This is a genomic window from Streptomyces sp. NPDC048565 (genome assembly GCF_040650935.1).
In the GTDB taxonomy this organism is placed as follows: Bacteria; Actinomycetota; Actinomycetes; order Streptomycetales; family Streptomycetaceae; genus Streptomyces.
Genome location: NZ_JBEZIH010000034.1, coordinates 1 through 82488 on the forward strand (window position 1 = coordinate 1; position 82488 = coordinate 82488).

The window sequence follows — 82488 nt, forward strand, 5'->3', positions numbered from 1 at the left end:
ATCCCACTCCGCATTCGTCAGATCCCCACGACCCATGAAGCCAGCCTGACCCCAACACCCCACCCACGTCAGGAGATCCGAGAAACAGTGCCTAGACGGCGTTGCGCTCTGCTGGAGGACGGCGGCGCAGCGCCGGCGTCTGGATCGCCGGGGGACGGTAACCGACGTCCGTGACGCCGATGTCGGCACCGGGTGGTGCGATCGTGTCGATTGCGTCGAGGATGTCGTCGCTCAGGGAGTGCTCCGCGCCGGCGAGGAGGTCTTCGAGCTGATCCATGGTGCGCGGTCCGATGATCGCGGAGGTGACACCGGGGTGTGCGAGCACGAAGGCGAGAGCCATGTGGGTGAGTGACATTCCCGCGTCCTCGGCCACGGTGAGCAGTTCTTCGACGGCGGCGTACTTGTCCTGGTCCGTCATGTGGCGTGGCCCCCACATTTTGCGTCCGGGCGAGATGGTGGTCTGCCGGCCGCCGCTGTACTTCCCGGTGAGCAGTCCCCACGCCAGCGGGCTCCAAGTCAGCACGCCCATGCCGTACTTCTCGCAGACGGGCAGGATCTCGCGCTCGATCCCCCGCGCGAGGATCGAGTACGAGGGCTGCTCGGTGTGCAGGCGTGCCAGCCCTCGGCGTTGTGAGACCCAGTGTGCTTCGGTGAGGTCGGAGGCCAGGAAGCTGGACGATCCGATCGCTCGTACCTTGCCGCTGGTGATGAGATCGGTGAGCGCGCTGAGGGTTTCCTCGATGTCGGTGTCCGGATCGAAGTGGTGGATCTGGTAGAGGTCGATGTGGTCGACGCCCAGCCGGCGCAGTGAGCCCTCGACGGCGGTGGTGATCCATCGGCGGGATGCGCCGCGGTGGTTCGGGCCGTCGCTCATCGGGCCGCTGAACTTCGTGGAGAGGACGACCTCGTCGCGGCGACCGGCAAGCGCGGCGCCGACTATCTTCTCGGTCTCGCCGGCACCGCCGTAGACGTCGGCTGTGTCGAGGAAGTTGATGCCGCTGTCGAGCGCCCGGTGGATGATGCGTCGGCAGTCGTCGGGATCCGGGTTTCCCGCCGGTCCGAACATCATGGTGCCAAGGCAGTAGGGGCTTACCTGAATGCCGGTGCGGCCCAGGGTTCGCATTTTCATTGAAGATTCCTTCCAGGTGGCAGGACCGTGGTTCTCAGGGGTGGGTTACGCGCATGGCCGGGGAGCGGTAGCCGGTCGGACTGCGGACTCCTGCGAGCCAGGTGGTGAGACGAGCGGCTTGGGCGTCCAGCGAGGTGCGCTCCTCGCCGGACACCGGCTCGAGCAGGCGCACCCGCACGGTCGCGTCGGCATCCTGGATCCAGCAGCCCACGATCCGTCCGTTGACCCAGGCGGTCGTACCGGCGTTGCCGCGGGTGTCGAAGAGGGCTTCGTGGTGTGAACCGAGGTAGAAGCCGCGGTGCTTCCAGCCCATGACGGTGGGGTCCAGGGGTGGCAGAAGCGCGGTCCACGGTCCTGCGTCGGGCACGCTGTCGAGGTCGTCGGGCAGCAGCCACCCGGGGGCGGGGCCATCGAGGGACACTTCGGCAGCCCCGAGCTCGGCGAGGGCGGCGCGGACCGTTTTCCTGGTGGCACCGAGCCACCACACGATGTCCTCCTCGGTTCCGGGGCCGAAGGCGTAGAGCCAGCGCCGGACGATTTCGCGGTATCCGTCAGCAGCCTGTACGGCCGTAATGGAGCCGCCGAGCCAGCGGGAGGGCAGGGTCCACAGGGGCCGCGCCGTCGGGAACCGTCCCGTGCAGGGACCGCGCACGATGGAGCCCTGCGCCCCGAGAAGAGTGAGGACCTGGGGCGCAGACCACTGTTCGCCGCTCGTGCCGGGAACGACGGTGTCGATGTGCGCAACAGCCTTGCGCAGCTGCGCCGCGGACAGTGCTGAAGGACTTTGCGTGAGCGCTGCTTCGACCTCCTCGCGCGCCCGCTCGAGCCAGGCCGCACCGTCGGCGGCGACGCCGGCGCGTATGAGGTCCCGGATCATCCGGGTGCGTTCGGTGGCGGCTACGCGTGCGGCGGCACTGGACATGACGGCGGGAAGCAGGTCGCGGGGGAAGGTGAAGAGGGTGCGGCGCATCGCGAGCTGCTTGACGAGGGTCCGGTCCTCGTACAGTGCCCGGTCGATGCAGGCGGGTGTGGTGTTCCTGGTCCGTGCCCACACCGCGAGGTGTACCGAGGGGGCGTCGGTGGCATGCAGGGCGACCACCGCGCGGGCGGCGTCTTCGGGCCGCCGTACCCAGGACGCAGGGGCGAGTGCATGCCGGATCGCCAGACGCGCGCGTCGCTCACTGTCGGGAACGTGACGCATGGTCTCTCCTCCGGTGCGGCTGCGGATGCTTCTCGGCGCGGCGGCGCGCACACGCGGGCGCCATCTGGCCGGACTGGATGTGGGAGGCCGCCGTGGCGCGGGTGCGAGAAGGCGCCACGGCGGCGGGGTGACTGCTCCGTGGGGCAGTCACACGGGCCTATGCCGCGTGTGCGGAGGCGACGTCCAGGATCCAGGTGACCCCGAATCGGTCGGTGAGCATGCCGAAGCCCGCGCTCCACGCCGAGGCGGCCAGTGGCTCGACGATCGTCGAGCCGACGGACAGCTTCTCCCAGTACGCCTCGACCTCCGGGAGGCTTTCCCCGCGCACCGAGACGAAGAACGGCTGCGTGGTGATCGTGGTGCCGTTCTCCCGGCGGGTCGAGCCCGTGGCCTCGACCGGGCCTTCGGTCTGACCGGGAATGTCATAGGCCATGACGCGGAACCCCTCGGCGGTCTGGACCTGGCCGAAGACCACCCCGGCGGCGCCCGGAAGCTCCTTCGGCATGCCGAAGTCGCCGTACGTGGTGATGGTGACCTCCCCGCCGAAAACGCTCCGGTAGAACTCCAGGGCCGCGCGGGCCTGGCCGCGGAAGTTGAGGTGGGGGGTTGTCGTGATACTCACAGCTACTCCTCGTACATCCAGTAACCGGCTTGTCCGGCACCACTGACTTTTGCAGCCGTGTAGGACAGTTTTTGTCCCAGACTCGAATTACTCTCGAAGACATGGCGACGACTACTTCCCGGCTGCTCAACCTGCTGTCGCTGCTGCAGACCAGGCGCGACTGGCCGGGCACCGTTCTGGCCGAACGGCTGGACATCAGCCACCGCACGGTGCGACGGGACATCGACCGGCTGCGGGAGATGGGTTACCGCATCCAGACGACCATGGGGCCCGACGGCGGTTACCGGCTCGACGCCGGCACGGAACTGCCGCCTCTGGTGTTCGACGACGAGCAGGTGATCGCGCTGACCGTGGCCCTGCAAGCTGCCACCATGACCGGAGCGGGTATTGAGGAAGCAGCCCTGCGGGCACTGACCACCGTCCGCCAGGTCCTGCCCGCGCGGCTGCGGCATCAGGTCGCCCAGCTCGCATTCGAGGCCGTCCCCCGCCCCGGCGACGGGCCGGCCACCTCTCTCTCCCCCCGGCTGCTCCTCACCCTCTCCAGTGCCGTCCGCGCCTGCCAAGTGCTCCGTTTCGACTACGCCTCCCACCGGCCCGCCGTCCAGGAACCCGGGCCGACGCGCCGGGTCGAGCCTCACCACCTTGTGACGTCCCACGGCCGCTGGTACCTGGTGGCATGGGACCTCGACCATGACGACTGGCGCATCTTCCGCGCCGACCGCATATCCCCACGTACCCCGGCCGGACCTCGCTTCGTTCCCCGGGGCATCCCCGGCGGCAGCGCCCGGGACTTCGTCTCCGCGCGCTTCAAGGGATCCGGGCAGGCCAATGCCTGGCCGTGCGTGGGCACCGTTGTCCTGCAGCAGCCCGCCGCCACCGTTCTCCCGTTCGCCGACGACGGCACCGTGGAGGATCTCGGCCCTCACCAGTGTCGCTACACCGCGGGATCATGGTCCTGGATCGCTCTGGCCGCCTCCCTCAACCGCTTCGACACCGCCATCACGGTCATCGACCCACCGCAACTCACCGAGGCATTCGCCCGGCTCGCGGCCCGCAACACAGCGACGGCGACCGGCCAGTTGTAACGAGCACGACAGAAGCCGTGCGGGGCCAGCCAAACAGTGTGGTGAGCGGAAGGTAACCGGCAACAATCACCTGGCGGCCGGCAGGGCCCTCATGGAACAGCCCGCAAGAAGCCTCCGAACCTGGCTCTGTCGGGGATCCTGGGGTTTTCGGTGGGGCGGCGTGATCAGTGTGCCCTGCCTGGCAGCCGACCCCACCCGGACAAGGTGCGGGCCTTCATGGGGTGCCCGCTGAGGCTTATCCGGGGCCTTCGAAGAGTCCTAGAACGGTGACCTCGTCGAAGCGGCGTGCCGTCAGGTTCTGCCGTGTGATCGTCCAGTAGACATCACCGCCGATGTACGGGGCGCCGTACCACTGGGTGAGAAGGGCCCAGTCCTCGGGCCGGGGCGTTTCCCCGGGGTTGGCCGGCTTGCCCAGCGGCTTTCCTGCCGTTCGTGCCGCCAGCCACGCGGATGCCGTGAGGAGATCGGTCTCGCCGTAGGCGTCGGTGGGGAATCCGTCGATCTGCAGGCGCGGGCCGCTGTGCGGCGGGTGGTCTTCGTTCCGCACCTGTGCCCAGGCGTTGCGCAGTTCGTTGGCGTGGGGGTACTCGGCCGGATCGAGGAGTGATTCGTTGTCCGGCAGGGAGACGTCATGATGCAGCCGTAGCTCCACCCCCTCCTGAGGATCCCTGTCCAGATGGGCCCAGGCGTCCTGCGGGTGGTAGCCGTGGTCCAAGGAGCGTTCCGCCACGGCCGTGCCGGCAGGGACGTACACCGCTTCGCCGCCGGCCTCCAGGCCGTCGTCATAGGAGCGGGCGAACAGGTGAAGCAGGCCGTCCGGCGGCAGTGGCAGATTCGTCGCGTCCTCGGGCAGTGCCGCGAGGTCCAGGGATGCGATGAGGTGCGTGCGCTGTGGGAGATCGAGGAAACCGGCGGGGAGCAGTGGAGCTCCGCCGAAGCGCCCGACGACCGGCCCGTCCGCGTGGGGCGTCAGGGTCGCGCACGGGCGTGCGGTGGCCAACCACTTTTCCACCTCGGCGGGCGGGACTCCGCGTGCGAGTGCCGTCTCTCGAACTCGGTTCAGTTTGTGGGGTATTCCGGGTTTCATGCGAGGAACTCTACGGTCGTGGGGCTGGCGGATGACGCTGGAAGGCGGCTTGCTGGTGTGCGGCGTGCTGGCCGGCCTGGGGTGTTGCGGGTTTGTTGAGAGGTCGGGTGAACGGGGACCGCAGGCTCCTCCCCTGGCCGGGAGAGAGCAATTCGGAGAACGGGTCGTCGGGCCTTGACCCAGAATCGGTCCAGCATCTTTATGAACCGGGCCGGGTGCTGCACCAAGACTGTCGGGGGTCGAGGGCCCGGGCTACCTCCCGGCGGGTCCGCATGGGTATCTCCGGTGGGGACGCCTCGGCCCACAGCGCGTCCTGGAGCTGATTACGCGTCGCAGCGCCCACGTCCTGTGTCTGCAGGAAGCGGTCGGCTAACTGGAGAAGATCACTGTCCGGCACCTGGGCGAAACTGCGCTCGACCCGCTCGCGCTTTGACCCCTCATCGATCGGCGGCATGCTGAGAACAGCGAAGGTCTCGGTCAGCGTCTTGTGTGTGTTCCGGTCGCCGAGCGAGGCAGTGATGCCACCCAGCATCCGGCGAAGTGCCGCTCGCTCCCCGTCCTTACTCATTCGCCGATGATCGCAGGCCGTGGGCCATCCGTCATTGGTCCGACGAGCGCACCAACTACGTCAACTGCTCGTTCTGATCTCCGCGCCGGTGATGGGTAGTGATGTGCTCGGCTGCCGGGTGCCGGTTGAGACGGCAGGCGATCACCAGCAAGGGAGCTGGCGGGGATAGTAGCGAGCGCGATGATCTTCGCCCGCATGAGAACTTGGAAGATCCTCCGTGACTGCCACCTCGAATGCGACGCCGTTCGCCCCAACCATGGCATCACGCACCTGCACGATCTCTCAAGTACTACCGCTGCCTGGAGGTTTCTTCTTGCCCTGCACGGCACCGGCTGGTCCGCGGGCCCGAATCAACGCGCTGGCGGGTAGACCCGGAACTTCCAGGGCCATCGGCGCCGCGTGGGTTGCGGCGCCAAGGCGCCCTCCCGCGGAGGTGGGGCGATCTCGACGTACAACGGGGTCGCCACAATCAGTCGGTGCTGCCCGTCCACCGCTTCGAAATTGCATAGGACTCGGGCGTGGCCGTGCACGTGAACAGGTCCTTGTCGCCAGGAGACCATCATGTCGTGGGCCACTCTGGCCGCGTACTCCTGCACCCCTTGCGGAGTGCGCGCAAGGGATTCAGGAAGAGCTGTCTCACCACGTTCCTCCAAGGCGACCAACTCGGCAGCCATGTCGTGTAGCCAGTCCGACCCGGATCCCATCCGAGTCCGGGGTTGGTCTTCTTCCCCGATGACGTGCTGCGCGGACCCGCAGAGCAGCACCTCGACGCCGGAGCACTCGGATTCTCCTGTGAACTGGGGGCACAGCATGGGGTTCTCGTGCGACGTGAAGGTGTACACCCCTTTGTCGTGCAGGCCCCAGTCCCGGACACGGGGTCCTCGGTGAAACGGGCCCGAGAACGCCATCCACTCATACGCTCCGACGGAACGACACGAGGCCGGAACCGCCGTGTGCGCCGTGCATGTCTTCTCGAGATGCGCGATTGCCGTTTCCAGATCCGGGCCCTCGGACTCACCGGCACCGGCCGAGCCGGACTCGCCGACCGCAACGCGGCCCCCAACACCGAACGCCGTCGTCTCAACCTCGAAAGGGCGGCCCCCGAGGACGCTCTTTGGAGCGCCGTGGAAATGCCGGAGTTTCGGCTGTGAAAAATAGAGCAGGTCCCGCATTCGACCCCCGCAACTCGACCGATCAGCAACATCACGAGCATACTGATCGATTCGGAATGAGGTGCATGGTCGCCTCCAGCAGAGGGGCGTCCCGCACAGCATGGCGACGACCGCCCTGCTGCCCGGTCAGCCTGGACCTTCGGCGCCGCGGAACTCGTCTGATCCCGGCATGGCACGTGGGATCCGGCACCCACGTCTGGAAGTTCGAGGAGGACCTGAAGACCGGCCGGATGGCCGAGGAGGAGTGCTTCTTCGCGGAGGGGTGCGTGGCCCGTTCCCACGGGCACCGCATGACGATGGGTACCGCCTCGACCATGGCCTGCATGGCCGAGGCGCTCCCTGATGCGCAACCTCGCTCAGCGCGGTGTGCTGTGAGATGACAGGACTCGTACGGCCACCACTGAGTCGGGACGGGACACCTGACCTGGGGGGGCGGCTCGCGGAGTACTGGCCCGCGCCCCCGGAGTGCCGGGCTCGGACCATCACATGTCCGGCTCCGCGGTCCCGTGTGCGCAGCGCCGCCGCTGCCGCGACGCGCGCTGCGCCCCTCCGGTTCATGTCTGATCAACCGGCTCCTGCTCAACCGTGGCGTGCAGGCGTCGTGTGTGATCCACAGGGCGCTCGGCTCCGGTCAACGTGACCCTGGCCGTCAGACGCGGATCCACGCTGGAGGCGGCCAACCTCACTTCCAGCTCGCCCGGCTCGACGACGCGCCGGTTGTCGCGTCCGGTGAAGGAGGCGACGTCGGCCGGGACCGTGACGCGGAGGCGCCGTGCCTCGCCCCGCTTCAGCTCGACCCGGGCATAGCCGACGAGGCGCTGCACCGGCTGGACGACGGAGGCGACCGGGTCGTGCAGATAGACCTGGACGATCTCGGTTCCGGACCGGCCGCCTGTGTTGCGGACAGTGAAGGCGAGGGTGAACTCGCCGTCCGTCGGGGCCTCCTCGACGTCCACGGTCAGGTCCGTCCAGTCGAACCGCGTATAGGACAGACCGTGACCGAAGGCGAACGCGGGGGTCGGGTCAGTGGCGGACACCTCGCTGGCGTGAGCGAGCCGCGCCCCGAGGTAGGTGGCCGGCTGGGAGCCCGGCACGCGCGGCACGCTGACCGGAAGACGTCCGGAGGGATTCGTACGGCCGCTGAGCACCCCGGCAATCGCGTGCGTGCCCTCCTCCCCCGGGAAGAAGGACTGCACGATCGCGGCGGACTCCTCCACGGCGCGGCCGAGGGCGTACGGCCGCCCCGCGAGCAGCACGGTGATCAGGGGTGTCTCCAGGCCGAGCAGGGTGTCGAGCAGTTGCTGCTGCGCGCCGGGCAGCATCAGCGTCTCGATGTCGCATCCCTCGCCGCTGGTGCCCCGCCCGAAGAGCCCGGCCCGGTCGCCGAGCACCACCAGGGCGATGTCGGCCTCGCGTGCCACCCGTGCGGCCTCGCGGATGCCGGAGAGGTCTCCGTCGTCGATTCCGGTGCCGCGGGCGACCGTGATCTCGGCGTCGGGGAACTCGCCGGCGAGAGTGTCGCGCAGCGTGGGCAGTTCGATGCCCGGTGGAGTCCCGGGGTGGCGGACGCCGATGTGCTGGGGGAAGGAGTAGCACCCCAGTACGGCGACGGGCTCGTCGGCGTTGGGACCGAGCAGGGCGATACGGCGGGGCCTTCCGAGCGGCAGGGTGCCGTCGTTGCTCAGCAGCACCACCGCCTTCTCGGCGACCGTGCGGGCCAGCGCGCGGTTCTCCGGACCGTCCAGGTCGATCCTTCCGCGCACGGCGGCGGGATCGTTCAGATCTGCCCCGTGGAGTGCGGCCGGCAGCGGGTTCCAGTCCGGGTCGAGCAGACCGAGTTCCGCCTTCTGGGTGAGTGTCCGGCGCAGGGCGCGATCGACCAGCGCTTCCCGGATGCGGCCGTCCGCGACGGCCTCGGTCAAGGGCGCGCCGTAGGTCTTGACATTGGGTAGTTCGACGTCGATGCCCGCACGCAGCGCCGTGCCTGCTGCGTCTGCCCAGTCGGTTGCGATGCCGTGCAGTGTCTTCAGGAATGCGATGGCGAAGTAGTCGGCGACGACGGTGCCGTCGAAGCCCCATGTGTCGCGCAGCAGCCCGGTGAGCAGATTCTCGTCGGCCGCGGAGGGCATGCCGTCCGTGTCGGTGTAGGCGTTCATCACCGACCGGGCCCGGCCTTCACGGACAGCCATCTCGAAGGGAGGCAGCAGAACGTCGGCGCGCTCACGCGGGCCCATGGAGGCGGGAGCGAGGTTACGACCGGCACGGGAGGCCGAGTAACCGACGAAGTGCTTGAGGGTGGCGACGATCCCGGCCGACTCCAGGCCCTGCACATAGGCCGTCCCGATGGTGCCGACGAGGTACGGGTCTTCGCCGATGGTCTCCTCGACCCGGCCCCAGCGGGCGTCGCGCACGACATCCAGGACGGGCGCGAGTCCCTGGTGGACGCCGACGGAACGCATGTCGCGGCCGATGGCGGCGGCCATGCGCCGCACCGTATCGGGATCGAAGGTGGCGCCCCAGGAAAGCGGAACGGGGTAGGCGGTCGCCCCCCAGGCGGCGAAACCGGCCAGACACTCGTCATGCGCGAGAGCTGGTATGCCGAACCGGTTCGTGGCAGCGATACGGATCTGTGTGCGAGCCAGGGAGAGCGCGCCCGTCGCGGGGTCGACCGGGACCGTGCCGAACGGACGGGTCAGCTGCCCCAGTCCGGAGGGCAGGAGTGCGTCCAGGTCGACGGCCTCCTCCATGTCGTGCTGGTGTGGGGCCACTTCACCGCCCTGATCGGAGGCGCCCACCCACACTCCGTACAGTTGGGCGCTCTTCTCCTCGACGCTCATCGCGTCGATCAGGGCGTCGACTCTCGCGGCGACCGAAAGGCTGAGGTCGTTCCAGAGAAAGACTTCGGGAATGTTCTCTACAGGCACGTCGGCCTTCCTTCCGTGGCGTCGGTCAACGGCTGAATCCGGCGGTCAGACCGCTCAGCAGCTGGCGGCGGCCGAACGCGTACAGGACCAGGAGGGGCACCGTGGTGAGGACGACGGCGGCGAGGACCGCGGGGACGTTGACGCCGTACTGGCCCTGGAAGGTCCACAGTGCGAGCGGCAGCGTCCGGCGGTCGGGGCTCTGGGTGAGGATCAGGGGCAGCAGGAATCCGTTCCAGATGGTCAGCGCGTTGAAGATGGTCACGGTGAGGATGGCCGGCCGGGTGAGCGGTGCCGCCAGCCGCCACAGCGTCGTCCATTCGGTGGCGCCGTCGACCCGCATCGAGTCGAACAGCTCCTTGGGCACGTCGCGGACGAAGTTGGCGAGCACCAGCACGGACAGCGGGATGGCGAAGGCGATCGACGGAAGGATCAGTGCGAGCAGGCTGTCGTAGAGATGCAGCTTGATGATGATCAGGTAGACCGGGATCACCGTCGCCTGCAGCGGGATGGCCAGGCCCATGAGGAACAGTCCGTTGATCGCGCGAAGGCCCCGTATGCGCCAGCCGCGGACGATCGCGTAGGCGGCCATGAAGGAGAACACCACCGCCGGCACCACGGCGCCGGCGGTGACGACGAGGCTGTTCACGAAGTAGCGGAGGAAGTCGGACTCGATGACCAGCCGGTAGTTCTCCAGCGTCGGGTCGGCCGACGGCACCAGGGGGTTGCTCGCGTAGTAGCGGCTCTGGGCCTTGAGACTGGTGATGAGGGTCCAGTACAGGGGTACGGCGACGATGACGAGCCAGATCCATCCGGCCAGGCCGCCGGCCCAGTTGCGCCGGCGGGGCAGGTGCCGCCGTGTGCGGTGGGCGGTCTTCCGCAGGTGTCGTGGCTCGGTCGGCGTGGTGGTCACGTCAGGCCCCCTCGAGTTGGCTCGCGCCGGCGTCCCGGCCGCCGAGTCGGCGCAGCAGCAGGGCGAGGGCCAGACCCACCAGGACGAGGATGACCGCGATGGCGCTGGCCGGTCCCATCAGGCTGGCCTGGAATCCCCGCTTGTACATGTCCAGTGCCAGGACCCGGGTGGCGTCGCCGGGGCCGCCCTCGGTCAGGACGTAGATGAGGTCGAAGAAGGTCAGTGACCCGACCACCATCAGCGTGGACGAGGTGATGACGGTGTATTTCAGCTGGGGCAGGGTGATGCTGAAGAACTGCCGGATCCGCCCGGCTCCGTCCAGCTGTGCCGCCTCGTAGAGAGACTTCGGTATCTGCTGGACACCACCCTGGTAGATCAGGGAGTGGAACGGGATGAACTGCCAGGAGACGACGAAGATGACGACCCCGAACGCGAGCCCGGGCCGCCCCAGCCAGTCCTGGCTGAGCAGCGGGATCTTCAGCCCGGAGCCGAGCCCGAAGTTGGGGTCCAGCAGGGCCTTGTACGCGATCGCTATCGCCGCCGAGCTGAGCATCAGCGGGATGAAGTAGACCACGCCCAGCACCGCGCGGTAGCGCTGTCGGCCTGCCATGAACGTACCGAGCAGCACGCTCAGTGGTGTTTGCACGGCCCAGGACACCGCCATCACCAGGAACGTCACCCACAGGGCGTGCGGCAACCCGGGGTCGGTGAGCACCGCACGCCAACTGGTCAGCCCGGAGGGGTGGATGGCGCCGATCCCGTCCCATGTGGTGAAGCTCAGTACGAAGACACCGACGAGCGGGATCACGGCGAAGGCGACGAAGACCACCAGCGCCGGCGCCGCCAGCCAGGGCAGGATGCCGCGCGGCTCGCGACGCGGAGGATGGCTGGTGAGAGAGGTCATTTGGCGGTGACCGCGTCGAGGTTGGTGGCGAACTGCTTGGGTGAGATGCTCAGTTGGAACAACTTGGCGATGTTGTCCAGCAGGGTCTCGGCGGCCGCAGGGCTGAGCGCCTGGTCCCAGGACTGGCCGAAGACCTTGGCCTTGCTGGCGACGTCATAGGTGAACTGAAGGAAGTCGGCGTTCTTGGATGCCGCCAGCAGCTTCTCCGTGCCGAGCCGGATCGGGACCGACCCGTTGTCGATCCACTTCTTCGACTCCTCGTCCTGGAGGACGCCCGTGGCGAAGAAGTCCTTGGCGATCTTCTTCTCCTCGGCGCCGGCCTTCGACGAGATGGAAAGGTACTGGGCCGGGTTGCCGACGGTGTTGCCCGGATCACCCTTGCCGCCGTTCACGGGCGGGAAGTTCATGTAGCCCAGGGAGCCGCTGGAGACGAAGTCCCCGCCGTCGGCCTGCTGGATGCCGTACGACCAGGCGCCGTGCAGCATCATCGCGGCCTTGCCGCGGTACAGCAGCGCCTGGTCGGCGTTGGAGTCCGCGGTGATCGAGGAGAAGCCCTTGACGAACCCGTCGGCTTCGACCAGCTCCTGCACCTGCGTCAGCGCGGTGATGGCGTCCGGGTTGGACCAGGCCTTCTTCTCGCCTTCCGTGATGGCCTGGAACACCTCGGGACCGCCGATGCGGTCGAACAGGAACTCCAGCCACATCATGTTCGTCCACCGGGACTGGCCACCGAGCGAGAACGGCGCTATGCCCTTCGCGTTGAACCTGGGCACCAGCGCCATGACGTCGTCCCAGGACTGAGGTGGCTTCACACCGACCTGCTCGAAGACCTTCTTGTTGTAGTAGAGGATGATCGGCTGAACGACCTCGCACGGCATCGCGTAGATCTTGCCGTCGACGGTCGCCGCGCCGAACGAGGACGGGAACAGTCCCTTCTTGACCTCGGAGTGTTCGCCGAACCACGAGGTGAGGTCCTCGACCTGGCCGGCCTCCACGTAGGTGCGCAGCGTCCCGCCGCCCCAGCCCCAGATGATCGTGGGTGCCTGCCCCGCGCCGATGGCCGTCTTGATCTTCGTCTTGTACGCGTCGTTCTGGAAGGTGGTGTCCTTGATCTGCCCCTTGGGGTGAGCCTTGTTGAACGCGTCCACAGCGCCGGCTCTGACGCCTTCCTGCGGCTGGCCGTTCAGGTACCAGTACGTGGCCCCGCCGCTCTTGCCGGGGCCGGATGAGCCACCACAGCCCGCCAGCGCCGCGGAGACCGGCACGCCGGCGGCCAAGCCGAGGAGGGTACGTCGGGAGAGCGCCATGTCTTTTCTCCGCACTCGAGAGCCACCGGCTTCTCGTGAGTAGGGGTGAAAGGTTTTCGAAATGGGCCTTCGTCGAGCTCTGTTCGTGCAAATTAGGTTTCGCGCTGATGTCCTGTCAAGACTCGTGCAGACGTACTGTCCGACCGCTTGATCGCCACGAGAGACCGACGGATGATGCTGTGTGGCGACCCTTGACGGGGATCGAAACGTTTTCGAAATAGAGAGATCGGAGGTGAGGGGCGATGCGGCAGCGCGGGGGCTCTGCGCCGGGACCCCGTGGCGATGGCCGGACGAGCCAGGGCCGGGGAGCCCGGCGGCACCTCCCGAAGCGAGCACGGGGCCGGATTGCCGTACGGTTGACCGGTTCCACCCGTGTTGCCGGCCCGGCCGGCGGCCCACCGGAGCGGTGGACGTACAGCTGAGAGGAACCGATGCGACCGAACACCAGGCGCACCACTTTGGCGGACATCGCCCGAGCGGCTGGGGTTTCCGTCGCGACCGTGTCCAAAGTGGTCAACGGTCGCGGTGACGTGGCGCCGCATACCCGCACCCGGGTGCAGGAACTGCTGCATCAGCACGAGTACCTCGCGCCCGTGTTCCGCCACACCGAGGCGATCGAGAACCCGACCATCGAGGTGCAGTTCCAGGGCAGTCTCAAGTCGTACGTGGCCGAGACCCTGGAGGGCATCATCGACTCCGCCGCCGAGTCGGGCGCCTCCGTCGTGATCAGCAAGGCGTCCAGCGCCCCCCACTGGACCCGGGACCTGGTCTCGTCCGGGCGCCGCGCCGTCATCGCCGTCACCAGCGTGTACACCACGGCGCGCCTGAACGAACTGGCCCGGTCCGGGCTTCCGCTGGTCGTGCTGGACCCGCTGCACCTGCCGGACAGCCGGGTCAACAGCGTCGGGGCGACCAATTTCGCCGGCGGCCTGGCCGCGACACGGCACCTGCTCTCCCTGGGCCACCGCCGTGTCGCCTACCTCGGCGGACCGGCCATGGCCGTGTGCAACCAGGCACGGATGCACGGCTACCGCGCCGCCATGGAGGCGGAGGGGGCGCAGGTGCCCGACACCTATGTCAGCCCCGGAGAGTTCACGTACGAGACCGGGCTGCTCGGCGCCACGACGCTCCTGGGCCTGCGGGAGCCACCGACAGCGATCTTCGCGGGCAACGACGAGATCGCCCTCGGTGCCATCGAGGCCGCCCGCGCCCGAGGTCTGCGCGTCCCCGAAGACCTGAGCGTGGTCGGCTTCGACGACACGAGCCTCGCCCAGATGGCCTCGCCGCCACTGACCACCGTGCGCCAGCCGCTACGGGAGATGGGCGGCGCGGCTCTGCGTACCGCCCTCCGACTGGCGAACGGCGAGAAGGTCGGATCCCACCACATCGAGCTCGCCACCGAACTCGTGGTACGCGCCTCGACGGCGCCGCCCGGCGGGGGGACTTCGGTACCTGGGTAGTCGAGGGGAGCACGGGCTCGGCCTTCCGCCGAGCCCGCCACGCCGGCCCCGGCCTGGGGCCGGACTCGTGTCGCGTCATCAGCGCTGCAACGTCAGCAGACCCGGACGGTAGGGCAGAAGGCCGTAGTCGCCGCCGGAGTCGGGGCTGCGTCCCTGGTAGAGCAACTGCAGATTGCAGGGATCGACGGTCATGGTCTGGTCGGGGCTGGTGCGGATCAGTTCGCCATGGCTGATGTCATTGGTCCAGGACGCGCCGCTGTTGGCCTTGCCGGCGAAGGGATTGCTCTCGGTCGCGGCTTGTGGTGTCCACGCGCCGTCCGGACTGGTGGCCGTGAACGAGCGGAAGTAGCGGCCCTGTGAGCCGATCGCCTCGACGATCATGAGGTAGCGGTTCTGGCCCTGCAGCTTGTAGACCTGCGGGGCTTCGAACAGGTTGTTCGTCGTATCGCTCATGATCACCGTCGAGGTCGCACCGAAGCTGCCCGGGAAGTTACCGATCGGCATACTGGCCCGGTAGATCTTGCCGTTGTCACCGGCGAAGAACAGGTACATGTTCGTCCCGTCCCCGATGAGCGCCTGGTCGATGGGTCCTGTTCCGGAGTCGGCGATACTGCCGGAGAAGAGCGTCTGCGGGGCTGACCACCCATTCGGATCGGTGGGGTCGCTCGACGTCCGGTAGGAGAAGCTGGCTCCGCCCCACTGGTAGGCGAGCACCCAGATGTCCTTCGGCGCGAAGTGGAAGAGCGTGGGAGCGACCGTGGCGGTCGACATCGCGTTCTGGCCGGCCGAAGCCATCTGCGACCAGTCGGAGAACAGGCTGAAGTTCATGGAACCCCAGCTCGTCCCGGTGTCGTGCGTCGTGGCGTAGACAAGTTGCCTGCCGTCATACGGGACGACGGTGAAGTCCTTGAGCGAGGCCCACCCTGCCTTCGGCTGCGCCAGTGCGCCCGTCGACGACCAGCGGTATGCCGACGGCAGATCGCACGGGCCGGAGCTGTCGCTTCCGACCTGGACGAGCCGCCACTGCTGGTTGGTGCCGCCCCAGTCGTCGTACTGGACGGTGTTCGCGTTGTCGGCGGTGGAGGCGCCTTGTACCTCAAGGGCCTTGCCGCTGTGGCGCGAGATGAACCTGACGTAGCCGTCCGAGCTGTCCGTCAGCCGCCACTGCTGGTTCGTGGCGTTCAGGTCGGTCCACTGGACGATCGAGCCGCCGTTCGCGGTCGACCAGTTGTGGACGTCCAGCACCTTGCCCGAGTGGCGGGACCTGAGGCGGTAGTAGCCGCCTCCGCTGTCGACGAACTGCCACTGCTGCTGGGCCTGGTCGTTCCTGGTCCACTGGGTGATGCGGGCGCCGTCTTCGGTCGCCATGTTGTAGACGTCCAGGGCCTTGCCGCTGTTGCGATTGACCAGCACGTACGAGGCGTCGGGGTCCACGGTCGCCGCCTCGGCGGGCTGGGCGCCGAGGAAGGTGGCCACGAGTAACAAGGGTGCGAGTACGGCGAGCAGGCGTCTTGACCGGGCCGGGGATAAGTGGCGGTACCACATGAGCCGCGCCTCCTGGGGGGGTGGGTTGAGTTGACCCTGACGAGCAGCGGAGCAGACATGCCATGGAATGGGGACGATGCCGAAAGTTTCGAGAATCGCCGCAAGCTTGGAGCCACAAGCTAAGGATGCAGGGTTCTCCGGTCAAGGCTTGTCGCCGATCTGACCACAAACGGCGCCTCCCCTTTGAGCCTGACGAGCCATCGCGCCGACCGGATCTCCCCTGAGAGTGCGGATACATCTCACCAGCCCAGGGCGTACACACGACAGGGAAAGCCCGAGCGGACAGCGTCCACACCCGCACCCCGACCCCGCCCCGCGACGCCACCGACGGCGGCTTTGGGACCGCACCCCCACTCGCCGGTCGGCAGAAAGTTTCGGACTGTCAATCGAAACCACTTCTGCAGGGAGTATTGACGACCCGTCATCGCTACCTCAATCATCCCTGTCTGAGGCGCTGACCGTGGTCCGAGATACCGAACAACGTCGGCCTCAGCAATCTGTGCTGCTGCACGGCAGATCCGCGCATCGCTCCAGTTCTTCCGCGATTTCCACCTTGGAGGCACAGTCATGGGCTCATATGCCCTTTTCAGACCCGTTATCGGCCGGAGGATCCGCGGCCTGCTGCCGGCGCTGGCCGTCGGCGTCCTCGGCGTCGTCGCCACACTGGTTCCGCCGCCGGCACACGCCGCCGAAGGCACCCTTGGCGCCGCGGCGGCGCAGAGCGGCCGCTACTTCGGCACCGCCATCGCCTCGGGCAAGCTGGGTGACTCGGCGTACACGTCGATCGCGAGCCGTGAGTTCAACATGGTGACGGCCGAGAACGAGATGAAGATCGACGCCACCGAACCACAGCGGGGGCAGTTCAACTTCAGTTCCGCCGACCGTGTCTACAACTGGGCGGTGCAGAACGGCAAGGAGGTGCGTGGCCATACCCTGGCCTGGCACTCCCAGCAGCCCGGCTGGATGCAGAGCCTGGGCGGTAGCGATCTGCGCCAGGCGATGGTCGGCCACATCAACGGCGTGATGGCCCACTACAAGGGCAAGATCGTCCAGTGGGACGTCGTGAACGAGGCCTTCGCCGACGGAAGTTCGGGAGCCCGACGCGACTCCAACCTGCAGCGCAGCGGTAACGACTGGATCGAGCTCGCCTTCCGCACCGCGCGCGCCGCCGACCCGTCCGCCAAGCTCTGCTACAACGACTACAACGTGGAGGACTGGACCTGGGCCAAGACCCAGGCCATGTACTCCATGGTCCGGGACTTCAAGCAGCGCGGCGTGCCGATCGACTGCGTCGGCTTCCAGTCGCACTTCAACAGCGGCAGCCCCTACAACAGCAACTTCCGCACCACGCTGCAGAACTTCGCCGCCCTGGGCGTCGACGTGGCGGTCACCGAGCTGGACATCCAGGGCGCCTCGCCCACGACCTACGCCAACGTGACCAACGACTGCCTGGCCGTCGAGCGCTGCCTCGGCATCACCGTCTGGGGTGTGCGCGACAGCGACTCCTGGCGATCGCAGGACACGCCGCTGCTGTTCAACAACGACGGCAGCAAGAAGGCCGCCTACTCGGCCGTCCTCGACGCACTCAACGGTGGCGACACCACTGAGCCCCCGACGGGGTCCGGGCAGATCAAGGGCGTCGGTTCGAACCGTTGCCTGGGCGTGCCCGACGGCGGCACCAACGACGGCACCCAGGTCCAGCTGTGGGACTGCGGCAGCAGTGCCAACCAGCAGTGGGCGGCCGGCGACTCGGGCGAGCTCCGGGTCTACGGCGACAAGTGCCTGGACGCCGCCGGCACGAGCAACGGCAGCAAGGTCCAGATCTACAGCTGCTGGGGCGCAGACAACCAGAAGTGGCGCGTCAACTCCGACGGATCCATCGTCGGCGTCCAGTCCGGCCTCTGCCTCGACGCCGTCGGGGCCGGCACCGCCAACGGCACCCAGATCCAGCTCTACTCCTGCTCGAACGGGAGCAACCAGCGCTGGACCCTCACCTGACGGGCGCCGCCGCACAGGGAAGGCCGAACCGATGACGGCCTGAGGTGCGGCTTCTCCCGTCCCTCAGGAAGACACCGTTACCGGTCCCCGGGCCGCCGCCGTGGTGGCGGCCCGGGGACCGGCAGCGTGCAGGACCGACCCGGGCCACGCCCCGAACCCCTGCGGCTGCCGTGTTCGGCGGTTGGGGCATGGCCGGAGGCGCCGTGGCCGGGCGGCTGCTGGCGTCGGCCCTCACGGGCGAGGAAACCCGAGTGGGCGGGGCCGCACGACCCGCGTCGTCTGTGGAGCACCCTCCGGGAGGGCTCGGCTCTGCTGAAGCAGCAGGCGGAGGTCGCCCGGCACTTCGTCGGTGACCGCAGGTCGAGGGGCCCGCCCGCTCAGTCGGCGCCGACGTCGTGCACAGACACGCGAATCGTGCCGAGGGTGCTGTCAGCGGCATCGGGGATGAGCATCCCCCCGTCGGCACCGGTGCACAGGTAGTTCACCGCGGCCTGGTCGAGCACCTCGCCGGGAAGGGCCGCGGGGATCCCTGGAGGGTAGGGCGTGAGCATCTCGGCACAGACACGGCCGACCGCCTGGCCTGCGGGAACCTGCTCGACATCGCCGAAGAAGGCGTCGCGCGGAAGCGTCGCCTGCCGCAGACGGAGGTCGCCGGGGTCCGGGATGCGGATGTCCGGGGCCGGTGGCAGCTCGTCGGCGCGGGCCACGAGGTCACGCAGGCCGTCGAGGAGGCGCGCCGTGGTCGCGTCGTCGTCGGCGTGGGTGAGCTGGGCGTTGATTCGCCGGTGGTCGGAGGTGTGCAGGTTGATGCGATGATTTCGGCGCAGCCAGTCGGCGGCGTCGTAACCGCTGAACTTGACTCCACTCAGATCGATGAAGACCTGGAGGGGGTCCAGATCGAAGGCGCGCCCGGGCGCGCAGAAGTCGTCGCGGTCGTTGACGTGCAGGCCATCGATGGCCTCGATGGATTCGCGCACACGGCGGGCCCTGGAGAGCGCGTCGTCCAGGAGCTCGCGGCCGTGCTCGACCATCTGGCGACGCCAGCCGTCGAGGGCGGCGTAGATGAGGACCGAGGGGCTGGTGGTGTCCAGGAGGTCGGCGCGGGAGGCGAGGGTCGAGGCGGCGACCAGGTCGCCACGCAGGTGGAAGACCGACCCTTGTTCGAGCCCGGAGCCCATTTTGTGGACCGACGTGACGCACACGTCCGCGCCGGCGTCCATGGCCCAGGTGGGCAGCTCGGGGTGGAAGGGCAGGTGCGCGCCCCACGCTTCGTCCACGATCAGCGGTACTCCGTGCTCGTGGCACAGCGTCGCGATGGCTCCGATGTCGGCGCAGGTTCCGTACGGGGTGGGACTGGTGACCAGCGCCCCCCGCGCATCCGGGTGCTGCTCGAACGCCGCCCGGAAGGCCTCGGGGGCCGGCGGGTGGGCAAGGTGAAGATCGGGGTCCCACTGGGGATCGACCCACACCGGGCGGATACCGGCAAGGATCAAGCCGGAGATGACCGATTTGTGCGCGTCGCGTCCGACCAGAAGCTTTTCGTGCGGTCCGGCGACGGACAGCATGGCGGCCTTCACCGACAGCGAGCTGCCGCAGGTGGAGAAGAACGTGTGCTCCGCACCGACGGCGTCGGCCATGAGGTCTTCCGCCCGCTCCAGGACCTTCTTCGACTGTGTCCGGTCGTCCAGGCCGGACACCGCGAGCATGTCCGCACCGAAGAGAGCGTCTCCCAGCACAGCCCTTACTCTCGGGTCGGCTCCCCGGCCCTGCTTGTGACCGGGCGGGGTGAACGGCAGTTGCTCCTGTGCCTGGTACGCCTTCAGGGCGTCGAGAACGGGAGCTTTCGAGTGGTCCATGGTGTGCGGCTTCCCGGTGCAGGAGGGCGAAAACGATACGGGCGCAGGCCCAGGGAGACGGCGCCGGGAGCCCCGGTCGGGGGCGGCGGGAGCGTCCGTCTCGTGACGCTCCCGCCGCCCCTGCCGGCGAGCTGGGACAGCGCGGATCGTGACTGGCGTCCCTGTCAGAGAGCGGGTGTGAAACGGTCCCAGGCCCGGTGCCCCCGCAGGAGACCGGCCACGGCCTCCAGGACCGCGGGTGCGGCTTCACCGGACACCACGCCCGCCGAGTTCGCGGGCAGACCGGCTGATTCCAGAGCGTTGGCACCTGCGCCCCAGGCTCCGATGGCCTTGCCATGGCGGAACGCCTCGGTGATCATCAGCAGGAGCCGGGGGTCCACGCCGGTGGCCACGGCAGCGCTGTCATCGGCCTTGGCGTCGCGGGCCCCGTAGGCGTCCGCCGCCGGGGCCGGTGCTCCGGCCAGCAGAATGGCGTCGAACTCGACGGACCGGGCGGTGGTGAGGGTGCGCTGCACGGTGACCGGATCGTCGCCCGGGCCGAGCGTGCCTCCCGCCGGTGCGATGACCAGCGGAACCATGCCGGCGTCGAGGACCGTACGCCGCACTTCGCGCACGCCGTCCAGGTCGTCCGCGCCGTCGGTGACGATGCCGATGATCCGGCCGTCGACGGGCCATTCCTGGCCGAGCTGGGACAGTGCGGGGCTCGGTGCGACCGGCGCCTGCGGGATACTCGCTTCCGGTGCCGGAAGGCCCAGACCGGCAGCGACCTGCGTACAGAGATCCGCGTCGATGTTCGCGAGCACCCGCAGCGCCCGTTCCTTGACGGCCTGCTCCCAGCACTTTCCGAGTTCGAAGGTGTAAGCGGCGACGATGTGTTCCCGCTCGGTGGGGGTCATGCTGAGCCAGAACAGCCGGGCCTGGCTGAAGTGGTCGTCGAAGGAGGCTGCCGCGTCACGCACCTTGCGGGCCGCCGGTACCTCGGCGGGAACTTCGATGTAGGCCCCGGTGTCCGCGCCTGCGAGGAACGGGCAGCCTCCGTCGAGGGAGTTGGGCCGGTACGGTGCCACACCCCGGTGCACCGCGGTCTGGTGCATGCCGTCCCGCAGTGTGTCGTTGACGGGTGCGTGCGTGCGGTTGATCGGCAGCTGCCCGAAGTTGGGCCCTCCGAGCCGGCTGATCTGGGTGTCGAGGTAGGAGAAGAGACGCCCCTGCAACAGCGGGTCGTCGGTGACGTCGATGCCGGGCACCAGGTGGCCGACGTGGAAGGCGACCTGTTCGGTCTCTGCGAAGAAGTTCGACGGATTGGCGTTGAGGGTCATCAGGCCGATCGGACGGACCGGAGCCAGCTCCTCGGGCACGATCTTCGTCGGGTCCAGCAGGTCGATGCCCTCGAACATCTGGTCCTCGGTGTCCGGGAAGGTCTGCACTCCCAGCTCCCACTGGGGAAAGGCACCGGCCTCGATCGCGTCCGCGAGGTCGCGTCGGTGGAAGTCCGGGTCCATACCGGCGGTGATCTGTGCTTCCTCCCACACCTGCGAGTGCACGCCCAGCTTCGGCTTCCAGTGGAACTTCACCAGCGTGGTGGAGCCTTCGGCGTTGACCAGCCGGAAGGTGTGGATGCCGAAGCCCTCCATCATCCGGTACGAACGCGGGATGCCGCGGTCCGACATGTTCCACAGCGTGTGGTGGGTCGCCTCCGTGTGGAGGGTGACGAAGTCCCAGAACGTGTCGTGGGCGCTCTGCGCCTGCGGGATCTCGCGGTCCGGGTGCGGCTTGCCGGCGTGGATCACGTCCGGGAACTTGATCGCGTCCTGGATGAAGAAGACCGGGATGTTGTTGCCTACCAGGTCGAAGACGCCCTCGTCGGTGTAGAACTTCGTCGCGAAGCCCCGGGTGTCGCGCACGGTGTCCGCCGATCCGCGCGAGCCCAGGACGGTGGAGAAGCGTACGAACACCGGCGTCTCGACACCCTCGGCAAGGAAGGCCGCCTTGCTGATCCCCACCGCGGCACCGTACGCACGGAATACGCCGTGCGCGGCGGCGCCGCGGGCGTGTACGACTCGCTCGGGAATGCGCTCGTGATCGAAGTGAGTGATCTTCTCGCGCAGATGGTGGTCCTGAAGCAGCACAGGACCACGAGGGCCGGCCTTCAGGGAGTGGTCGGTGTCGTACAGGCGCGCACCCTGGGCTGTTGTGAGGTAGGCACCATCCTGGGCGACCTGGCTCTGCGGGACTGCGGTGTCCTGCCCGGTGGGGCTGTAGGTGTCCGGTCCCCGCTGGTCGTGCGTGGGCGGGAGCGGTTCACGCGCTTCGGTCGGCTCCTCGACGGACGCGGCTTCCGGGCTGGGGGCGCCCGGAATCTCGTTCGCCGGGCGCGCTGCCTCCCGAACCTTCTCCACGACCTTGTCAGCGGCAGCCGATACGGGATTCTTCTTCTCGCTCACTGGGGTCCGATCCGTTGACGGGCAGTGCCACCAGGCGCAGAGCGATCAGCACTCGGAAGGCAGATATCGACTGGCCACGGGTACCCCCCGCCGCGGCGGCCGACACATGTACTGCGCCATCCGGAGGCTCGGTGCCGCACTGCCGGTCGGCAACATGCACGCCGTCGTCGCGGTGGGACCATGGCCTCATGGGGAAAGCTCTCTCATCCTGATTGACATGATCAACACCTACGAGCACCACATCCGCCATCTCCGGGTCGCCGTCCCCGAGGACGCCGTTGCTCACATTCACAGCGACCTCGCCGACGCCGCCCTGCTCATGATGGAGCGCAACATGCAAGCCACCATCACCACGGCCGAGACGGTCGAGCTCTAGCCGTCGGCAGGCCTGGACCGACCGGCGAATGGAGGGCGGCGCAGCGCCGCACGTGCGGCGTTGGCGCCGGGAGCTCCGTGCACGCCGCCGCCCGGGTGGGCCGAGGCCGAGGCGAGGTACAGGCCCTTCACGGGTGTTCGGGGCCGGCCGGTGCCGGCCGTCGGGCGGAACACCAGCTGCTGGTGCGCCGCTGCGGTCCCACCGTTGATCGCGCCGCCGTGCAGGTTGGCGTTCATGGACTCGAGCGTGGTCGGCGCGAGAAGACGCCGTGACGTGATGCGGGAGCGGAACCCGGGTGCCCAGCGTTCGACCTCGTTCTCCATACGGTCGGCCATGGCTTCCTGCTCGCGCCGGTCCCATCGCCCCGTCAGGCCGTCCTCACCCGCGTCTCCCTTGATCCGGTGCGGCACATGGGTGTACGCCCAGGCCGACTCCGTGCCGACGGGCGAGCGCGTGGAGTCGGCGGTGGTCATCTGCCCGAAGAGAAGGAAGGGGCGGTCGGGCACCTGGCCGGTCGCGATCTGGGCAGCGAAGCGGGTGAGACCGTCGACCCCGTCGGCCAGGTGGACGGTTCCCGCCGTGGACGCGTCCCCGGCCGTCCAGGGCACGGGACCGTTCAGCGCCCAGTCGACCTTGAACGTCGCGAAGTCCCACTGGAACCGGCGCAGGTCGCTCAGCAACCGGCCGGGCAGGTGCCGTGCGGCGACCAGTTCGCCGTACAGCGCCGGCGCGGACACGTCGGCGAGGACGGCGCGGGAGGCAGGTACGGCTTCGCCCCCCGCGGTGCGTACGCCTACGGCGCGTCCGCCGCGTACGACGACCTCGGTCACGCGCTCTCCGCAGCGGACCACGCCGCCGTGTCGCTCCAGCCGGCGCACCAAGGCCGCCGTGAGCGCCCCGGCTCCCCCTACCGGGACCGGGAAGCCGTAGGTCTGGCCGAGCATGGACATGAGCCATCCGAAGCCTCCGCTTCCCGCGGCCTCGGGGCCGAGGTCCGCGTGCAGCGCGTTGCCCGCGAGGAGGAGCCTGGCCCCTTCGCCGCGGAACTCCTCCTCCCCGAGGCGGCGCACGGGCAGCAGCATCGTCCGGGCCATCCGCAGACCGCCGGACACCCGGAGCCTGGCGGCAAGACGGAGAGCGGAGCGTACCGGCGGGAAGGGGGTGAACAGGGCCTGCGTCACCGCAGCCTACTCGCGCGGTTGGCGGACATCGTGGAGCGAACACCGAAGGGCGCGCATCACACAGCGTGACCGCAGGCCCCTGGCTGCCCGAACGGCGAGGCGGGGGCACGACGGACCCGTAAGGCCCGGAACACGTGGAGGTATCGATGCCGGACGCGGTGGTTGTCGGGGCGGGGCCGAACGGTCTCGTCGCCGCGAATCTCCTCGCCGCTGCGGGGTGGAGCGTGGAGGTGCTGGAGGCGCAGCCCGAGCCCGGCGGTGCGGTCCGCAGTGACCGTGGTGTCCATCCCGACTACGTCAGCGACCTCTTCAGCGCCTTCTACCCGCTGGCTGCGGCCTCGCCGGTTCTCAACGGCCTGGAACTCCACGAGGAAGGGCTCAGATGGAGCCGTGCCCCGCGTGTGCTGGCGCACCCGTTGCCGGACGGCCGATGCGCGGTCCTCGAACGCGGGGCGGAGGACACAGCGACGGGACTGGAGACCTTCGCGGCGGGCGACGGAGCAGCCTGGCTCGATCTGCACGGAACATGGAGCCGCCTGGGGCCCGACATCCTGCAGATTCCGGTATCGGGCGGGCAGTCGCACTCGCCTACGCGCATGAGGGCGCCGACGTCCTGTCGCTCAGGGGACCAGCAGGGTCTTGATCATGCCGTCCTGCTTGGCCTGGAAGGTCTTGTACGCCTGCGGCCCCTCTTCGAGCGGCAGCCTGTGTGTGGCGAAACGGTCGACGCCCAACGGGTCCTCGTCGGTGAGGAGCGGGAGGATGTCGTCGACCCAGCGCTTGACGTTGGCCTGTCCCATCCTCAGCTGGATCTGCTTGTCGAACATGGTCAGCATCGGCAGGGGGTCGGCCGCTCCTCCGTACACACCGACCACCGAGATCGTTCCACCCCTGCGCACCACGTCGACCGCTGCCCGGAAGGCTGTCAAACGGTCCAGGCCCGCGGTTTCCATCAGTCGCTCCCCGAGCGCGTCGGGCAGCATTCCCACGACCGTGTGCGCGGCCTTTGCCACGGGGGCGCCGTGTGCCTCCATGCCGACCGCGTCGATCACCGCGTCGGTACCTCGTCCGTCGGTGAGATCGCGGATGGCGTCGCCCAGGTCCTTGCCGTGCCGGCGCAGGTCGAGGCACTTCACTCCGTCCGCGGCGGCGCGGGACAGCCGTTCGGGTACGAGGTCGACACCCACCACCAGGCCCGCACCCCGGTGCCGGGCGATCCGCGCCGCCATCGCACCGATCGGCCCGAGTCCCAGGACGGTTACCGTGCCACCGGGCGGGATCGCCGCGTACTCCACGGCCTGCCAGGCGGTGGGAAGCACGTCGGAGAGGTAGACGAACCGATCGTCCGCGGGCCCGTGCGGAACCTTGATCGGCAGGCTGTCCCCGAAGGGCACACGCAGCAGCTCCGCCTGTCCCCCGGGCACCTGGCCGTACAGCTTGCTGAAGCCGAAGAGAGAGGCACCCATGCCACGCTCGCGGACCTGCGTCGTCTCGCACTGGGAGTGCAGCCCGCGATCACACATGTAGCAGTGCCCGCACGAGATGTTGAAGGGGACGACGACCCGGTCCCCAGGGGCGAGCGATGTCACCTGAGAACCGGTCTCCTCCACGACACCCATGGGCTCGTGGCCGAGGATGTCCCCCGGATCGAGAAAGGGGCCGAGGACCTCGTACAGGTGCAGGTCCGAGCCACAGACGCCGGTGGAGGTGATCCTCACGATGATGTCCGTCGGATCCTCGATCCGCGGATCGGGCACGGTCTCCACCCGGACGTCCCTCTTGCCTTGCCAGGTCAGTGCGCGCACGATGTGCATCCTTCCGGAGGGGCTGAGCGATTTGTGCCGGTGCCGCTCTTGGGCCGGAACCTTTTTCACGCGGGGACTCCGGCTTGTGTACGCCACTGTTCACTGTCCCGCCCTTCAGGGCTCCGCGCATGCCGACGGACCGCTGTGGCACGCCCACGGCCACGGATACCCGAAGGCGGGCTCCCCGACCTCCGCCGGTACGGGCACGGGCACGGGCCACGGCATGGAACGTCACGCCAGAATTGACGGCTCGGGCCACGGAGGGTTCGGATGGCGCCGTCACACAGGACCGACAGCGGATTCGAACCCACGACTGGAAAGCAGGGTCTCCATGAGCACAGGCAGGATGCACGCCGACGAGCCGGACATCGACACCGCCCTCGTGCGCCGGCTGATCGCCGGTCAGTTCCCCGGCTGGAAGGAGCTACCCGTCGAACGGGTCAGCTCCTCCGGCACCTCCAACGTCATGTACCGCCTGGGCGAGGACATGGTGGTGCGGCTGCCGCGCCGGTCCGCGGCCGTGCAGGACATCCACAAGGAGCACGTCTGGCTGCCCCGGCTGGCCCCGCGGCTGCCGGTACCCGTACCGGTGCCCCTGGCAAAGGGAGCGCCGGCCGACGGCTACCCCTGGCCCTGGTCCGTATACCGCTGGCTGGAGGGGCACAATCCGGGCAGGGAACCCCTCCGCGAGCCCGCCCCGCTCGGAGAGGACCTCGCCGGGTTCATCACGGCGCTGCGCCGGATCGATCCGGGCGACGGGCCGGCCTCGTACCGCGACGAACCGCTGCGGGAGCGGGACGCCGTGACGCGCAAGGCGATCGGTGAGCTGAGCGGGGTCGTCGACGCCGCCGCGGCGACCGCGGAGTGGGAGGCGGCCCTGGCCGCTCCCGCGTGGGACCGCCCGGGCGTCTGGATCCACGCGGACCTGCAACCGGGGAATCTGCTGCTGGCGCGAGGTCGGCTGAGCGGCGTCATCGACTTCGGTTGTCTGGGTCTCGGCGATCCCGCCGTCGATCTGATCCCGGCCTGGTACGTCCTCCCCGCCGAGGCCCGGGGCGTCTTCAGATCCGCGCTGGACTGCGACGACCACGCCTGGGCGCGCGGCCGGGGCTGGGCGCTGTCGGTCGCTCTCCTCGAACTGAGCTACTACCGGGAGTCCGCCCCGTCCATGGCGGCCATCGCCCGCCGGGTGATCGACGAGGTGCTCGCGAGCCGGCCGGCCGCCTGAGGCGCGGGCCCGCGGTCCGTCGGCTCCCTGTCAGGGGGTCGCCGCGGAGACCACGTAGACGACCGGAGCCGCCGGATCCGTCATGTTGACGGTGATCGTCTGGGTGGGGCGCGGGTTCTTGTTCGTGTGGACCGTACCCGCCCAGTCGACGCCCGGTCCGAAGAACCACCCGGTGATCCTCGTGTCCCGTTCGCCGATGCTGACCTTGCCGGTCTCCAGCGCGGCCCGGCCGGTGCCGACACCGCTCAGGAAGCGGTCGAGTCCGGCGGAGGTCGTACGGAACTTCACGTACATCCGGCTGGCTTTCCAGTTGTTCGTCTCGTAGTACTGGACGCCTTCCGCGTTGCCCGGGACGGGCAGTTCGAAGATCCGGCGCTGCATGCCTGACGGCCAGTCCTCGCGCAGCCCCTGGGCCGCGGCCTCGGCCTCCTTGTCCTGGCCGGAGCGGCGGCTCTGGCCTGCGGAGATCACCAGGTAGCCGGCCGGGATGCCGATGAGCAGCACGATGATGGTCAGCGTGATCAGGCGCCGTCTGATCACCTTGCGCCGGTCCTGGTCCTGGGGAGGCGTCCCGCCGCCGTCCCCCGGGGAACCCGAGGTGCCTGAGGGACCCGAAGAGCCCGACGATCCCGAGGACCCGGAGGAGCCGGAAGCCCCGGAGGACCCCGAGGAGCCGGACGTAGGGGGCTGGCGCGGCACGATGTGGTGCTCGGCTGCGGTCATGTTCGGTGATCCCTCGAAGCTGCGGTACGGAGCGGAGTGCGGGTGGCCCGGGGTGCCGCGGGGCGCGGCCCGCGGGTCACTCGGCGGGCCGGGTGCTACGCGTGTTACGGATGGTGCTCGCGGCCTGGTCGTAGAACTGCGCGTACCGCTCGTAGCGCTCGACCCGGCGGCGGTTGGTCCGCCGGAATCTCCGGGCGACCAGGCGCGCCAGGTCGGCGGCGCCGACCATGCCGGCCTCGGGGCCGAGCTGCGCCTTCGCGATCCGGGCCTCAGGGCGGTAGCCACGGCCGGTGAGCTGACGCTTGAAGGCGTCCCTGGCCGGGCCGATCAGCAGATCGTCGGCGGCGCTGACACCACCGCCGATGACGAAGCAGGACGGGTCGAGGGCGGCCGCCAGATTCGCGATGCCGACGCCGAGCCACTGGCCGATGTCCTGGAGGAGCTCGACGCACATCGCGTCGCCCTCACGGGCCAGCTCGGTGATGAGCGGCCCGGTGATGTCGGGGATGTTGCCCTTGACCCGCTCGATGATCCCGTACGCGACCGGGGAGTCGGCGGCGGCCAGCTCCTTGGCCTCACGCACCAGGGCGTTGCCCGAGCTGTACTGCTCCCAGCAGCCACGGTTGCCGCACGGGCAGCGGTGTCCCGCGGGCACGACCTGCATATGGCCGAACTCACCCGCGACCCCGTACTTGCCGCGCTTGACGTGCCCGTCCTCCAGGATCGCGCCGCCGATTCCGGTGCCCAGCGTGATCATGACCAGGTGGTCCTCGCCGCGGCCGGCGCCGAAGCGCCATTCCGCCCAGGCCGCCGTGTTGGCGTCGTTGTCCACCATCACGGGGACCACAAGACGGGAGGCGAGGGCGTCGCGGAGGGGCTCGTCGCGCCAGGCGAGGTGCGGGGCGAACAGCACCTTGGAGCGGTCGGCGTCGACCCAGCCCGCCGCGCCGATCCCGACGGCGTGCACATCGTGCCGGTCGGAGAGGTCGAGGACCAGCTCGACGATGGTGTCCTCGACGACCTGGGGGCTCTTGGACTTGTCCGGCGTCTCGGCCCGGATGGTCTCCAGGATGTTGCCGTCGGCGTCGACGACCCCGGCCATCACCTTCGTCCCGCCGATGTCGATGCCGACCGTGGGGACTCTGGGCGCCGTGAGGTGCGAGCGCCGCTCCTTGGTGCCGACGGTCCGCAGGACGGTGGCGCGGGCGGAGCCGCGGTGTGTGAAGTCGCGGTACGTGCTCATCGTCCCTGCGCAGGTCGGGGGGCCGGGCGGTGATCAGTCCGGCGGCGGACGGCGCCCGCCGTACCCGATTCTGCCATTCCCGCGCCCCCGGAACGGATCTGCGGGCCGGAGGCGAGGGAAGCGGGACAGGGTTTACGGGGTGTCGTCACCGGCCGGACGGCCGTCGATCCGGTCGGGTGACGGGGCTCGCTCCAGCTCGTGGCTGAGCTGGTCGAGCTCGCTCCCACCGGCCATCTGACGCGTCAGTTCGTCCAGCGTGACGTCGTCCTTGGTGTGGCTGCCGGACATGACGCCGCGCTTCAGCAGCACGAAACGGTCACCGACGAGATACGCGTGGTGCGGGTTGTGCGTGATGAGGACCACGCCGAGGCCGGCGTCCCTGGCGGCCGCGACGTACTTGAGCACGACCCCCGACTGCTTGACGCCGAGCGCCGCGGTCGGCTCGTCGAGGACGAGGACCTTGGCACCGAAGTACACGGCGCGCGCGATGGCCACGCACTGGCGCTCACCGCCGGAGAGCGTGCCGATGGGCTGGTCGACGTCGCGGAGGTCGATGCCCATGCGCAGCAGCTCCGCGCGGGTGGTCTCGCGCATCCGCCGCACGTCCAGGCGCTTGAACGGGCCCGAGCCCTTCGTCGGCTCGGAGCCGAGGAAGAAGTTGCGCCAGACCGGCATCAGCGGGACGACGGCCAGGTCCTGGTAGACGGTGGCGATACCCCGGTCCAGGGCGTCGCGCGGGTTGACGAGCGTGGTCTCCTCGCCCTCGATCAGGAAGGTACCGGCGTCGTGCCGGTGCAGCCCCGCGATGATCTTGATGAGGGTCGACTTGCCGGCGCCGTTGTCGCCGAGCACGCAGGAGATCTCCCCCGCGCGGACCTCGAGGGAGACGTTCTCCAGGGCCTTGATGTTGCCGTAGTACTTGCTGACGCCGTCGAGCTCGACGAGTGCCTGGCCGGCCGTGTCCCGGGGGGCCGGAGCCTGGGTGGCCGTCATTTCGTCGCCTCCGCGCGCTTGCGTACCCAATGGTTGAGCAGGGTGGCCAGGAGCAGCATCGCTCCCAGGAAGAACTTGAACCAGTCGGGGTTCCACTCCGCGTAGACGATGCCCTTGCTGGTCATGCCGAAGATGATCGCGCCGACCGCTGACCCGATCGCGGAGCCGTAGCCGCCGGTGATCAGACAGCCGCCGATGACGGCCGCGATGATGTAGATCAGCTCGTTGCCGACGCCCTCGCCCGACTGCACCACGTCGTAGGAGAACAGCAGATGCTGGCCCGAGACCCAGGCGGCGAAGGCGACGCCGAGGTAGAGCCCGATCCGCGTGCGGATCACCGGGACGCCGACCGCGCGGGCGGCGTCTGCCTGGCCCCCGACGGCGAAGATCCAGTTGCCGAAGCGGGTGCGGATCAGGATCCAGGTGGCGATCGCGACGAGCGCGGCCCACCACAGGATGGTGACCTTCAGCTCGACGTCGCCGATGGTGAGGTAGGAGGCGAAGACCTTACGGGCGGAGGCGAAGCCCTCCATGTTCCCGATGGACTTGGTCGAGACGGTCTCGCCGATCAGCTTGGTGAAGCCGAGGTTCAGGCCGGTCAGCATCAGGAACGTGCCGAGCGTGATGATGAAGCTCGGCAGCTTGGTGCGGGTGAGCATGAAGCCGTTGAAGGCGCCGAAACCCAGGGTGACCAGCAGCGACACGAAGACGCCGACCCAGACGTTGGCGGTCATCTGGTAGCTGAACATCGAGGAGATCAGCGCGGAGCTGGTCACCATGACACCGGCGGACAGGTCGAACTCGCCGCCGATCATCAGCAGCGCCACGGGCGCGGCCATGATCCCGATGGTGGAGGCCGCGTACAGCACCGTGCCGAGGCTGGAGGTCTGCAGGAAGCTGTCCGCGACGAGCGCGAAGAAGAGGAAGACGGCCACGGCCCCGACGACCGAGCCCAGCTCGGGGCGGCCGAGCAGCTTGCGCAGCGGGGATGTGCGCAGCAGGCGTTCGTCGGTGTGGGACGCCGCCGGTTGCCCGGTCGCTGTCATCGCGTCCCCCGGTTCGTGTAATCGGCGAGCGCGTCGGCGTCGTCGGCGGTGATGACCTGCGGGCCGGTCAGGACGGGCAGGCCGCCGCCGAGCACGTTCTGGTTGTAGCGGTAGAGCCAGAGCAGGTCGACGGCCTCGTACCCCTGGAGGTAGGGCTGCTGGTCGACGGCGAAGCCGAGCGTCTTGTTCTGGAGGCCGGTGGCGACGCTCGCGTTGAGGTCGAAGGTGTCGATCTCGGCCTTGCTGCCCGCGGTCTGCTTCGCCTTGACGGCCGCGGCGGCGAACGGGGCGCCCAGCGTCACGACGGCGTCGATGCTCTTGTCGGAGTCGAGCTTGGCCTCGATGGACGCCTGGACGTCGGGCATGTTGGTGCCGTCGACGTAGAGGTTCTGCATCGTCCCGTCGAAGGACTTCTTCGCTCCGGCGCAGCGCTGCTCGTGGCCGACGTTGCCCTGCTCGTGCAGGATGCACAGGGCCTTCTTGCGGCCCCGCTTGTCGAGCTCGTCGCCGACGGCCTCGCCCGCGATGGACTCGTCCTGGCCGATGTGCGTGAGGGCGCCGAAGGCCTTGGACTCGGCGGAGCCGGAGTTCACCGTGATGACCGGGATGCCGGCCTTGACGGCCTTGGCCACGGCGGCCTTCATCGAGTCGGGCTTGGCGAGCGAGACGATCAGGCCGTCGACCTTCTTGTCGATCGCGGTCTGGACGAGCTCGGCCTGCTGCTGGCCCTCGTCGTTGTGCGAGTAGAGGAAGTTGATGTTGTCCTTGGCGGCCGCCTGCTCGGCGCCCTTCTGGACGATGTCCCAGAAGGTGTCGCCGTCACCCGAGTGGGTGACCATGGCGAACGTCCAGCGGGGCGTGTTCACCGCGGACCGGCCCTCGGCCGCCTGCTGGGCGGCGCGCTCCTCCGCCCGCTTGCCGCCGGTGCTGCTGCATCCCGCGAGGGAGGCCGCCAGCACCGTTGCCAGCACGGCGCCCATCACGCGTACCCCTGTACGAACCCTTGCCACGACGCCGTGCCCTTCTTGTGCTGCTCGCTGTGCTGCCTGGTGAAGCCGGGGAGGGCGGAGTCGCCGCCCGGCGGGCCAAGTATCCCCGAGCCCGGACCGGTGTGACCCGGCAGGGGCGCGGGCCGCGCCCTCACGTCGTTCTAGCGACCCCGCATGACCGCGTCAACGATTTTGTCCGAACATTCTGACCCCGGGCCCGCGGAGCCCGGAATCTCAGGACCGGACCAGCAGCTGGAACTCGAAGGCGTACCGCGAGGCGCGGTAGACGTGCGAGCCGAATTCGACCGCCCGGCCGCCGTCGTCGAACGTGATGCGTTCCATCGTCAGCAGTGGCGCTCCCGCCGGCTCCGCGAGCAGTTCTCCCTCCTCCGCTGTGGCCGCGCGGGCCCCAACGGTCTGCCGGGCGCTGTGCAGGGTGATCCCCGAGGCGCGCATCATCCGGTACAGACCGGTCGACTCGAGCCGCTCGGCGGAGAGGTCGAGCAGTCGCGTCGGCAGGTGGTTGCGCAGCAGCGCGATCGGCTCGTCGTGCGCGTACCGCACGCGCTCGACGAAGTTGACGTCGCCGCCCTCCTCGACCCCGAGTGCGGCGGCGATCTCGGGGGTGGCCGGCTCGACCGTGCTGCGCAGGACGCGGGTCGTCGGCTGCCGGCCTGCGGTCTCCAGGTCGTCGTAGAGGCTGCTCAGTTCGAGCGGGCGTCTGATCCGGCTGTGCACGACCTGGGTGCCGACCCCGCGCCGGCGCACCATGAGCCCCTTGTCGACGAGCGACTGGATGGCCTGGCGGACGGTGGGCCGGGACAGCCCGAGCCGCGCGGCGAGGTCGAGTTCGTTGCCGAGGAGGCTGCCGGGTGCGAGGCGCCCCTGCTCGACGGCCGCCTCCAGCTGCTGGGCCAGCTGGTGGTAGAGCGGGACGGGACTGCTGCGGTCCACGCCAAGCCCCAGGGCGGCGGAGTCGGCGGTGGGTTTGGGCACGGCAGGGAGCGTACCGCGTACGGTCGCGCCGCACCCTTCGGTTTGTCAGGACATATAGTTGACAGTGCGCCCGGGGAGCGGCACGTTGGGTCCATGCGCATCGGAATCATCGGCACGGGCCGGATCGGCTCCTTCCACGCGGGCGTCCTTGCACGCCACCGCGCCGTCACCTCGCTGGTGGTCGCGGACGCGGACGCCGCCCGCGCCGCCGAGGTCGCGGCGCGGACCGGGGCCGCCACCGCCGCATCCGCCGACGAGGTGCTCGCGGCGGGGGTGGACGCCGTCGTGATCGCGTCGGCGACCTCGGCACACGCCGATCTCATCGGCCGCGCGGCACGCGCCGGGCTGCCCGCCTTCTGCGAGAAGCCGATCGCGCTGGACCTGGCGGGGACCCTGGGCGCGCTGCACGAGGTCGAGCGAGCCGGCAGTGTGCTCCAGTTGGGCTTCATGCGCAGGTTCGACGCGGGGTACTCGGCGGCGCGCACCGCGGTGCGCACCGGGGCGCTCGGCCGGCTGCACACCGTGCGGGCCACGACGTCCGACCCCGCTCCCCCGCCGGCCGCGTATCTGCCGCTCTCCGGCGGCCTGTTCAGGGACTGCTCGGTGCACGACTTCGACATCCTGCGGTGGGTGACGGGCCATGAGGTGACCGAGGTGTACGCGACCGGCTCGGACGCGGGCCCCGCCATGTTCCGGGACGCGGGCGACGTGGACACGGCGACGGCGCTGCTGACCCTGGACGACGGCACGCTGGCCACGGCGACGGCCACCCGGTGCAACGGGGCCGGTTACGACGTCCGCATGGAGCTCGCGGGCGAGCAGGACCAGATCGTGGTCGGCCTCGACGACCGTACGCCGCTCGCGTCCGCCGAGCCGCAGGGGCCGCCCGCGCCGGCCAAGCCGTGGCCGGGCTTCCTGGAGCGGTTCGCCCCGGCGTACGAGGCCGAGCTGGACGCGTTCCTCGCCGTCGCACGCGGGGAGCGGGCGAACCCGTGCGACGGCCGCGAGGCACTGCACGCGCTGCGCATCGCCGAGGCGTGCGAGCTGTCGCGCGCGCGGCACCGCCCCGTACGGCTGACGGAGATCGCCGAGGCCTGAGGACCTGGTACGGGATCGGGCCGGCGGGCCGCTACCAGGCGACCGGCAGGCTCTCCGGGCCCCGTATCAGCATGCCCGTACGCCAGGACAGGTCCCGCGGATCGGTGTCGAGCCGCAGACCGGGGCAGCGTTCGAGGAGCGACCGCAGGGCGATACGGGCCTCGATGCGGGCCAGTGGAGCGCCCAGACAGTAGTGGATGCCGTGGCCGAAGGCGACGTGCCCGCGGGCGTCCCGGGTGATGTCGAAGCGGTCGCCGTCCGGGAAGCGGGCGGGGTCGCGGTCGCAGTCGGCCATCGCGACCAGGACGAGCTCGCCATCGCCGGGGATCACCGAGCCGGAGACCTCGATCGGTTCGGTGGTGAAGCGGTAGGTGGGGGTCTCGACGGGTCCCTCGTAGCGGAGTGTCTCCTCGACAGCGTTGTCGATGAGCCCGAAGTCCGCGCGCAACAGGTCGAGTTGACTGGGATGGGTGAGCAGGCTCAGGACGCCGTTGGAGATGAGGTTGACCGTCGTCTCGTGCCCCGCGACCAGCAGCAGCCAGGCCATGCCCGAGAGTTCGTCGGGGGAGAGCTGGTCGCCGTCGTCGTCCGAGGTGTGGATCAGCGCGCTCATCAGGTCGTCCCCCGGAGCGGCACGCTTCCGCGCGATCAGCCCGGCGAGGTAGTCGGTCATGGCGGCGCTCGCCCGGCCGCGTGCGTCGGCGTCCAGCGACGAGACGGCGATGTTGGACCATTCACGGAACGCCTGCCGGTCCAGGGACGGCACACCCAGCAGTTCGCAGATGACGGCCATCGGCAGCGGGAACGACAGCGCCTTGACCAGGTCGGCGCTCCGGGCAGGCCCCGCGGTCATGGAGTCGAGGAGACGGTCCGTCATCTCCTGGATGCGAGGGGCCAGTTGTTCCATCCGGCGTGGGGTGAACTCCCGGGCGACGAGCTTGCGCAGCCGGGTGTGGGTCGGAGCGTCGCTCCCCAGCATGTTCGTCCCCGCGGACACCTTGCCGATGCCCAGCGAGGGCGACGCCGACTGCCAGTTCTTGGAGAGCCGTCGGTCGGCGAGGAGGGCACGCCCCGCCTCGTAGCCGACGACGAGCCAGGCCTCCGCGCCTTCCGGGATGCGGACCCGGTGCACGGGGCCGCGGGCGCGTAAGCGTGCGTAGACGGGATAGGGGTCGCGGATGAAGGCGTCGCCGAGCGCGCCGAGGTCGAACAGGGTCTCTGTGGGCTCTGTGAGCTCTGTGGTCAACGTGTTTCTTCCCTTCGGGCCGGACCTGCGGAGAGAACGGTCCCCTGTGCCACCGCGCACAGGGTCTCCGCTCCCTCGTCGTCCGTCGTGTACAGATCGCAGCGCACGACGGCCTGCCTGCGGCCGGTGTGCACCACATCGGCGCGGGCGCTCAGGGTGCGCCCGCTCGCCGGGCGGACGTACTGGATGGAGAAACCGCCGGTCAGGACGGCCGCTCCGAGCGTCGTCCCGGCGGCGAACGTCAGCGCGTTGTCGGCCGCGTAGGACAGCACCCCGCCGTGCAGGAAGCCGTTCTGCTGGGTGAGTTCCTCGCGCACGTCGACCTCGAGCACGGCCCTGCCGTCCCCGAACTCCGTGATTCGTGCGCCGACGAGCGCGCTGAACGGCTGGCTGTCGAGTACCTGCTGTGCGGTGTCGAGGGAGAGTTCACCGGTGGAGGTCGCGGGGGTCGTGGCGGTCGTGGGGGTCTTGGACGTCATGAAGCCCATCCCACCTCACCAGCGCACCGGAAGATGGCGGACGCCCCGGAGCAGCATCCCGGGCAGCCAGTCGGGTTCTCCTCCGTCCGGGTCGCGGACCAGGCCGGGGCAGCGTTCCAGCAGCGCGCGGATCGCGATGCGGCCCTCCATCCGGGCCAGCGGGGCGCCCAGGCAGAAGTGGATGCCGTGCCCGAAGGCCAGATGGCCCTGCGCCTCGCGCCGGATGTCGAAGGTGTCCGGGTCCGGGTAACGGTCGGGGTCACGGTCCCCCGAGCCCAGCGCGACCAGCACCGCCTCGCCCTTCGGTATGACGACCGGGCCGACCGGCACGGGTTCGCGAGTGAAGCGGAAGGTCGCCGTCGCCACGGGTCCGTCGTAGCGGAGCATCTCCTCGACGGCGCCGTCGATCAGCTCGGGCCGGGCGCGGAGCAGGGCCAGCTGCTCCGGGTGGTCGAGCAGGGCACGTACGCCGTTGGCGATCAGGTTGACGGTCGTCTCGTGGCCTGCCACCAGGAGCAGGAACGCCATGCCGATCAGTTCGTCCGGCGACAGACGGTCACCGTCCTCGTCGTTCGCCTGGATCAGGGCGCTCATCAGGTCGTCGCCCGGGGCCCGGCGCTTGTCCTCGACCAGCGCGTCGAGGTAGGCGCCCATCGCGTCGACCGCCTCGTTCTCCTTCTCCGGGGAGACGGGCGTGACGATGGCGTTGGACAGCGCTCTGAAGACGTCCCGGTCGATGTCGGGTACGCCGAGGAGTTCGCAGATCACGGTCATCGGCAGCGGGAAGGCGAAGGCGTCGACGAGGTCGGCGCTCCCGGTGGGCACCATCGCGTCGAGAAGATCCTCGGTGATCTGCTCGACGCGCGGGCGCAGCGACTCGATCCGCCGGGCGGTGAACTCGCGTGAGACGAGCTTGCGCAGCCTGGTGTGGCGTGGGGCGTCGAGCTCCAGCATGTTGGCGTTGATCGCGTTGCTCGACGCGGAGAACTGCTCCGTGGTGCGCCAGTCCTTGCTGAACCGCTGGTCGGCGAGGGCCGAGCGGGCCTCCTCGTAACCGACGACCATCCAGACACGCTCGAAGTCATCCGTACGGACCTGGTGCGCCGGCCCCTCGGCACGCAGTTTCGCGTAGTGCGGATACGGATCGGCGCTGAAGCCCTCCGCCCCGCGCAGATCGATCACTGACATCGTCCCGCCCCTTTTCCGGTCTGACCGTGGTCTGACCGGTTCAGCCTAGGCGGCCGTCCCTGGCCTCGTCCTCGTCCTCGTGGAGGAGACCCGCGTCGTGCACCAACAGGGCGATCTGGACGCGGTTGTCGAGCCCGAGCCTGGCGAGGATCCGGGACACGTGCGCCTTCACGGTGGCCACGCTCAGATGGAGCGTCGCCGCGATCTCCGCGTTGGAGCTGCCCCGGCCGACGGCCGTGGCCACGTCCTGCTCGCGCTCCCCCAGTTCGGCGAACCGCTGCCTGGCGCGCGTCCTGCGGGACCGGCGCTCGTCCGCCGGGTCTCCCGCCGCGCGGGCCATGAGTCTGCGGGTGACGGCGGGCGAGAGGACGGGCTCACCGGCCGCGACACGCAGCACCGCCTCGACGATCTGGGCCGGCGGGGTGTCCTTGAGGACGAACCCCGCCGCGCCCGCGCGGATGGCGCGGAGCACCTGCTCGTCGGCGTGGAAGGTGGTCAGGACGATGACCTCGGGTGCACCTGCCCGTCGCCGTAGCTCCTCGGTCGCGGCCAGTCCGTCCATGACCGGCATGCGGATGTCCATGAGCACGACGTCGGGGTGCGTCCGGTCGACGAGGGCCGCGACCTCGGTGCCGTCGGCGCACTCCCCCACGAGGTCGATGCCGGGCGCTCCGCCCAGCATGAGGGCGAGTCCGGCCCGCACGAGCGGGTCGTCGTCGACGACGGCCAGCCGGACCTGTGGCGCCTCCGGAGACGTGGGAGAACTCATGAGGGCCACGGTAGCCGGGCACGGACCGCGAATCCGCCGTCCGGCGTGGGCCCGTGCTCCAGACCGCCGCCGGCGAGGCTCGCGCGTTCGGTGAGGCCGATGAGCCCCTGGCCGGAGCCCGGGACCGGTTCGAAGGGTCCGGCGGGAGCGGGGTTGCCGACCTCGATGGTCAGCCCGTCACCCGGCCCGCCGGCCACGGTGACGTCGACGGGGGCTCCCGGGGCGTGTTTACGGGCGTTGGTCAGCGCCTCCTGGGCGATGCGGTAGACGGTGCGCCCGGTGGCCGCCGGTGCCAGGGCCGGGTCGGTGACGCTGTTGGCCAGCCTGACCTCCATGCCGGCGGAGCGGGACTCGTCGATCAGGGCGTCCAGGGTGACGAGGGTGGGCTGGGGCCTGTTGCCGTCGTCGCTGTCACCCGGGGCACGCAGCACGCCGATGATCTCGCGAAGGTCCTGGAGCGCCTCGTGGGCACTGTCCCGGATGACTCCGGCGGCCCTCGCGACCTCGGCCGGGGGCGCGTCAGGCCGGAATTCGAGGGCGCCCGCGTGGACGCTGAGCAGGGTCAGCCGGTGGGCGAGGACATCGTGCATCTCACGGGCGATGGCCTCGCGCGCCAGCCGCTGTGCCTGTTCGGCGCGGAGCGCGGCCTCGGTCTCCGCGCGGTGTGCGCGTTCGCGCAGGGTGACGACCAGCTGCCGGCGGGACCGTACGACCATGCCCCAGCTGAGCACCAGCAGGGCCAGCAGCACCCCGATGATCGTGGACGCGAGGAAGGAGGTGGCCGGGTCGGGGCGCAGGAGCGGCTGGACCGGGACCGTGGCGATGGCGACCGCGCCGACGACGGCCACCGGCTTGAAGGGCCGGTGCACCGCCAGTCCGAACAGGGCGACCATCATCGCGCCGCTCGCGACGGGCTCCACGACGCACAGCAGGGTGAGGACGAGGGCGACCGCCACGGGCCACCGGCGGCGGGCCCAGAGGGCGCAGCAGGCGGCCGCTCCGAGCAGCGCGTCGGCGAACACGACACCCTCGGGGGTGGAGCCCTCGGCTTCGACGGCGGCGAGGACGATCATCCCGAACCCCGCGGCGCAGAGGAAGAGGACGAGGTCGACGATCCAGTCCCGTACGGTCCTGCGCGGACCGCCGGGCCGCTCGTGGCCGGTCAGCGCGGAGGGCAGCAGCCAGGGGTATTCCGTACGGGGCATGCCGACAAGCTACGCAGTCGGGGGCATCGTCCGGCGCCTTCGCGGCGGGAGAGATACCGAAGTCGCACGATCCGATACTTCCGTAGGGGCGCCGATGCCTCAAGGGCCTTTCGTTCGGATCAGGCCGGATCGGCGAGCGGCCTGGCGTCGGCGCGGCGGCGCCCCCACGCGGTGCCCGTCAGCACGAGTACCGCGCCCACCGCCCCCAGGACGCCTAGGCGCTCGCCGCCGATCGCGATGCCGGTGGCGGCGGCCCAGAGCGGTTCCGTGCCGAGCAGCAGGCTGACCCGGGACGGCGAGGTGCGGCGGACCGACCACATCTGCACGAAGAACGCGAACAGCGTGCAGAACACGGACAGGAAGAGCAGCCCCGCCCACTCGGTGGCACCGAAGCCCGCCGCCACCGTCCAGGGTGCCGGGCCGGTCCCCGGGACCGCGGCCAGGACGGCGAAGACCGCGACGGCGCCGCCGAGCTGCACCGTGGTCAGGGAGAGCGAGTCGGCGTCCTGGACCGCCTTGATCCGCGCCATGGCCAGGACGTGGACCGTACGGGCGAGGGCCGCGAGCAGCATCAGGAGGTCGCCCGCCGATGGGCTGGTGAAACCGCCGCCCTGGGTCAGCAGCACCACACCGGTGACCGAGAGGCCGGCCGCCGCCAGGAAGGCTCCCGGCGGCCTGACCCGGGTCACGGCGGCCTCGGCCAGCGGGGTGAAGACCATCGTGAGGCTGATGATGAGTCCCGCGTTGGTCGCCGATGTGTGCACGACGCCGTACGTCTCCAGCAGGAAGATCCCGCTGAGCACCAGGCCCAGCAGGCCCGCGCCCCGCCACTGCGCGCCGCTCAGCGCGCGCAGCCCGCGCCACCCCGCGACGGCGAGCGCGGGCAGCACCACCGCGAAGCGGAGCACGAGGACGGCGATCACGGTGTGTGTCGTGGTGATGCCCTTGGCCGCCAGGTAGCTCGCTCCCCAGGCGGCGGCGACGAGCAGGAGCGGCAGGTCGGTGATCCACGCGCGGCGGGGCGGGGCGAGAGCGGGAGCGGGCAGAGCGGCAGCGGACACCTTGTTCTCCTGGGTTCTCCACAGCGGGAAGGGATGTGGAGACCTCACCGGCTCGCACGGAGCGATCACCGTACCGAACGGCCGCCCCTGCCGGGAACCTCTGTCCGCGGGCTGACTCGGCCACCAGTTCGCAGGGTTCGTCGCCGGTCGAAGCGGTCCTGCGGCGGCGCCGTCTCCTCCTAGAATGTCGGTCTTGGGACGCTAGGACACACGGAGTTGGCACATGGGTGGAGCGCGGCTGGACGGACGGGTCGAGCGGGGGAACCAGACCAGGCAACTGGTACTGGGGCGCGCGGTCCAGGTCGCATCGACCGAGGGTCTGGAGGGCCTGTCGCTCGGCCGGCTGGCCATGGAGCTGAAGCTGAGCAAGAGCGGCGTGTTCGCCCTCTTCGGATCCAAGGAGGAGCTGCAGCTCGCCACCGTGCGGGCCGCCGTGACCGTCTTCGTCGAGCATGTGCTCACCCCGACGAGGGCGGCGCCGCCCGGTCTGGGGCGCGTGTGGCGGATGTGTGAGAGCTGGCTCTCCTATTCACAGCGCCGGGTGTTCAGCGGCGGCTGCTTCTTCTACGCGACCATCGCCGAGTTCGACTCCAGGGAGGGCAAGGTGCACGACGCGCTGGCCTCCACGCAGACGGGCTGGGTCACCTTCGTGGAGGAGACCATCGAGGAGGCCAGGGTGCGGGGTGAACTCGTCGCGGACGCGGATGTCTCACAACTGGCCTTCGAGCTCATCGCGTTCATGGAGCTGGCCAACGCCGAGTCCGTACTGCACAACAACAACCCCGGCTACACCAAGGCGGCCCGGGCGATCCTGGGGCGGCTGCACGCCGTCGCCACCGACCCCTCGGAGCTGCCCGGGGCCCCAGGGGGGCAGTAGCCGGGGCGGGGCGGCTCCTGTCACGCCGCGGGCGGCGGGTCGAAGTCCTCGAACCGCGCACGTCCTCCGGGCCGGTAGGTGAGGATCGCGATGCCGCTCCCGGTGGTCCTGGCGCCGATCAGCTCGAAGGCCCTCGGCTGCCCGCCCTCCGGGAAGAGGTGCTTGCCGCTGCCCAGGTAGACCGGGTGGACGAGCAGGTTGACCTCGTCGATGAGGCCGGGCCCGCCGTTCGCGTGCGCGGCGTCGTACGCCAGGAGGGACTGCGCGAGTGTGGCGCTGCCGTGGATCTGCAGCTCACCCTCCTCCATCCGCTCCTTCAGCCGGGCCACCTCGGCCGGCACATCACCGGAGATCACGGTCGTGTTCTCCCACGCCGGGTCGGTCAGGGTGGTGGAGACCACGTACTTGGGCAGGGTGTTGAGGCGTGCGGCGATCGGGTCCTGCGGGTCGGTGACCCGGGGCCAGTAGCCCGCGAAGATGTCATACGTACGCCGTCCGAGCAGGTAGGCGCCCGACCGGTCGAAGATCTCGTTGATGAAGGCACCCATGTCCTCGTCACCGAAGAAGGGCACCTGCCAGCCGCCGTACTCGAATCCCCCGCTGGTGTCCTCCTGGGTGCCTCCGGGCGCCTGCATCACGCCGTCCAGGGACACAAAGGTGTTGAGAATCAGCTTCGCCATGGTCCTGCTCCTTCGCTCCGCCGCCGGGTTCATGGCCGTGGGTCCCGGCGGTCCTTCCGCTTCCACCTGTTCCGACCCAACTTTCGGCCGGAAGTCATCGGTGCGCTCGGCGAAGCCTGCGGTCAGGGCACCCGACACCGGCGCCGCCTACACGCTCCTGTCCACGCGCTGCCGCAAGGACTGGTCCGAGGAGGACCTCGGGGCGCTCGTCGACCACCGCGCGCCACGCCCGGCGACCCGGCCTAGGCTGGCAGGTACGGACGGCACGTGAACGAAGAGGGAGACCATGAGCCAGACACCGACCCCGGTCCGCAATCTCCATGACGGCAGCACCGTCCCCGCGGTGGGCCTCGGCACCTGGCCACTCGACGACGAGGCGGCCGAGCAGGCCGTGGCCGGTGCGCTGGGGCTCGGCTACCGGCTCGTGGACACCGCTCTGAACTACGGGAACGAGACCGGCACCGGGCGCGGGATCGCCCGCTCCGGTCTGCCCCGGCAGGACGTCTACGTCACGACCAAGGTGCCCGGCCGCCACCACGGCTACGAGAAGACACTGGCCTCCTTCGAGGAGTCGCGCGCCAAGCTGGGACTTGACTACGTCGACCTGTATCTCATCCACTGGCCGCTGCCCAGGGTGGACAAGTACGTCGACACCTGGAAGGCGATGATCAAGCTTCGCGAGGAGGGCCTCGTACGCTCCATCGGCGTCTCCAACTTCACGGCGGAGCACCTGGAGCGGCTGGAGCGGGAGACGGGGGTGGTGCCCGTGGTCAACCAGATCGAGATGCACCCGCTGCTCCCCCAGGAGGACCTGCGGGCGGTGCACACCGCGAAGGGCATCGTCACGGAGAGCTGGAGTCCGCTGGCCAGGGGGCGCCAGGTGCTCGAAGCACCGGAGGTGATCGCCGCCGCCGAGGCCCACGGGGTGACGCCGGGGCAGGTCGTGCTGCGGTGGCACACCCAGCTGGGCGCCGTGCCGATTCCGAAGTCCGCCGACCCCGGGCGCCAGCGCGAGAACCTCGACCTGTTCGGCTTCGAGCTGACCCAGCAGGAGCTGGACCGGATCGGGGCCCGGCCGCCGCACCGCTTCGGCGGGGACCCCGACACGCACGAGGAGTTCTGACGGCGGTCGGTCACCCGGGGGCGTCGGTCACCCGGGACGGCGACGGCGGCGGTCACCGGTTGCGCGGGGTGACCTCCGACATGCGGGACCAGTCGTCCCCGGGAACCTCGACGTTGATGATCTCCGGGATCTCGCTGACGAGCTCGGACATGGTGTCGATCGCGGCCTTGAAGTGCTCGGAGTTCACATGCGCAACCCCCGCCTCCTGCGAGGCGAACGCTTCCAACAGGACGAACTGGTCCGGGTTCTCGACGCTGTAGGACCAGTCGAAGAAGAGGTTGCCGGGCTCCTGACGGGTGGCGAGGGTGAAGTCCTCGACGGCGGGGAGCCAGTTGTCCCGCTCGGCGGTACGCACGGTGAACTTGACGGCGATGAAGATCATGGCGACTCCTGGTCGGGGGCGGCGGCGTCCCGGCCAGGATCCCATATCCTCACGGGCCGGGCGTGAACCGGCGCACCAGGCCCGGGGCCGTCACCCGCCGAGCGCCTCGTGACGGGCGGTCAGCCGCGCCGCGCCCTCCTCGGTGAGTGAGCCGAAGAGCCTCAGCCGGGAGATTCCGCCGTCCGGGAAGATGTCGATCCGGACGTGCGTGCCGCGTACGGGCTCCGGCAGGACGAAGCGGTGGTTCGTGTCGGGCTGGAGCCGGGTGCGCGGCAGGATCTCCGACCGCGCGCCGTCGCCCTCGCCGTCCCCACCGCCCTCGCCGTCCCCGCCGTCACTGACCGAAATCGCCGCCCAGCCCGCCGCGTTGCCCTTCAGATAGGCCGTGTCGATCTCGACCGCCCGGATCTCGGACCGCTCGGCCAGCCGGTAGCGGATCCAGTCGTTGCCCTTGTCGCGCCGGCGGCGGGTCTCCCAGCCGTCGTCCATCTTGCGGGAGCGGCCGGGTGCGATGGTGTGGGTGGCCGGGGAGTAGAAGCGGTCGGAGGCGTCCTCGACCTGGCCGCCGTTCTCCAGGGCCACCACGTCGAACGTGCCGAGGGCGGCCAGCCATGCGGGATCGGGCACCACCTCACCGTGGACACGCAGCCGCGCTATGCCCCCGTCGGGGTGTTGATTGACCCGGAGGTGGGTGAAGCGCTGTTCGGCGTCGACGGCGAATCCGTTGGCCGCGTGGCCGCCGACTGCCGTACGGGGGACGAGGGTTGTCCACTTCACATCGGGCGCGGCCAGGTCCTCGGGGGACGGGGAGCCCGGCACCGAGGCCGCCTCGACGGAGACCGACTGCGGGTAGTTGCCGCGGAAGTGCGCGGTGTCGACGATCAGTCCGCGCACCACACCGGGCGCTCCGAGGCGCACGAGGGCCCAGTCGTGTTCCTCGTCGGCGGGGTGCGGCTCGGCGGCGCTCGTACCACGCCTGCGGCGGGTCTCCCAGCCGTCCATGATCTTGCCCTTGTGCCCGAAGCGCTCGGGGTCGAACTCCGCGGGCTCCGGCTTCAGCAGGTTCTCGCGCTCGGCGAAGAACTCGTCGTTGGCCGCGATGACACCGGCGCCGAGACGCCGGTCCGCGAGGTCCACGAGGTGGCTGAAGGGGAAGTCGGCGGTGCGGTAGTCGGCGTACGGGTCGCCACCCCCGTACGGGCGCGCGTCGCCGGTGAAGTGCGGTGTCGCCGTCATGGTCAGTGGTTCCTTTCGAGGAGGCGGCCGGTGGGTTCGGCGAGTACGCCGTCGGCCGCGATCCGGGTGCCGCGCAGCCAGGTGGACTTGACGACGCCCCGCAGGGCCCTGCCCGCGTACGCGGTGACCTGGTTACGGTGGAGGAGCCCGGCCGGGTCGACGGTGAAGGTCTCGTCGGGGGCGAGGACAGCGAAGTCCGCGTCCCGCCCGGCCTCGATGGCGCCCTTGCGGGTGAGTCCGGCGAGGCCGGCGGGGGCCGCTGACATCCAGCGGGCCACGTCGTCGAGGGTGTGTCCGCGCCGGCGTGCCTCGGTCCAGATGGCGGGCAGGCCCAGCTGGAGCGAGGAGATGCCGCCCCAGGCCGAGGCGAAGTCCGGGGTCTTGAGGTCGGTGGTGCAGGGCGAGTGGTCGGAGACGACGCAGTCGATCGTGCCGTCGGCGAGCCCGGCCCAGAGCGCGTCCTGGTTGGCGGCCTCCCGGATGGGCGGACAGCACTTGAACTCGGTTGCTCCGTCGGGGACTTCCTCGGCGGTCAGGGTGAGGAAGTGCGGGCACGACTCGACGGTGACGCGTACGCCCTCGCGTTTGGCCGCGGCGATCAGCGGCAGGGCGTCACTGGAGGAGAGATGCAGGACGTGGACGCGGGCGTTCAGCCTCTTCGCATGGGCGATGAGCCCTTCGATCGCGGCGTTCTCCGCGCCCCTGGGCCGGGAGGCCAGGAAGTCGGCGTACTTCTCCCCGGCCCGCTGCGGGGCCTCGGCCAGCTGGTGGGGGTCCTCGGCGTGCACGATCAGGAGTCCGCCGAAGCCCGCGATCTCGGCCATCGAACGCGCCAGCTGCTCCTGGCCGAGCTCCGGGAACTCCTCGACGCCGGAGGGCGAGAGGAAGCACTTGAAGCCGAAGACGCCGGCCTCGTACAGCGGGCGCAGGTCCTTCGTGTTGGGGGGGATCGCACCGCCCCAGAACCCCGTGTCGACATGCGCCTTGGGAGCGGCCACCCGCTGCTTGACGCGCAGGTGCTCGACCGTGGTGGTCGGAGGGAGGGAGTTGAGCGGCATGTCGACGAGGGTCGTGATGCCGCCCGCCGCCGCGGCGCGGGTGGCCGTCCAGAAGCCCTCCCACTCGGTGCGGCCCGGGTCGTTCACATGGACGTGGGTGTCGACGAGGCCGGGCAGCAGGACGTCGTCGCCGAAGTCCTCGACCCGCGCGCCGCCCGGCACCTCGGTGTCGTACGGGAGGACCGCGTCGATCTCCCCGCCGGTGACGAGGACGGCGGCGGCGCGGGTCCCCTCGGGGGTCACGACGCGCGTCGAGCGGAGTACCTGCTTCATGTCCACACCGGACACCTGTGCCCCTCACTCAGATTTCAACGATTTGTTGAAGGAGTCTTCACTCGGGAAAGCGGCCCGTCAAGCCCTCATCCTCCCTGCCGCACGGCCGGTGGAGCCCTCATGACACCGATTACAAATTTCCACGAAGCAAAAGTTCAATTTCGCCAGACGGAACGTAGAATGAGTCGGGAGCGGCACCACCGCGCTTCGGGCCGATCGGGAACAGCCCGGTAGGCTGCTGCCTTGCCTCCGCTTCGAAAGGACCGTTGACGTGCCGCCGTCCCACGCCAGCACTTCCGACTCCAAGCCCGCCGGTCCCAGTGGCGGTGTGCAGTCACTGGAGCGCGCCTTCGACCTGCTGGAGCGCATGGCGGACGCCGGGGGCGAGGTCGGGCTCAGCGAGCTCTCCGCGAGCAGCGGACTCCCTCTCCCGACGATCCACCGGCTGATGCGCACCCTGGTGGTGTGCGGTTACGTACGCCAGCAGCCCAACCGGCGTTACGCGCTGGGCCCGCGTCTGATCCGCCTCGGCGAGTCCGCGTCCCGGCTGCTGGGCACATGGGCGCGGCCCTACCTCCAGCGTCTGGTCGAGGAGACCGGCGAGACGGCGAACATGGCGCTGCTCGACGGGGACGAGATCGTGTACGTCGCCCAGGTGCCGTCGAAGCACTCGATGCGGATGTTCACCGAGGTCGGCCGCCGCGTGCTGCCCCACTCCACGGGTGTGGGCAAGGCCCTCCTCTCGCACACCCCGGCGGACGAGGTGCGCGCCCTGCTGGCGCGTACGGGCATGCCGGCCGCCACCGAGAAGACGATCACCACCCCTGACGGTTTCCTCGAAGCGCTCGAACAGGTCCGCAGGGCGGGTTACGCGGTCGACGACAACGAGCAGGAGATCGGGGTGCGCTGCCTCGCGGTCCAGGTGCCCGACTCCCCCACCTCTGCGGCCATCTCCATCTCCGGGCCCGCGGGCCGGGTGACGGAGACGGCGACCGAGCGGATCGTGCCGATCCTGCAGCAGATCGCCGAGGAGCTCTCCGAGGCGCTGGCCGGCAGCGGCGGCCCGACGGGCTGACGGGCGGCCGGGGCCGGTCGCGGCGGCCCGACCGGCCGACGCGACCCGCCCCGGCCGCCCCCTCCCGGCGATGCCTCAGACCGGGGCGGACACCGACAGCCGGCCGTCCTCCATGCCGACCGTCCCGTCCACCCGGTCCAGATGCGCCCGGTCGTGGGTGACCATGACCGTGGCCGTCGAGCGTTCCCGGGTCAGGCCGAGCAGCAGGTCGAGGACCGCCGCGCCGCGTTCGTGGTCGAGTGCGCTGGTCGGCTCGTCGACGAGCAGCACCGCCGGTTCGTTCATCAGGGCCCGCGCGATGTTGATCCGCTGGCGCTGACCGCCGGAGAGCTGGTGCGGCCTGCGGTCCGCCTTGTCGGCCAGACCGACCGCGTCCAGCAGGTCCAGCGCCCGGGCCCGGGAGGCGCGTACGGAGCCGCGCGACAGATGGGTCATGACCTGGAGCTGCTCCACGGCCGTGAGTGACGGCAGCAGATGGGGCTGCTGGAAGATGATGCCGACGTGGTCCCGGCGCAGGGCGGCCTTGTCGGCGCTGCTCAGCCCGCCGGTCTCCGTACCCGCGACGACGACGCGTCCGTGGTCAGGGGTGACGAGTGTGGCCGCCGCCGCGAGCAGGCTGGACTTGCCGGAACCGGACGGTCCGACGACCGCGGTGAGCGTGCCCGCGGGCACGTCCAGACAGACCCGGTCGAGTGCGGTGAGCCGGGTGTCGCCGTCGGGGTAGGTGAGGGTGACATCGGTGAGGGTGAGGGTCATCGGGCGCTCCCGAGTGCGGTGAGGGGGTCGACGGCGGTGATCCGCCGGATGGACAGGGCCGCCCCGAGCGCGCCGAGGACGATCATCACGCCGGCCGGGACGAGCACGGTCGAGGCGTCGAGAACGAAGGGCACGGCTCCGCCGTCCCCGCCGACCAGCGCACCGATCCCCGAGGCGAGCGCGGTGCCCAGGCCCGTGCCGACGGCCAGCATGACCACGGCCTGCCCGAGCGCGTCCCGCAGCAGATACGGGGTGGAGGCGCCCAGCGCCTTGAGCACGGCGACGTCGCCGCTGCGCTGGATGGTCCAGACCGTGAAGAAGGCGCCGATGACGAGCGCGGAGATGGCGAAGAGGAAGCCGCGCATCAGCTGGAGCGAGCCGTTCTCCGCCTGGTAGGAGCCGATCGCGCCGAGGGAGTCGTCCAGCCCGAGCGTGCTGGTGCCCGCCGCCTTGTCACCCGCGGCGAGGTCGGCGTCACCGGTCGTGGTCAGGGCGACCACGGTGGCCTGCCCCTCGGTGTCACCGATGCGCTGCCAGTCGGCGAGCGAGGTCCACACCACCGGGGTGTGGCTGTACGAGGCGTCGCCGCCGACCGCGTCCACGGTCATCCGGGAGCCACCGAGGGCGACCGTGTCACCGGCCCCGGCGCCGAGCTCGTCGGCGGCCTGCCCGGAGAGCACGACCCGTCCGGCCGCCACGCCGTCGGGGGCGAGTCCGCTGTCCGGTTCGACGCCGAACGCCGACACGGCGGCCGTACTCCTTCCGTCGCCGACGGCGGCGTTCAGCGTCCTGATGCCCAGCGGATGGGCGGCGGTGACGCCCGGCTGCCGCGCCCAGGCATCCCAGGCGCTCTCCTCGACGACGGAATCGGAGAAGGACTCCGACCTGCCGTCCGGGGGCGCGGCGAACGCGATGCGGTCGGCGTCCAGCCCAGTGACGGCCGAGGTGTTCTCCCTGCCCAGGCCTGCCGTGAGGCCGGACAGCAGCCCCACGAGCAGCGTGATCAGCACGACGACCGTGCCCATGAGGGCGAACCTGCCCCTGGCGAACCGTAGATCTCTCCATGCAACGAACATGACTCCAGGTTCGTGCGCCGGACCTGCGAAAACATCGCGCGCCTGACGGGGCCGACATCAACCTTTCGATTGACTGCTCCGGGGCGGGGCGCGTCTACGCTGGAACGACCATGGATGCCCGTGCTCACACCCCCGTCACCACCGCGCTGCGGATCTGTCTGCACGCGCTGCTCGTGGGGCTGCTGGTGCTCGCCGCCCTGCGCGCGAGCGGCGACGGCGCCCCGCACGCCAGGGCCGTCGTGGTGCTCGCGGGCGTGATGGCCGCGCTGTACGCGGCGGGCGCGCTCGCCCCCTTCGTCCAGCCGCACACCCGGGCCGCCGGAGTCTGGCTCACCGCGCTGGGCGCCGTGTGGCTGGCGCTGCTCGCCCTGTCGCCCGACGCGCTGTGGGTGGCCTTCCCGCTCTACTTCCTCCAGCTGCATCTGCTTCCGGTGCGCTGGGGACTGCCCGCCGTCGTGGTCACGGCCGCCGCGGCGATCGGCAGTTTCCTGCTGCACGGGCAGGAGGTCACCCCGGGCACGTTCATCGGTCCGTTGCTCGGTGCGGCGGTCGCCGTCGCGACCGTGCTGGGATACGACGCGCTGTTCCGTGAGAGCGAGCGGCGCCGCGAGCTGATCGACGAACTCGTCTCCACCCGGGTGGAGCTCGCCGAGGCGGAGCGCACCGCCGGCACCCTGGCCGAGCGGGAGCGGCTGGCCCGGGAGATCCACGACACCCTCGCCCAGGGTCTGTCCAGCATCCAGCTCCTGCTGCGGGCCGCCGAGCGTTCGCTGCCCGATGACGGGCCGGCGACCGCGCACGTACGGCGCGCCCGCGAGGCCGCCCAGGACAACCTCGCCGAGGCCCGCCGCTTCGTCAGGGCGCTGACCCCACCGGACCTGCAACAGGGCTCTCTGGCCGCGGCCCTGTCCCGCCTGTCGTCGCGTACGTCGGCACCGGACCTCGCGGTGCAGTTCGCGGTCAGCGGCAGGCCGGTCGAGCTGCCCACCCCGTACGAGGTCGCGCTGCTGCGTACCGCGCAGTCGGCCCTGGCCAACGCGGTGCAGCACTCGGGCGCGCGACGGGCGGAGATCACGCTCAGCTTCATGGACACCTCGGTCTCCCTGGACGTGGTGGACGACGGCCGGGGATTCGACACGGCCGCGGAGCCGGTGCGCACCTCGGGCGGCGGTTTCGGTCTGCCGGCGATGCGCGCGCGGGCCCGCTCGCTGGGCGGGACGCTGAGTGTGGAGTCGGGCCACGGGCAGGGGACGGCCGTCGCCGTCACCCTGCCGCTTCCGGCCGCCGGCGGGCACGGCCCGCAAGACCCGCAAGGCCCGCAAGACCCCCAAGAACCGGAGAACACCAGGAGCGCCGGCGGCGCGGAGGGCAGGGCGGCATGACCGACCCGATCAGGCTGCTGCTGGCCGACGACCATCCGGTGGTACGCGCCGGGCTGCGCGCGGTCCTGGACACCGAGCCGGACTTCCAGGTGGTCGCCGAGGCTCCCACCGCCGAACGGGCCGTCGCCCTGGCCGCGACCGGTGTCTGCGACGTGGTTCTGATGGACCTGCAGTTCGGCTCGGGCCTGCACGGCGCGGAGGCCACCGCGGCGATCACCGCCGCCGCGGACGCGCCCCGGGTGCTGATCCTCACCACGTACGACTCGGACGCCGACATCCTGGCCGCCGTCGAGGCGGGCGCCGCGGGGTATCTGCTGAAGGACGCCCCGCCCGAGGAGCTCGCCGCCGCCGTGCGCACGGCGGCGGCCGGCCGCTCGGCGCTCGCACCCGAGGTCGCGCACCGGCTGATGGACCGGATGCGGACACCCGCCCAGGCCTTGACCAAGCGTGAGCTGGAGGTGCTCCAGCTGGTCGGCGAGGGACTGTCGAACCAGCAGATCAGCAAGCGGCTCTTCCTGAGCCAGGCGACGGTGAAGTCCCATCTGGTGCACATCTACGCCAAGCTGGGCGTCGACTCACGCACATCGGCGGTGGCCGCGGCGACGGCGCGCCGCCTGATCCGCCGCTGACGTCACGGCCGGAGTGGCGGCTCCGTCACGGCCGGACCGGCGGCTCGCCGAAGAGGTCGACGGCGACCCGTACGTCCCTGAGGCCGGGGGCGAGCGCGCTGACCGAGCCGATCGCCCCCGCGACCAGCAGCAGCGACCGGCGCAGCCGGGGTATCTCGGGCCTCCCGCCGGCCGCCATGGCGTCCAGGGCGGCGAGCTCGTCCTCGGCGATGCCCCGGTCCGGGAACTCGACCGGGTGTCCGGCGAGCTCGCGGCGCAGCCGGGACACGGCCGTGCGCAGCTCTGTCACCCGCGGGTCCTCGCCGCTCCCGGTCAACCGCTCCTGCCCCACGCTTCGCAACAAAGCACTCCCCCTCGCACGTCATTGTGCCGGTGTGTCGACCTGCCCCCCGGCCGCGGTCAAGTGCCTGAGGCCGTCAGCAAGTTAACGCCATGAAAGGTGGCGCGCGCCACTGTGCGGACAAGGAATCAGGGTACCCAGGAGGTGTGACAGGCATTCCGCCGGTATCCGCCGCGCAGTGGTATCCAGGGCGCATGACTCACACACAACGGATCCCCTTGATCGCCGGGGTGCTCCTCGCCGCCGGCGGCGGCCGTCGTCTCGGCGGCCGGCCGAAGGCGCTGCTGGAACACCGCGGCCGCCCTCTGGTCGAGCGCGCGGTGCGGGCGCTGCGCAACGGCGGGTGCGGGCCCGTCCATGTCGTCCTGGGCGCCGCGGCCGATGAGGTACGGGCCCGGGCGGACCTCTCCGCGTGCGCGGTGACGGTGAACCCGTCGTGGGAGGAGGGCATGGGCTCCTCACTCCGGGCGGGGCTGAGCGCCCTGGCGGGTACGGACGCGGACGCGGCGCTCGTATTCCTGGTCGACCAGCCGGGCATCGGGGCGGAGGCGGTGGCGCGGGTCCGCTCGGCGTACCGCTCCCGGGCGACACTGGCGGCCGCCGCGTACGACGGGGAGCGGGGCCATCCCGTGCTGTTCGGGGCGGACCGGTGGGCGGACATCTCGGCGGGCGCGGTCGGTGACCAGGGGGCCAGGGCGTATCTGCGGGCGCATCGCGATGCGATCACGCTCGTGGAGTGTTCGGATGTGGCTCAGGCGTACGACATCGACACGGCGGCGGACCTGGCACGCCTGGAGTGAACCGGAGCACATCTGTCGACCCGAAGAATCTCGACATCAACAAACCATTGAACTTCCACCATGAGGAAACTAATATCCATTGATCAGAAGCCCTTGATTCCGCTTACGGTCCCCCGCTGAAGGAGTGACAGCTCATGTCCGCACCAGCGCCGTCCCCGCTGGCCATCGTCGACGCCGAGCCCCTGCCGAGGCAGGACGAGGTCCTGACCGATGCGGCCCTCGCGTTCGTGGCCGAGCTGCACCGGCGGTTCACACCAAGGCGGGACGAACTGCTCGCCCGCCGTGACGAGCGCCGCGCCGGGATCGCCCGCACCTCCACGCTGGACTTCCTGCCCGAGACGGAAGCCATCCGCGTGGACGACACCTGGAAGGTCGCCCCGGCCCCGGCCGCGCTGGACGACCGCCGGGTGGAGATCACCGGCCCGACCGACCGCAAGATGACCATCAACGCCCTGAACTCGGGCGCCAGGGTCTGGCTCGCCGACTTCGAGGACGCGTCGGCCCCCACCTGGGAGAACGTGGTCACCGGCCAGCTGAATCTGATCGACGCCTACACCCGGAACATCGACTTCACCGACCCGAGGTCGGGCAAGTCGTACGCCCTCAGGCCCGCCGAGGAGCTCGCGACCGTCGTCACGCGCCCGCGCGGATGGCACCTGGACGAGCGCCACCTCCAGCTCGACGGCACCCCGGTGCCCGGCGCACTGGTCGACTTCGGCCTCTACTTCTTCCACAACGCGCAGCGCCTGATCGACCTCGGCAAGGGCCCGTACTTCTATCTGCCGAAGACGGAGTCGCACCTGGAGGCCCGCCTCTGGAACGACATCTTCGTCTTCGCCCAGGACTACGTCGGCATCCCGCAGGGCACGGTCCGCGCGACCGTCCTGATCGAGACGATCACCGCCGCGTACGAGATGGAGGAGATCCTCTACGAGCTCCGCGACCACGCCTCCGGGCTGAACGCGGGCCGCTGGGACTACCTCTTCTCCATCGTCAAGAACTTCCGCGACGGCGGCGCGAAGTTCGTCCTGCCGGACCGCAACCTGGTCACGATGACCGCCCCGTTCATGCGGGCGTACACCGAACTCCTGGTCCGCACCTGCCACAAGCGCGGGGCGCACGCCATCGGCGGCATGGCGGCCTTCATCCCCTCGCGGCGCGACGCCGAGGTCAACAAGGTCGCCTTCGAGAAGGTCAAGGCCGACAAGGACCGCGAGGCGAACGACGGCTTCGACGGCTCCTGGGTGGCCCACCCCGACCTGGTCCCGATCGCGATGGCCTCCTTCGACGCGGTCCTCGGGGACAAGCCGAACCAGAAGGACCGCCTGCGCGAGGACGTCTCGGTGGCCGCGGGCGACCTGATCGCCATCGACACGCTGGACGCGAAGCCCTCGTACGACGGCCTGCGCAACGCGGTCGCGGTCGGCATCCGCTACATCGAGGCGTGGCTGCGCGGCATGGGCGCCGTGGCCATCTTCAACCTGATGGAGGACGCGGCGACCGCCGAGATCTCACGCTCGCAGATCTGGCAGTGGATCAACGCGGACGTCGTCTTCGAGAACGGCGAACACGCCACGGCGGACCTGGCCCGCAAGGTCGCGGCCGAGGAACTGACCACGATCCGCGCGGAGCTCGGCGACGGGGCCTTCGAGTCCGGCAAGTGGCAGCAGGCCCACGACCTGCTGCTCCAGGTCTCGCTGGACGAGGACTACGCGGACTTCCTGACCCTGCCGGCGTACGAGCAGCTGCGCTGACGTCCCTCGCGCACGGGGCCGCCCCCGGTGCCACCGGCGCCGGGATCAGCGGCTTCCGCGATCTCCCGCAGTCCGCCTGAGGACCAGCGTGCGCCAGCGTCGGCGAACGGTCTCCTCGCTCTCCAGCCACCGGACGGCCCTGCCGTCCGGTGGCACCGGCAGGTCGCCCATGAAGCACGCGATGTCGCCCAGGTAAGCCTGGTCGCTCTCGTCGGTGAGCCGACGCAGCCGGCCGACGGCGGCAGCAAGGTTTTCCTCGTCGCCGCGGACGGCGTGGTGGAAGCAGACCGCCAGTTCGAGCAGGGGGCCGATGGAAGCCAGCCCGGCGCTCTCCAGCTCGGTGCGCAGCGCACGGGCGCGTCCGTCGATATCGGTGCCGCGGTCGACGCCGGTGCTTCGGCCGGCGTCGCGGATGAGCACGGCGATATGAACGGTGAGGCTGCTCGCGTGGAGGGTGAGGTCGGCCAGCAGTTCGTGAGCGAGCGCGATGTCGCCGTCTGCGGTCGTGGGATCCGCGAAGGCCAGTGCAAGTGCGCGGTGTGCCTGGGAGGTGGCACGCTCTCCCGCGATTCCACGTTGTTCGGCATCGTTGCGCGCGCGTTCGTAATGATCGGCCGCTCCTGTGATGTCACCGTGCGGCCAGTGGATGTCGCCGAGCACACGGTTCTGCCGACCCTCCCACCCCAAGGTCCGGGCCACGCTCAGCGCGGCGGGGAAGTCGCCGGCCAGGCGAGCGAGGTGGGCCAGGCCGCGGCGCGCGGCGGGGGCGCGGCGGCCTCCTCCGTCGGCGACCTGTTGCATCGCTGTTCGGGAGGCGGCCGAGTCGCCGAGGTCCCGGTGCACTTTCGCCAGGTAGTAGAGCGCCATGTGCTCCAGTTCCTCAGGCAGCAGGCGGGTGTCCAGGACAGCGGCGAGCCGGTCGGCCGTGTTGCTCCGGTGTTCGTGTTGCCGACGGCCGAGCGTGCTGAGCAGTTCGGCCAGGGCATCGGCCGGTGTCCTGGGACGGGTCTCCCCGTCGGCGTCCCGCAAGGGGACGGCGAGAGGTTCCCACACCGAGTCGCTGACGTACTGCCAGGCCGCCTCGGTCAGCCAGCGCAGATCGAGATGGAACTCGGCGGCCAGGGCGAGGCCTTGGCGTAGGCAGGCGATCAGCACGCGGCGGCCGGGGCCGTCATGCTCGGCCCACTGCCGGCCCAGGGCGACGTGGGCACGTTCGGCCGCGTTTCGCCAGTCCCGCGGGGACCAGCGGTCATCGGTGGTGTCTTCGGCGGTGCGCAGGGTCGAGCGGATGAGAGCGTGCAGATGGTAGGGCCAGAGGCCGATGGGGGTGTGGGTGACGAGGGGCCGCTCCAGCAGACGCAGAACCGGGCCGTCACGGTCCGTTCCGGAGCTCGCGGTGGCCAGCGTGACATCGAAGGCGTCCAGGAGGCTGACCCCGCGTAGGACATTGCGCTCGTCGGAAGTGAGGTCGGCGAAAGTGCGGACGATCAGGGCGGGAAAGTCGACGTCGAGGTCGGCCGGCTGCGGAGTGACGCCGGCGCGGCGGAGTTCGAGGAAGCGCATGACCGCCAGGTCGAGATGCAGAGGCAGGCCGTGGGAGCGCGCGGCGATCAGGCGTCGCAGCGTCGGGTCGATCAAAGGCCGGCCGTCGATCGTGAGGCGGCGGGTGAGGTAATCCTCGCGGTCCTCGTCGCTGAAGTCCCCGACCAGGATCTGACGGGCGCCGTCCGGATAGGCCTCGGCGGTGCGGGGTGCCGGCAAGCCGTGGTCGGCGAGACCGGGCCAGGCCACCGGGCCGGTCCAGTCGAGTTGGCCGTGCAGGGCAGGGTCGGCCCACTGCAGCCGGTTGCGTCCGGTGACGACGAAGAAGGCGTTGGGCATGAGCCACACCAGGCGCTGCAACAGCCGCTCCTTGTCCCGCTGGGTGCGGTCCCCGACGTCTTCGAAGGTGTCCAGCAGCACCACGGGGGTGATCCGCTTGCCGGCGGGCAGCCTGGCCAGCTCCCAGGCGAGCAGATGCGGGTAGTACGAGAGCGCCTCAAGGTCGGTGTCGCCCTCAAGAACGTCGGCCAGCAGTGCGCAGCCGGCCAACGCGCGCACCGAACGCCGGTGTTCGCGTAACGCTCTCACCAGAGCCCCGGTCAGCTGTCCGACGGCGGAGCCGAGCATCCCGGGCAGCGCCAGGCCTTGGGCGACCTCTCCGAGCGCCGCCTGCATCTGGCTCGGGAGCGCCTGTCCGAAGCGGGCCATCAAGCCGTCACGGCGCAGGTACTCGTCCAAGGACTGGTTCGGATACGTGCGGTCCCAGTAGCGACGCAGCGCGATGTCGAAAGCGGGCATGGGCCTGCCGACGGCGGCCGCGACGGCGAGGCGGATCGTGAGGACGACGCGCTCGAAGTCGATGTTGGCCGAGTGCGCCAGGTCGACGCGGACCGGCACGATCCGTGGCCCCCGCCAGGGCGGTTCACCCCACTGGGCCGGTCTGTGTTCGGCATTGGACAGCGCGGCCTCCAGCCTCCGTGACAGAGTCGACTTGCCGATACCGCCGATGCCGTGCAGCACCAGCAGATTCCGACGCGGTGCCTCCAGGTCGGCGGCATCGAATCCCTGACCGGCCACATGCCTCAGATGTCCGTCCAGAGCGCTGACGAATACCCGCCACTGGCCCTCCCGGTTCGTGAACGCTTCGTCCGACCCCACTCGGTGGTCGTTGGAACCGAACATCGTCCTGAAGTCCCGACCTGCCACGCCAGCCCCCTGATGGTCGACCGATCCCTGCCCTGGCCGCCGGTCCGCCCGGCCGGCAGCACTTCGCTTCGTGCCGACGCCGTCACCGCCCGCGGGACGGTCCGCCCTGTCTCATCTGCCTGGCCCCGGCGGCGTACCCATCAGCTCCGGGTGAACGAAGCTCGTCGCCGTCAAAATCGCAGGCCGGGACCGGTACGTCATAGACCAGTTCCCAACGCGTCTGCGGGAGAAGGAACGTGGCGGTCTCCACCGGCTGGCCCGTCTCGGCCAGGTGGGTCCGCTCCAGCCTGACGATCAGCGTGCGGCGGGTGATCCCGAGCCGTAGCGCCTCATGGTCATTCGGGTGCCGGGCGTGCGTACGGACCTGGACATGACCGACCCGGACGCCGACCGATGCCAGCCGACGAGGCACACCGGCACCGGCCAGCGGCCCATCCTCCGGCAGAAGAACCGGTGTGCGATGGGTAAGGGCCATCGGCTCCCACGATTCGCCGAGTGCCAGAGGGCGGGCGTTGCCCAGAAACTCGTAACGGGTGCGGACACACAGCGAGTCGATGTCGACCGACAACCGCCGGGCGATCGGCTCGGGAGCCGGGACTTTGACGTCCGACCGGAACTCGACGGCCGGGGTCAGCCCAGCCTGCCGGATCGCGTCCACGATCGGCAGCAGCACGGGCAGCGCGATGCGCGCCTGTGGCTCGCGGACGAAGACGCCGACGCTCTTGCGCCCTTCCAGCACTCCGGTATCGATCAGCAGTTCCTGGCCTCGCTGGATCGCGGCCGGACTGGTCCGGTACTCATGGGCCAGCTGGGCACGCGCCGGCAGTTGCTCACCCGGGGACCATTCTCCTTCCGCTAGTCGCCTGCGCAGGTCTTCGGCGATCCGCTGATAGTCCGCAGTGGGCACTGCCTACTCCTGGAGAAGAACTCACTACTCCTTGCAACCCTTGACACGCTAATCGGTTAGCGGCACGCTGATCGATTAGCGATACAGGTAGTAATCGGTGGGATGTGAGGGGCGGAGTGGATGCGGTGCTCGCCGGGCGTGCCACGGCACTCGCCGCCCGGCTCGCCGACCTCACGGGTGGCGCCACCCGGATCCAGGAGATCAACCGGGGCGCAGTCGTCCTGTGCACCATCGACCCGATGGGTGACGGGGACGCCTGGGTCGATGTCCAGGAGGCACTCGACGAGGCCGACACCTGGAGTGTGCAGGGCCGCGGTCCTGGCCCCGCGCCCCGGCTGCTGCGCGCCGAGCTCCGCCCCGCTGACCCCCCTGTCGGCTGACGTCCGCACGGTGGTCTCGACGTGGGGGGCCGGTTGACCAGGCCGTCTGGCGGCGAACGAGAGTTCGTCCCCGTCGTGCTGACCGAAGAGCGACATCGCGAGCTGCTCACCGCCACGATCCTGCCGACCGTCACCAGGGGTGCCACGGCGCGGACTTCACCGGTCGCGGTGTTCGTGGCGGGCCAGCCGGGTGTCGGGAAATCCACCTGCGCGGACCTGGTGCACCGGGCGTTTTCCCAGCGCGGAGGCGCCGTGCGCATCGGCAGCGACGACTACAAGAAGGTCCACCCTTGCTATCCGGCACTCCTCGCGATCGACGACCTCAGTGCCGGAGTGCGGACGCGCCCGGACACACGCCGTTGGCAGGCCGAAGTGGAGGACCACACCCGCCGCCATCGGCTGGACGCCGTCATCGAGACCGCTCTGGCCGATCCGGAGGAAGCCCGTACCACGCTCGGCGCCTACCGGAGCGCCGGCCACCGGGTCGAACTGACGGTGCTCGCGGTCCCGGAGGCCTTCAGCAGCCTGGCTGTACTGCACCGCTATCTCCAGCAGGTGCAGGCCACCGGGGCCGGCCGCTACGTCTCGGCACAGAACCACGACCACTGCTCCCGGGAACTGCCCGCGGTACTGCGCACCATCGAGGCCGAACGCCTGGCGAACCTGGTGACAGTGATCGGAACCAACGGCATCCGATACCTGAATCAGCTGGATTCCAAAGGAAGGTGGCTGCGTCCACCGCAGGCTGACCAAGCCGTGGACGCCGAGCGGACAAGGCCATGGACCGCCACCGAGGCCCAGCGCTTCCGCACCACCCTCAGGCGCGTCGGGAGCATGGCACGCAACGCCCCCGGCCCGGCGCGCCGGACCGCTGTTGTCGAGGACGTCCGCCACAGCCTCCGATGGGCCGCACCTCCGCACCGCCGAGGTCGCGCCGGTCCCCCCGCTCCGGCCGCACCTCCGGCAACGGACTCGCCCCGGCTCCCGCCCGAGGAACACCGACGCATCTTCACAGAGCTGATCATTCCCTCCCACCTCGGCGATCTCGTACCCCGACGCCGACCGGTCGCGGTCTACGTGGTGGGACAACCGGGCGCCGGGAAGACAGCGGCTTCCTCGCTGGTACGACGTGCGATGCGTCCAGGTGCTGTTCTGGTGTCCAGTGACGACTTCCGAGCCTTTCACCCCGACTATGCCCAGCTGCTCGCCGAACGTCCGCGTGCGGCGGGGGCCTTGCTGCGGGCTGACTACCGGGCGTGGCAGAGCGCGGCGGAGGAATGGCTCCGACGCCGGGGATCCGACGTGGTCATAGAAGCGGCGCCGGCCACTGGCAGGGACCTGCTGGACGGGGCCTCACGGTTTCACGCCGCAGGCTACCGGGTCGAGATGCTGATCCTGGCGGTGCGTGCGGCCGACAGCCGTCAGGGCACCGCGCACCGATTCGCCCTGGGCCTGGAACGCGGCGTGTCCTCCCGCTTCACCACCCCCCAAGGGCACGATCGGTGCTATCAGGCGCTCACCGCACTCGCAACGGCTCTCGATCACCACCCGGCCGTGCACACCGTCACCGTGACCGACCGGGATGTTCGCGCGTTACGCAGCCGACGAGGCAGAACCGCGGCTGTCCTGCAAGCGGAGCGCCGGCGCCCGTACACGAATGCTGAGGCGGATCGGTTCGCGACCGTGCAGCGTCGGTTGTGGGCATCGTTGCCGCGCCACCGCTCGGAGCTCTCCGAAATCACCGCCCTGGCGGCGCCCCTCCTGCCACCAGGCTTCCTTCTTCGCGGGCTGACGGACGGAGCTGCGGGGCAGCGCGAGTCCGCGGCGGGACGGTGAACCGCGCCGCAGTCATCCACAGCGGCACCCTCCGGCCAGCACCGCCGGGGCCAGCTCCCTCATGGCCGCCTGCTCGGCCTCCGAAATGCACGGCAACCGACGTGCGAGTACATCGAAGTGCTGGTGTCCGCGCCATGCCTCGTGGTCGCCCACGACGAACAGCCGCCGACGCGCACGACTCACCGCGACGTTCAGCAGGTTCGGCGCGGAGGCCGCCCAGACGCGCGGTCCTGCCTTCTCTCCGCCCGCGCCAAGGACCAGCAGCACAACATCGGCTTCCTTCCCCTGGGTCGTGTGCACCGTGCCCACCCTGTCGCGGGGGACGACCTGGCACAGGCTGCGACGAAGTCCGGCCACGACATCCCGGAACGGGCTGACGACGAAGAGCTCCCGCTCCGGGTCCAGGCCCTGGTCGACCAGCCGGTGCACGATGACGTTGGCGCAGTCCCCTTCCTCCGGCGACCACTTGCCCTGTGATGCGCGCCCGCCGCTGACGGGCCACCACACGCCGCGTCGGGCGACCGTGTAGTCGTCGTCCCGGTGCACCCCATGCACCATGAGCCCGTCGTAGGCGATCTCGTTGCTGATCGTGAACATCGGGTCGTCGCAGCGACGGTGCACGCGCAGAGGCGACCCCACCCACACCCGGTCGTCCTCCGAACCGTCGGGCGCGGGCAGCCAGGTGCCGTAGGTGTTCAACCGGTCCGCGACGCGCTGTGCCGAGGTGCGGGACGGTTCCCACTCCTCGGCCACACCGAAGGTTCGACGGAGGGCCTGCTGCCCCGTGTGCGGCAGCGTGACGACTGGCTCCAGTTGCAGCGGATCGCCCACGATGACGCCCCTCCGCGCCCGCCACAGGGCACCCACCGGCATCTGGGCGGTCGCCTGGCCGGCCTCGTCGATCAGCATCCAGCCCAGCGACCGGGGTCCCAGCCCGGCGAACATCCGGTCCAGCGAGGCAAACGTGGTGGAGACGACCGGCAGAGCGAGGAAGAGGCTCTGCCAGGCCGCCAGCACCACCTCCGGCTTCAGGGTCTTGGGGGCATCGCCGCACAGGACGTCCATCGCGGCGTCGAGGTTCTTGCGCATCCGGTCGGCCGCACCTTCGATGAACGCACGGTGCAGATCCATCGCGGCGAGAAAGAGGCGGGTGCGGGCCCGGGTGAACTCCGGATCGGACCACGGCGAGGAGAGCTCCCTGGCATCTTCCTCCGTCCGCTCGCCGCGCTCTTCCTGGCCCGGAACGAACGTGTCCCAGCGTTCGAGGGCTACCTCCAAGGTGGCCCGAAGTTGTGCGTGGTGGCCTTCCGCCGTCCGGAGCCCCCGCCTCGCTTCATCCAGGACACCCCTGTGGGCAGCTTCGGCCCGGTCGTACGCGGCGGCCGCCTGGGTGTGTTCCTCGTACGTGGCCCGAGCTGTCTGCTCCGCCACGGCCAGCAGCTGATCCTCCGCCTGCCAGTCGCGCTGCGCCGAGCCGAGGGTGAAGATGCCCGCGGTCACGCCGGGACGGTGTCGACGGTGCTCCGCCCTCCGACCCGCAGGGCCTACGAGGTCCATCTGTGCTCTGCCACGAGCCGCACGGGCCTCCGAGGCCGGTTGCCGAAGTGCGTCGACATCCCTCTGAGCGCTGAGAACCGCCTCCTGCGCGGTGGTGACGGCCGCCTCCGAACCAGTGAAGTCCAAAAGCGCCTCATACGCTCGCTGACGCTCGTCCCGCAGGTCCCGCACCGCCTGCCGAGCGTCCCGGAAACGCACGACGTACTCCCGCCACCCCATCAGGTCGAAGCCGCGCGAAGCAGCCGACTTCAGGACGTCCCGCATGCCCTCGCCGCGCTCGGTCCGCTCCTCGCGCGGCGGGCCGAACCAGTACTTGTTGCGGAAATCCGAACGGTTCCCCTTGTTGCCGAGCTTTGCGGCGAGGGTTCCCCACGACGGTGCGCCGTCAAGAAGAAGGCGACCTTGTTCCGGGAAGAAGGACGCCGCCTCCTGCCATTCCGCCGCAACGGATTCGAGCGCCGGAATCTCTTTGGAGACGTTCTCGACGGCGCCGTTGTTGGCCGAGGCGATCACCATCTCGAAACCCGTCAGCTCCGGTCTGAGCGAGGCAACGGAACGCTGGTAGGTTCCGGTGCTCCAGCGGTGCGGCTGGCCGGTGAACGCGTCTTCGGGCCGCCGGAGTTCGGACAGCTTCTCGGCCCTCATGACCAGCACGGAGGCGATGAGGTCCCGGAGCTGTGTGGTCTTGCCCGTGCCGGGCGGGCCGTTCACCGCGTACAGGCCGTCGGTGTCGGCGAGTTGCTCCATGATCCGGTTCACTGCGAACTGCTGGCTCAGCACCAGCGGGTGCTCCGTCCTCGCGGGCCAGCGCCCGAGCGGGAAGTCGGCCGGCTGCACGCCGGCGAGCACCGCTCCGGGTTCGTGCTTGAGGTCGACGCGCGCACGGCCGCGCAGCGCGGTCGAGGCGGTCAGGTAGTCCCGCAGCGCAGGCCCCGGATCGTCCTTGCCGAGGCCGCCCGCGACGAGGTCGAGGTCCGCCGCGATGAAGCTGTTCAGGAAATCCGACCCTCCCGACCGGCCGGCCTTCCGCCGGGCCACCGACTTGCACTGGACCCGAATCGTCTCCGGCCGCAGGTCGTCGGTGACGCCGAACTGCTCCGCGACCCAGCGGGTGACGGCCGAAAGGTCGCGAACAGTCAGCGGCTTCTCGCCGAGCCGAGGCGGCCCTTCGTCGTCGCCCTCCGCGTCTGCTGCACCCTCGTCCAGCGGGCTGTCGTCCGACGAACCGTCGTCCTGTCGGCCGGTAGAACGTATGGCGTCACTGTTGGCCACGGCATCGACGGCGCCATTGACGGCACCGACCGCCAGGTCGCCGAGCACCGGTCCGAGCGCGGCGTTCAGGGCGCCGCCGACCGCGCCGACCGTGATCTCACAGAGCAACCCCGCGAATGGCCGCTGCCGCCGCCCCGACGCCGTGTCCGCGATGGTCACCTTGCCGTCGCCGACGCCCAGCACAACGCCTTCGCACGCGTCGGCTTCCGTCTCGAAGCCGTCGAGCCAGCCTTGGGCGCCCGGGCCGGGCTTTCGGCTGCGCCCCGTCGCCCAGGCGCAGGCGGAGAAAGTGATGGAGTCCTGGACCAGCAGCCCATCGTCCGTGACCTCGAAGGCAAGTAGAGCACTGTCACCGTCCACTCGGCCGTCGTGGTCCTCCTCGCTGCCACCGAAGACATCGAGCAGGACGTCGCGGACGGAGGCGACCGGGTATACCCCGCAGTAGACGGTGTGCTGCCTGACCATGTTCCGGCCCGGGCTCCGCCGCCGTACAGGATGCCCGTCCTCCCACGGCAGCGGGCGCCCGGATTCCACGGGGTACACGCCTTTCGGCGGCGAGGTCTTCTCCACCTTCTGCGGGCTGAACATCTCCACCGCGCGCCAGTAGCGCACGATGTCCGCCCTCCGCCGCCGCTCACCACTCGCCGCCATACGGCCCGCCCCCTCGTTCCGGTCCGCCAGGAACGATCACCCTAGTCAGCTCCAGGAGCGGTGCAGGGTGGACGTTGGCGCATATGCGACCTCCGGGTCGGTGTCAGCTGCGGCGTCGGCAACGAATGGAGAGCCGGACAGCCGTCAGGATCCGAGCTGGACCAGGCATTGCTTCGAGCCGACGGCGGCTGGTCGTTGAATGTGCAACCCGCCCTGGATGGACCGGATTACATGCTTGTCGAGGGACAGGTCGAGTCATTCACTCCTCACGCTCCCCGCCGGGCGTCAACCTGGTGAGCACGTCCGGGGGAACTGCTCACTTCAGCCGGCAGACGACCTCGGCGCGTGCATACCGTTGACCAGGAGGGACGCGCCGGTGAGTCCATGTTGTACGCGTCCGCGTGCGGGCTGTACGCAAGACGGTGCGTGACCGGCCCGGGTGGGCGGAGTTGGCCGATCCACGGGTGTGGGAGTGGGCGTGGCGACGCGGGACGGTAACGGGAGGCGTGTGACATGGATGAGCAGCGACAGCAGGCGGAACATGAGTACGGGAATGGCTGGAGCCTTCACCTTGATCGAGACCAAGGAAGAGCGCAGGATCGCCTACGTGGAGGTACACAAGGACAGCCGCCTCTACACAGAGCGAAGGGTGGTCCGAGAGTTCGACGAACAGTACGGTCTCCTCAGAGCCCAAGCGCTCACACCGCGTGAATCGCTGAACCTCGTAGAGAAGCTGCTGGGAGAGACATGAACGTCGAGGAACCTGTGCCCCCTCTGCCCGATTCCGCTTGGCACAAGAGCAGTTACAGCAGCGGCGAGGGCGGGCAGTGCATCGAGGTGGCCACCTCGCCCAGCATCGTCCATGTCCGGGATTCCAAGGCCAGGACGGGCCCCGCGCTGGCCTTCGCACCTGGAGGCTGGACCACATTCGTAGACTTCGCCGCGCAGCGCTGAGCACGTACGGCGGTGTGGTGTGGGGCGGACCTGGAGCCAACCCGGCCCGCCCCACTGCTCCTCCGCTACTCGGCCGCGGGTCCGCGAGCCCGTGCTTGGCACACCGCTCGTCCGCTCACCGAGTGCGCTCGCACAGTCCGGACGGTCACACACTGCGCGAGCGCACGGGGCCGGGGCTGCGTCCCGCTGTCCCTCAGGCGCCCGAGCGCGAGACCGTCAGCTCCCGCTCCTGCTGTTGCGCCTCCGGCGCGCGGGCGGCGAAGGGGCACTCCCAGTCGGCCGGCTTGGGGCGGCCGGAGTAGCGGCGGGCTTCGGAGAGCTCTTCGTGCTCGTGCAGGTTGGGGTTGATGTCACCCTGCAGTTTGATGTCCTGCTTACGGATCTTGTCCGCCAGCCGGTCCCACATCCCGACGCCCTTGATCCGGTCGAACTGCTCGTGCGAGTTGAAGGCCAGCATCGGGAACGGTGGCCGCCGGCCCCACCTGCGGTGGGTCTCGTGCAGACCTATCACGAAGAAGGGGTGGCCTGCGACGCTGTACGCGAACTCCCCCGACCCGGCGTCCGAGGAGTAGCCGTCGGCCCATCGGTGTGTTCGCGCGTCCTGTTCGTGCAGCAACTGCAGTTGTTGCCAGAGGAGTTCCTCGAACCGCAGCTCGTCCACTCCGCGAGGCTGCTCGAAGGTCGCGACGAAACTGCTGAACGTCCGGGCGCTCCAGTCCGCCGATTCCACGAACTCGGCAAGGTCGTACGCCATCAGCCGGGCGGACTCCTCACCCCCGAGGAGGTCGTAGTGCCGATGGGCGATACCGCCGCGTCGCCAGGCGGACCTGCCCGCCAGGCAGGAGAACCGATCCCCCAGGATGAACTCCTCGACTTCGCCGCGCGCATCCACCGTCATGGCCAGCCTTCCTTGCAACTACGTGCCTCCTCGACCGAGATCGTTCCTGCGTGCTTCCGATGGCGACCGCCCCCGTGCCTGCCTCGCCCGGTCCTGCGGGCTGTGCGGCGGTGACGGCCTGAAGCGGGCATGACTGGGCCCGTGGCCTCACGAGGGGAAGATCGCTTTCTGATTGTGGGGGACGGATGCCCATCAGCGAAAATCGGCCCTGACCCCGTCACCCAGGGTCAGGAGCAGCAGGGAACTCCGCAGCGTGTTCAGCGCCCGATGCGGCCCCGCACCATCGCGGTCAGGGCGCTGACCTCCGGGAGGCGCAGGAAGTGGGCGACGGCCAGGAAGACGCCGAGCAGGACGAGGCCGCCCGCCAGCAGGGACGCGAGTGAGCCCGCGGCGCCGCTGCCGAGGGTCGTGGTCACCGCGTACGCCACGCCGCCGCCGGCCGCTGCGGCGGGCACGGCAGCCGCGACCAGACGGGCGTAGGTGCCGAGGACGCGGCGGCCGTCCAGGTCGCCGCCGAGCCGCTTGCGCAGGCGGCGCCAGGCGATGCCGACCCCGACCCCGTAGGCGAGGCCGTACGAGGCGGCCATGCCGGCGACCGCCCAGCGGGGGCTGAGGACGACGAAGCACAGCGCGGATCCTGCGGCGTTGACCAGGGCGACGACCACGGTGTTGTAGAAGGGGGTGCGGGTGTCCTCGTAGGCGTAGAAGCCACGCAGGACGACGTACTGGACGGAGTAGGGGATGAGCCCCAGGCCGAAGGCCATCAGGACGAACCCGATGCCGCGGGCCCCCTCGGCGCCGGAGCCCGCGTAGAGCAGGGTGGCCATGGGGACGCCCAGGGCAAGGAACGCGAACGCGCAGGGCACGATGGCGACGGCCGAGGTTCTCAGGCCGTACGAGATGTCCTCCCTGATCGCCGCCTTGTCGTCGTCCTGGGCGGCGCGGGAGATCCGGGGCAGGGCCGCGGTCATCACCGAGACGGTGATGATGGCCTGCGGCATCTGCCAGAGCAGCAGCGCGTAGTTGTAGGCCGTGATCCCCGAGCCCGTGTGCCCCGCGTCCTCGGCGAGTGAGCCGGCCTCGGTGGCCAGCTGGGTCACGACGATCATGCCGAGCTGGTTGACGAGCACGAAGAGAAGCGTCCACTTGGCCAGGCCCATGGCCTTGCCGAGGCCATGGCCCCTGAAGTCGAACCGCGGACGCAGCCGGAAGCCCGCATCGCGCAGGTACGGCAGCATGGCCAGCGCCTGCACGGTGAGTCCCAGCAGGGTGCCGAGCCCCAGAAGCCGTACGCCCTCGGGGGTGACGGTCGCGGGGCTGACCGAGGATTCGGTGAAGCTGCCGAAGGCCCAGACGAAACCGCCGAACGAGGCGATGATCACGAGGTTGTTGAGCACCGGCGTCCACATCATCGCGCCGAAGCGTTCGCGGGCGTTGAGGATCTGGCCGAGGACCACATGGGCGCCCATGAAGAACAGGGTGGGCAGGCAGTACCGGGCGAAGGCCACCGTGACCGCCATGCGCTGCGGGTCGGAGGCGATGTCCGGGGACATCATGTGCACCAGCAGCGGGGCGGCGAGCACACAGACGACCGTGACGCCCGCCAGGGCGACCATCACCAGGGTCAGCAGCCGGTTGGCGTAGGCCTCTCCCCCGTCGTCGTCCTTCTTCATGGCCCGCACGAGCTGGGGGACGAAGACGGCGTTGAGCGCCCCGCCGCCGACCAGGACGTAGATCATCGTGGGCAGCACGTTGGCCACCTGGTAGGAGTCGTTGAGCGTTCCCACACCGATCGCCGCCGCCATGACGAGGGTGCGCAGGAAGCCGGTGATGCGGGAGACGATCGTGCCGGCCGCCATCACGGCACTGGACTTGAGCAGGCTCCTGGGCCCCCCGGACGGCTTCGCCGGGGCCTCCGAGGCGGGGGCGGGAGCGGGAGCGGGCACGCCGCCGGCCGGGAGGCGCAGGACCATCGTGTCCTCGGGGGCGAGACGCAGTCGCATCGTGTCGTCGGGGGCGACGCGCAGAGCCATCGTCTCCTCGGCCGGTCCCCCGCCCGTCGGCCCCCGGGTACCGTCCGTCGGGTCGTTCGGCGCGCCCATGCTTCTCCCCCACCGTGCGTCGGCGATCCCGGCCGTGTCCCGCGCACCGCGGCGCGTCGTGGACAGGGGGTTTCACCGCTGGGGCCACCCGTGCGCGACCTCAGGCCATCAGCGTACTGGCGTGCGATTCGGGTGCGGTCGCCGCTCCCGCACAGTCCTCCACGGAGTCACGGATGCCCCGCGGACGGGGTCGCCCTCGGTGCCGCTGAGACTGAGGCTCCTCAGCACACCGTCCGCCGCAGGCGGTGAGCGCGGCGAGGAGCAGCGCGGCGGAACAGGTCAACGCGGTGCGTGCGCGGGGGCGTTGCGCGGTGATGCCTTCCATCCGACGGCAATGGTCCAGATCTATATGCCATGCGGGTGGGGTCGCCGGCAAGGGGACGGATCGAAGGGTTCGCGATGTCGCGATGAGTTCCGGGCGCGGAAGCGGTCACAAAGACATGGAAACGAACGACAGAACCGCTGACGGAACCCCATCCGGCGTCGATCTCGGACCGCCGGCGCGGCAGATCCTCGAACTGGCCGGCTCCATCGACGACCGGCAGCTGGACGGCCCGACCCCCTGTCCCGACTACGCGGTACGCGAGCTGCTCGGGCATGTACTGGGACTGACCGCCGCCTTCCGTGACGCGGCGCGCAAGAGGACCGGCCCGACGACCGACACCCCTCCGGACTCGGCCCTGCCGGTGCTGCCCGACGACTGGCGCACGACGCTCGGCCCCCTGCTGGACGAGCTGGTCGAGGCCTGGCGCTCCCCGGCCGCGCTGGAGGGCATGACCCGGGCCGGGGGCATCGATCTGCCCGGCAGGGTCGCGGGGATGGTCGCACGGAACGAGCTGGTCGTGCACGGCTGGGACCTGGCCAGGGCGACGGGGCAGGAGTTCCGGGCGGACGAGGAGAGTCTGCACGCGTCCGAGGCGATGCTGACGCCCGGGGACGACGACGACCCCTCCGGGCCCGAAGCGATCTTCGGCCCGCCGGTGCCTGTCCTGGCCGACGCACCACTGGTCGACCGGGTGATCGCGCTCAGCGGGCGCCGGCCCGACTGGCGACCGGGCGACTGACGGCAGCGCGACCCGCCGCCACCCGGGAGGCCGGGCGCGCTCAGCTGGTGAAGAACTCGGTGATCTGCTGGGCCACCTGGTCCGCGTGCTTCTGGTGCGGGTGGTGGCCGCCGCCCAGGGTGAGCAGCCGGCAGTCGGGGATCAGCGAGGCCATGTCCGCCAGCCGCGCCTGCGGCATGCTGCTCTCCGGCCCCCCCGCGATCATCAGCGTCGGCGCGACGATCTGCCCGAGCTCCTGCTCCCAGCCGGGGTCGGGGTCGGCGACCTGGGCCCGGACGGCGGGCACGGCGTTCTCGTCGTAGTCCACCGGTCCTGCGGGGTGGCCGTCGGCCACCAGCTGCCCGGGGAACGGCGGCGGGGTCTCGACCAGGACCAGGCGTTCCACCCGGTCCGCGTGCTCCTCGGCGAGCAGATAGGCGACCACTCCGCCCATCGAGTGGCCGACGAGGCCGACCCGGTCGAGCTCGCAGGCGTCGAGGAACTCCAGGACGTCGTCCCGCATCTGCTCGAAGGCGTACTCGTCGGGCCAGTCGCTCTCGCCGTGCCCGCGCATGTCGATGGCGTACACCCGCCACTCCTCGCCGAGCAGGGCGCCCACCGCCTCCCAGCTCCGGGACGAGCCGCCGAGGCCGTGCAGGAGGACGACGGGCGAACCGAAGGGGTCTCCCCAGGTCCGGTACGCCAGCCGTACATCGCCGACATCCACAACAGACTGATCTTCCATGATGAGCACGCTACAGGCGCCACACCCACGTCGGCGCCGCCCCCCGACCTGGCACGCTTGACGCGTGAAGCACACACGTCTCGCCCTCGCCGCCCTCGCGGCGCTCGCCCTGACCGGCTGCTCCGGGTCCGGGGCCGGACCCGAGAAGGGGCTCGGCGACCCCGCGAAGAAGGACATCGCGATGCGACTGGTCTCCAGCGCGGAGAACTCCACGCTCGACTGGAAGTCCCAGTACGGCTACATCGAGGACATCGGCGACGGCCGCGGCTACACCGCCGGCATCATCGGATTCTGCTCCGGCACCGGCGACCTGCTGGAGGTCGTCGAGCGCTACACGGACAAGAACCCGGAGAACGCGCTCGCGGCATTCCTGCCGGCGCTGCGCGCGGTGAACGGCAGCGACTCGCACGAGGGGCTCGGCGACGCCTTCACCGATGCCTGGGCGAAGGCGTCGAAGGACCCGGACCTCAGGGCGGCGCAGGACGCGGAGCGCGACAGCGAGTACTTCGATCCGGCGGTCGAGCGCGCCGAGGCCGACGGGCTCAGCGCCCTGGGGCAGTTCATCTACTACGACGCGTACGTGATGCACGGGTACGCCGACGCCGAGGGCACGGTCGGCTTCAGGACCATACGCGCCGACGCCGTCGCGGAGGCCGATCCGCCGTCCGACGGCGGCGACGAGGAGACGTATCTGAACGCCTTCCTGGACGCCCGGGTGGCCGCGCTCCACGAGGAGCCCTCGCACAGCGACACCAGCCGGGTGGAAACCGCCCAACGCGTCTTCGTACGCGAGGGGAAGCTTCAGCTGGAGACCCCGCTGGCGTGGAAGGTCTACGGGGAGAGCTTCCGCATCACCGGGGACTGAACGGCCTTCGCGCAACCGGCTTCCAAGGGGTTACCGGCCGTCCCGAACTCTGATAGGAAAGCTTCCTAACAGAACATCGGAACGACGAACTCCCCTGGGAGGACCGGTGCCTTACCCCCACAACAGCACCTCACGTCGCACCACCCGACTCATCCGTACCGTCCAAGTCGCCGCGTTGGCCATCGGGCTGGCGTTCACGGCGATTCCGGCCACCGCACACGCCGGCGCCCCCACGCCGCCGGCCGCACACCTGGAGGCAGCCGCGACCGGTCTCGACGATCCCGCGAAGAAGGACATCGCGATGCAGCTGGTCTCCAGCGCGGAGAACTCCACGCAGGACTGGAAGTCCCAGTACGGCTACATCGAGGACATCGGCGACGGCCGCGGCTACACCGCCGGCATCATCGGATTCTGCTCCGGCACCGGGGACATGCTCGCCCTGGTGGAGCTGTACACCGAGCGGCAGCCGGGCAACGTCCTGGCGGCGTACCTGCCCGCCCTGCGAGCGGTGGACGGCACCGATTCGCACGAGGGCCTGGACCCCGGCTTCACCGGTCACTGGGCCGAGGCCGCTTCCGACCCCGGGTTCCAGCAGGCGCAGCAGGACGAGCGCGACCGGGTGTACTTCGACCCGGCGGTCCGCCAGGGCAAGGACGACGGACTCGGCACACTCGGCCAGTTCGCGTACTACGACGCCATCGTGATGCACGGCGGCGGCGGCGACAGCACGAGCTTCGGCGCGATCCGGCAGCGGGCGCTGGCCGAGGCGGGCCCGCCCTCGCAGGGCGGTGACGAGACGGCCTACATCGACGCGTTCCTCGACGCACGGGTCTGGGCGATGGAGCAGGAAGAGGCCCACTCGGACACCAGCCGGGTGGACACGGCACAGCGGGTGTTCCTGCGGGACGGCAATCTGAATCTGGATCCGCCGCTGGACTGGCAGGTGTACGGCCAGAGTTTCCACATCGGCTGACACCACCCGTACGCAGGTGTGCGTACGGGCGCCCTCGACCGGACGCCCGTACGCGCATGGGTCAGTGGGCGACGGGCAGCGCCCGCGAGTCCTCCTGCGGCTCGCCTTCCACGGCTTCCCCGTCAGGACCGGTGTCCGGCGTACGGCCCCAGTGGTTGAAGGCCAGGTTCAGCACGATCGCCACCACGCAGCCGGTCGAGATGCCCGAGTCCAGGACGACCAGCAGGTCGTCGGGGAAGGCGTGGTAGAAGTCCGGCGCGGCGATCGGGATGAGGCCGATACCCACGGCCGCCGCGACGATCAGGGCGTTCTCGCCCTTCTCCAGGGCCGCGGCGGCCAGCGTCTGGATACCGCTCGCGGCGACCGACCCGAAGAGCACGATGCCGGCGCCGCCGAGGACCGGGAGCGGCACGAGGGCGATGACGGACGCGGCCACGGGGACGAGGCCGAGCAACACCAGGATGACTCCGCCCGCGGCGACGACGAACCGGCTGCGGACCTTGGTCATGGCGACAAGACCGATGTTCTGGGCGAACGCGCTGCACATGAAGCCGTTGAAGAGCGGGCTGATGGCACTGCCGAGTGTGTCGGCGCGCAGTCCGCCCTCGATGGTCCGCTCGTCCGCCGGGCGCCCGACGATCTTGCCGAGGGCCAGCATGTCGGCGGTGGACTCGGTCATACAGACCAACATCACGATGCACATCGAGATGATGGCGGCGATCTCGAACTGCGGTGCGCCGAAGTGGAACGGCGTCGGGAAACCGACCACGTCGGCGTCGCCCAGTGCCCCGAAGTCGGTGATGCCGGCGGGGATCGCGATGAGGGTGCCGACGACCAGGCCGAGCAGGATCGCGATCTGCTGGAGGAAGCCCCGTAGCAGTTTGCGCAGGGCGAGCACGATCACGAGGGTGACGGCGGCCATCAGGATGTTCGTCGTCGAACCGTAGTCGCCGGCGGTCTCGTTGCCGCCCTGCGACCAGTTGAAGGCGACCGGTAGCAGCGAGACACCGATCAGGGTGATCACGGTGCCGGTGACGACGGGTGGGAAGAACCGCACCAGTTTGCAGAAGTACGGGGCGAGGACGAAGCCGAGGAGACCGGCGACGATGATCGCGCCGAAGATGACGGCGATGCCGTCGTGTCCGCGGTCCTTGCCGATCGCGATCATCGGGGTGACCCCGGCGAACGAGACGCCGTTGACGAACGGCAGCCTGGCGCCGATGCGCCAGAAGCCGAGGGTCTGGAGCAGGGTGGCTATCCCCGCGGTGAAGAGGCTCGCCCCCATGAGGAAGGCGGTCTCCTTCACACCGAGGCCCACGGCGGGCCCCACGATCATGGGCGGGGCCACCACACCCGCGTACATCGCGGCCACGTGCTGGAGGCCGCTGGTGAACATCCTCAGGGGAGGAAGTGTCTCGTCGACCGGGTGGGTGCCACCACCCGGCTCTCCGGATGTTCCTGCTTCTGCCGCGCTTGCGTCGACTGCGTTCTTGCGAAACCTGGGCGTAGCTGCCACGGCTTCCTCCGGTCGGGTGCACGTCGAGTGACGTGGGTGTCAGGGAGGTGGTGCTGAGTGGTGCGTTCATGCAGGTCGTGCAGCTGGTGCGGGCAGCTTCGAGCTCACCTGTGCGGGGCACGTACGGACGTACGCGCCCCGCACAGGCTGCCGTGAACCCTAGGGCGTGTTTCGAAAGTAGCGCCCTAGGGGTACGCGGCGGCCGGCCGAGGGCCGTCCCCCTCGGCCGGCCTGTCAGGGGGTACGGAGCATCAGGCTCCGGCGGCGATCCGGGCCAGGCGCCCGGCCTCGTCGCGGGTCGCGCGGGCGATGGCGTCCTCGTCCACGGTGGTGAGGTGGTTGTCCTCGACGACGGCCCTGCCGTTGACGAGGGAGAGGGTGACGGGGGCGGCGGCGCCGAAGACCAGCGCGGTCACGGGGTCGGCGATGGAGGCGTGGGCGAGGGTGTCGAGCTTCCACAGCACGAGATCGGCGAGCTTGCCGGGTTCCAGGGAGCCGATCTCGTCGGCACGGCCGATGACCCTCGCGCCGCCATGGGTACCCAGGCGGAGCGCCTGGCGGGCGTCGAGTGCCTTCTCGCGGTGGGCGCCCAGACGGTTGATCAGGAGGGCGTTGCGCAGTTCGGTGTGGAGTTCGCCGGACTCGTTGGACGCGGTGCCGTCGACGCCGAGCCCGACCGGGACACCGGCGGCGAGCATGTCGGGGACGCGGGCGATGCCCGCGGCGAGGCGGGCGTTGGAGGACGGGCAGTGCGCGACGCCGGTGCCCGTGCGGGCGAACGCGGCGATGTCGGAGTCGTTCATATGGACGCAGTGCGCCATCCACACGTCGTCGCCGAGCCAGCCTGTCGACTCGAAGTAGTCCGTCGGCCCCATCCCGAACAGCTCCTTGCAGAACTGCTCCTCCTCGACGGTCTCCGAGCCGTGGGTGTGCAGGCGCACGCCGCGCCGCCGGGCCAACTCGGCGCCCTGACGCATCAGTTCGGTGGAGACGGAGAAGGGTGAGCAGGGCGCGACCGCGATCTGTGTCATCGCGTCGAAGGAGCTGTCGTGGTGTGCGTCGATGGTGGCCTCGGTGGCGGCGAGCGCTCCGTCAAGGGTTTCCACGGCGAAGTCCGGCGGCAGTCCGCCGTCCTTCTCGCTGCGGTCCATGGAGCCACGCGCGAGGGTGAAGCGTACGCCCATGTCCCGGGCCGCCCCGATGATCGCGCCGGACAGATCGCCGGAGCCACGGGGATAGACGTAATGGTGGTCCATGGCCGTGGTGACACCGCCGCGGGCCATCATCGCCAGCGAGCCCTGCGCGGCCGCGCGGGCCATCGGCTCGTCCAGACGCGCCCAGGTCGGGTACAGCGCGACCAGCCAGTCGAAGAGGTTGTGGTCGGTCGCCAGGCCCCGGGTGATCCACTGGTAGAAGTGGTGGTGGGTGTTGATCAGGCCCGGGGTGACGAGGTGGCCGGTGCCGTCGACGCGCCGTACCACTCCCCCGAGGTTCCGCGGCGCCTGGCCGGCGCCGACGGACTCGATGCGGTTGCCCGCCACGACGACGTGCCCGGAGGCGTATTCGGTGTCATGGGCGTCGACGGTGGCGATCGAACAGTTCTCGATGACGATGCGCTGTGGGTCTGCCGGAGCTGCCATGGTGCTTCCCTCTTCTGTGGCTGGCGATGTGGGCACGGCAGGACCCTAGGAGGATTTGAGTGCCACAGCGCTACGGCTGTGGGTGCCGAGATGATGCCCGCGGCGGGGCGGAGGCCGGTTCAGCACCGCGTCAGAGGTTGGTCATGTCGACCGGGATCTTCGGCTCGACGCCGTCCCGGAGCACCGTCGCCTCGATGAGGCCGTACGGGCGGTCGGCGGCGAAGTAGACCTCATTGTCGTTCTTGAGGCCGAAGGGCTCCAGATCCACCAGGAAGTGATGGTTGTTCGGCAGCGAGAAACGGATCTCGTCGATCTCGCTGCGGTTGTCGATGATGCGCGAACCCATCTGGTAGAGGGTCTGCTGGAGCGAGAGGGAGTACGTCTCCGCGAAGGCCTGGAGCATGTGCTTGCGCGTCTGCTCGTAGGACTTCTCCCAGTTCGGCATGCGCTCCTCGTCGCTGGTCCAGTTGTACCGCCACCGGGCGGAGACATCGGTCGCGAGGATGCGGTCGTACGCCTCCTTCAGCGTCGTGTACTTGTCCTTGACGTAGCCCCAGAACTCCGAGTTGGTGGAGTTCATGACGGTGAGGTCCTTGAGGCCGGAGATGACCTCCCACTTCTCGCCGTCGAAGGTGATCTGGGTGGTGCGTGTCTCCTGGCCCTTGCGGACGAAGGAGTGCTTGACCTCGTCGGCGCCGATGAACCTGGAGTTGCCGTCTGAGGTCGCGATGCGCTCCCAGGCGTACTCCTCGATCCTGATCCGGGCCACCTCGATCGGCTCCTGCGAGGTCACGAAGTGCCGGGCGAGGTGGATGCCGAACTGCTCGGCGGACTCGATGCCGTGTTCCTTGGCGAAGGCGAACACCGTGTTCTTGGTGGTGTCCGTCGGCAGGACGTTGGCGTTGGAGCCCGAGTAGTGGACGTCGTCCATGTCGCCGGAGAGGGCGACCGAGACGTTGAGGTCCTTGATGTGGTGGGTGTCGCCGTCCCGCACGATCTTGACGACGCGGTTCTCTGCTTTGCCGTACTGGTTCTGGCCGAGAATCGTGGGCATTGTCTGCTAGCTCCCTCGGTAAACGGAGTAGCCGAACGGGTTGAGCAGCAGCGGTACGTGAAAGTGCTCGCCCGGGGCGACGGCGAACGCGATCGCCACCTCCGGGAAGAACGCGCCGCTGTCCCTTACGCGGGGGGCGTCCTGCTGCGCCTCGGCTTGCTTCTTCGCGGTGAAGTACGACTCGGTGTCGAAGACGAGCCGTACATGGGTGGTTCCCTCCGGCAGGGCCGGCAGGTCCTTGCAGCGCCCGTCCGCGTCGGTCGCGGATCCGCCGAGCGCCACGTACTGCGTGTCGACGCCGCTGCGGGCGGCCAGGGAGACGGTGACGGCTTCCGCGGGACGGCCGATGCTGGTGTCCAGGATGTGGGTGGACACCGATGCGGTGGTGTCGGTGCTCAAGACCGTCACGCTCCTTGTTCTCTGCTGGTGGTACGAGTTCTCAGGAGTCCTCTACGAGGCGGGTCAGCCGGATGCGGTTGATCTTGCCCAGCTCGGTTCGGACGATCTCGCGTTCCTGCTCGGGCGAGTTGCCGATCCGGGCCTTCACCGCGTCGCGCATCTGTTCACCGGTGGCTCCGGTGGCGCAGATCAGGAAGACATGTCCGAACCGTTCCTGGTAGGCCAGGTTGAGTTCGAGCATCTCCGCCCTGAGCTCATCGGACGCGCCGGCCATCCCCCGCTGCTCACGGGCGGAGGCCGGGTCCCCCGGTGCGGGGCGCCCGATCGGCGGGTGGCCGGCCATGGCCTCGGCCAGGTCCTCCGCGGAGAGCTCCGCCATGGCGGAGTCGCTCGCGGAGAACAGGGTTTCCGTGTCGGCGTACGGCCGCTGGGCGAGGACGGAGCTTCCCCATGCCGCACTGGCACACACCTCGTGCAGCGCGGCCGCGGCCTCTCCGGTCGCCAGGGTGTTGAACCGGGCGAGGCCCGGTGTGGAGCTCGTAGTCACGGGAGCCTCCGTGGCTTTTTTCGCTGTGCGTTGTCGGGCTGCGGACAGCTAACGCCCTTCGCAACATCACGTCAACAGTTTGTTGAAATTCCGCGAACAGATTGCCGCTACTCACCCTTGGCGGCGTTGTCCCGGTTGAGATAGTTGTAGACGGTGAAGCGGCTGACGCCGAGCGCGCCGGCCACGGTCTCCACACCGTGCCGTACGGAGAAGGCGCCGCGTGCCTCAAGGGTGCGCACCACGCCCTGCTTGGCCTTACGGTCCAGGCCCGCCAGGGGCATTCCGTACCGCCGCTCCAGCGCGGCCAGGATGTGGTCCAGCGATTCGGAGAGCTGCGGGAGCCGTACGGCTATGACGTCGGCACCCTCCCACGCGAGGACCACGTCCTCGGTGGTGGCCTGCTCCGGGGCGAGCAGCTCGGCCCCCATCGCGTCGACGAGCGGCTTCACCGCTCTGACCAGCGGGTGATCTGCCGGTCCGGTCACGGGATGTCCTCCCCGATCACGTTGAGCTGGAGGGAGACCCGGGTGGCACCCGAGGCCAGCGTCCTGCGCAGCAGGGAGTCCACGGCGGTGAGGACCTCGTCCGCGCCCCCCTCGGCGGTGTTCCCGAAGGGCCCCACGTCCACGGCGTCCAGGTCCGCGGTCCGGATGACCTCGCGGGCCACCACCGCATGGGCGGGTGCCTCGTCGAGATCGAAGGGCTCGGTGGTGAATTCCACCCTCAAGCGCACGGTGCCTCCCTCATGTCCCGCCGCGTCGGTCGGCTCGCACGGCTCGCCCCGACCCTAAGGCACGGATCCGGGGGGCCCGGAGGGTCCCGGCGCGGTGGCCACGGGCACGGTGGGCCGCGGGTGCGCCGCCGCCCCCGTGGCTCCGGCCTCACGGCCCGGCCTGGATGTCCCCCCGGGTGGACGACGCGATCGGGTCGCCCTGCGGGAAGTCTCCGGGCGGGATCCCGGGGTGGTGCCCGTCCCTGGCCGGTGAGGCGCCGGCGGCGGCCGGGCCGAGCGCCAGTCGGGAGACGATCCGGTAGCGGTCGCCCCGGTAGAGCGAGTGGACGTACTCCACGGGCTGCCCGGTGGTGTCCGAGGTCAGGCGCTCGAAGAGCAGGGCGGGTGAGAGCTCGGGGACCTCCAGGAGCTGGGCCTCGGCCCGTGTGACGACGGTGGGTTCGATGGCCTGGACCGCCTCGCGGACATGCACCGCGTGGGTGTGGCGGAGGTGTTCGTAGAGATCGCCGTCCTCCAGCTCCCGCGCCGAGAGGCCGGGCACCAGCGCCGCCCTGATGTGCAGGTGCTCGATGGCCATGGGGGCGCCGTCGACCAGCCGCAGCCGTGCGACGTACACGATCTCGCCGGCGGGCGACATCCGCAGCTTGCGTCCCACCCTGGCGCCGGCCTGGAGGGTCGTGAACTCCAGCAGCCTGCTCGTCCAGGCTCCGGCCGCCTGCGGCACGCTCATGGCGAGGTCGGCGGAGACCAGCTCCTGGGTGATCTTCGCCGGTGCCACGAACATCCCGCGCCCGTGCTCGCGGACGAGCAGTCCGGCGGCCACCAGTTCGTCGACGGCCGCCCGCAGGGTGGGCCGGGACACGCCGAGCCGGGCACAGAGGGCCCGCTCGGACGGGATGGCGTCACCGGGACTGCGGCTCTCGATCAGTTCGAGGACCGCGTCACGCGCCCGTTCCCGTTTGAGTACCGTCCCCGTCCCCGGTGCGTCGGCTTCCATCCGTCCCCCTTCGCGCGCCCCGCTCCCCTTACCAGTTGGGCGAGCCATGACCACTGGTCAGAAGAGTCTAGTCACCCCCACGGACAGAGCCAGCGGGTGATACGCCATCAGTTTCCCCAAATCACCTTCATTCTCAAGGGGTTGACGACCTCATTGGTCTATGCCACCTTCATCCACCATCAAGAGGTGAGCTGTCCAGTGGGCTTCACTGGTCAGGTGGTTTCGAGGCCGCACACCCGGACATCGACGTCAGGATCCGGATCCAGGAGTGGGACGACATCGGCGAGAAGATCACCGCCGCCCTGGCGGGCGACACGCAGGTGGCGCAGTGCGCCGGGAGCGGCGGCCTGCGGGACCTCAGCGACAGGAAGGACGAGCTGGACGGCGATGACCGGCTCTCGACGGCCTGTCCGAGCCTGGCTCGTACGAGGGGAAGCAGTACGGCATTCCGCGTACGGCATTCCGCGCCACGCGGCCAACCGCGTCGTGATCTACCGCAAGGACCCCGCCTCTCACCACGCGATCCCTCGCGACCGCGCCCGCAGGTACAGCGCGCCCACCTCTGTAACCCACCCCCACCGTTCCCCATCCCCCACCGTTCCGGAGAGGAACACCGGCATGAAGACATTCCGCAGGACCCGTATCGGCGCGACGGCGGCCGCCGTCATCCTGGCCCTGGGCTGCACGGCCCTCGTCGCCCTGCCCTCGACCGCGGGTGCGGCGACGGCCGAAGGGCCCACACTGTTCGACGACTTCGACTACACCGGTCACACGGACCCGCAGATCACGGCGAACGGCTGGAGCATCCGCTCGAACTCCGGCGGCCCCGGGGTGCCGGGTGCCTCCTGGGCGCCGGAGAACGTCACCTTCAGCGGCCAGGGCGGCGACTCGGTGATGAATTTGGAGACCTCGACGGCGGGCACCGGGGAATCGACGGTGCAGACGGAGATCCTCACGCAGTCCATGAAGTTCCGCAACGGCACCTATGCGGCGCGGGTGAAGTTCAGCGACGCGCCGACCTCGGGGCCCGACGGGGACCACCTCGTCCAGACCTTCTTCACCATCAACGACCTCAAGGAGCCGATGGCGGACGACTACTCCGAGTACGACTTCGAGTACCTGCCCAACGGCGGCTGGGGCGAGTCGGGGAACACCCTCTACACCACCTCCTGGGAGACCTTCCGCCCCGATCCGTGGGAGGTCGTCAACGAGCACAGCGAGGCACGGCAGAGCTACGACGGGTGGCACGACCTGGTGGTGACGATCGACGACAGCGCCATCACGTACTACATCGACGGTGAGCTGTTCGGCACGCACGGCGCGCAGTACCTCCCTGAGCGGCCGATGTCGATCAACTTCAACCAGTGGCTGATCGATCTGGAGGGCCTGAGCAGCAGCGATCCCCGCTCGTACGACCAGCAGGTGGACTACGTGCTGCATGTGAAGGACCAGGTCCTCTCCCCGGCCGAGGTGTCGGACCTGGTGAGCGGCTACCGGGCTGCGGGCACGACCTTCGAGGACACGGTGCCGGGCGTCTGACCAGGCAGTTGTGAGCAGGAGCGGGGCGGAGGGCGCAGGTGCCTCCGCCCCGCTCCCGTGTGTTCGGAATCCGGGTCACCTCTTGACAGCCTCGCCTGACACCGGGCAATCTTCCGTTAGGCAGAAACTAACTTCCGCAATACGGAAGGAGCGCATGATGGGCTACTCGGACCAGCGCTTCGATGTGAACCTCTCGATCCTCTTCACCGAACTCCCGCTCCTGGAGCGCCCCGCGGCGGCCGCCGCCGCGGGCTTCACCGCGGTCGAGCTCTGGTGGCCCTGGACCGGGACCCCCACCCCCGCGCAGGCCGAGCTCGACGCCCTGAAGAAGGCGCTCGACGAGGCGGGCACACAGCTGGTGGGGCTCAACTTCTACGCCGGCGAGCTCCCCGGCCCCGACCGCGGGGCGCTCTCGCTGCCCGGCGATGAGTCCGACCGCTTCCGCGCCAACATCGACGTGGTGGCGGACTTCGCGGCCTCGGTCGACTGCAAGGCGCTCAACGCGCTGTACGGCAACCGCGTCGAGGGCGTGGACCCTGCCGTCCAGGACGAACTCGCCCTGGAGAACCTGGTCCTGGCCGCCCGCGCGGCCCACCGGATCGGGGCGACCCTTCTCATCGAGACACTCAACGACACGGAGTCGCCGCTCTACCCCCTGGTCAGCGCGCCGGCGGGCATCGAGGTCGTCGACCGTGTCAACGAGGCGACGGGACTCGGTAACACCACGTTCCTGCTGGACCTCTACCACCTGTCGATGAACGGCGAGGACCTCAGCCAGGTGATCAAGGCGCACGCCGCGAAGACCGGGCACGTCCAGATCGCCGACAACCCGGGGCGCGGCGCGCCCGGCACCGGCTCACTCCCGCTGGAGCGCCTCCTCGACGAGCTGACCGAGGCCGGTTACGACGGCTGGGTCGGCCTGGAGTACAAGCCCGGCGACCGGCCGAGCACCGAAGCCTTCGACTGGCTCCCGGCCCGGGGCCTCTGAGACCCGGCCCCTCCCGTACCCACGCCTACCGGAAGGCAGCACACCCTCATGAGCACCAACCTCCCCAAGGTCGCCTGGATCGGGCTCGGCATCATGGGCTCCCCCATGTCCGAGAACCTGATCAAGGCTGGATACCAGGTGACCGGTCACACCCTGGAGCAGGACAAGATCGACCGACTGGTCGCGGCAGGCGGCAAGGGTGCCGCCTCGATCGCGGAGGCGGTGCGCGACGCCGACGTCGTGGTCACCATGGTGCCGGCGTCCCCGCAGGTCGAGGCCATCGCGTACGGCCCCGACGGCATCCTGGAGAACGCACGGCGGGGCGCCCTGCTGATCGACATGTCGTCGATCACCCCGCAGACCTCCGTCGGCCTCGCATCGCGCGCGAAGGACAAGGGCATCCGCGTCCTCGACGCCCCCGTCTCCGGCGGCGAGGCCGGAGCGATCGAGGCCGTCCTGTCCATCATGGTCGGCGGCGAGCAGAGCGACTTCGACGCCGCGCAGCCGCTGCTCCAGGCGCTGGGGAAGACGATCGTGCTGTGCGGTCCGCACGGCTCCGGCCAGACGGTGAAGGCGGCCAACCAGCTGATCGTCGCGGTCAACATCCAGGCCTGTGCCGAGGCCGTCGTCTTCCTGGAGAAGTCCGGGGTCGACCTCCCCGCCGCGCTCGACGTGCTGAACGGCGGGCTCGCCGGCTCGACGGTCCTGACCCGCAAGAAGGGCAACTTCATCAAGCGTGACTTCGCTCCGGGCTTCCGGATCGACCTGCACCACAAGGACATGGGCATCGTCACGGACGCCGCCCGCAACGTCGGCGCCGCACTGCCCGTCGGCGGGGTCGTGGCCCAGTTGGTGGCCTCGCTGCGCGCACAGGGTGATGGCGGCCTGGACCACTCGGCGCTGCTGCGCTCGGTCGAGCGCCTCTCCGGCTCGTAGCCCCACCCCCTCCTCTCCTTCCCCCTCCCCCCCTGAACTTCCGGGTCGCGGCGGCGCTGACACCTGTCCTGTCGCGCCCAGGCGCCGCCGCGATCCGGAACACCACACTCCGATTTCAACAAACCGTTGACGCCTTAGTCGCGGCGAATCTACGCTCCCGAGGCCGTCAGCAGCCCGTACGGAAGGCCTCCATGTCCCAGCGTGTGCTCACGACCGAGTCAGGCGCCCCGGTCGCCGACAACCAGAACTCCGCCACGGCCGGCGCCGGCGGGCCGATCCTCGTCCAGGACCAGCACCTGATCGAGAAGCTCGCACGCTTCAACCGTGAGCGCATCCCGGAGCGCGTCGTCCACGCCCGCGGCTCAGGCGCGTACGGCTACTTCGAGGTGACCGACGACGTCAGCGGCTTCACCCGCGCCGACTTCCTCTCCCAGGTGGGCCGCCGCACCGAGACGTTCATCCGCTTCTCGACGGTGGCCGACTCGCTGGGCGGCGCGGACGCCGTCCGCGACCCCCGAGGCTTCGCGCTCAAGTTCTATACGAACGAGGGCAATTACGACCTGGTGGGCAACAACACCCCGGTCTTCTTCATCAAGGACCCGGTCAAGTTCCCCGACTTCATCCACTCCCAGAAGCGGGACCCGTTCACGGGTCGCCAGGAGCCGGACAACGTCTGGGACTTCTGGGCGAACTCCCCCGAGGCAACCCACCAGGTCACCTGGCTGATGGGTGACCGTGGGATCCCCGCCTCCTACCGCCACATGAACGGCTTCGGCTCGCACACGTACCAGTGGACGAACGCGCAGGGCGAGGCCTTCTTCGTCAAGTACCACTTCAGGACCAACCAGGGCGTGCGCTCCCTCTCCGCCGAGCAGGCCGCCGAGCAGGTCGGCAAGGACGCCGGCTCGCACCAGACGGACCTGCTCCAGGCCATCGAGCGCGGCGTCAACCCGTCCTGGACGCTGCACGTGCAGCTGATGCCGGCCGCCGAGGCGGCGGACTACCGCTTCAACCCGTTCGACGTGACGAAGGTGTGGCCGCACGCCGACTTCCCGCTCCGGCGTGTGGGCCGGCTGGTGCTGGACCGTAACCCGGACAACGTCTTCGCCGAGGTGGAGCAGGCGGCGTTCTCGCCGAACAACTTCGTGCCCGGTATCGGCCCTTCGCCCGACAAGATGCTCCAGGGCCGGCTGTTCGCGTACGCCGACGCGCAGCGCTACCGGCTGGGCATCAACCACACCCAGCTGCCGGTCAACGCGCCGAAGGCGGCCGAGGTCGACAACTACGGCCGCGACGGTCTGCACACCACCCGGTACGGCTCGCGCCACGACAAGAACTACGAGCCCAACTCCTACGCGGGCCCCGCGCAGACCGGCGCCGCCCTCGCCTCCCCGCTCGCGGTTCACGGCTGGACGGGCACGCACGAGGCTCCCGCCCGCACGAAGGACGACGACTTCTTCCAGGCGGGCGACCTCTACCGGCTGATGTCGGCGGACGAGAAGGACCGGCTGATCGCCAACATCGCGGGCGGCCTCTCGCAGGTCACCCGTGACGATGTGATCGAGAAGAACCTGGCCCACTTCCACGCGGCCGACGCCGACTACGGCAGGCGCGTGGAGGAGGCGGTCCGCGCCCTGCGCGAGGACTGAGCCGCCCCCAAGACCCTGCCGGTGCCGCGCACCCCGGTGCGGGGCAGCACACGGCACCGGCAGGACGAGACCGCGGCGGCGGACGACGCCAGTGCGGTGGCGAGGGCGCCCGGCGTCCCGGTTCCGGACCTGAGGGAACCGCCCCGGGCAACCCGCTCGCCGCCGCCGCGGTCACTGTGGCCACAGCGAACCCCCAGGCTGGCGGGGCTGTACGGGCGCGCCGTCACCCGTGGGGCGGACATCCGGGCCGAAACCGCCTCCCGGGGCTGCGCCCGGTCAT

Annotated in this window: 69 protein-coding genes and 9 pseudogenes; 30 read left to right on the forward strand and 48 right to left on the reverse strand. The window is 70.0% G+C overall.

What is annotated here, in order from left to right; all coding sequences use genetic code 11:
• Positions 1–91: 91 nt before the first annotated feature.
• The 3 genes from AB0C75_RS31600 to AB0C75_RS31610 all read right to left on the reverse strand — a co-directional run bounded on the left by AB0C75_RS31600 (position 92) and on the right by AB0C75_RS31610 (position 2952).
• The gene (locus AB0C75_RS31600; protein ID WP_362895264.1) at positions 92–1129 is read right to left on the reverse strand and encodes an aldo/keto reductase; all 1038 of its coding nucleotides are present in this window, start codon (positions 1127–1129) and stop codon (positions 92–94) included.
• Positions 1130–1163: 34 nt separating this feature from the next.
• Positions 1164–2330 carry a winged helix DNA-binding domain-containing protein gene (locus AB0C75_RS31605; RefSeq protein WP_362895266.1) on the reverse strand — a complete coding sequence of 389 codons (1167 nt, stop codon included), beginning with the start codon at positions 2328–2330 and terminating at the stop codon, positions 1164–1166.
• Positions 2331–2487: 157 nt separating this feature from the next.
• Entirely contained in the window at positions 2488–2952 is a 465-nt protein-coding gene (locus tag AB0C75_RS31610) for a VOC family protein (RefSeq protein ID WP_362895268.1), read from the reverse strand.
• A gap of 101 nt (positions 2953–3053) precedes the next feature.
• Here AB0C75_RS31610 and AB0C75_RS31615 point away from each other — a divergent pair, with 101 nt between their 5' ends.
• Positions 3054–4037 (forward strand): WYL domain-containing protein, encoded by a 984-nt coding sequence (locus AB0C75_RS31615; RefSeq protein WP_362895270.1) that lies wholly within the window; start codon positions 3054–3056, stop codon positions 4035–4037.
• A 235-nt stretch (positions 4038–4272) separates the two neighbouring features.
• Here AB0C75_RS31615 and AB0C75_RS31620 read toward each other — a convergent pair whose 3' ends face one another.
• Together AB0C75_RS31620 and AB0C75_RS31625 are read right to left on the reverse strand one after the other, a co-directional pair.
• Complete coding sequence (locus AB0C75_RS31620) at positions 4273–5037, reverse strand: DUF1963 domain-containing protein (RefSeq protein ID WP_362895272.1); 765 nt, start codon at positions 5035–5037, stop codon at positions 4273–4275.
• 286 nt (positions 5038–5323) lie between these two features.
• On the reverse strand, positions 5324–5692 hold the full coding sequence (locus AB0C75_RS31625; protein ID WP_362895274.1) for a hypothetical protein: 369 nt from the start codon (positions 5690–5692) through the stop codon (positions 5324–5326).
• 183 nt (positions 5693–5875) lie between these two features.
• Between AB0C75_RS31625 and AB0C75_RS31630 the strand changes: the two are divergent.
• A pseudogene (locus tag AB0C75_RS31630) lies at positions 5876–5977 on the forward strand (IS5/IS1182 family transposase); the annotation flags it as partial.
• Positions 5978–6042: 65 nt separating this feature from the next.
• Here AB0C75_RS31630 and AB0C75_RS31635 read toward each other — a convergent pair.
• Positions 6043–6966: an SAVMC3_10250 family protein gene (locus AB0C75_RS31635; RefSeq protein WP_362895276.1), complete on the reverse strand. Its 924-nt coding sequence runs from the start codon at positions 6964–6966 to the stop codon at positions 6043–6045.
• A 74-nt stretch (positions 6967–7040) separates the two neighbouring features.
• On the opposite strand from AB0C75_RS31635, the pseudogene AB0C75_RS31640 reads away from it, so the two are divergent.
• A pseudogene (locus AB0C75_RS31640) lies at positions 7041–7244 on the forward strand (dihydroxy-acid dehydratase); the annotation flags it as partial.
• Positions 7245–7418: 174 nt separating this feature from the next.
• Here the strand turns inward: AB0C75_RS31640 and AB0C75_RS31645 are convergent.
• From AB0C75_RS31645 to AB0C75_RS31660, 4 genes are read right to left on the reverse strand one after another with little or no spacing between them, the layout of a single operon-like run.
• Positions 7419–9788: a glycoside hydrolase family 3 N-terminal domain-containing protein gene (locus AB0C75_RS31645; protein WP_362895278.1), complete on the reverse strand. Its 2370-nt coding sequence runs from the start codon at positions 9786–9788 to the stop codon at positions 7419–7421.
• 25 nt (positions 9789–9813) lie between these two features.
• Complete coding sequence (locus AB0C75_RS31650) at positions 9814–10698, reverse strand: carbohydrate ABC transporter permease (protein WP_362895280.1); 885 nt, start codon at positions 10696–10698, stop codon at positions 9814–9816.
• Position 10699: 1 nt separating this feature from the next.
• Positions 10700–11602 carry a sugar ABC transporter permease gene (locus AB0C75_RS31655; RefSeq protein WP_362895282.1) on the reverse strand — a complete coding sequence of 301 codons (903 nt, stop codon included), beginning with the start codon at positions 11600–11602 and terminating at the stop codon, positions 10700–10702.
• Positions 11599–12909: an extracellular solute-binding protein gene (locus AB0C75_RS31660; protein ID WP_362895284.1), complete on the reverse strand. Its 1311-nt coding sequence runs from the start codon at positions 12907–12909 to the stop codon at positions 11599–11601. The genes AB0C75_RS31655 and AB0C75_RS31660 overlap by 4 nt, the downstream gene beginning before the upstream one ends.
• A 431-nt stretch (positions 12910–13340) precedes the next feature.
• Between AB0C75_RS31660 and AB0C75_RS31665 the strand changes: the two genes are divergently transcribed.
• Complete coding sequence (locus tag AB0C75_RS31665) at positions 13341–14369, forward strand: LacI family DNA-binding transcriptional regulator (RefSeq protein ID WP_362895286.1); 1029 nt, start codon at positions 13341–13343, stop codon at positions 14367–14369.
• Between the two features lie 78 nt (positions 14370–14447).
• Here the strand turns inward: AB0C75_RS31665 and AB0C75_RS31670 are convergent, their stop codons facing one another.
• Positions 14448–15914 (reverse strand): non-reducing end alpha-L-arabinofuranosidase family hydrolase, encoded by a 1467-nt coding sequence (locus tag AB0C75_RS31670; RefSeq protein WP_362895287.1) that lies wholly within the window; start codon positions 15912–15914, stop codon positions 14448–14450.
• A 567-nt stretch (positions 15915–16481) separates the two neighbouring features.
• On the opposite strand from AB0C75_RS31670, the gene AB0C75_RS31675 reads away from it, so the two are divergent.
• Entirely contained in the window at positions 16482–17912 is a 1431-nt protein-coding gene (locus AB0C75_RS31675) for an endo-1,4-beta-xylanase (RefSeq protein ID WP_362895289.1), read from the forward strand.
• A gap of 173 nt (positions 17913–18085) precedes the next feature.
• A pseudogene (locus AB0C75_RS31680) lies at positions 18086–18269 on the forward strand (FAD-dependent oxidoreductase); the annotation flags it as partial.
• 20 nt (positions 18270–18289) lie between these two features.
• Here AB0C75_RS31680 and AB0C75_RS31685 read toward each other — a convergent pair.
• Together AB0C75_RS31685 and AB0C75_RS31690 are read right to left on the reverse strand one after the other, a co-directional pair.
• The gene (locus tag AB0C75_RS31685; protein ID WP_362895291.1) at positions 18290–19768 is read right to left on the reverse strand and encodes an aminotransferase class I/II-fold pyridoxal phosphate-dependent enzyme; all 1479 of its coding nucleotides are present in this window, start codon (positions 19766–19768) and stop codon (positions 18290–18292) included.
• Positions 19769–19932: 164 nt separating this feature from the next.
• On the reverse strand, positions 19933–22212 hold the full coding sequence (locus tag AB0C75_RS31690; RefSeq protein WP_362895293.1) for a catalase: 2280 nt from the start codon (positions 22210–22212) through the stop codon (positions 19933–19935).
• A 232-nt stretch (positions 22213–22444) separates the two neighbouring features.
• On the opposite strand from AB0C75_RS31690, the pseudogene AB0C75_RS31695 reads away from it, so the two are divergent.
• Positions 22445–22588 (forward strand): annotated as a pseudogene (locus tag AB0C75_RS31695) (cysteine hydrolase); the annotation flags it as partial.
• Here AB0C75_RS31695 and AB0C75_RS31700 read toward each other — a convergent pair.
• Positions 22585–23760 (reverse strand): annotated as a pseudogene (locus tag AB0C75_RS31700) (NAD(P)/FAD-dependent oxidoreductase); the annotation flags it as partial. The pseudogenes AB0C75_RS31695 and AB0C75_RS31700 overlap by 4 nt on opposite strands.
• A gap of 155 nt (positions 23761–23915) precedes the next feature.
• On the opposite strand from AB0C75_RS31700, the pseudogene AB0C75_RS31705 reads away from it, so the two are divergent.
• Positions 23916–24323, forward strand: a pseudogene (locus AB0C75_RS31705) (FAD-dependent oxidoreductase); the annotation flags it as partial.
• A gap of 66 nt (positions 24324–24389) precedes the next feature.
• On the opposite strand, the gene AB0C75_RS31710 reads toward AB0C75_RS31705, so the two are convergent.
• Positions 24390–25574 (reverse strand): zinc-dependent alcohol dehydrogenase, encoded by a 1185-nt coding sequence (locus AB0C75_RS31710; protein WP_362895295.1) that lies wholly within the window; start codon positions 25572–25574, stop codon positions 24390–24392.
• Positions 25575–25905: 331 nt separating this feature from the next.
• Between AB0C75_RS31710 and AB0C75_RS31715 the strand changes: the two genes are divergently transcribed.
• On the forward strand, positions 25906–26802 hold the full coding sequence (locus AB0C75_RS31715; RefSeq protein WP_362895297.1) for an aminoglycoside phosphotransferase family protein: 897 nt from the start codon (positions 25906–25908) through the stop codon (positions 26800–26802).
• A 30-nt stretch (positions 26803–26832) separates the two neighbouring features.
• On the opposite strand, the gene AB0C75_RS31720 is transcribed toward AB0C75_RS31715, so the two are convergent.
• From AB0C75_RS31720 to AB0C75_RS31745, 6 genes are all read right to left on the reverse strand, one after another.
• On the reverse strand, positions 26833–27525 hold the full coding sequence (locus AB0C75_RS31720) for a hypothetical protein (protein WP_362895299.1): 693 nt from the start codon (positions 27523–27525) through the stop codon (positions 26833–26835).
• A 76-nt stretch (positions 27526–27601) separates the two neighbouring features.
• Entirely contained in the window at positions 27602–28768 is a 1167-nt protein-coding gene (locus tag AB0C75_RS31725) for an ROK family glucokinase (RefSeq protein WP_362895301.1), read from the reverse strand.
• Positions 28769–28900: 132 nt separating this feature from the next.
• Positions 28901–29761, reverse strand: coding sequence for an ATP-binding cassette domain-containing protein (locus tag AB0C75_RS31730; RefSeq protein WP_362895303.1), 861 nt, complete (start codon positions 29759–29761; stop codon positions 28901–28903).
• Positions 29758–30807, reverse strand: a complete 1050-nt coding sequence (locus tag AB0C75_RS31735) for an ABC transporter permease (protein ID WP_362895304.1) — start codon at positions 30805–30807, stop codon at positions 29758–29760. Before AB0C75_RS31735 ends, AB0C75_RS31730 begins: the two co-directional genes overlap by 4 nt.
• A complete protein-coding gene (locus AB0C75_RS31740) occupies positions 30804–31787 on the reverse strand; it encodes a substrate-binding domain-containing protein (RefSeq protein ID WP_362895391.1) in 984 nt (327 codons plus the stop codon). Before AB0C75_RS31740 ends, AB0C75_RS31735 begins: the two co-directional genes overlap by 4 nt.
• A gap of 243 nt (positions 31788–32030) precedes the next feature.
• On the reverse strand, positions 32031–32792 hold the full coding sequence (locus AB0C75_RS31745; RefSeq protein ID WP_362895306.1) for a GntR family transcriptional regulator: 762 nt from the start codon (positions 32790–32792) through the stop codon (positions 32031–32033).
• 93 nt (positions 32793–32885) lie between these two features.
• Here AB0C75_RS31745 and AB0C75_RS31750 point away from each other — a divergent pair, with 93 nt between their 5' ends.
• A complete protein-coding gene (locus tag AB0C75_RS31750) occupies positions 32886–33890 on the forward strand; it encodes a Gfo/Idh/MocA family oxidoreductase (protein ID WP_362895308.1) in 1005 nt (334 codons plus the stop codon).
• 31 nt (positions 33891–33921) lie between these two features.
• Here AB0C75_RS31750 and AB0C75_RS31755 read toward each other — a convergent pair whose 3' ends face one another.
• The 6 genes from AB0C75_RS31755 to AB0C75_RS31780 form a co-directional block, all read right to left on the reverse strand.
• Positions 33922–35136, reverse strand: a complete 1215-nt coding sequence (locus AB0C75_RS31755) for a cytochrome P450 (RefSeq protein WP_362895310.1) — start codon at positions 35134–35136, stop codon at positions 33922–33924.
• The gene (locus tag AB0C75_RS31760) at positions 35133–35615 is read right to left on the reverse strand and encodes a PaaI family thioesterase (protein ID WP_362895312.1); all 483 of its coding nucleotides are present in this window, start codon (positions 35613–35615) and stop codon (positions 35133–35135) included. The genes AB0C75_RS31755 and AB0C75_RS31760 overlap by 4 nt, the downstream gene beginning before the upstream one ends.
• Before the next feature lie 15 nt (positions 35616–35630).
• Entirely contained in the window at positions 35631–36803 is a 1173-nt protein-coding gene (locus tag AB0C75_RS31765; RefSeq protein ID WP_362895314.1) for a cytochrome P450, read from the reverse strand.
• A gap of 40 nt (positions 36804–36843) precedes the next feature.
• Entirely contained in the window at positions 36844–37572 is a 729-nt protein-coding gene (locus AB0C75_RS31770; RefSeq protein ID WP_362895317.1) for a response regulator transcription factor, read from the reverse strand.
• Entirely contained in the window at positions 37569–38777 is a 1209-nt protein-coding gene (locus AB0C75_RS31775) for a histidine kinase (protein WP_362895320.1), read from the reverse strand. Before AB0C75_RS31775 ends, AB0C75_RS31770 begins: the two co-directional genes overlap by 4 nt.
• A gap of 119 nt (positions 38778–38896) precedes the next feature.
• Positions 38897–39838 carry a DMT family transporter gene (locus AB0C75_RS31780; RefSeq protein ID WP_362895322.1) on the reverse strand — a complete coding sequence of 314 codons (942 nt, stop codon included), beginning with the start codon at positions 39836–39838 and terminating at the stop codon, positions 38897–38899.
• 223 nt (positions 39839–40061) lie between these two features.
• On the opposite strand from AB0C75_RS31780, the gene AB0C75_RS31785 reads away from it, so the two are divergent.
• Complete coding sequence (locus tag AB0C75_RS31785) at positions 40062–40715, forward strand: TetR/AcrR family transcriptional regulator (protein WP_362895324.1); 654 nt, start codon at positions 40062–40064, stop codon at positions 40713–40715.
• Between the two features lie 20 nt (positions 40716–40735).
• Here the strand turns inward: AB0C75_RS31785 and AB0C75_RS31790 are convergent, their stop codons facing one another.
• Positions 40736–41395: a dihydrofolate reductase family protein gene (locus AB0C75_RS31790; RefSeq protein WP_362895326.1), complete on the reverse strand. Its 660-nt coding sequence runs from the start codon at positions 41393–41395 to the stop codon at positions 40736–40738.
• Between AB0C75_RS31790 and AB0C75_RS31795 the strand changes: the two genes are divergently transcribed.
• Together AB0C75_RS31795 and AB0C75_RS31800 are read left to right on the forward strand one after the other, a co-directional pair.
• Entirely contained in the window at positions 41373–41666 is a 294-nt protein-coding gene (locus AB0C75_RS31795; RefSeq protein WP_362895328.1) for a hypothetical protein, read from the forward strand. The genes AB0C75_RS31790 and AB0C75_RS31795 overlap by 23 nt on opposite strands.
• Before the next feature lie 15 nt (positions 41667–41681).
• The gene (locus AB0C75_RS31800; RefSeq protein WP_362895330.1) at positions 41682–42518 is read left to right on the forward strand and encodes an aldo/keto reductase; all 837 of its coding nucleotides are present in this window, start codon (positions 41682–41684) and stop codon (positions 42516–42518) included.
• Between the two features lie 52 nt (positions 42519–42570).
• On the opposite strand, the gene AB0C75_RS31805 is transcribed toward AB0C75_RS31800, so the two are convergent.
• The 3 genes from AB0C75_RS31805 to allB all read right to left on the reverse strand — a co-directional run bounded on the left by AB0C75_RS31805 (position 42571) and on the right by allB (position 45482).
• Positions 42571–42900 carry a putative quinol monooxygenase gene (locus AB0C75_RS31805; RefSeq protein ID WP_362895332.1) on the reverse strand — a complete coding sequence of 110 codons (330 nt, stop codon included), beginning with the start codon at positions 42898–42900 and terminating at the stop codon, positions 42571–42573.
• Positions 42901–42990: 90 nt separating this feature from the next.
• Complete coding sequence (alc, locus tag AB0C75_RS31810) at positions 42991–44136, reverse strand: allantoicase (RefSeq protein WP_362895334.1); 1146 nt, start codon at positions 44134–44136, stop codon at positions 42991–42993.
• 2 nt (positions 44137–44138) lie between these two features.
• Positions 44139–45482: an allantoinase AllB gene (gene allB / locus AB0C75_RS31815; RefSeq protein ID WP_362895336.1), complete on the reverse strand. Its 1344-nt coding sequence runs from the start codon at positions 45480–45482 to the stop codon at positions 44139–44141.
• 256 nt (positions 45483–45738) lie between these two features.
• Between allB and AB0C75_RS31820 the strand changes: the two genes are divergently transcribed.
• Positions 45739–46542 carry an IclR family transcriptional regulator gene (locus tag AB0C75_RS31820; RefSeq protein WP_362895338.1) on the forward strand — a complete coding sequence of 268 codons (804 nt, stop codon included), beginning with the start codon at positions 45739–45741 and terminating at the stop codon, positions 46540–46542.
• Between the two features lie 75 nt (positions 46543–46617).
• Here the strand turns inward: AB0C75_RS31820 and AB0C75_RS31825 are convergent, their stop codons facing one another.
• Both AB0C75_RS31825 and AB0C75_RS31830 read right to left on the reverse strand, forming a co-directional pair.
• Positions 46618–47298, reverse strand: coding sequence for an ABC transporter ATP-binding protein (locus AB0C75_RS31825; protein WP_362895340.1), 681 nt, complete (start codon positions 47296–47298; stop codon positions 46618–46620).
• A complete protein-coding gene (locus AB0C75_RS31830; protein WP_362895342.1) occupies positions 47295–48374 on the reverse strand; it encodes an ABC transporter permease in 1080 nt (359 codons plus the stop codon). The genes AB0C75_RS31825 and AB0C75_RS31830 overlap by 4 nt, the downstream gene beginning before the upstream one ends.
• Positions 48375–48484: 110 nt before the next feature.
• Here AB0C75_RS31830 and AB0C75_RS31835 point away from each other — a divergent pair, with 110 nt between their 5' ends.
• Both AB0C75_RS31835 and AB0C75_RS31840 read left to right on the forward strand, forming a co-directional pair.
• On the forward strand, positions 48485–49756 hold the full coding sequence (locus AB0C75_RS31835) for a sensor histidine kinase (protein WP_362895344.1): 1272 nt from the start codon (positions 48485–48487) through the stop codon (positions 49754–49756).
• A complete protein-coding gene (locus AB0C75_RS31840) occupies positions 49753–50385 on the forward strand; it encodes a response regulator transcription factor (protein WP_362895345.1) in 633 nt (210 codons plus the stop codon). The genes AB0C75_RS31835 and AB0C75_RS31840 overlap by 4 nt, the downstream gene beginning before the upstream one ends.
• 25 nt (positions 50386–50410) lie before the next feature.
• Here the strand turns inward: AB0C75_RS31840 and AB0C75_RS31845 are convergent, their stop codons facing one another.
• The gene (locus AB0C75_RS31845) at positions 50411–50728 is read right to left on the reverse strand and encodes a DUF5955 family protein (RefSeq protein ID WP_362895347.1); all 318 of its coding nucleotides are present in this window, start codon (positions 50726–50728) and stop codon (positions 50411–50413) included.
• Between the two features lie 191 nt (positions 50729–50919).
• Here AB0C75_RS31845 and AB0C75_RS31850 point away from each other — a divergent pair, with 191 nt between their 5' ends.
• Together AB0C75_RS31850 and aceB are read left to right on the forward strand one after the other, a co-directional pair.
• The gene (locus tag AB0C75_RS31850; protein WP_362895349.1) at positions 50920–51525 is read left to right on the forward strand and encodes a nucleotidyltransferase family protein; all 606 of its coding nucleotides are present in this window, start codon (positions 50920–50922) and stop codon (positions 51523–51525) included.
• A 134-nt stretch (positions 51526–51659) separates the two neighbouring features.
• Positions 51660–53279, forward strand: a complete 1620-nt coding sequence (gene aceB, locus AB0C75_RS31855; protein WP_362895351.1) for a malate synthase A — start codon at positions 51660–51662, stop codon at positions 53277–53279.
• Between the two features lie 45 nt (positions 53280–53324).
• Here aceB and AB0C75_RS31860 read toward each other — a convergent pair whose 3' ends face one another.
• Positions 53325–56027: an ATP/GTP-binding protein gene (locus AB0C75_RS31860; protein ID WP_362895353.1), complete on the reverse strand. Its 2703-nt coding sequence runs from the start codon at positions 56025–56027 to the stop codon at positions 53325–53327.
• An 82-nt stretch (positions 56028–56109) separates the two neighbouring features.
• Entirely contained in the window at positions 56110–56934 is an 825-nt protein-coding gene (locus AB0C75_RS31865) for a GntR family transcriptional regulator (RefSeq protein ID WP_362895355.1), read from the reverse strand.
• Positions 56935–57059: 125 nt separating this feature from the next.
• Here AB0C75_RS31865 and AB0C75_RS31870 point away from each other — a divergent pair, with 125 nt between their 5' ends.
• Positions 57060–57314, forward strand: a complete 255-nt coding sequence (locus AB0C75_RS31870; RefSeq protein WP_362895357.1) for a hypothetical protein — start codon at positions 57060–57062, stop codon at positions 57312–57314.
• Positions 57315–57347: 33 nt separating this feature from the next.
• Positions 57348–59150, forward strand: a complete 1803-nt coding sequence (locus tag AB0C75_RS31875) for a zeta toxin family protein (protein WP_362895358.1) — start codon at positions 57348–57350, stop codon at positions 59148–59150.
• A gap of 12 nt (positions 59151–59162) precedes the next feature.
• On the opposite strand, the gene AB0C75_RS31880 is transcribed toward AB0C75_RS31875, so the two are convergent.
• Positions 59163–62630, reverse strand: coding sequence for a DEAD/DEAH box helicase (locus AB0C75_RS31880; protein ID WP_362895360.1), 3468 nt, complete (start codon positions 62628–62630; stop codon positions 59163–59165).
• 553 nt (positions 62631–63183) lie between these two features.
• On the opposite strand from AB0C75_RS31880, the pseudogene AB0C75_RS31885 reads away from it, so the two are divergent.
• Positions 63184–63381: pseudogene (locus tag AB0C75_RS31885) on the forward strand (Scr1 family TA system antitoxin-like transcriptional regulator); the annotation flags it as partial.
• Positions 63378–63584 (forward strand): DUF397 domain-containing protein, encoded by a 207-nt coding sequence (locus tag AB0C75_RS31890; RefSeq protein ID WP_362895362.1) that lies wholly within the window; start codon positions 63378–63380, stop codon positions 63582–63584. The pseudogene AB0C75_RS31885 and the gene AB0C75_RS31890, both read left to right, overlap by 4 nt.
• A gap of 193 nt (positions 63585–63777) precedes the next feature.
• Here the strand turns inward: AB0C75_RS31890 and gntA are convergent, their stop codons facing one another.
• Together gntA and murJ are read right to left on the reverse strand one after the other, a co-directional pair.
• Complete coding sequence (gene gntA / locus AB0C75_RS31895; RefSeq protein ID WP_362895364.1) at positions 63778–64482, reverse strand: guanitoxin biosynthesis heme-dependent pre-guanitoxin N-hydroxylase GntA; 705 nt, start codon at positions 64480–64482, stop codon at positions 63778–63780.
• Positions 64483–64739: 257 nt separating this feature from the next.
• A complete protein-coding gene (murJ, locus tag AB0C75_RS31900; protein WP_362895366.1) occupies positions 64740–66584 on the reverse strand; it encodes a murein biosynthesis integral membrane protein MurJ in 1845 nt (614 codons plus the stop codon).
• A 440-nt stretch (positions 66585–67024) separates the two neighbouring features.
• On the opposite strand from murJ, the gene AB0C75_RS31905 reads away from it, so the two are divergent.
• Complete coding sequence (locus AB0C75_RS31905; protein WP_362895368.1) at positions 67025–67648, forward strand: TIGR03086 family metal-binding protein; 624 nt, start codon at positions 67025–67027, stop codon at positions 67646–67648.
• Between the two features lie 40 nt (positions 67649–67688).
• Here the strand turns inward: AB0C75_RS31905 and AB0C75_RS31910 are convergent, their stop codons facing one another.
• Positions 67689–68372, reverse strand: a complete 684-nt coding sequence (locus tag AB0C75_RS31910; RefSeq protein WP_362895370.1) for an alpha/beta hydrolase — start codon at positions 68370–68372, stop codon at positions 67689–67691.
• A gap of 64 nt (positions 68373–68436) precedes the next feature.
• Here AB0C75_RS31910 and AB0C75_RS31915 point away from each other — a divergent pair, with 64 nt between their 5' ends.
• The gene (locus AB0C75_RS31915) at positions 68437–69237 is read left to right on the forward strand and encodes a chitosanase (RefSeq protein ID WP_362895372.1); all 801 of its coding nucleotides are present in this window, start codon (positions 68437–68439) and stop codon (positions 69235–69237) included.
• Positions 69238–69343: 106 nt separating this feature from the next.
• Positions 69344–70210, forward strand: a complete 867-nt coding sequence (locus AB0C75_RS31920; protein WP_362895374.1) for a chitosanase — start codon at positions 69344–69346, stop codon at positions 70208–70210.
• Positions 70211–70271: 61 nt separating this feature from the next.
• Here AB0C75_RS31920 and AB0C75_RS31925 read toward each other — a convergent pair whose 3' ends face one another.
• The 8 genes from AB0C75_RS31925 to AB0C75_RS31960 form a co-directional block, all read right to left on the reverse strand.
• A complete protein-coding gene (locus AB0C75_RS31925) occupies positions 70272–71726 on the reverse strand; it encodes a nucleobase:cation symporter-2 family protein (RefSeq protein WP_362895376.1) in 1455 nt (484 codons plus the stop codon).
• A gap of 251 nt (positions 71727–71977) precedes the next feature.
• Positions 71978–73366 carry an 8-oxoguanine deaminase gene (locus tag AB0C75_RS31930; protein WP_362895378.1) on the reverse strand — a complete coding sequence of 463 codons (1389 nt, stop codon included), beginning with the start codon at positions 73364–73366 and terminating at the stop codon, positions 71978–71980.
• A gap of 130 nt (positions 73367–73496) precedes the next feature.
• Positions 73497–74420 carry a factor-independent urate hydroxylase gene (gene pucL, locus AB0C75_RS31935; protein ID WP_362895380.1) on the reverse strand — a complete coding sequence of 308 codons (924 nt, stop codon included), beginning with the start codon at positions 74418–74420 and terminating at the stop codon, positions 73497–73499.
• Positions 74421–74426: 6 nt separating this feature from the next.
• Positions 74427–74819 carry a hydroxyisourate hydrolase gene (gene uraH / locus AB0C75_RS31940; protein WP_362895382.1) on the reverse strand — a complete coding sequence of 131 codons (393 nt, stop codon included), beginning with the start codon at positions 74817–74819 and terminating at the stop codon, positions 74427–74429.
• Between the two features lie 40 nt (positions 74820–74859).
• A complete protein-coding gene (gene uraD / locus AB0C75_RS31945; protein WP_362895384.1) occupies positions 74860–75366 on the reverse strand; it encodes a 2-oxo-4-hydroxy-4-carboxy-5-ureidoimidazoline decarboxylase in 507 nt (168 codons plus the stop codon).
• Between the two features lie 107 nt (positions 75367–75473).
• A complete protein-coding gene (locus AB0C75_RS31950) occupies positions 75474–75851 on the reverse strand; it encodes a helix-turn-helix domain-containing protein (RefSeq protein ID WP_362895385.1) in 378 nt (125 codons plus the stop codon).
• On the reverse strand, positions 75848–76099 hold the full coding sequence (locus tag AB0C75_RS31955; RefSeq protein ID WP_362895386.1) for a hypothetical protein: 252 nt from the start codon (positions 76097–76099) through the stop codon (positions 75848–75850). The genes AB0C75_RS31950 and AB0C75_RS31955 overlap by 4 nt, the downstream gene beginning before the upstream one ends.
• Positions 76100–76247: 148 nt before the next feature.
• Complete coding sequence (locus AB0C75_RS31960; protein WP_362895387.1) at positions 76248–77096, reverse strand: GntR family transcriptional regulator; 849 nt, start codon at positions 77094–77096, stop codon at positions 76248–76250.
• Positions 77097–77287: 191 nt separating this feature from the next.
• Here AB0C75_RS31960 and AB0C75_RS31965 point away from each other — a divergent pair.
• From AB0C75_RS31965 to AB0C75_RS31985, 5 genes and pseudogenes are all read left to right on the forward strand, one after another.
• Positions 77288–77600: pseudogene (locus AB0C75_RS31965) on the forward strand (extracellular solute-binding protein); the annotation flags it as partial.
• A gap of 225 nt (positions 77601–77825) precedes the next feature.
• Positions 77826–78635, forward strand: a pseudogene (locus AB0C75_RS31970) (glycoside hydrolase family 16 protein); the annotation flags it as partial.
• A 157-nt stretch (positions 78636–78792) separates the two neighbouring features.
• Entirely contained in the window at positions 78793–79623 is an 831-nt protein-coding gene (locus AB0C75_RS31975) for a TIM barrel protein (protein WP_362895392.1), read from the forward strand.
• 48 nt (positions 79624–79671) lie between these two features.
• Positions 79672–80559 (forward strand): 2-hydroxy-3-oxopropionate reductase, encoded by an 888-nt coding sequence (locus AB0C75_RS31980; protein WP_362895389.1) that lies wholly within the window; start codon positions 79672–79674, stop codon positions 80557–80559.
• A 191-nt stretch (positions 80560–80750) separates the two neighbouring features.
• Positions 80751–82208, forward strand: a complete 1458-nt coding sequence (locus tag AB0C75_RS31985) for a catalase (protein ID WP_362895390.1) — start codon at positions 80751–80753, stop codon at positions 82206–82208.
• Positions 82209–82488: the final 280 nt, after the last annotated feature.

Excerpts from the sequence above, each read along its gene's own strand:
- AB0C75_RS31635 (WP_362895276.1), bottom strand. The coding sequence starts at position 6,966 with ATGCTGTGCGGGACGCCCCTCTGCTGGAGGCGACCATGCACCTCATTC.
- AB0C75_RS31760 (WP_362895312.1), bottom strand. The coding sequence starts at position 35,615 with ATGACGTCCAAGACCCCCACGACCGCCACGACCCCCGCGACCTCCACC.
- AB0C75_RS31960 (WP_362895387.1), bottom strand. The coding sequence starts at position 77,096 with ATGGAAGCCGACGCACCGGGGACGGGGACGGTACTCAAACGGGAACGG.
- AB0C75_RS31670 (WP_362895287.1), bottom strand. The coding sequence starts at position 15,914 with ATGTGGTACCGCCACTTATCCCCGGCCCGGTCAAGACGCCTGCTCGCC.
- AB0C75_RS31685 (WP_362895291.1), bottom strand. The coding sequence starts at position 19,768 with ATGGACCACTCGAAAGCTCCCGTTCTCGACGCCCTGAAGGCGTACCAG.
- AB0C75_RS31605 (WP_362895266.1), bottom strand. The coding sequence starts at position 2,330 with ATGCGTCACGTTCCCGACAGTGAGCGACGCGCGCGTCTGGCGATCCGG.
- AB0C75_RS31615 (WP_362895270.1), top strand. The coding sequence starts at position 3,054 with ATGGCGACGACTACTTCCCGGCTGCTCAACCTGCTGTCGCTGCTGCAG.
- AB0C75_RS31985 (WP_362895390.1), top strand. The coding sequence starts at position 80,751 with ATGTCCCAGCGTGTGCTCACGACCGAGTCAGGCGCCCCGGTCGCCGAC.
- aceB (WP_362895351.1), top strand. The coding sequence starts at position 51,660 with ATGTCCGCACCAGCGCCGTCCCCGCTGGCCATCGTCGACGCCGAGCCC.
- AB0C75_RS31890 (WP_362895362.1), top strand. The coding sequence starts at position 63,378 with ATGAACGTCGAGGAACCTGTGCCCCCTCTGCCCGATTCCGCTTGGCAC.
- AB0C75_RS31880 (WP_362895360.1), bottom strand. The coding sequence starts at position 62,630 with ATGGCGGCGAGTGGTGAGCGGCGGCGGAGGGCGGACATCGTGCGCTAC.
- AB0C75_RS31720 (WP_362895299.1), bottom strand. The coding sequence starts at position 27,525 with ATGACCGCAGCCGAGCACCACATCGTGCCGCGCCAGCCCCCTACGTCC.
- AB0C75_RS31625 (WP_362895274.1), bottom strand. The coding sequence starts at position 5,692 with ATGAGTAAGGACGGGGAGCGAGCGGCACTTCGCCGGATGCTGGGTGGC.
- AB0C75_RS31660 (WP_362895284.1), bottom strand. The coding sequence starts at position 12,909 with ATGGCGCTCTCCCGACGTACCCTCCTCGGCTTGGCCGCCGGCGTGCCG.
- AB0C75_RS31975 (WP_362895392.1), top strand. The coding sequence starts at position 78,793 with ATGGGCTACTCGGACCAGCGCTTCGATGTGAACCTCTCGATCCTCTTC.
- AB0C75_RS31740 (WP_362895391.1), bottom strand. The coding sequence starts at position 31,787 with ATGGGCGCCGTGCTGGCAACGGTGCTGGCGGCCTCCCTCGCGGGATGC.
- AB0C75_RS31665 (WP_362895286.1), top strand. The coding sequence starts at position 13,341 with ATGCGACCGAACACCAGGCGCACCACTTTGGCGGACATCGCCCGAGCG.
- AB0C75_RS31825 (WP_362895340.1), bottom strand. The coding sequence starts at position 47,298 with ATGACCCTCACCCTCACCGATGTCACCCTCACCTACCCCGACGGCGAC.
- AB0C75_RS31735 (WP_362895304.1), bottom strand. The coding sequence starts at position 30,807 with ATGACAGCGACCGGGCAACCGGCGGCGTCCCACACCGACGAACGCCTG.
- AB0C75_RS31725 (WP_362895301.1), bottom strand. The coding sequence starts at position 28,768 with ATGAGCACGTACCGCGACTTCACACACCGCGGCTCCGCCCGCGCCACC.
- AB0C75_RS31830 (WP_362895342.1), bottom strand. The coding sequence starts at position 48,374 with ATGTTCGTTGCATGGAGAGATCTACGGTTCGCCAGGGGCAGGTTCGCC.
- AB0C75_RS31715 (WP_362895297.1), top strand. The coding sequence starts at position 25,906 with ATGAGCACAGGCAGGATGCACGCCGACGAGCCGGACATCGACACCGCC.
- AB0C75_RS31835 (WP_362895344.1), top strand. The coding sequence starts at position 48,485 with ATGGATGCCCGTGCTCACACCCCCGTCACCACCGCGCTGCGGATCTGT.
- AB0C75_RS31805 (WP_362895332.1), bottom strand. The coding sequence starts at position 42,900 with ATGATCTTCATCGCCGTCAAGTTCACCGTGCGTACCGCCGAGCGGGAC.
- alc (WP_362895334.1), bottom strand. The coding sequence starts at position 44,136 with ATGACGGCGACACCGCACTTCACCGGCGACGCGCGCCCGTACGGGGGT.
- AB0C75_RS31750 (WP_362895308.1), top strand. The coding sequence starts at position 32,886 with ATGCGCATCGGAATCATCGGCACGGGCCGGATCGGCTCCTTCCACGCG.
- murJ (WP_362895366.1), bottom strand. The coding sequence starts at position 66,584 with ATGGGCGCGCCGAACGACCCGACGGACGGTACCCGGGGGCCGACGGGC.
- AB0C75_RS31770 (WP_362895317.1), bottom strand. The coding sequence starts at position 37,572 with ATGAGTTCTCCCACGTCTCCGGAGGCGCCACAGGTCCGGCTGGCCGTC.
- AB0C75_RS31655 (WP_362895282.1), bottom strand. The coding sequence starts at position 11,602 with ATGACCTCTCTCACCAGCCATCCTCCGCGTCGCGAGCCGCGCGGCATC.
- AB0C75_RS31800 (WP_362895330.1), top strand. The coding sequence starts at position 41,682 with ATGAGCCAGACACCGACCCCGGTCCGCAATCTCCATGACGGCAGCACC.
- AB0C75_RS31910 (WP_362895370.1), bottom strand. The coding sequence starts at position 68,372 with ATGGAAGATCAGTCTGTTGTGGATGTCGGCGATGTACGGCTGGCGTAC.
- AB0C75_RS31775 (WP_362895320.1), bottom strand. The coding sequence starts at position 38,777 with ATGCCCCGTACGGAATACCCCTGGCTGCTGCCCTCCGCGCTGACCGGC.
- AB0C75_RS31980 (WP_362895389.1), top strand. The coding sequence starts at position 79,672 with ATGAGCACCAACCTCCCCAAGGTCGCCTGGATCGGGCTCGGCATCATG.
- AB0C75_RS31905 (WP_362895368.1), top strand. The coding sequence starts at position 67,025 with ATGGAAACGAACGACAGAACCGCTGACGGAACCCCATCCGGCGTCGAT.
- AB0C75_RS31930 (WP_362895378.1), bottom strand. The coding sequence starts at position 73,366 with ATGGCAGCTCCGGCAGACCCACAGCGCATCGTCATCGAGAACTGTTCG.
- AB0C75_RS31850 (WP_362895349.1), top strand. The coding sequence starts at position 50,920 with ATGACTCACACACAACGGATCCCCTTGATCGCCGGGGTGCTCCTCGCC.
- AB0C75_RS31785 (WP_362895324.1), top strand. The coding sequence starts at position 40,062 with ATGGGTGGAGCGCGGCTGGACGGACGGGTCGAGCGGGGGAACCAGACC.
- AB0C75_RS31675 (WP_362895289.1), top strand. The coding sequence starts at position 16,482 with ATGGGCTCATATGCCCTTTTCAGACCCGTTATCGGCCGGAGGATCCGC.
- pucL (WP_362895380.1), bottom strand. The coding sequence starts at position 74,420 with ATGCCCACGATTCTCGGCCAGAACCAGTACGGCAAAGCAGAGAACCGC.
- gntA (WP_362895364.1), bottom strand. The coding sequence starts at position 64,482 with ATGACGGTGGATGCGCGCGGCGAAGTCGAGGAGTTCATCCTGGGGGAT.
- AB0C75_RS31790 (WP_362895326.1), bottom strand. The coding sequence starts at position 41,395 with ATGGCGAAGCTGATTCTCAACACCTTTGTGTCCCTGGACGGCGTGATG.
- AB0C75_RS31730 (WP_362895303.1), bottom strand. The coding sequence starts at position 29,761 with ATGACGGCCACCCAGGCTCCGGCCCCCCGGGACACGGCCGGCCAGGCA.
- AB0C75_RS31600 (WP_362895264.1), bottom strand. The coding sequence starts at position 1,129 with ATGAAAATGCGAACCCTGGGCCGCACCGGCATTCAGGTAAGCCCCTAC.
- AB0C75_RS31840 (WP_362895345.1), top strand. The coding sequence starts at position 49,753 with ATGACCGACCCGATCAGGCTGCTGCTGGCCGACGACCATCCGGTGGTA.
- AB0C75_RS31765 (WP_362895314.1), bottom strand. The coding sequence starts at position 36,803 with ATGTCAGTGATCGATCTGCGCGGGGCGGAGGGCTTCAGCGCCGATCCG.